Origin of the sequence: Microbacterium sp. UBA7513 (genome assembly GCF_002478345.1) — a bacterium.
Lineage (GTDB): Bacteria > Actinomycetota > Actinomycetes > Actinomycetales > Microbacteriaceae > Microbacterium.
In genome coordinates this window covers 98,626-194,768 of the sequence record NZ_DLNJ01000015.1, presented here as the reverse complement: position 1 = coordinate 194,768, position 96,143 = coordinate 98,626, and the positions used below count along the sequence as shown (strand labels likewise).

The following is a 96,143-nucleotide window of genomic DNA, read 5'->3' as shown; positions in this document are numbered from 1 at the left end:
ACAGGAGCACGGCGACGAGCACGATCACTCCCCCGCTCAGCACCGGCCCGTCCATAGGTCAACGGTAACGGCGGCGGACCGGCCGCGCCGTGCAGTCGGGGCGCGTGTCGCGGCGTGTCCTTCCGCAACGGGCGACGTCAGAGGCTGATGCGGTCCGCCGGCGGGATCGTCGCCGCGTGCGGCGGCACCTGCCCGTGGATCCACCGGGCGAGGACGCCCTGGGGAACCTCCTCCTGCGTGAGGGCGAAGGCGTAGTGGTCGCGCCAGTCCCCGTCGATGTGGATGTACCGACGGCGCAGCCCCTCGTACCGGAAGCCGAGCTTCTGCACGACCCGCAGGCTCGCGGCGTTCTCGGGCCGGATGCAGATCTCCATCCGATGCAACCCGTACTCCGTGAAGCAGGCATCGGTCGCGAGCGCGACCGCGGTCGGGGTGATCCCCCGCCCCGCGAAGCGCTCGCTCACCCAATAGCCGATCGTCGCCGAGCACAGCGAGCCCCGCGCGACGCCCCAGACGTTCAGCTGTCCGGCGACCTCACCGTCGTACTCCATGACGAACGGGTAGCCGCCGCCATCCCGGTACTGCTGGAGCAGCCGGCGAATGCTGACCCGCATGTCGAAGGAGACCGCCCCGTGCGGGATCGTCGCCTCCCACGGCTGCAGCCACGCGCGATTCGCGAGCAGCTCCTGCTGCAGAGGCCGCGCGTCCTTCGTCCGGATCAGACGCAGTTCGACCGGTCCGTGCCGCATCCCCGTCGACAGCTCCACGCCGCACCTCCGCCGACCGCGAGGCGCCTAGAGGCGCTCCGCGAAGTCCTTGAGCCAGGGGCGCAGCTCCGAGCCCAGGTCGTCGCGGTCGGCCGCGAGCTGCACGATCGCCTTGATGTAGTCCACACGGTCGCCGGTGTCGTAGCGGCGGCCCCCGAAGACGACGCCGACCACGCCGGGACCGCCGTCCGCCGTCGCGAGCTCCTGCAGGGCATCGGTGAGCTGGATCTCGCCGCCCTTGCCGGGCTCGGTGCGCTCGAGGATCTCGAAGACGGACGCGGGGAGCACGTAGCGACCGATGATCGCGAGGTTGGACGGGGCGTCCTCCTTCGCGGGCTTCTCGACGAGGCCCGTGACGCGCACGGCGTCGGATCCCTCGATCGCCTCGACGGCGGCGGCGCCGTACATGTGGATGCTGTCCGGGTCGACCTCCATGAGGGCGATGACGGCGGCGCCCGTACGCTCGTGCTCCGCGATCATTTCCGTGAGCAGCGGGTCGCGCTCGTCGATGAGGTCGTCGCCGAGCAGCACCGCGAACGAGCTGTCGCCGACGTGCGTCCTGGCGCGGAGCACGGCGTGGCCGAGACCCTTGGGCTCGCCCTGGCGGACGAAGTGGATGTCGGCGAGGTCGCTCGACTTCATCACGCGCTCCAGGCGACCGGTGTCGCCCTTCTCCATGAGCTTCACCTCGAGCTCCGGCACGGAGTCGAAGTGGTTGGAGATCGCGTTCTTGTTGCGCCCGATGATCACGAGGATGTCCTCGATCCCGGCGTTCGCCGCCTCCTCGACGACGTACTGGATCGCCGGCTTGTCGACGACGGGGAGCATCTCCTTCGGCATCGCCTTCGTCGCGGGCAGGAATCGTGTCCCCAGTCCGGCGGCGGGAATGACAGCCTTGATCTTCTCGTGAGCCATTCCCACAGCCTACCGGTGGGGGCCGCCCTAGACTCGGACCATGGCTAACGACGTCGAGCACGCCAAGCGAGCCCTCCGCGCGGAGCTGCGCGAGCGGCGTCAGCTGCTGTCCGATCCGCAGCGCGAGGCCGCTGCCGCGGCGATCGGCGAGCGCCTCGACGCCCTCGTCGACGAGCTCGGCGCCCGCTCCGTCTCCTGCTTCCTCTCCACCACCACGGAACCGGGCACCAGAGAGTTCGTCACCCGCGCGGTCCGCCGCGGGATCCGGGTCCTCCTCCCCGTCACGCGCTCCGACGGACTGCTCGACTGGGCGGTCGCCGACGACACCGACGAGATCGCGGAAGGCCTGTACGGCCTGCCGGAGCCGACCGGCGAGGTGCTGGGACCGATCGCGGTGAACGACGTCGACCTGATGATCGTCCCCGCCGCCGCCGTCGACCGCTCGGGGATGCGCATGGGCTGGGGCCGCGGCTACTTCGACAAGACCATCGGCTCCATGGAGAAATGCCCTCCGGTGTACGCGGTGATCTATGATTCCGAGGTACTCGACGAACTGCCGCGCGAGGTGCACGATCAGCCGGTCGACGGCATCGTGACCCCGTCGCAGACGCTGCATCTGTCGCCTCGGCGACGCTGACCCGCAAGGACCGCCATGCCTACCTACGCCTATGCCTGCACCGCGTGCGGGCACCAGTTCGACGCCGTCCAGAGCTTCTCCGATGACGCGCTCACGGTCTGCCCCGAGTGCGGCGGCGCACTGCGCAAGCAGTACGGCTCGATCGGCGTGACCTTCAACGGCTCCGGCTTCTATCGCACGGACTCGCGCGCCAAATCCGGGGGTTCGAAGGATGCTTCGGCATCATCGAAGTCGGATTCGACGACGAGCGCCAAACCGGCTGCTGCGTCGACTCCCGCCTCGAACTGAGGCCCAGTCGACTTGGGGGTTTCCATGCTCAAAGGTTTCAAGGACTTCCTGCTCCGCGGGAACGTCATCGATCTCGCCGTCGCGGTCGTCATCGGCACCGCCTTCACGGCCGTCGTGACGGCCGTGGTGAACAGCGTCATCAACCCGCTCATCGCGCTCTTCCTCAAGGCCGATGCGGCCGGCAAGTTCGGCATCCAGATCACGAACATCTACGGCGAGAAGGTCACCTTCCCGATCGGCGACCTCATCTCGGCGATCATCAGCTTCCTCGCCGTCGCGGTCGTGGTCTACTTCGTCTTCGTCCTGCCGATGAACACGTTCAAGGCCCACGTCGAGGCGCGCAAGGGCACGCCGGCCGAGGAGCCGGAGGAGGAGCCGGCCGCCGCGACCGAGGCGGAGCTGCTCGTCGAGATCCGCGATCTGCTCAAGACCCAGCAGGGCCCACGCGGCGTCTGACCGCACCGGCCTGACGACCCACGGCTCTCCTCGGAGGGCCGTGGGTCTTCCTCTTTCCGGGGGGCCGCGTCAGTAGTGCGGAGGCACGTCGCGGAGGAGCTGGTCGTCGTTGGGCCCCTTCCGATCGCCGGGGGCGGACCGGCGCGGCGTCTCACCCTCCGGGACCTCCGGCGTCGGGTCGCTGCCCTCGACCGGCGTCAGACGCGCCCGCCGGGAGCCCGGCACCCGGACGACCCGCTGACGCGGCTCGTCACGGCCGTCAGTCATTCCGGTGGTCGCCGAGGTCGAGGGGCTGCGTGTCGTTCTCCGCGCGCGGCGCCGACTCCGAGATGCCGAGCACCGTCGCGATCCGCGACGCCACGGTGCGCGGGTCGCTGTAGAGGTCGAACGCGTGCACGCGGACGTAGTGCCAGCCGAGGCGGCGGAGCACATGAGGGCGCAGTCGGAGCGTCTCGCGCAGCGACTCCCCCCGGGACTCCGGATCGGACTCGATCACGACGGCCTTGCCCTTGTGCTGCGCCACGAGCGGCAGAAGCCCCCGGTAGTCGACGTCGACGGAGGCCCCGAGACGCCGGAGCTCCCTGGCCAGTGCGAGCGTGAGCGGGTCGGCCAGATCCTCCAGCCTCGCATCGCGGGCACGAGCCGCGAGACCGCCGAGGATCGACATGAGCGTGGCCGCGCCGTGCTCGAGACGCCCGTCGTCGAAGGCCGAGGGGCGGATGGACGAGACGATCACCATGGAACGCCGCGCCCGGGTCATCCCGACCGTCAGCAGCCGCTCGCCGTCCGGCGTCGACAGGTCGCCGAAGTCGCTGAGGACCCGGCCGTGCTTGGTGAGCCCGAAGCCGAGCGAGAAGATGACGCGGTCGCGGCTCTCCGCGACGGACTCCTCGAGCGTGAGCACGGCGAACGGCTCCGCGGTGTCGCGCGCGACGAAGTCCGCGACGTCGGAGCGGCCGGCGAAGGCGGCGGTCACAGCGGCGCGCACACGCTCCGCGTGACGGGTGCTGGCGGTGACCACCATGAGCGACTCCGTCGGGCGATGCACCGCGTGCTCGACGACCAGCGTGACGACGCGGGCGACCTCGGCGTCCGGGCTCTCGACGGCGCCGGAGACGGGATCGGGCGTCCCGGTGCCTCCTTCGACGTAGTCGACCGTGAGGCTGCCGCGGCCCAGGTACGATCCGGCCCACGGAAGGGAGACGATCTCACCGCCGTAGAACGCGTCGTTGATGAGCTCCGCGAGATCCTCGCCGCCGGCACGGTAGCTCCGGGTCAGCGTCATCACGGGGAACAGCTCGGACAGGCGCTCGAAGACGGAGACCTCGTCGAACGGGACCTCCTCCTCCCAGTCCTCCACGGGGTCGACCGCGATGCGGAAGGGAGAGGGCCGCTGCGTGACCGGGTCTCCGAAGGCGACGACCTGGCGAGCACGGCGGATGGCCGGGGCCGCCTCGGCGAGGTTGATGGCCGCGGCATCGACGAGGAGCACGGTGTCGAACTCCACCGCGTCCGGGATCTCCGGGACGAGGTAGGGCGACGAGATCCAGACCGGAGCCAGCACGTCGACGAGGGTCGGTGCGGCGCTGACGACCTCGGCCGCCGTCGTGGCGGACTGGGTCAGGGCGCGGCGCAGGTTCTGGGACTGCTCGGGCTCGTCGACGATGGCGATGCGCCACTGGTTCGCGAGCTGCCAGGCGAGCAGCGGTCCGGCCATGGCCGCGTGCGCCTCGTCGACCAGCCGGAAGTCGCGCTCGAGGCGGTCGACCACCGCGGTGTTCGCTCCGAGCAGCGCACGGTTGTCCTGCAGCGCTCGTTCGAGGAGGGACTGCCACCAGGCGTACTCGAGCTCGTCCCCCACCCGCGCTTCGGAGACGTGGCGCACCGAGAGCTCGGTCAGCAGGGGCTCCAGGCCGAGAAGGGCGAGCTTGTCGCGCAGCTGCGCGCGCTCGACGAGGTTCTCGAAGACGTCGGACTTCGCGGCGAGACCCGCGAGCATGCGCACGAGTCGCGCGACCGGCAGCGAGGACAGCGGTTCGCGGCGGCCGAGTGCCGCGTCCAGCTCGGCGAGCTCGGCCTCCACCCGCTGCCAGGCGGCGAACACGTCGGCGAGCCCGAGCGGGATCTCCGGGGCGACGCCCGCGTCCACGTAGCGCTGCCACTGGGTGCGCTGGGTCTGGATGCGCAGCAGCGCCTCGTGCATCTCCGTCACGTGCACGCCGGGGCGGACATACTCCTTGGCGAGGCGGCGGAGCCGACGGCGGTTGGCCCCGGACATGCCGGGCGCGTCCCGTCGCGAGCCGTGCGCCTGGATGAGCTCCCCGAGCGGACGCTCGAACACCGTCGGGCTGAACCGGTCCAGGGTGTCGCGGATCCCCTGCAGCAGCTCGAGGTAATCGCCGAGCTCGTCGATCGTGGAGAACGGCCGCATATGGGTCTGCGCGATGAGCTCGTACCCGCGCTCGAGCAGGGCGGGCACGCTGTCGGCGTGGAGGCGTCCGGCGAGCTCATGGGCGGCGCGGGCCGCTTCGGTGCTGCCGAAGGTGACCCCGTACCAGGGCGAGTCGTTCGGTCCGACGCGGAATTCGCCGAGGCGAGCGGCCTGCGCCAGCGCTGCGGCCGCCTCCGTGCGGTCCTTGGCGAGCCTTCGCAGGGCGTCCACGCTCAATCGAGCCGTGGTCGACGGCGGGATCGACAGGGACGCGAGGCGGGTGAGGTGGCGGGTCGCGTCCAGGACGGAGGCGTCGAGACCGGGGACGGGGACGGTCAGCGCATCACGGTAGTCGCGCAGTACCGTGCGCAGCCGCACGAGCGCGTCGTCGACCTCGCTCACCTTGGGTGCGGTGGCCTTCTCGTTCCTGCCGATCGCACGGACGAGGTCCCGGCGCAGGCTCGCCGGGGACACCGCGAGGCCATCGAGGCCGATGCCGGCGAGGCGGTGGCGCACACCATCGAGCGTCGACCGGCGAGCCGAGACGACGAGCACCTTCTTGCCCGCGCGGACGAGCTCGCCCAGCGCGTTGATGACGGTCTGGGTGCCCCCGGTGCCCGGCAGCGTCGCCACGGTGAGGGAGTGACCGGCGGTGATGCGGGCCAGCACCGCCTCCTGCTCGGCATCCGCGTCGAGGAGCAGCGTGTCCGAGGCGGGCGCGCGGTCGTCCGGACCGACGTGGTGCGGGACGGCGCGCGGTGCCGTGACCTGCTCGCGATCGCCGACGTGGCCGCCGAGCGCGTTGAGGACCGGGTGGTCGAGGGTGCCGCCGTCCTGGGCCATGGCACCCGCGACGTCGGCGAAGGTGGAGACGACGAGTCGCGGCTCGACGGAGAACGTCTCGATGGATCGGGTCAGGCCGCGCAGGCTGTCGATCACGGGCTGCGGCTTGAAGATGCCGCCGTCGTAGGCGAGCGCGGCGAGGGCCGCGGCGTCGAGGGACAGTCCGAAGTGCTCGCGGGCGACGCGGACGAGCTCCGGATTCACCTCGAATGCGCCCTGCAGCTTGAGCTCGAAGTCGGTGTGGTGGCGGCGGATCGCGAGCGGGCGCAGCAGGACGGGAGCGGCGAACGTCGCCCCGCCGATGCGCCATCGGGCGACGCCGACGGCGAGGTGCACCGCCTCGATGCCGCGAACCGTGCGCAGCTCGGTGTTCTTGGCCGTGATCCGCTCCGCGGCCAGTCGCGCGGTGCGCAGGCCCACCTCGTCGCGGAAGAGGTTGGACAGGAGCGTCGACTTGCCGGTGATGAACTGCGGAAGACTGCCCGGGTGCGCCTTGGAGATGTCGATCCCGGATTCAGGCCCGTCGCGGAAGCTGCTCAGCGGCGAAGGACCGCCCAGATCGGCGGCTTCGGCCCGCAGACGCGTGCGCTCGGCCTCGGCGGCGTGCGCGATGCCGACTCCGGTGGACGAGTCGTGCAGGTCACCGAGGGACACAGCGCTGTCCACCGCTGTGTTGTTCGCAGACCTGCTTTCCCGTCGCCACACACTCACACCCTAGGCGCGACACCGTCGGAGATCGGTATCCACGGCGGGTTTCCGGTGAAAAACAGCCGGTACGACGCCCGCTCGGACTGCTCCTCCCCGCGCGGTCGTGCGCTCACGTTGTCCACGGAACGCGCGACCAGGCCGACGACCGGTTCTCTCGGGTCGAACGGGCCGGTCAGGATGGGGACATGACTTTCCGCTACGACTTCGCTCCGACGCCCTTCGGCGACGCCCTCGCGGTCTTCTCCGACGAGGGCATCGTGCGCTTCGATCTCTCCGAGTCCGCAGACCCGCAGGTGCCGTGGCTGCTCGAGAGCGTGTCGCGACAGCTCGGTGCAGTCCCGGAGCCCGACCCCGGCGCCGCCGACGAGCTCGTCCCGCTCCTCGACGCGTACTTCGACGGCGAGCCCGTGCGCTTCGACGAGCACATCCGCCTCGACTGGCGCCTCGTGGACGGGTTCCACCGGACGGCGCTGCACACCGTGAGCGACATCCCCTGGGGCCAGACCCTGAGCTACGGAGAGGTCGCCGTGCTCGCCGGGCATCCGGGAGCGGCCCGCGCCGTCGGGACGGCGTGCCGCCTCACGCCGTTCTCGATCATCGTGCCCGTGCACCGGGTCGTGCGCTCCGACGGTTCGCCGGGGCACTACGGCGGCCACCCGGAGCGGAAGCGCTTCCTGCTGGACCTCGAGTCTCGGTGAGACCGCCCCTGGGGTGCGGGCCCGGCGAGTAGGCCGCCGGGCCCGCACCCGAGGAGGTCGCGTCAGTGGTCGACGGCCTTCTCCGCACCGAAGCCGGTGAGCGAGCGGACCTCCATCTCGGCTGCCAGCTCGGGAGACTCGCGCCGGGTGCTGGTGACGGTTCCGAGCCAGCCGAGGGCGAATCCGAGCGGTATGGACACGATGCCCGGGTTGTTCAACGGCCAGATGGCGATGTCGATCCCGGGGATCATCGACGTGGGCGTGCCGGAGAACACGGGCGACAGGATGATGAGGATGATCGCCGACCCGAGCCCTCCGTACATGCTCCACACCGCGCCCCGCGTCGTGAACCGGCGCCAGAACAGGGAGTAGAGGATCGTCGGCAGGTTGGCCGACGCCGCCACCGCGAAGGCGAGTGCCACGAGGAAGGCGATGTTCTGCCCCTGCGCCCCGATGCCGCCGACGATCGCGAGGATGCCGATGACGATGACCGTCCGGCGAGCGACCCGCACCTCGCCGTTGGGGTCAGCCTCGACCGGCTTGCCCTCCGCGTCTTTCCGTCCCTTCTGGATGACGTTCGCGTAGATGTCGTGCGCGAACGACGCCGCCGCCGTGATGGTGAGTCCGGCGACGACCGCGAGGATCGTGGCGAACGCCACCGCGGAGATGAACCCGAGGAGCACGGGACCGCCGAGCTTCAACGCCAGCAGCGGCGCGGCGGAGTTCACTCCCCCGGGTGCCGCGGCGATCACATCGGCGCCGACGAGCGCACCGGCTCCGTAACCGAGCACCAGCGTGAGCAGGTAGAACCCGCCGATCAGCCAGATCGCCCACACCACCGAACGCCGCGCCTCCTTGGCGGTCGGCACGGTGTAGAAGCGCATGAGCACGTGCGGCAGCCCCGCGGTGCCGAGCACCAGTGCCATGCCCAAGGACAGGAAATCCCACGGGTTGGCGCCGTACTGCAGGCCCGGCGCCAGCACCGCCTCGCCCTTGTCGGAGTTGGCCACGGCAGCCTCCAGCAGGGTGTTCAGGCTGAAGCCGTTGATCGCGAGGACCCAGATCGTCATCGCCAGTGCGCCGCCGATGAGGAGGACCGCCTTGACGATCTGCACCCACGTGGTGCCCTTCATCCCGCCGATCAGCACGTAGACGATCATGAGGATGCCGACGACGGCGATGACGACCGACTGCCCGACGCGCCCGTCGATCCCGAGCAGCAGAGACACGAGACCGCCCGCACCCGCCATCTGCGCGAGGAGGTAGAAGAAGCAGACAGCGAGCGTGGTGATCGCCGCCGCCATCCGCACCGGGCGCTGCTTCAAGCGGAACGAGAGCACGTCCGCCATCGTGAACTTGCCCGTGTTGCGCATGAGCTCCGCCACGAGCAGCAGCGCGACCAGCCAGGCGACGAGGAATCCGATGGAGTAGAGGAATCCGTCGTACCCGTTGATCGCGATGGCACCGCAGATGCCGAGGAACGATGCCGCGGACAGGTAGTCGCCCGCGATCGCGAATCCGTTCTGGGGTCCCGTGAAGGAGCGTCCGGCCGCGTAGTAGTCGGCGGCCGTCTTGTTGTTCCGGCTGGCGCGGATGACGATGAACAATGTCACCGCGACGAAGGCCAGGAAGATCGAGATGTTGAACACCGGGTTGATGTCGAGTGCGACATCCTCGGTGGCCGTGCGGATGATGGTCATGCGTCCGCCTGCGCCTTCTCGAGTTCTTCACGGATCTCCGACGCCAGCGGATCGAGCTTCCTATTCGCGAATGCGACGTACGCCATCGTGATGGCGAATGTCGTCACGAACTGACCGAGCCCGAAGAGCAGCCCGACGGTGATATCGCCCCAGACGCGCTGGGCCATGAAATCGCGGGCGAATGCCGCCAGCAGCACGTAGACGAAATACCACACGAGGAAGAACGCGGCGAGGGGGAAGATGAAGGACCGCTGCGTCCGTTTCAACCGCAGGAATCGGGGGGATTGCTCGACGGCGACATAATTGATCGCACCGTTCTGAGGGGTCGGAATTGGTTCGCTCACGGGGCCTCCTTGCCACATGTCCGCTGCACGCGCGGCCGTCGCCGCCCGAGTGGTAGGGTCGACGCTACGAAACGGGGAACGGTGCCGTCACCCCCGAAAGTAGGTATTCGTGAGCTCTCCGATCACCGTCGAATCCGAGGCGGAGCTCGTCGCCAACGCGGTGCGCGAGCTGGCGCGGCGCACCCGCTTCCCCGTCGCGTTCGGCGGGCTGATCGACGAGGGCGTCGTGAGCGTCACGAGCATCGTCGGGGCCCGCACGCGTGCTCTCGACGGGCTCCGCGTGCGCCCCGAGCGTGGCCTCGGGGGCCGGGCGATGATGGAGCTGCGTCCGCGGATGACGAGCGACTACGGGTCCTCTCGCCAGATCACCCACGACTACGACGTCTTCGTGCTCGGCGAGGGTCTGCGGACGCTGCTCGCCCTGCCGATCGTCGTCCAGGGCCGCCCTCGCGGCGTGCTCTATGCCGGAGCCTGGGCCGAGGAGAGGATCGGCGGCGTGACGACGGCCCCGGCCATGCAGGTCGCGCAGTCCGTCGCCGACGAGCTGCGCATCCGGGACGAGGTGCAGCGCCGCCTCCGCGCTGCATCACCCGCGCCCGCAGCGGTCGCGCCCGCGCAGCGCGAGGAGCTGCGCGAGAGCTTCGCCGAGCTCCGCAGCATCGCCGCCACGGTCGATGACGCCGACGTCCGCGCACGACTGGCGCAGGTCGAGCGCCGGCTGCTGACCCTCGCCGGAGACGACCTCCCGATCACGACCGGGCCGGTCCCTGTTATCCACCTCTCCCCGCGCGAGACGGATGTGCTCGCGTGCGCGGCCCTCGGATCGACGAATGCCGAGATCGCCGCCCATCTCGGTCTGCGCGAAGGCACCGTCAAGGCCTATCTCGGAACCGCGATGTCGAAATTGGACGCGTCGACGCGGCATGCCGCCGTGACCAAAGCGCGTCGCGCGGGCCTGCTCCCCTGAATCGGCATTCTCCGCGGATGCGTCACACGGCGCCATGAAGGAAGCGCCTTTGTTGTGCGCATTCCCGCCGCCGCGATAAAGTCGCTGGCATGGCGAGAAGAATTGTGCACCAGCTGGTCGACGATATCGACGGCACCGTCCTGGAGGTCGGAGAAGGCGAGACCGTGCATTTCTCGCTGAACGGCACCTCCTACGAGATCGATCTGAATTCCGCGCACGCCGAGGAATTGCGCCAGGCACTCGAGCCGTACATCACGGCTGGGCGTCGGGCGGGATCCGGAGCGTCCTCCGGCGGGGGCCGCTCCTCGTCCTCGTCTTCGTCGCGGAAGCGGCCCTCACGTAATCCCGAGGTCGCGGCGATCCGCGCCTGGGCGAAGGAGAACGGGTACACGCTCTCGGAGCGGGGCCGCGTTCCGGCCCCCATCCTCGACGCGTACCGCGCCGCTCATTGATCCGGTCCCGCCCCACCTCATGGTCGGGCGGGATCTTCTTTCGCGCCCTCGATCGCCCAGGCTTCGTCCCGGAGGGTGATCTCCTCCGTCATGTCCTGCAGGAAGCGGATGACCACGTCGCGCTCCGCCGCCGACAGCCGCGCGGCCGCGTAGAAGCGCTTGGCCTGCTGACGCCCGACCGTCTCCATCGCGGCGTGCCTGGTCTCCGGGGTGATGGTGATCGCGAGGGCGCGGCGATCGGTGGGATGCGGCGCCCGCCGGATGTGCCCGCCCTTCTCCAGCCGGTCGAGGAGCTTCGTGGTCGCCGCGGTCGAGACGCCGAGGTGGTGGGCGATCCCGCTGGGCGTCGCCACGACCGAGCGGTTGTCGCACACGATCAGATAGTGCAGCGCCCGCATGTCGGTCTCGTTCAGCTGCATGTACCTCCGCGACGCCTGCGAGAGACGCTGCTCGGCCTCGCGCAACCCGCCCAGCGCCTCCATGAGGCGCCCGATCTGACGCAGGTCCTCCGGAGCGACACCGGAGCGGTCGACGAGCGTGCTGCGGGGGTCGCTGGCGTCGACGTCGTAGATGGAGCCCTGGGCGAGCTCGTCGGGCCCTGCGGTCGATGAAGCCTCGGCGACCGGGGTGGTGCGGGGCTCGGAGGGCATGCGATCATGTTACACACCAACAGCTTCATGCTAAGTTGATATTTCGCCAGGTTAGCTAAATGACGAGAGGGAGCCATGGACAACGTCACACTCCTCGCCGAAGACGGGACTGCCGTCGGCATCCTGCCGAAGAGCGAAGTCCACACGACCGACACCCCCCTCCACCTCGCCTTCTCCTGCTACGTGCAGGATCGAGAGGGACGCCTGCTCGTCACGCGTCGCGCCCTCGGCAAGCGCACGTGGCCGGGCGTCTGGACTAACAGCTTCTGCGGTCACCCGCAGCCCGGCGAGGACATGATCGAGGCGGTGCGCCGACGCGGCTCCGAGGAACTGGGGATCCAGGTCACCGACGTTCGGCTCGCCCTCCCCGACTACCGCTACCGCGCCGTGGACGCGAGCGGCATCGTCGAGAACGAGATCTGCCCGGTACACATCGCGGTGGTCGACGGGCAGCCCGTCGCGAACCCCGACGAGGTGGCGGAGTGGGAATGGGTCGACGTGGACGACCTGCTCGCCGCGGTCACCCGCACCCCCTTCGCCTTCAGCCCCTGGCTCGCGGAGCAGCTCCCGCTCCTCCGGCGACACGGAGAGGTCTGAACCATGGTCGTCACGCTGACAGAGGAAGACCTCGGCACCCGCATCGAGGCGGTGCTGCGGCAGCGGTTCACCGAGCGCACCGCCGCCGCCGAGCACTACGGGTCAGAGTTCGCAGCACTGTGGCATACCGCCGCAGAGCACGCCCTCGGCGGGAAGCTCCTGCGTCCGCGCATGCTCATGGACCTGCTCACCGCACTCACCGCGGCTCCGCTCACGGAGAAGGACACCGCACGGGCGATCGATGTGGCCGCTCATGTCGAGCTGCTGCACTTCGCGTTCCTCCTGCACGACGACGTCATCGACGGCGACCTCACGCGCCGCCGTCGTCCCAATCTCATCGGCTCTCTCGTCTCCCGTCGTCCCGACGAGTCCGGCGACGCGGCTCTGCACTGGGGCCGCTCGAGCGCCATCCTCCTCGGAGACCTCCTGCTGTCCAGCGCCGTGCTCGGCTTCGCGCGCGCCGACCTCCCCACCGCGCGAAGGGAGCGACTGCTCTCCCTCCTCGAGACGACCGTGTTCGAGACCGTCGCCGGCGAGCACTCCGACGTGGCCCTCAGCGATGGCATCATCGCGGCGGACCTCCGCACCATCCTCGCCACGAGCGCGTCGAAGACCGCCGCCTATTCCTTCGTCCTCCCGCTCCGCGCGGCGGCGATCCTGTCCGGGGCGCCGACGGCAGCCGAGGAGCAGCTGACCGAGATCGGCGGCCACCTCGGGCTCGCCTACCAGCTCCAGGACGACCTTCTTTCCGTGTTCGGAGACCCGGACCTCCACGGCAAGGACCCCTATTCCGACCTCCGCGAGGGCAAGGAGACCGCGATCATCGCCTATGCACGGATGACCAGCCACTGGCCCGGCATCGAGCTGCGGTTCGGCGAGACCGACCTCAGCATCGACGACGCGGCGGAGATGCGCGACCGCCTCCGCGAGTGCGGCGCGGAGGGCTTCGTCCGCGGACTCGTGGAGGAGCAGCTCGCCGCCGTCTCGACCGTCCTCGCGGAAGCCGAGGAGGCGGGCACGCTCTCGGCCGACGCCGGACGCGTCGTCCTCGCGCTGGCCGACCGGATCGAGGGCCGCAGCCGATGACCGCGACCCCCGCAGAGCACCGCGACGACGCGGCGCTGCGCCGCTTCAGCCGCACCGCCGAGATCGCGACCTCCGATGTGATCCGCACCTACTCGACGTCGTTCGGCCTGGCCACCCGCCTCCTCGGGCGACGCCACCGTCAGCACGTCCGCAACATCTACGCCATGGTGCGCATCGCGGACGAGATCGTCGACGGAGTCGCCGCCGAGGCCGGGCTCGACGCGGGCGCCCAGGCCGCCGCCCTGGACTCGTACATCGCGGAGACCCATCGGTCGATGCGGACCGGCTACAGCAGCGACCTCATCCTGCACGCGTTCGCACGGACAGCGCGCGAGTGTGGGATCGGCGAAGACCTCACCCAGCCGTTCTTCGACTCGATGCGCGCCGACATCGCCGGCCCCTCCGGCTTCACGGCCTACGACGCCGACGCGCACGCCGCGTACGTCTACGGGTCGGCGGAGGTCGTCGGCCTCATGTGCCTGCGGGTCTTCCTCCGCGATGCCACGCGCACGCCGGCCGAACTCGAGATCCTCGACCGCGGGGCGCGACGGCTGGGAGCCGCGTTCCAGAACGTGAATTTCCTCCGCGACCTCGCCGACGACACCGACCGCCTGCAGCGCGGCTACCTCGGCGGCTCGGAACGTCTCACCGACGCGGACCGCGACGCCTGGGTCGACACCGTCCACCGTCAGCTCGCCGACGCGAGAGCCGCGATCCCGCTGCTCCCGAAGGACGCCCGTGCCGCTGTCCGGAGCGCCCTCGCCCTCTTCGCCGCCCTGACCCAACGCGTCGCGCGGACCCCTGCAGCCGAGCTGTACCGCCGCCGGGTCCGCGTGCCGGATCCGATCAAGGCGCTGCTCGCCGCGCGCGCCGTCGTCGTCACGAGCCTGGAGCGGGACCGATGAGCCGCATCGTTGTCATCGGCGCCGGTGTGGCCGGTCTGGCCACGGCCGGGCTGCTCGCGCGCGACGGGCACGACGTCGTGGTGCTGGAGAAGAACGACCGCGTCGGCGGACGGGCGGGCACCATCGAGCGCGACGGCTTCCGGTTCGACTCCGGCCCCTCGTGGTACCTCATGCCCGAGGTGTTCGACCACTACTTCGCGATGATGGGGACCAGCACCGCGGAGCAGCTCGACCTGACGCTGCTCGATCCGGGCTATCGCGTCTTCCGCTCCCCCGAGTCCGGCGACGATCCGGTGACGGTCCCCGCCGGACGGGGCGCCGTCGCGGAGCTGTTCGAGTCGATGGAACCGGGGTCCGCCGCCGCCCTCGACACCTACCTCACCTCCGCGCACGACGCCGGCGCCATGGCACGGAGCTACTTCCTCTACAACCCGTTCACCCGGACCAGGACGCTCGCCGCGGCCGAGGTGGTGCGCGCGCTGCCTCGGCTCTTCTCGCTGCTCGGCACGCGCCTCCAGGCCTTCGCCGCCCGGCGCTTCCGGCACCCGGTGCTGCGGCAGATCCTCGGCTACCCCGCCGTCTTCCTGGGCACCGACCCGCGGACGGCGCCGGCGATGTACCACCTGATGAGCGCGCTCGACCTCGACCAGGGCGTGCTGTATCCGCAGGGCGGCTTCTGGCGTGTCGTCGAGCGGTTGGCGGCGCTGGCCCAGGATGCCGGCGCGCGGATCGTCACCGGGGCGGAGGTCACCGGGATCCGCACCCAGGACGCGGACGGCGCGACGTACGCGACCGGCGTCGGCTGGACGGACCGCGACGGCCACCAGCACGTGGAGGACGCGGACATCGTGGTCTCCGGCGCCGATCTGCACCACACCGAGACGACGCTGCTGCCCCCCACCCTGCAGTCCTACCCCGAGTCCTGGTGGGCGCGGCGCACGAGCGGCCCCGGCGGCGTGCTCGTGATGCTCGGCGTCCGCGGTGCGCTGCCCCAGCTCCCGCACCACTCGCTCTTCTTCACCGACGACTGGGACGCGAACTTCGACGCGATCTTCGGTCGCACCCCTGCCGTGCCGACCCCGGCGTCCACCTACGTCTGCCGCCCCAGCGCCACCGACGCCGAGGTCGCGCCCGACGGGTATGAGAACCTCTTCGTGCTGGTCCCGGTGCCGGCGGACGTCGAGCTCGGGCACGGGGGAAGCGACGGCGCCGGTTCCCCGGCCGTCGAGGAGGCCGCGGACGCCGCGATCGAGATGATCGCTATGTGGGCGGGGATCCCCGATCTGCGGGAACGGATCGTCGTCCGGGAGACGGTGGGGCCGGCCGACTTCCGCGACGACTACCACTCCTGGCGGGGCGGCATGCTCGGCCCCGCGCACATCCTCTCGCAGAGCGCCATGTTCCGCGCGCAGAACGCCTCCCGCCGGGTGCAGGGGCTGTATTACGCCGGGGCGACCACCGCACCGGGCGTCGGGGTGCCGATGTGCCTCATCAGTGCCGAGATCGTGCTCAAGCGCATCCGGGGCGACCACTCCCCCGGTCCGCTGCCGGAGCCGGCCCCACGACCGGCGAGCGCGGAGCGGGCATGATGGGCGCGATCTACCTGACGGCGCTCCTCGTGTCCCTCGGCTGCATGCTGCTGCTGGACTGGCGGTTCCGCCTCTTCTTCTGGCGCGACGCCGTGGCGGCGGCCGTCGTCACCGCCGTCGGCCTCGCCTTCTTCCTCGTCTGGGATGTGGCCGGCATCGCGGCGGGGATCTTCTTCCGAGGTGAGGCGGCGATCGCCACGGGCATCGTCCTGGCCCCCGAACTCCCCCTCGAAGAGCCGATCTTCCTGGTCTTCCTCGTCGTCTGCACCATGGTGCTCTACGGCGGCGCCGTGCGCCTCCTCGACGGCCGCCGTGGCCGTACTGACGCGGAAGGAGCGTCGGCATGAGCTACCTCCAGCTGTCGGCGGTCTTCCTCGCCGTCGCCGCCGTGGCCGCGGTCGCGCTCTGCGTCGGCGCGCGGCGGACCCCGCACCTCGGCGCCCTCACGCTCACGGCCCTCGCCCTCCTCGTGCTGACCGCCGTGTTCGACACCGTCATGATCGCCACCGGGCTCTTCCACTACGCCCCCGGCCCACTCGCCGGCGTGCACATCGGGCTCGCCCCAATCGAGGACTTCGCCTACCCGCTGGCCGGGGTGCTGCTGCTCCCTGCACTGTGGACCGCCCTCCGCGGGCGCCGCTCCCGGACGCGCGCCGCCGCCCGACAGGAGCAGGCATGACCGATCAGACGTCCCGCACCGGGGGCCTCGGCCGCGACATCGCCCAGATCGTGCTGTCCTCCCGACCGATCAGCTGGATCAACACGGCTTTCCCCTTCGCCGCCGCCTACCTGTTGAGCACCAGGGAGATCGACGCGACGTTCGTGATCGGCACGCTGTACTTCCTCATCCCGTACAACCTCGCCATGTACGGCATCAACGACGTCTTCGACTACGCCTCCGATCTGGCCAATCCGCGCAAGGGCGGGATCGAGGGCGCGCTGCTGTCCCCGCGGATCCATCGCGCGACGCTGTGGGCGGCCGCGGCGACGAACGTGCCGTTCCTCGTCTACCTGTTCGCGGTCGGCACCCCGGCGTCGTGGCTGTGGCTCGCCGTCAGCGTCTTCGCCGTCCTCGCCTACTCCGCGCCGGTGCTGCGGTTCAAGGAGCGCCCCTTCCTGGACTCCGTGACCTCGAGCACGCACTTCGTCAGCCCCGCCCTCGTCGGACTCTCGCTCGCCGGAGCCCCCGTCACCACGACCGCCGTCCTCGTCCTCGTCGCCTTCTTCCTCTGGGGTATGGCCGCCCACGCCTTCGGCGCGGTGCAGGACATCGGGCCCGACCGCGAGGGCGGGATCTCGTCCATCGCGACCGTGATCGGAGCCAGGGCCACCGTCCGGCTCTCCCTCGCGCTGTGGGCGATCGCGGGCGGCGCAATGCTGCTGACCCCGTGGCCCGGCCCGCTCGCCGCCGTTCTCGCCGTGCCCTACATCATCAACGCCGCGCCGTGGTGGAACGTCACCGACGAGACCTCGGCCGGCACGAACCGCGCCTGGCGCCGGTTCATCGCGCTGAACTACATCGCGGGCTTCCTCGCCACGATGATCCTCATCCTCGCCTGGGTCTCCTGACCCGTCGCACCCTCCCCGACCGCCCGCCTGAAAGGACCCCGATGTCTCGCCCCGCCCCCGCACCGACGCCGCCGACCCGCGAGCGCACCCGACGCCATTCGTGGCTGCGGGTGTTCCTGCCCGTCGCCCTCATCCTGGTGTGGCTGGCGGGTGCGTCCCTCGGCGGTCCGCTGTTCGGGAAGGTCGACGAGGTGTCGTCGAACGACCAGACCACCTACCTCCCGGAGTCTGCGGACGCGACGACCGTCCAGCAGCTCCTCGGCGAGTTCACCGACAGCGACGCGATCCCGGCGATCGCGGTGTTCACCTCGGAGGAGGAGCTGACGCCGTCCGAACTCGAGGCGATCTCCGACGCGGTGGCCGACGCGCCGGACGTGGAGGGCGTCGCGGACGACGTCTCCCCCGCGATCCCGTCCGAGGACGGCCGAGCCGTGCAGGCCTTCATCCCGATCGACGGCGACGCCGAGCTCAGCGATGCCACCACCGCTCTCGGCGACGAGCTGCGCGCCGCGGTGCCGGACAGCATCACGGTCTCCATCACCGGACCTGCAGGCTTCACGGCCGACCTCGCCGCCGGCTTCGCCGGGATCGACGGCCTCCTTCTCGGCGTCGCGCTGCTCGCCGTGCTCGTGATCCTCGTCCTCGTCTACCGCTCGTTCCTGCTGCCCCTCGTCGTGCTCTCCACAAGCCTGTTCGCGCTCTGCGTCGCGCTGCTCGTCGTGTGGTGGCTGGCGAAGTGGGAGATCCTGCTGCTCAGCGGGCAGACCCAGGGCATCCTCTTCATCCTCGTGATCGGCGCCGCCACCGATTATGCGCTGCTGTTCGTCGCGCGGTTCCGGGAGGAGCTGCGGGTCGCGCAGGACAAGGGCGTCGCCCTTCTCGCCGCGTGGAAGGGATCGGTCGAGCCGATCGTCGCCTCCGGCGGCACGGTGATCGCGGGACTCCTGTGCCTGCTGCTCAGCGATCTGAAGTCGAACAGCACCCTCGGCCCGGTCGCGGCGATCGGCATCGTGTTCGCGATGCTGTCCGCGCTCACGCTCCTGCCTTCGTTGCTGCTGCTGTTCGGGCGCGCCGTCTTCTGGCCCCGTCGCCCCCGGTTCGAGCCGGAGGTCGTGGCCGAGGAGCACGGCATGCGCACCACCGGCCTCTGGGCGCGGCTGTCCGGCCTCATCAAGAAGCGCCCCCGCGTGATCTGGATCGCGACCACACTCGTCCTCCTCGCGGGCGCGGCCGGGGTGACCCAGCTGGACGCGCAGGGTGTTCCGCAGTCCGACCTCGTCCTCGGGGCGTCGGAGGCGCGCGACGGCCAGGTCGCGCTCGGCGAGCACTTCCCCGGAGGCTCGGGGAGCCCGGTCTCCGTGATCGTGGACGAGGACCGCCTGCAGGATGCCGCCGACGTGCTCCTCGCGAACGACGGGATCGACGGGGTGACCGTCACCGCAGCCGATTCCCCGAGCGGCTCCGCTCCGGTGACGGCCGACGGGATCACGGCCGTCGGCCCTCCCGGGACCCCGGCTCCCGAGCCGACGACGGTCGACGGTCAGGTGCTCCTGCAGGGGACGCTGACGGACGCCGCCGACTCCGCTGCGGCGGCCTCCACCGTGCGCGAGCTGCGGGGAGAGCTCGACGACCTCGGCGCCGTGGTCGGCGGGGTGACGGCCACCTCGATCGACACGAACGACGCGTCCATCCACGACCGCAACCTCATCATCCCCGTGATCCTCGTCGTCATCATGATCATCCTCATGCTCCTGCTGCGCTCGATCCTCGCGCCGGTCCTGCTGATCCTCACGACGGTGCTGTCCTTCGGCACGGCCATGGGCGTCTCGGCACTCGTGTTCAACGGCATCTTCGACTTCCCCGGCGCCGATCCCGCCGTCCCGCTTTACGGCTTCGTGTTCCTCGTCGCCCTGGGCATCGACTACAACATCTTCCTCATGACGCGGGTGCGGGAGGAGTCGACGCAGCACGGGACGAGGGAGGGCATCCTCCGCGGGCTCTCGATCACCGGTGGTGTCATCACGTCCGCGGGCCTGGTGCTGGCGTCGACCTTCGCGGCGCTGTCGGTGATCCCGATCCTCTTCCTCGTGCAACTCGCCTTCATCGTCGCGTTCGGAGTGCTGCTGGACACCTTCGTGGTGCGCTCGCTGCTCGTGCCGGCGCTGGCCTACGACATCGGCAAGGCCATCTGGTGGCCGTCGAAGCTCTGGCGGCGCGGTCGGCCCTGACGCGCGCGGAAACGGGAGTGCCCTCGACAGGATTCGAACCTGCGACCTGCCCTTTAGGAGAGGGCTGCTCTATCCTGCTGAGCTACGAGGGCGCGCAGCCCAGTCTACGGGACCACGGCTGCGCGCCCTCGCGCTGTCCGTCACGCGGCGAGGGCGAGGTAGGGCTCCCAGCGGGGATCGCTGCGCTCCACCCCGCGCACCGTCCACGCCGTGCCGTGCGGCGGGCGCGGCGTGAACCGCAGCTGCCACCGCATCTCCTGCGGGGTGCGGTTGCTCTTGAGGTTGTTGCAGCGCAGGCAGCACGCGACGAGGTTCTCCCAGGAATCCGCGCCGCCGCGCGACCGTGGCAGGACGTGGTCGATGGTCGCAGCAGCCTTGCCGCAGTATCCGCAGCGATGCCCGTCACGCCGCAGCACGCCACGTCGGGTGACCGGCACGCGACGGCTGAGGGGGACGCGCACGTAGCGGGAGAGGATGATCACCGCCGGGCGATCGTAGACGCCGTGGGTACCCCAGACAGGGTCGTCCTCGACTCTCTCGATGACCGTCGCCTTGTCGTTCATCACCAGGACGAGGGCTCTCTTGAAGGACACGATCGCCAACGGCTCGTATCCGGCGTTTAGGACCAGTGTGCGCATTCGTCATCCTCTCGATCCGCCGGGACGGCTTCCCGGCACTCTCGACTCACACGACGTCGTGCAGGAGGAAGAGTGTTCGCAGGGACGAGAAAAGGCGCCGTCTACAGACGGCGCCTCTCGCGCGCGGCAGCACCGCGGCTTCCCTGCGGGCAATGCCGAAGGACGTGACGACCGAGAGCGTCCATGGTTCGGATGCTCGGTGTTCGCTCCATCAGCCTCTCCCGTCTGTATGACGACGGGTTCAGGCTAACCCATCCCGCGAGGACCGAGGCGAAACGGGAGATGAATGCTCGAGAACGTGTCCCGCTCAGCCGGCGTTGACGGAAAGCCAGGACATCGGCTCGACCAGACCGCCGTTGATCCAGACCTCGAAGTGGAGGTGGTTCGCGGTCGACCGGCCCGTGCTGCCCACGTAGCCGATCAGCTGCCCGGCGGCGACGGTCTGGCCTGCCTGCACCTGGCGCGACCCGTAGAGCATGTGGCCGTACGTGGTCTGGACCTGCTGTCCGCCCACGACGCTGTCGAGCATGACGGCGACGCCGTAGCCGCCGATGCTCTCCGCGGAGGCGCGCACGACGCCGGCGGCGGCGGCATAGATCGGTGTACCGGCCGGCGCGAGCATGTCGGCACCGTTGTGCCCGCCGCCGACGGTACGGCTCACGTTCCACGAACCGAGCGGCAGGGGGTAGCGGACCTGGCCGGAGCCGGGGGCGACGAGCGCGTAGCCGGACGTGTTGAAGGTGCCGGAGGACGGCGCGGACGCGGATGCGGACGCGGCAGCAGCGGCAGCACGGGCCGCGGCGGCGGCCGCTTCTTCTGCCTTCTTCTTCTCGATCTCCTCCGGCGTGGTCGCGCTGAAGGCCCCACGGACGAGCGGAGCCGCCGTGGCCTCCGATGCGACGACGAGCGACTGTGCGTCGACTGCGGCGAGCTGCTGCACGGTCTGCGCCGTGGCGTCCGTCGGCTTCGAGGCCGCGTAGGCGGGCAACGCGACGGCCGCGACGAGAGCACCGACGGCACCGAAGATCGCCACCGACCGGAGAGGGGCTGCGATCTTCCGAGCACTGACCCTGGCACCGGTGCGCCGGGCGGGTACTCGATCTTCAGATGTCTTCGCGGTCGGTTCGATGTCTGCGGCCAAAACGTGGTCCTCCTGAGCCTTCGCACCTCGGGTGGCGCTGGCTCGTCGGCCTCTGCCCGAGGGCAGAGATGCACTGCTCGGGTTCGAGCGCATCCCTCTCGGGAAGACGACGAGCCGGAAGGCGGATCTTCGCGGTTCGCCCCCAGCGGGCTTCTTCGCTGAGGACCTGACCGAGGTTACCGGAAGATAACGATCATGTCACCCTGGGAAACTGACAATCCTCGGTGAGGGTTCTCAGGCCGGTTCGCCGACGAGGAAGATGTGCGAGGCCAGCTCCACCGGAAGCTCCAGGCCCTCCTCCTTGCCGTCCATCTGGATGAGCACGTAGCCCTCGTTGAAGCGGAAGTCTCCGCGCGCACCCGGGACGACGCCCGCGTCGCGCAGCTGCTCCAGGAGCTCGGGGTCGACCTGGGCCGGCTCGGCGAGACGGCGGACCGTCCCCTCGACAGGCTCGCCTGCTGCATTCAGCCGCTGCACGAGACCGATCACACCCTCGTCGAAAGTGCGGGCGGGAAGGTCGCCGAGCTGGTCGAGGCCCGGGATCGGGTTGCCGTACGGTGACTCGGTGGGGTGACCGAGCAGCTCGACGAGACGGCGCTCGACCTGCTCGCTCATGACGTGCTCCCAGCGACAGGCCTCCTCGTGCACGAACGCCCAGTCCAGCCCGATCACGTCGGACAGCAGGCGCTCGGCGAGGCGGTGCTTGCGCATGACGTCGACGGCCTTGCGGCGTCCGGCGTCGGTGAGCTCGAGCGTGCGGTCTTCGGACACCACGACGAGGCCGTCGCGCTCCATGCGCCCCACAGTCTGCGAGACGGTGGGACCGGAGTGGCCGAGGCGCTCCGAGATGCGCGCCCGCAGCGGCACGATGTTCTCCTCCTCGAGCTCGAGGATGGTGCGGAGATACATCTCCGTGGTGTCGATCAGATCCGTCATGTGGCCCTCCGAAAGTTCTTAGGCAAGCCTACATTCCTCCGGCGACATCGGACGGGGCGGGGGCGGGGGGAACGGCGGCGTGATCCCCCTAGAATCTAGCCATGGCGATCGAGATTCCCCGTGACCTCCTGCCCACAGACGGCCGCTTCGGCTGCGGTCCCTCGAAGGTGCGCGGCGCGCAGCTCGAGGCGCTCGTCACGACGGGAGCCTCGATCCTGGGCACATCGCATCGCCAAGCGCCCGTGAAGAACCTCGTCGGCAGCGTCCGCGAGCAGCTGGCCGCCCTCTTCCGTCTCCCGGAGGGATACGAGATCATCCTCGGCAACGGCGGCTCGACGGCGTTCTGGGACGCCGCGGCCTTCGGTCTGATCGAGCGCCGCAGCCAGAACCTCGTGTTCGGCGAGTTCGGCGGGAAGTTCGCCAAGGCCGCAGGCGCCCCCTGGCTGGAGGCTCCCGACGTCCGTTCCGCCGACCCCGGCTCGCGCAGCACCGCAGAGCTCGTCGAGGGTGTGGACGTGTACGCCTGGCCGCACAACGAGACCTCCACCGGCGTGGCCGCGCCGATCGAGCGCGTCCACGCGGAAGGAGCGCTCACCGTGATCGACGCGACGAGCGCCGCGGGCGGCATCGACCTCGACATGGCGCAGGCCGACGTCTACTACTTCGCCCCGCAGAAGAACCTCGGCTCCGACGGCGGACTCTGGTTCGCCGCGGTCTCCCCCGCCGCGATCGACCGCATCGAGCGGATCGCCGCCTCGGGGCGGTACATCCCGGAGTTCCTGAGCCTGAAGCACGCGGTGGACAACTCGCGGCTCAACCAGACGCTCAACACCCCCGCTCTGACAACGCTGCTCCTCCTGGACGACCAGCTGCGCTGGATCCTCGACAACGGCGGGCTCGCCTGGGCTGCGGCACGGACGGCGGAGTCGTCGTCGGTGCTCTACGACTGGGCGGAGGCGTCCGCCGTGGCGACCCCGTTCGTGGCGGACCCGGCGCACCGCTCGCCCGTGGTCGCGACCATCGACTTCGACGAGAGCGTCGACGCCGCGGCGATCGCGAAGGCGCTGCGCGCCAACGGCATCGTCGACACCGAGCCGTACCGCAAGCTCGGCCGCAACCAGCTGCGGGTGGCGACCTTCGTCTCGATCGAGCCGGACGACGTTCGTCAGCTCATCCGGGCCATCGACTTCGTACAGGAGAACCTGGGCGGCTGACCGCCCGGCTCACTCCTCGTCGTCGCCGGCGTCCGCATCGCGGGCGTCGGCGTCGTCGTCTTCGGAGTCCTCCGCCTCGTCGTCTTCGGCTTCGTCGTCTTCCTCGGCGTCGTTGTCGATGTCTTCAGCCTCGGACGCATCGTCGTCGTCGGAGTCGTCGAGCTCGTCGATGTCCACGCCGTCGAGATCGCCGGCGTGGAGGATGTCGGAGCCATCCTCATCGAGCTCGTCATCGTCGACGCCGTCGTCGAGGTCGCCGTCGGTGTCGTCCCCGTCGGCGTCTTCGTCCTCACCGCCGGCTGCCGCAGCCTCGGCCAGCTCCGCCTGGTGCGCACGGTACTCGGCAAGGCGCTCCGCCCACGGGACCCATTCCGGGGCCAGGAGCGCTCCGTCGCCGGGGAGCAGCTCGACCTCGAGGACGGTCGGCTCCTCGTCGTCGACCCGAGCGACCGTCACGGTCCAGTACCAGCCCGGGTAACCGGGGAGACGGTTCTCGAACCGCAGCGAGACGGATCCGTCGTCCTCCGACGTGAAACCCGCAGCCGGCCCGATCGTGGCGGCGGGAGTGATCTCACGCAGAGCGGAGAGCGCGAGGTCATGCGCCTCGACGAGACGCGCGTCGGCGTCAGGCTTCGAGGTCATCGGCGACCTTGCGCAGGACGGCCGCGATCTTGCGGCCATGGCTGGAGGAAGGGTAGCGGCCGCGGCGCAGATCGCCGCCGATGCCGTCGAGGAGCTTCACGAGGTCCTCGATGATGATGGCCATGTCGTCGGCGGGCTTGCGCTTCGCCTTCGCCAGGCTGGGCGGCGCTTCGAGCACGCGCACCGACAGGGCCTGGAGGCCGCGCTTGCCGTCGGCCACGCCGAACTCCACGCGTGCACCGGCCTTCACGGCGGTGCCGGCCGGCATCGCGGAGGCGTGCAGGAAGACATCCTGGCCGTCATCGCTGGCGATGAAGCCGAAACCCTTGTCTTCGTCGTAGAACCTGACCTTGCCGGTGGGCATGGGAGAACCTCGCTGGATCGAATGCTGACGGAACGCGCTCGTGCGCGTGCTCCCAGCCTACCGGTCACGGGCGGAACGGAACCGCTCCCGCGCGTGCGAGTAGGCTGGGGCCGATGAGTACGCAGAGTCCCGGACCGGAGGTCCCCATCCGTCGGATCGACCGCATCCTGGCGTTCACCGCGCTCGGCATCGCGGCCGCGTCGGTGATCTGCTTCTTCGTCATCATCATCGGCACGGCACTGGGCATGGACCGGGCCGCGTTCGGCGAAGGCCTCTGGCCGGTGATCGCGGCGATCCCGTACTGGGGACTGCCTCTCGCCTTCGTCATGATCATCGTGCTGCTGGTGATGAGCTTCGTGCGGAAGGGCCGCGCCGAGTCGCGTCGTTGAGGCCGCATCGATGAGCACGCACGCACGCCCGTTGGCCGACGACCTGGCTGCGGCGAGCGATGACGAGCTGGCGGCGCTGCTGACCGCGCGCGGCGTGCGTCCTGACGCCGCCTGGCAGGATCTCTTCGACGCCGCGGAGGCTCTGCTGGAGCCCTCGTCGATCGGCCGCGTGCTCCCGACCCTCACCGCCGGGGAGGCCGCCGCGCTCGTCGATGCTGCGACGGGAGGCGACGCCGGCACCGGGCGTGAGCGCCTGACCGCACTCGCCCTGCTCCGCCGCGACGGCACGCTGCATCCCCCGGTCGCCGACGCCGTCGCCGGGAGACCACGGCCTGCTCCGCTCGATGAGACGCCCGCACCGGCCGCGGAGGAGTCCGCGGCCGCGCACGCCGCCGAGCGCGCGTTCACCACTGTCGGCGTGCTCGCCGACATCCTCCTGCTCGCCAGAGAGCAGCCGTTCGCACTCCTCATGGGCGGGGCGGTGAGCGCAGGACAGAAGCGCCAGCTCGCCGAGGCGGGTCTCGCCGTCGAGAGCGTGGACCCGCTGGTAGCTCTCGCCGTGCGAGCCGGCCTGGCCACCCCCGTCGAGCGGCTGCTGCGCACCACACCGGCAGCAGAGGACTGGCTCCGCTCCCCCGCTCCCGCCCGCTGGGGCCTCCTGGCCACGGCCTTCCGCGACACCCTCCCTCACGGGATCCGCACCGCGACGGGCGGCTGGCTGCCACCCAGCCAATGGCCTCTGGCCCACCCGTGGGATCCGGCCTGGCCGGAAGAGGCAGCCCGACAGCTCGAGGCCGCCCGTCTGCTCGGCCTCATCGCCGAGGACGGCTCCGAGCCCCCGTGGTCCCCGCCGTTGCGAAGCGGCGAGGCTGCGGACCCCTCGCCCCTGGCGACGCTCCTGCCCGCAGAAGTGGACCGGATCTTCCTCCAGAACGACCTCACGGCGATCGCCCCCGGTCCGCTGCAGCCCGCACTGGACGTGCGCCTGCGCACCATGGCCCGCCGAGAGTCCGCCTCCCAGGCCTCGTCGTACCGGTTCACGGCGGAGTCCGTCGCACACGCCTTCGCCGCAGGAGAGGACGAGGCGTCGATCCTGGAGTTCCTCGGTGGAATCTCGCTCACGGGCATCCCGCAGCCCCTGGGCTACCTCGTCGCGCAGACCGCGCAGCGTCACGGGCTCGTACGGGTCTCGGTCGATGACGAGACCGGACGCACACGGGTGGAGAGCGCTGATGCGCACCTCCTCGAGGCCATGGCGGTCGACCAGTCGCTGCGCCCCCTCGGGCTCGCCGTGCACGTGGGATCGTTGACGACCAAAGTCGGGCAGGACACCGTCTACTGGGCGCTGACCGACGCCCGGTATCCGGCGACGCTCGTCGAGCGCGACGGGACCGTCGCGGTGCGCACACGCCACCCGGCCGCCGTGCCGGATCCCGACTCCGACCCCGGCTACGGACCGCTGATCGCCCGACTGCGCGAACGTCAGGGTCCTGACGCGGACGCCGCGTGGCTGGACAGGGAGCTGGAGGCGGCCGTGCGCGCGAAGGCCGTGCTGCGGGTGACGGTCGGCATGCCGGACGGTTCCACCAGGGACCTCCTCCTCGAAGCCACCGGGATCGGCGGTGGACGACTGCGCGGGAGGGACAGGGCGGCTGACGTCGAGCGCACCCTTCCGGTGTCGAGCATCCGCGCCGCGACCGTCGTCCCGTCCTAGGCCCCGTGCAGCCAGGGGCCGGTAGACTGGTCAGCTATGTCTGATGGCCCCCTGATCGTCCAGAGCGACCGCACCGTGCTCCTCGAGGTCGCCCACGCCGACGCCGAGAGCGCCCGCCACGAGCTCGCGATCTTCGCCGAGCTGGAGCGCGCGCCCGAGCACATCCACACGTACCGGATCACGCGGCTCGGTCTGTGGAACGCCCGCGCGGCCGGGCACACCGCCGAGGACATGCTGGAGACGCTCGACCGCTGGTCGCGCTTCCCCGTGCCGCCCTCCGTCGCGGTCGACCTGCGCGAGACGGTCAACCGGTACGGGCGCCTGGTCATCGAGCGCGACGACGAGGGCGTGCTCATCCTGCGCTCGACCGACCCCGCCGTGCTGGCCCAGGTCGCGAACAACAAGCGCATCCAACCGCTGCTCATCGGGCACCCGACGCCGGAGACGTTCGTCGTGGACGCCTGGGCACGCGGTCAGATCAAGCAGGAGCTGCTGAAGATCGGCTGGCCCGCGGAGGACCTCGCCGGCTACACGCCGGGCACCCCCCACGAGATCGAGCTGGCCGAGGACGGGTGGGCCATCCGCCCCTATCAGCAGGACGCCGTCGACGCGTTCTCGAAGGACGGCTCGGGCGTGGTCGTGCTCCCCTGCGGCGCAGGCAAGACGATCGTGGGCGCCGGGGCCATGGCGGCGACCAAGACGACGACGCTCATCCTCGTGACGAACACGGTGTCCGCACGGCAGTGGCGGGACGAGCTTCTCAAGCGCACCAGCCTCACCCCTGAGGAGATCGGCGAGTACTCCGGCCAGGCCAAGGAGGTCAAGCCCGTCACGATCGCGACCTACCAGATCCTCACGGCGAAACGGAAGGGCGAGTACGCACACCTCGCGCTCCTCGACGCGCTGGACTGGGGGCTCATCGTGTACGACGAGGTACACCTGCTCCCGGCGCCGGTGTTCAAGCTCACCGCCGACCTGCAGGCGCGGCGTCGGATCGGCCTGACCGCGACCCTGGTCCGGGAGGACGGCCGTGAGGGCGACGTGTTCAGCCTCATCGGCCCGAAGCGCTTCGACGCCCCCTGGAAGCAGATCGAGGCACAGGGGTTCATCTCCCCCGCCGCCTGCTTCGAGGTGCGGGTCGACCTTCCCCCGGCGGATCGCCTGGAGTACGCGGCGGCCACCGACGACGAGCGCTACCGGCTCGCGGCCTCCGCCCCGGCGAAGATCGACGCGGTGCGCGAGCTGATCGCGGCGCACGAGGGCGAGCAGATCCTCGTCATCGGACAGTACCTCGACCAGCTCGACGCCCTCTCGCAGGCGCTCGACGCTCCGCAGATCACCGGGTCCACCCCGGTCGAGGAGCGTGAGGAGCTCTACCGGGCGTTCCGCGAGGGCGACATCTCGCTGCTCGTGGTATCGAAGGTCGCGAACTTCTCCATCGACCTCCCCGAGGCGTCGGTCGCCATCCAGGTGTCCGGCTCGTTCGGTTCGCGGCAGGAGGAGGCCCAGCGTCTCGGACGACTCCTCCGCCCCAAGCAGTCCGGCCACACCGCGAGCTTCTACACGCTCGTGGCCCGCGACACGATCGATCAGGACTACGCGCAGAACCGCCAGCGGTTCCTCGCGGAGCAGGGCTACAGCTACACGATCATGGACGCCGAGGCGATCGCCGCCTGACCGGCGTGCGGGCGCTCAGCCGCGCAGCATCCGCGGGAGCTGATGCGTCCCCGCCGCGCCGTCGCTGATCGCCGCGGTCCGAGTGATCCCTCGTCGGCGCGCCCACCGATCTGCGACGGCGGCGAAGACGACCATCGCCGCCGCCGAGCCCAGCAGATCGACGGGCGTCCCCGAGGTCGCGTTCGCATCGACCACGGCGACGGAGCCGAGCAGGAAGATCATCAGATTGTTGACGATGTGCAGCGCGATGGCCGCCTCCAGCCCACCGGTGCGCCACGTGAGCCACGCGGCGACGACGGCGAAGAGGCCGACGCTCGCCGCGCCCCAGACGTCGTACCCGTGTCCCAGCACGAACAGCGGCACCGGCAGCAGGATGGCGAAGGCGGGGTGCCGGAGCCAGCTTCCGACGAGCTGCATCAGGTAGCCACGGAACACATACTCCTCCGCGGCGGCCTGGAACGGGATCAGCACGAGCAGGAGCACCACCATGAGCAGGAGCCCCGGATGGGAGAAGTCCGGCGTCACGGCATCGCCCGCGGCCGCCGACCAGCCGAGCACCACCGCGAAGTAGACGACGAACACCGCGAGCGCCAGCGCGAGGGTCCGGCCGAGCCAGCCCATCCGCAACCGCCCGGTGACCGACGACAGCAGGCCGACGCCTCGTCCCTGGACGACCCGCGAGGCCAGCAGCAGCGCCGGGATCATGAGGATGAGCGGGAGCACGAGCGCCACCAGGAGCCACGGACGGTCGACCTGGAAGAAGGCGGTGGTGCGGAAGAGCATCTGCAGCTCCGCTCCCCATTCCGGGGCGAGGGCCGCCACGATCACGAGCGGCACGATCACGAGCACGAGGATCGCGAGGTAGAAGGCGATGCCGAGGAGGCCGGTGAGCAGCGGCTTCCACCAGCGGGGGCGCGGGCGGAGGAGCGCCAGCCGGTGGTACTCGACCCCGCGAGCGGACACCTCCGGCGAGGGGGCGGACGGGGAGACGGGGGCGGCGGTGGCGTCCTCGATCGAGCTCATGCCTCGATCCTCCCCCGGACGGCTGTGCAACACATCCACCGGCCGGCGGATGGGCCGCATCCACGCCGTTCCGCAGGATAATCAGCCCGCGCATGGCCGAAGTCACCATAATGGGGTCATGACTGCTGCGCGCATCCTGGTCGTCGACGACGAGCCCAACATCCGCGACCTGCTTTCCACGGGTCTCAGCTTCGCCGGGTTCCAGGTGAAGACGGTGGCCAACGGCGCCGCCACGATCTCCGCCGTCCTCGAGGAGGAGCCGGACCTCATCATCCTCGACGTCATGCTCCCCGACATGAACGGGTTCAGCGTGACCAAGCGCCTCCGCGGCGCCGGCTTCACCGCACCCATCCTCTTCCTCACCGCCAAGGACGGCACGGAGGACAAGATCGAGGGCCTGAACGCGGGCGGTGACGACTACGTCACGAAGCCGTTCAGCCTGGACGAGATCGTCGCCAGGGCCCAGGCCATCCTGCGCCGCACCATGCAGGCCGACGAGGAGTCGATCATCCGCGCCGGCGAGCTCTCCATGGACCAGGACACGCACGACGTGCACGTCGGCAAGGAGCCGATCGACCTCAGCCCCACCGAGTTCAAGCTCCTGCGTTACCTCATGCTGAATCCGAATCGGGTGCTGTCGAAGGCGCAGATCCTCGACCACGTCTGGGAGTACGACTTCAACGGCGATGCCGGCATCGTGGAGAGCTACATCTCGTACCTCCGGCGCAAGATCGACCCGCACACGGAGGAGTCGCTGATCCAGACGAAGCGCGGCTTCGGTTACATGCTGAAGGTGGGCAAGACGGTCTGACACCGTCGACCCCGTACCCGCCGTCCGTCGACGGCACCGCCGTCGCAGCAGGGAGGACCGCATGGCGCACAAGCCGGATGCGGTCACCGCGTGGTGGCGACGGATCAGCCTTCGCGCCAAGGTCACCGGTGTCACCGTGGCCGTCCTCGCGCTGGGCCTGCTCGTCGCGGGTATCGGCACGGTGCCGCTGCTGCGCAACGCCCTCGTGGAGAACATCAATGCGCAGCTCCCTGCACTGGTGACCAGCGACCTCGTCAACCGCTATTTCGACACGACGACGATCGACGGCGTCACCACCTATACGCCGAGAGACGAGAAGCCCCGTGACTTCTCGTTCGCCATCTACGACGCGGAGGGCGCCCTGCGCGCGACCGCGCCCAGTGCCTCCGGCCGGGCTCCGGTCTTCCCCGCCGAGTACTCCCTGTCCGACGCCCAGGCGAACGAGGACCAGGTGCTCGCTCTCGAGGACACGGACGGCCGGGTCTACCACGCCGCCGCGGCCGTCGTGCAGCAGGAGGGCGACCCGCTCAGCATCCAGATGGTGGCACTCCCCCTCGCCGAAGCCGACCGCATCATCAGCCAGTACTTCGGGATCTACATCACCATCGCCCTGATCACGATCCTCGTCGCGGCGCTGCTCACCCGCGGTCTCGTGACCCTGACCTTCCGACGACTCGGACAGGTGGAGCAGACCGCCATGTCGATCGCCGCCGGCGACTTCCGACAGCGGCTCACCGACCTGGAGCCGACCACGGAGGTCGGCCGCCTCAATGCGGCCATCAACACCATGCTCGACCGCGTGGATCGCTCCCTCGCGCAGCGCGACCGCACGGTGCAGCACATGCGCCGATTCATCGGAGACGCCAGTCACGAGCTGCGGACGCCGCTGGTCAGCGTCCGCGGGTACGCAGAGCTGTACCGCATGGGCGCGATCAAGGGCGAGGAGGACACCGCCCGGGCGATGGAGCGCATCGAGAAGGAAGCCATTCGCATGGGCGTCCTCGTGGAGGACCTGCTGGCGCTCGCCCGTCTGGATGAGGAGCGGGAGCCGCAGATCGTTCCTCTCGACCTCCGTCCCATCGCCCGCGACGCCGCCTTGGACGTGCGCGCCGCCGCCCCTGGCCGGGTGATCTCCGTGATCGACCGCACGGTCGAGAACGTGCCGACAGCTCCCATCCGCACGCCTGTGGTGCCCATCGCCCCCGAACCCGCCCCCAAGACGCGCCCCCGGGCCACCCTGTCGCGGCTGCGCCGTCGTCCGCGGACGCCCGAGCAGCCCCCGGCCATCGATTTCACCGAGGTGGCGGACATCCCGGTCCGGACGCCGCCGATCGTGCTCGGCGAGGAGAACAAGGTCCGACAGGTGGTGACGAACCTCCTGGGCAATGCGCGCCGATTCTCGCCGGAAGACAGTCCGATCGAGATCGTCGTGGACTCGGATCGCGTCGCCGGGACCGCGAGCATCTCGATCGTCGACCACGGCGAGGGCGTGCCACCGCAGATCCGCGAGCAGATCTTCGAGCGGTTCTGGCGCGCCGACACGTCGCGGGCGCGCGAGACCGGAGGATCCGGTCTCGGGCTCGCCATCGTCGCCTCGATCCTCAAGGCGCTCAATGGCGACATCGCCGTCTCCGAGAGTCCAGGAGGCGGAGCCACCTTCACCGTGACCCTGCCGCTGGCTCCGGCGCGTTCGACACCGGAGCATCTTCTGGAGGACACGCAGCCGTTGGACCGCCTCGACCAGCCGTAGCGGCCGCTTCTGCACAGACGGCCCTCATGGCGCGTTCTCCCGCCTCCGGCGCGGTGATCCGACCCCCGACTCGTCGTCGCTGCCGTCGGCGTATCGTCGGCCTTCTTCGAAGGGAGTTCCCATGACCGTCTTCACCGTCGACACCGACGCCGTCCATGCGGCGGAAGCCGCGACCCGCGCCACCATCGAGCGCCTGCGCACCGAATCCGCCACCCTCATGTCCCAGCTCAGGCAGCTGCAGACCGCATGGGTCGGCACCGCCGCCACGGCGTTCCAAGGCTGCGCCGAAGAGTGGCAGGGCGCTCAGCAGCACGTCGAGCTCGTCCTGGACGGGATCGGGACGTCGCTCGGCGCCGTGGCCACCCAGTACGCCGAAGCGGATCAATACTCGGCGAGCCTGTTCCGCTGAGACGCAGAAAGCCCCCGGCCGGAGCCGGGGGCTTTCTGTGAGACGGAGTCTCTGAACCTCTCAGAGGATCAGAAGTCCATGCCGCCCGTGGGGTCACCCGCGGGAGCAGCGACCTTCTCCGGCTTGTCGGCGACGACGGCCTCGGTCGTCAGGAACAGACCGGCGATCGACGCGGCGTTCTGCAGCGCAGAGCGCGTGACCTTCGCCGGGTCGATGATGCCCTGTGCGAACATGTCGCCGTACTCGCCGCTGGCGGCGTTGAGGCCCTGGCCCGCGGGGAGCTCGGACACCTTGTTGGCGACGACACCCGGCTCGAGACCGGCGTTCAGCGCGATCTGCTTCAGCGGAGCCTCGATCGCCACGCGGACGATGTTCGCACCGGTCGCCTCGTCACCCTCGAGCGAGAGAGCGTCGAGAGCCTTCGTGCCGGACTGGATGAGGGCGACACCACCACCGGGGACGATGCCCTCCTCGACGGCAGCCTTCGCGTTGCGTACGGCGTCCTCGATGCGGTGCTTGCGCTCCTTGAGCTCGACCTCGGTCGCAGCGCCGGCCTTGATGACGGCCACGCCACCGGCGAGCTTCGCCAGACGCTCCTGCAGCTTCTCGCGGTCGTAGTCGCTGTCGGTGTTCTCGATCTCGCGACGGATCTGCGTGACGCGACCCTCGATCTGGTCGGCCTCGCCGGCACCCTCGACGATCGTGGTCTCGTCCTTGGTGACGATGACCTTGCGCGCACGACCCAGCAGGTCGAGCGTGGCGTTCTCGAGCTTCAGGCCCACCTCTTCGGTGATGACCTGGCCACCCGTGAGGATCGCGATGTCCTGCAGCTGCGCCTTGCGACGGTCGCCGAAGCCGGGAGCCTTGACGGCGACCGACTTGAAGATGCCCTTGAGCTTGTTCAGCACGAGGGTCGCGAGGGCCTCACCCTCGACGTCCTCGGCGATGATGACGAGCTCCTTGCCGTCCTGGATCACCTTGTCGACGATGGGCAGGAGGTCCTTGATGTTGGAGACCTTCTGGTTCGCGATCAGGATGTACGGGTCTTCGAAGACGGCTTCCTGGCGCTCCGGGTCCGTGACGAAGTACGGGTTCAGGTAGCCCTTGTCGAAGCGCATGCCCTCGGTGAGCTCGAGTTCGGTGCCGAAGGTCTGCGACTCCTCGACCGTGACGACGCCTTCCTTGCCCACCTTGTCGATGGCCTCGGCGATGAGCTCGCCGATCGCGGGGTCGGCGGCGGAGATGGAGGCGGTCGCGGCGATCTGCTCCTTGGAGTCGATCTCCTTCGCCGAGCTCAGCAGCTCCTCGGTGATGGCGGCGACGGCCTTCTCGATGCCGCGCTTGAGGGAGATGGGGTCGGCGCCGGCCGCGACGTTGCGCAGGCCTTCGCGGACCAGGGCCTGGGCGAGGACCGTGGCGGTCGTCGTGCCGTCGCCGGCGACGTCGTCGGTCTTCTTGGCGACCTCCTTGACGAGCTCCGCGCCGATCTTCTCGTACGGGTCGTCCAGCTCGATCTCCTTGGCGATGGAGACACCGTCGTTCGTGATCGTGGGGGCGCCCCACTTCTTCTCGAGCACGACGTTGCGACCACGCGGGCCGAGGGTCACCTTGACCGCATCGGCGAGGATGTTGAGGCCACGCTCGAGGCCGCGGCGGGCCTCCTCATCGAAGGCGATGATCTTTGCCATGAGTTTTGTCGTCCCTCCTGGACGTAGACGGTGGGTTTAGCACTCAGAGTGAGAGAGTGCTAACGCCATTCTGGCACTCGACACCATCGAGTGCAAGCCGCGTCGTCCGGGAGTCGGGCGAGGGTCAGGGCGCGGGAGTCTCGGGCACCGATGCCGCCCGGTCGACGCCGATCACGATGGTGAGCTGCTTCTGCCCGTCCTCCGTCTGGCCCGCGTAGTAGTCGCTCTGCTGCACCTCGGCGCCGCCGATGACGCCGGCGAGGCCCTTCGCCGCCTCCTCGTCCTCGGCGCTGACGTAATAGACGGTCGTGGTCTCGAAGTCGTCGCTGGCGCTGTCGCTGGCGAGCACGGTCGCCGCCGCCCAGCCGGCGTTGATGAGGGTGTCGCGCATCTGGTCGTCCAGCCCGCTGTCGGGGGTCGCGTTGAGGATGAGCACCGAGTAGGTCGGGTCGATCACCCCGGTCTGCTCGGGCGTGGGAGCCACGGACGACGTCGGCTCCGGAAAGAGGTCGATCCGTCCCATGACGACCAGAGCGCCGAAGATGCCGGCGATGATGAGCACGAGAGCGGCGACGAACGACCACAGGAGCACGACCCAGCCGTTCATCCCCGGAGCTTCGGCACGGTGTGCTCCCACACGTCCGGTGGAACGGGGGACCTCGTCGAAACGGTCACGGGGGGGCTTGGACACCCCTCGATGCTAGCGGCACGTCGCTGGTAAACCGTTCCATGACGAGCACGACCCCGCAGGATCAGGTCATCCGGTGAACCCGGGGATCCGGGACGTGCGCCGGGCGCTTCTGGCGTCCCGCAGTCGACGCAGTCGGCCGACGAGGATCGGATCGAAGGCGAGGGCCGCCTCGGAGTCGATGAGACGGGCGAGCAGCTGGTAGTAACGCGCCGCGCTCATGCCCAGTCGCGCACGGATCGCTTCCTCCTTCATACCGCCGTGGCGCGGCCAGGCGGCCTCCAGGGCGAGGATCGCGCGATCGCGTTCCGTGAGGTGGTCAGCGGGCATGCCCTCAGATTAGGTCGTGGTCGACGGATCGCCCGCGCGCCACTCCCACCGGGCGCCGAGCGGGTCGGCAGCGGCGCGCACCCGCCCGTCGAGCGCGACGACGAATCCGGGCCAGGCCTCCGCGACGACCGGTGGGTCCCAGACCTCGAGGAGAGCGGGCGGGTCGATCGTGACCCAGCGCGCGGGCAGCGTCGCGATCGTCTCGATCAGCGCCTCCCGCTGCTCCCGGGGGATGTGCACGAGAACCCCGGGGGTCGTGATCACCAGCGTGGCATGCGCCGGCGCGGATCCTGCCAGCTCCTCCAGATGGGCGGCTGCGTCTCCGGCGACGAGAAGCGGCGGCTCGGCGGCCGCGATGTCGAGCGCGGCGGTGATGCGCTGCTCCCTCCCCTCCTCTCCCGGCCACACGAGCGCCCGCAGCCAGCGCCGATCCTCTTCGTCGGCGGCGTCCAGCGGGGCGAGGTCGATCCCGGCGCGCCACACCACCTCCGGCATGCGCAGCGGGGGGAGGTCGCCGGTGACGGTGCTCTCCAGCACCACGGTGGAGGGACCGTCGAGGGGGTCGAGCGCGCGACGAACGGACCCGCCGTCGTCGATGAAACGGTATGAGTAGCGATCGGGATAGAGGCAGAGGCCGGCGGAGGCGCCGACCTCCAGCAGCGCGATCGGGCCCTCGATCTCGGAGAGCACCGGCAGCAGTGCCGCGGTGCGGAGGGGCTCGTTGGTCTGCAGGGCGCGGCTCGTGCATTCCTCGACGAGTCGAGAGGCATTGGTCAGGACGAACCGACGCCACTCGCGGTACGGACCGTGACCGGCGCCGAGCAGGCGGGACACGGCGAACACGAGCGGAGGCTGGCGACGGGTGGCGGGAATCCGCAGCAGAACCTCGCTGATCTCGTCGTCTTCGGCGACCCCGGCCGCCCACTCCCCGTACAGCGCACTGCGCCCCGGAGCCTCCACGGCCGCGAATCGGGCATAGCGCTCCTGCACGGCATCCTTCATGCGTCCATTCTGACGGGGAGCGCCATGAGGGCCCTGCACAAGGGAGAATGGAGAGGACTCAGGAGGACACGATGCCCTACAGCGTGAACAAGACCGAAGACGAGTGGCGCGACGAGCTCGGCGAAGAGCAGTACGCCGTGCTGCGCCAGGCGGCGACCGAGCGGGCGTGGACCGGCGAGCTGCTCGATGAGGAGCGCGCCGGACTCTACACCTGCGGCGCCTGCGGCGCCGAGCTCTTCAAGAGCGGCACGAAGTTCGATTCCGGCTGCGGCTGGCCGAGCTTCTACGAGTCGGTCCGGCCGGACGCCGTCGAGCTGCTCGAGGACGACAGCCTCGGCATGGTCCGCACCGAGGTCCGCTGCGCATCCTGCGGTTCGCACCTCGGCCACGTCTTCCCGGACGGCTTCGGCACCCCCACCGGTGACCGCTACTGCATGAACTCGATCGCGCTGAACTTCACGCCCGACGAGTCGTGAGCGCCCTCGACGCCGTCCGCGCACGGCAGTCCTGGTCGAAGGTCGGGGACACCGCCCCGGGACGCGAGGAGCTGGTGACGCTCATCGGCGCCGCCGGTCGCGTCGCCGATCACTCGTCCCTGCGCCCCTGGCGGCTGATCGAGCTGCGCGGCCAGGACCGCGAGGCGCTCGGCGCCGCGATCGCGGAGGCGCAGGGGGACGCCGAGCCGTCGGCGAAACCGCTGCGGGCCCCGCTCCTCATCGCCGTGGTCGTGAGCTACCGGGCGAGCGAGAAGGTGCCACGCTGGGAACAGGAGGCGGTGGCCTCCGGCGTCGCCCACGTCCTGAGCCTGCTGCTCGACGAGGCGGGATGGGGCGTCATCTGGCGCACCGGCCAGTACACGCGCTCGGAACCGGTCGCGCGCATGCACGGGCTGGGGCCGGACGAGGAGCTTCTCGGTTGGCTCTACGTCGGGGCGAAACCCGAGGGCAAGAGCCCGGGCCGCCGCAAGACCGTCGACGCCCGCGCGCTCCTGACCCGACCGCCGAGACTCTCGCCGGAGGCGCGGGCCGCTGCTGAGGCGGCCGCACGGGAGGCCGAGAAGCAGAAGGCCGAGAAGGCCGAGAAGAAGGCCCGCAAGAGGGCGAAGAAGAAAGAGAAGAAGAAGGCCAAGAAGGCCGCCAAGAAGACCCGCTCCTAGAGCCGGCGGCGTCGCCAGGGCACCGCGACCAGCACCGAGCCGACCGCCACGATCACCATCGCGACCACCTGCCACAGCGCCGGTCCCGCCTGCGCCGGCCAGAGCAGGTCGATCACGACGGACGTGACGAGCTGCCCGAGCACCGAACCCAACCCCATCAGCAGCACGCCGGTGTGCGCGACGATGAACGCGCCGAGCAGGATGTAACCCGCCCCCAGGAAGCCGCCGAGGTAGAGCCAGGGCTCGGTCGGCAGCGCGGCCGGCCATCCCCGCACGGCGACGCTGATGCCGGCGGCGACCGCGAGCACCAGGGTGCCGGCGATGAAGCTCATGAGCGTGGCGGCGATCGGCGACTGCACGCGTTGAGCCAGCCGCCCGTTCGTCGCCGCCTGCCAGGCGATGCCGACACCCGCGGCGAAGGGCAGCAGGAGCATCCACAGCGGAGCGGTCGCCAGCACGTCGCCCGAGAGGGAGATCCCGACCGCGGCGAGCGCCAGCACCCCGCCCATCACCCGACCGGGGGTGACGGCCACGACACCGGCCGGCCCGAAGCCGATGCGGTCGAGGACGAGGCCGTGCAGGGTCTGTCCTGCCACGACACCCACCGTGAAGAGGGAGACGCCGAGGATCCCCGCCGTCAGACCCTGGGTGGACACGGTGAGTGCGCCGCAGGCGCCCCCGAGGAGCATCCAGAACGGGATGCTCCGATCGCGGATGCCGCGCCCGAGACGCAGGGCACCACGGCGCGCCGAAGGCAGGAAGGAGATGACCACGGCGAGGGCCACGAGTCCTACCGCGAAGGAGAGGAAGCCGGCGACGATGCCGTTGTCGACGCGCACGCCCAGGACCCCGTTGATGCGCGCCTGGATCGCGGTCATGACTCCGATCGCGACGGCTCCCCCGAGCGCCAGAGGAGCAGGGATGCGGCGGGCGGGGGTCACCTGTCGACACTATCGGAGCCTCCGCGCGCACCTGTCCTCCACGGTGCCGTCCTCCTGGAGGACGAGCGCACCGCATCAGGGAATCGTCCTGCAGGAGGACGCGCGCCGGCCCGATGATCCGTAGCGTGGTGCCCATGATCACCGCAGAAGGCCTCACCAAGAGATTCGGGGACAAGACCGCCGTCGACGGCGTGTCCTTCACCGTGCAGCCAGGGAGCGTCACCGGCTTCCTCGGACCGAACGGCGCAGGGAAGTCGACGACCATGCGCATGATCGTCGGGCTGGACCGTCCGACGGCGGGCCGGGCCACCGTGGCCGGCCAGGAGTATCGCAAGCTCCGCGCCCCGCTGACCGAGGTCGGCGTGCTCCTCGATGCCAAGGCCGTGCACACCGGTCGGACAGCGCGGGATCACCTCCGCGCGATGGCAGCCACGCACGGCATCCCGACCTCCCGTGTCGACGAGGTCATCGAGCTCGCCGGCATCGGCGCGGTCGCCCGCAAGCGCGCCGGGAAGTTCTCGCTCGGCATGGGGCAGCGACTGGGGATCGCCTCCGCGCTGCTCGGCGATCCGCACACCCTCATCCTCGACGAGCCGGTCAACGGCCTCGACCCGGAGGGCGTCCGCTGGGTGCGGCAGTTCGTCCGGCATGCCGCCTCCGAGGGACGGACGGTCCTGCTCTCCAGCCACCTCATGAGCGAGATGGCGCAGACGGCGGACCACGTCATCGTGATGGGACGGGGCAAGGTCCTCGCCGACGCCCCGCTCGCGGAGCTCGTCCGCTCCTGGACGACCAACCGCGTCCGCGTGCGGACACCCCGCCCGACCGACCTCGTGGCCGCTGTGGGCGGTCCGGACGTGGAGATCGTCAGCGCGGCTCCCGATCTGCTCGACATCGCAGGGCTCCCGGCAGCCCGCATCGGCGACCTCGCCGCGGAGCGCGGCATTCCGCTGCACGAACTCACCCCGACCACCGGATCCCTCGAAGAGGCCTACCTCGCCCTCACCGGCGACGCCGTCGAGTACCGCACGAAGGAGCTCTCATGACCGCCGCCCCCGCCGTGACGACTCCGGCCGTCGCGCCCCCCGCCACCGACTCGGGCCGGCGCCTCACCTTCCCGCGCGCCGTGCGCGGTGAGGCGATCAAGCTCATCACCCTCCGGTCCACCTGGTGGTCCATCGCGATCGCCGCCGCGCTCACGATCGGCATCGCCGTCCTCATCGCTCAAGCGATCGACGCCCCCGGCTTCGACCCGATCCAGGCCGTCGTCATGCCGATCCAGTTCACGATGCTGCTCGCCGGCATCATCGGAGCGATCTCGGTGACCGGCGAGTACTCCACGGGCATGATCCGCTCGACGCTGACGGCCGACCCGATCCGCGGGTCCGTGCTGCTGGCGAAGTCGCTCGTGCTCGCGGCCTTCCTCTTCCTGTCGTCGCTGGTCATCTTCGGCGTCGCCGCGGTCGCCGTGTCCGCCGTGGTCGCAGGACGGGAGCAGGGCATCGACTGGTCGGACCCCGCGACCTCCGTCCTGCCGATCGTCGTCGCCTCGCTCGCCATGGCCGTCTTCGCGCTGATCGGCGTGGCCTTCGGCTTCATCCTGCGCTCGGGTGCCGGAGCGATCGCAGCGACCGTCGGTCTGCTGTTCGTCCTGCCGATCGTCGCGAGCTTCTTCGCGATGGCGGGAGAGGCCTGGGCCTGGGTGATCGACGCCTCCGCCTACCTCCCCGTGGCCGCCGCGCAGAGCGCGATCCTGCCCGGTGACACGGCGACGCTGGATGCGCCGGTCGCCTTCCTCACCCTCGGCTGCTGGGTGGTCGGCGGTCTGCTGGCCGCGTGGGCCGTCCTCCGCACGCGGGACGCGTAGGAGACCGGGTGCCGGCGAAGCGACGCGGAACGGACACGGTCCGGGAGGACGAGGGGCTGCGGCTCCCTCGTCCTCCCGGCTTGTTCCGGCGTTTCTGGGCGCGCCATCCCGTCCTCGCCGACGTCCTGCTCGCCCTGCTCTGCATCGTCCTCACGATCACACCCGCCGCGCGCATCGACGATGCCGACCGCGGCCCCGTCGGGCTCGTGCTCGCCGCCCTGCTGCCGCTCTGCGTGGTCGTGGCCTCCGCCACCCTGCTCTGGCGCCGACGGAAGCCCTGGCTCCCCGCGATCGCGGCGATCCTGCTCGACGTCTTCCTCCTGTTCACCGCGCTGCCGGGGAGCAGCCCGCTGCTGCTGTTCGCCGGCTACTCCCTCGCCGTCTACCGCTCCACCCGTGCCGCGTGGACCGCTTTCGGCATCGGCGTCGCAGCCAGCGCCTCGGGAGCCGGGCTTCTCCTCTGGGCGGGCATCTTCACATTGCAAGAGGCGGTCAACGCCCTGCTCGGCACGGTCGTGCTCGGTCTCATCGGCACTCTGATCGGCGCGAACGTCGGGAGTCGGAAGCGGTATCTCGACGCTGTCATCGACCGCTCGCGACAGCTCCTCGTGGAGCGGGACCAGCAGGCGCAGCTCGCCGCGGCGGCGGAGCGGGCACGGATCGCGCGGGAGATGCACGACATCGTGTCGCACTCCCTGACCGTGGTCGTGGCACTGTCCGAGGGCGCGGCCGCCACTCCGGACCGCGAACAGGCACGCGCGGCGGCCACCTCTGCGGCGGATACCGCCCGCAGCGCGCTCACCCAGATGCGGGCGATGCTCGGCGTGCTGCGGGATGACGACGCCCCGCTCCTGCTCGCGCCGGTCTCGCCCGCCTCTCCGCAGGAGACGGTCGCGGCCGCGCAGCGGACCGGGTATCCGGTCACCCTCGCCACAGCGGGCCAGGCGGAGGTGTCGTCCGATGTCGCCCATGCGCTCGGCCGGATCGTGCAGGAGGGACTGACGAACGCGATGCGGCATGCGCCGACCGCTTCGACCGTGTCCGTGCGCCTGGAGTACGCGCCCGGTACCGTGGTCATCGAGATCGTCAACGACGGTGTCGCAGGCACTCCCGGAGAAGGGGGCTTCGGCCTCCGGGGTCTCCTGGAACGCGCCGCTCACGTCCGCGGCACACTGGAGTCACGGCCGGACGGTGCGGGCCGCTGGCTCCTGCGCGCCGTCCTGCCGACATCGTCCGAGGCGCCGGCCGTGTCGCCGCGCGGGGAGGGGAACACATGACATCGCCCATCCGTGTGCTCCTGGTCGACGATCAGGAGCTGATCCGTCTGGGGTTCCGCATGGTCCTGGAGGCGGAGCCCGACATCGTCGTGATCGGAGAGGCGGGGGACGGGAAGGCGGCGATCGCGCAGAGCGCCGCGCTCGCCCCCGACCTCGTGCTCATGGACATCCGCATGCCGGAGCTCGACGGGATCGCGGCGACGACGGCCATCGTCGGCGCCCACCCCGAGACGAAAGTGCTCGTCCTCACGACCTTCGATCTCGACGAATATGCCTTCGGTGCGATCCGCGCCGGAGCCAGCGGGTTCCTGCTCAAGGATGCGCAGCGCCAGGAGATGCTCTCCGCCGTCCGTGCCGTGCATCGCGGGGACGCCGCCTTGGCGCCGAGGATCACCCGCGTGCTGCTGGAGCACGTCGGCACGCAGCTCGGGACCGCCGCTGTCGACGAGGTCGCGGATGCCGGGTACCGGTCCCTGACGGAACGCGAGCGCGAGGTGTTCGTCGCGATCGGCCGGGGGCTCACCAACGCCGAGATCGCGACGACTCTCTACGTCGGCGAGTCCACCGTCAAGACGCACGTCGGGCGGATCCTGGCGAAGCTCGGGGCACGCGACCGGATCCACGCCGTGATCCTCGCGCACCGGCTCGGCCTCGTCGGTCGGTGAGAGCGGGTCAGCCCTGCGGCGGTGTCCAGGCCGAGACGCGATTCAGGCGCTCGACCTCTTCGGGCGAAAGCTCCAGCCGCGCACCGGCGAGCAGATCCGGCACCTGATCCACCGTCCGGGCACTCGCGATGGGCGCGACCACGGTCGGCTGCGCACGCAGCCAGGCCAGGGCCGTCGCGGCGACCGAGGCGCCGTGCGCTCCGCCGATCTCGTCGAGGGCGTCGATGATCCGCAGCCCTGCCTCGGTGGCGTACTTCGCGGCGCCGGCGGCCCGCGGAGATCCCTCTCCCCCGGCGTCCGTCGAGCGGTACTTGCCCGTGAGGAAGCCGCTCGCCAGCGCGTAGCACGGCACGAGGCTCAGCCCGAACTCCTCGGCGACGGGGATGATGGTGTCCTCGACGTCGTTGCGGTGCACGAGGTTGTAGTGCGGCTGAATGGCGACGGGACGCGCGACGCCGAGTCGGTCCGCGATGTCGATCCACTGACGGATGCGGTCGGCCGTGTAGTTCGACACCGCCACGTGCCGCACGAGCCCGTCCGTGACGAGGGCGCCGAACGCCTCGACCGTCTCCTCCAGCGGCACGGACTCGTCGTCGAAGTGCGCGTAGTAGAGGTCGATCTCGTCCACTCCGAGGCGAGCGAGCGACGCTTCGGCCGCCCGACGGACGTTGCCGGCCGACAGACCGCGGAAGGCCGGATGCTGGCTGACCTTGGTCGCGACGACGACCCCCTGGGGCCGCCGCGACGCGAGCCACGCACCGATGATCGTCTCGCTCTCGCCGCCCTCGTTGCCGGCAACCCATGCGCTGTAGGAGTCCGCCGTGTCGATGAAGTCGCCACCCCCATCGACGAAGGCGTCGAGGACGGCGAAGGAGGCGTCACGGTCGGCCGTCCAGCCGAACACGTTGCCGCCGAGGGCGAGGGGGAAGACGTCGAGGTCACTGGAGCCGATGCGGGTCATGTTCGAGACAACCGCGACGAGCGGCGCGAACATTCCCGGAAGCGGAACACGAAGATGCGCAGGTGGCCGGGGCGGGGTGCCGACCACCTGCACCCCAGTAACATAACACCCTCCGAAGTTATACGCGATATGCGGGCGTGCACTGCATCTTGGCGTCAGACGTTGCCGAAGTTGAGACTCACCTTCGCCACCTTCGTCTGGCTCACCCCGCCTTGGGGACTGCGCGCGGCCACAAAGAGGTGGTTACCCGACGGAACAGGAATCATGGTGCTGAACTCAATCTGAGCGATTCCCCCGACGACACCGGGGAAGGATCCGGCGAACCCCCCGCTGTAGACGCCGGTAGAGGCGTTAAGCAGGTAGTACTGAAGAAGCAGCGTCTTCTCGGGCGTGAGACCGGTGAAGTACGCATGTGTCGTCACCTGGTAGAGGCCGGCGCCGCCCGCCCCAGCGGCCATATCGAACACGCCAGCTGAGAAGTAGAGTCGTGTGTTCGCACTCGTGCCGATAAGGGCGGTGTAGTCGCCCTGACGGCGATGGTAGATGGGCACGATGTCCTCCGGTTGTGTAGATGGCGGTGTGTTCGATCCCGTGTACTCCCAGTGCCACGCCTCCGGGTGGGCTCCGGTCGGCTCAGCCCATGCCGGGTGAGTCCACCCGTAGGCTGCCGCGTGAGCCTTCATCCAGACGTAGATCGGATTCGTCCAGGCGGTCCGGGGCACGCCGATGTCGATGGCGAGGGCCCAACCATGGTTGGACGTGCCGGGAACAGCCGCGAACCCGCAGTTCCCCTGGCTGCACCAGTAGTTCCGCGCCTCGACCTGGCCCGCATAGTCCCTGTACGCGTCATTGAGCGGCAGGTCTCGACCGAATGCGGCGCGAAATGCCTTGTTGAGTTCACCCAGCGCCTGAACCGCATCCGAGCGGAGTCGACGCGCCGTGTTCCATGGCACTGTCGAGAGCGATGAAAGCGGGATCCTCCCGTTCGCGTGCCCTCCCCATGCTCCGCTCCGCAGCAGAAGCGGGGCGGCGGCGGCCGGCGCTGCCAGCGCCGCGTTCACGCCCAGCGTCCCCGTGGCAATCGCTAGGCCTGCGGTCGTCAACAAGCCACGTCGCGAGATTCCGTGAAGTGTGAGCTTCGGTACCGTCATCGACGGAGAGGACTCGGCGTCAACCATCTGTGGCTCGCATTCGTCGGAGATCGGTCTGATCGTGCTCATAGGTCGCCGTAGTCGAAGGCAGGTGCCTGCAGCTGGGTGACAGCAGCATCCGCCAGATGAAGTCGCACGAAGTCGAGCCCGACCGCGCCCGGGCGCGTCAGCGACTGCGCGGACGGGACCTCGCGGATCGAGATCCCCAAGGCGTCGTCTCCTTCGCCGACGTCTACGGCCCCGGCGGCCTCCGCCGCTGCACGACCGGTACCGACGGACACACCCTCCAGCGTGCCGATCTCAACACCGCCCACGGAGGCTCGTGAAACCGATACTGTCGCGCCGGCGCCCATCGGCTTGAGCACGCGGATGCCATCCCAATCGAAATAGGTCACTTCGTAGCCGTTCGGATCCTCCGTCACCGCGGGTGCGCCACCGAGGATCCCGTCGAGGGCAACGACGAGAGCCTCTGCGTCCTCATAGATGAAGGTTTCCTCCTGGCCATCCGAGACAAAGGTGATAGCTCGATTGCCTAACGTGAGAGAGGTCATGCTCGGAGCGTATGGGTGACGAGTCCATCGCGTCTGTCCTCACTTCGACCTACAGACAAGATGCCGCTGGTTCGATACAGTCAAAGGAATGGTCATGAATTCGCTAGACGATCAAGCATCTCGTTCGACTAGCGACCGCCTCACGCGCGCACTCGTCCACTGGGCATGATGAACTCTCAGCTGAGGCCCGCGGCCAAGGCATAGCCGTAACGGTCCTGCGATCACCGAAGATTAGAGAGCCGACTACGGGACTCGAACTCTACTTTGCGCTGCGCTGTATCGTATTCCCCGCATAATCTCTGGCGCCGTCAACCACCTTCGACCACTGTTGACCCCCTTCGGATACGTGCATCTGTGGGCAAAGGGTGGGCACGAGCACGCGTCGGTATAGTCGGCGTCATGAGCACCGTGATCGAGCACAAGAGCGTCGACGGCAGAGCCGTCATCACCGACACGCACTTGATCTTCGAGTACAACTTGCTCGGTCGAGTCGGGCGCATGACGAAGCGGTCGGAGATTCCGCTCGACAAGATCTCGGCGTATGACATCGTCACCGGTCCAATCATGTATCTCCGCGTCTCCGCCGATGGGTGGTCGGCAACGCCCGACCCCTCCAAGTCGGCACTGGCGTTCGCTCTCCACCCACGCAAGTCCTATGCAGAGTTCGTGTACGAGCTGCGCATGGCATCGGGAGCAGAGATGCGTCGGATCGACGTTCCTACTACCCCGTCCGCTTCCGCTCCTAGCGCGCCGACGCGCGCCGCCCGACTTCCGTCGGCGGAGTTCGGTGGCTACAAGCTCCGTGACGGCGTACTGAAGAGCGGCGGCAAGTCGGTCAGCGTGCAGGGCGCGGAGGCGGAGGCGACGCAGGGCGCACCCTCTCAGCGCTCCACTCTCACTCGGATGGGAGCAGGCGCACTCATCGCGGGTCCGATCGGCTTCGTCGTTGGGGCCGTCGCGCGGAAGAACACGTCGAAGTGCTATGTGACGATCGGCGTTCCCGATGGTGTGGTCGTCATCGAGAGCAAGGCGAAGGAGTTCCCCGACGCCGTGCGCTTCACCGACGTGGTGAATCGCACTGCGCAGCAGCTCGCCGCGGAGTATGCCCGCCGCGCGTAAGAGTCACGTTTTCGACGGGGGAAGGAACACCCGGCCAATGCCATCGCGATCCCTGCACCTCGACGTCGCGCTCAGTGTGAGGTTGTCCGCCGCGATGTCTGTGCGCTGGGCGCGTCCAGTTGCGCCATGTCGTCGCGTTGCCTTCGATCGCTCGACACCAACGGGATGACGGTCGACAGTCGATCTGACCTGACCTGTCCCCCATACGGCCTACAGACGGTAGCGGTGGCCGCAAATAACCTCTCCATGTAAGCGCCTCCAACGGGGATGGCGATCGATCGGAGGAAGCAGTGTTCAAGAGATCTGCTGCAGCTGCTGCTGCGGTGATGGGATTGGTCGGGGCGATGGTCGCTTCCCCGGCGATGGCGGACAACGCCAATCCGGTGACCCCAGAGTTCTCTGGGGTGGTCGAGAGTTCGAACGGCGTGTCATTGGACGGAGCGACCGTGCAGATCTCGGCCTGGCCGAGCAACGAGGTCCTCGCCGCCCTGAACGAAGGCGATCCCGTACCTATGACCCCAGTCGGCGTCGGAACGACGGGGAGGGACGGCCGCTTCTCCGTCCCGGTCGATACGGCATTGGCCGCACGAAACGTCCGGGCGGACGGAGCGGTCAACTATCAGGCGTTGGTGTACGGCCCGGACGGGTCCCTGATCTCGGACTATTCGTTCGCCCAAGAAGAGAACCTGCGGGCGGGCGTCCGGTCCCTCGACATCGAAGCGTCTGTTTCTTCGCAGGAGTTCAATGCGCAGGCGACAGCGGCGAAGCAATCATCGTCATTTTCGATCGCAGCTGCGGCGGCGGCCTGCGGACAGATAGACGGGGGCGTTGCAGGCAACTACTGGGTGCAGGTGGGCAGGGTCGGGTCATCGGCGACTAGTGGATTCTCCGCCTCATTCTCATATTCGTCGTCGCAGAGTTCGACACTTGGCGTTGCAGTGAAGACGCCGAGCGGATCCTGGGGCGCGAGCGGGAGCGTCAGCGTGAGCAGGGCAAGCTCCACGTCAACGACGTGGCCCGCGCTCACGGGATCGGGCGGTCGCGCCTTTAAGACACAGTTCCAGTACAAGGTCTTCAAAACCGTTTGCACGGGCACCGGGGAACAGTCACGTTCGCTGCGTCCCGTTGCTCACGTGGGAGGAACCTCCACGAGCACCGCGTCTGTCAGCGCTTCATATTGCACGAGCTATGTGTCCGGATCCACATTCACTCGTTCGAGTTCCACGGCACAGACCATCTCGGGCGGCGCCGACGTTTCGGCCTACGTCGGATTCGATCTGAGCGCAAAGACGGGGTACTCCACCACGAGCAAGGTGACGATCAAGTTCACTGCAGCCAAGTCACTGTGCGGATCCCAGGGATACCCAGGAGCGACGCCCGGAACTCTAGTAGTGAAGTAGACATGACTTCACGGAACCCGAACCGTGTGGCTGCCGCCGCGATGGCGGCGGCCACACTGGTGCTCACCGCGTGCACCCCCTCAGGACCCGCGTACCTTGCCATGGGGGGCGACGTGGGAACGCTCTGCATACCCGCTGCCAACAACGAGGACATTGCTCTAGGAGAGACCGTGAAGGCCGAGTCAGACGTCACCGTCTCGTCCGTGGAGCTGCTCGACTCAGCGGGCTTGAAGACCGTAGGCTCCGCATCGGTGATAGCGCTCAGAGACGGAGCAACAGCGATTGGCGCTCAGCCGGTCGCGGCCCTCAGCGATGAGGTAGGGGGCCTGTGGGACGAGAGAATCCCCGCCGAATCCGCTCGACTGGAAGCAGGACAGCACTACTCGGTTGTCGTAGTGGTGAAGCTCGAGGGACAGACCGGCATAGCCCAACGGATGCGAGTGAATTACGAGACGCCCGGGGGTCTCAAAAGCACAGCAGAAGGAACCACGGCATACGAACTCGCGCCGAATTGCAACTAAGCTGTCGGCCCAACGACGAAAGACCCCCACCCGCCGGAGGCTGGGTGGGGGTCTACTCGACTCTGGCACTCAGGAGAACATGCTCTCCTGGTGGTCTCGGACGAGGGCACCGAGGTCGGGCTCAGCCTTCGGTATGTCCGCCCAGGTGCCGTCTTCGGTCCGCTCGGGCGTGATCTTCGGCGCGCGCGTCGGATCTGCCGGGAGGGTTGCAAGGACTAGTCGGAGCAGCGAGATGAACGCGGCTCCGAGAGCGGCTTGCAGCACGACCGGCCAGTCGACGTCCGAGAGAAGGACCCCTCCGGTGAGTCCGGCGGCGAGGGACTGGCCGAAGGTCTTCGCGACGCGTTCGAGCGCGGCGAGCCACCAGGGCAGGTCGACGCCCTCGTACTCGGGCAGGCCGAAGAGCGATGTCGCGAACGAGAGGATCGCTCCGACCGTGGCGGCCGATGCGGCCATGAGCCACGGGACGAAGGCGAACTGCGCGGCGGCGATGTACGGGACCGCGATGGCAATCGCGGTGTAGACGGCGCGCAGGACTGCGGCCTTCCACCAGGCAGGGTCGGTGAGCTTGCTCATGGTGCGGGTTCTCCTTCAGTGGGTGTGGGTATGTAGATCACGGCCTGTCGGATCGCCGGGATCTCGGTTTCGCTCTCGGCGGCGGCGAGCCACACGGGCGTCGCCGTGAAGCCGGACGGTCCCGCCGGACCTGCTGGCCCGGCGGGACCGGTCGGCCCGGGGGTGGTGCTGTCTGCCCCGTCATTGCCGTCGGCTCCGGGTGCCCCTTGGTCGCCCTTGTCGTCGGCCGGTGCGGTGCATGCCCCGGTGGTGAAGCACTCCGCGACCGCGGCCTGCAGCTGCGCCGCGGTCGGCGGCGGCGCGTCCGCCCCGTCCTTCCCGTCGCGGCCGTTTAGGACGACGGGAGCGGTCGGCCTCGGTGCGGGCGCGGGGTCGACGACGGGTGTCTCGCCCAGACTGATCTGGTCCGCGAGCGCCTGGCCCTGCGTCTCGGACTGGGCGAGCCGGTCCTTGACGTAGGCGAGTTCCTCGCGGTTCGCGGTGCTCGCAATCGACGAGAACACCGCGAAGCCGATCGAAGCGAGGATGAGGAGCCCGAACAGGATCCTCGAGAACCACGTCCACCGGTTCGCGCTGCGCGCGACTCGGTCGACAGTCGACGAGGGCTCAGTGTCGGTGTGTTCGGTCATGGCAACCCCAATCCGTCACGGATGAATGAGCCGAAGATCGAGAAAGACGACAGCGACACCAGCGAGGCCGATCGACGCCCGCGGTCGGCCACCCACTCCGGCTTGTCGTTGTCGTCGGCCATGTCAGCCTGCCGATCGCAGATAGAGCGCGTGCGCGCGGGCGGTGCCGTCGGCGACGGCCTTCCAGAGCAGGTAGTCGTCGCCGTAGATCTCGAGCATCGTGTCGAGCGCGACGATCGCGGACATCGGCGTGCGCGTCTCTCCGACGAGGGCGCACCAGGTGAGCTCGGCGGCGAAGTAGACGGGAACGTCGGCGACGTCCTTCACCCAGAGCGGCACCTTGACGCCCCAGGCGAGAGCGTGCGCCGCCCACTCGGCGTCGGACTCGAGAAAGCCGTTCAGGATCGAGTCAGGCCAGACGAGGTTGATCAGCTGGTGCTTGTCGGCGCGGCCGCCCATGCCGCCCTGGCGGTGCTGCGGGACGATGCGCGCGGTCTGGGTGCCGGTCATCACGCACGCGCGACCGTGCTCGGCGTCGAGCTTCGCGAGCACCCTCCTGGGAACGTGAACACCCATGCGATTCCTCCATCGAGTGGCATTGACAGGCGCGGCTCTTCGCGCACATGTAGGGGGTCTTGCAGGGCAGGCAGACGTAGCGGCGCTCGCGCGGGAGCGGCGTCGGCTGGGCGCTGAGCGGCAGGATCTTGCCCATCAGAAAACCCCCAGCGTCTCGGCCGTCATCTCGGCTCGGGCGGTGGCGAGCGCGGCTCGCTTGGACTCGTGGAACTTCCGCGCGAGCACGGCCTCTCGGCGCGCGACGATGTAGGACTCCGGGAAGAATCCGTCACCGCGCTTCTCGTGAGCGGCGACCTCACGGTCGTAGCCCTTGAGGGCCTGCGCGAGGCGCTCCTCGGCGCGAGCGAAGGCACGTTCGGCCTTCTCCGCGGCCCGCGCCTTCAGCTGTGCGAATGCGGCGACGGTGGGATCCGCCTCGACGACGATGCGCTCGATGACGGGTTCCTGCTTGCGCGTCTCGACCGGGGCGATCAGCGCCTGGAGGATGGCGAAGGCGAGCAGGGGCGGGACAGCGTTGCCGATCTGCAGGAACTGCTTTCCGCGCGACCCCTGGAAGGGGAACGGTGCCGGGTATGTCTGCAGCGTCGCAGCCTCGGACACGTCCATGCGGTAGGCACCGCTTCCGGCGCGGTCTCCGTACTTTTCGCGCGCGGCTTCCTCCCCGAGTCGGGCGATGTCGCTGGCGTTGACCTAGACAAAGAAGGAGGCCGAGCTCTTCCTCGCATCGGTCACCATGTCGAAGGCCCGCGGCGAGTACCTCGACCCCTCACACGCGCGCACCATGATCGCCGAGCTCTACCCGACGTGGCTCGCAGGGAAGGCGAGCCTGAAACCCTCGGCGTACGCTCAACTCCCGATCGCGTGGCGCCTGCACGTCGAACCGCGATGGGGCGGCCGAGAGGTCGGCGGCATCCTGCCCTCCGAAGTGAAGGCGTGGGCGATCGAGCTCACCCAGGACAGGCCCGACGGCACGAAGGGACGAAGCGCGACCGTCGCACTCCGCGCGCTAGGCATCCTCGCCGGGATCCTCGACACAGCCGTCGATGATCGCCGCATCTCACGCAATCCCGCGCGCGGCCTCAAGAACCTCCCCCGCAAACCGAAGCGAAAGGCCGGCCGGGTCTATCTCAGCCACGACCAGGTGCACCGCCTGTCCGCCGAGTCGTCGCGGCCAGAGCTCGTGCTCACCCTCGCGTACACCGGACTCCGATGGGGCGAGGCCGCCGCGCTCCGGGTCCGCAACGTCAACCTCCTTCGCCACAGGCTGCACGTCGAGGAGAACGCCGTGCAGGTCAACGGTGTGATCCGCGTCGGCACGCCGAAGACGTGGCAGCTGCGATCGGTGCCGTTCCCGAAGTTCCTAGTCCCGCTGCTCGAGCGGTGCGCACTTGGCAAGGGACCAGACGATCTACTGTTCGGTGACGGCATTGCCCATCTGCGCCCGCCCCGGTTCGGAAACGGCTGGTTCGACGGCGCAATCTCCCGCCTGCAAGCCGTCGATGCGACCTTCCCTCGCATCACGGCGCACGACCTCCGACACACCGCCGCCTCCCTCGCGGTCGCCGCCGGTGCCAATATCAAGGCGCTGCAGCGGATGCTCGGCCGCGAGTCGGCGAGCATCACCCTCGACGTCTACGCCGACCTCTTCGACGACGACCTCGACGCCGTTGCAGAGAGCCTCGCCACCGCTGCGAAGAAGCAGAGTGTGGGCAAATCGTGGGCAGGGCTTCTCGCTTAGCAACGACGAAGGCCCGCATCCCCTGTGTCTTCTAGGGACGCGGGCCTTCATGTGTGGAGCCGACTACGGGACTCGAACCCGTAACCCCCGTTTGACGGATGGCCAGTCCATGCGTGTACTTGCGTGCACCTTCGGCGCAATTCCACCGAGTCGGTACAGCCATATACAGGCAGGTACGTCGGCAAAACCACGACTAAACCATGGATTCTCGGAGGGGCGGGACCGCCCGATCATGCTGCTGTCGTTCGAAGGCGAGCGGCCGCGCGACTCGCTGCCACCGTGGGTATAGTCAGCGTCATGAGCGCAGCGATCGAGCACAAGAGCGTCGACGGCAAGGCCGTCATCACCGACACGCACCTGATCTACGAGTTTGGTCTTCTCGCTCGCGTTCAGCGGCAGTCGAAACGCACTGAGATCCCTCTCAACGAAATCACGGATATCAAGCTGATCCCCGGCACCCCGGCGTACTTGCAGGTCGCGGTCGAGGGGTGGACGACGTCGGACGTCCCGAACCTCTCCGGCCTTGCCTTCGCGGTCAACAATCGCGACTACGAGCCTTTCGTCGCTGCCCTCCGAGCCGCAACCGGTGTCGAATCGGTGAGGACCGTGGCGGGGTCGCAGAGGTCGGCAAAGCCAGCCGCGCTACCATCCGCAGACTTCGGCGGCTACAAGCTCCGTGACGGCGTGCTGAAGGGCAGCGGCAAATCTGTCAGCGCGCAGGGCGCGGAGGCGGAGGCGACGCAGGGCGCACCCTCTCAGCGCTCCACCCTCACTCGGATGGGGGCAGGCGCACTCATCGCGGGTCCGATCGGCTTCGTCGTCGGAGCTGTCGCGCGGAAGAACACCTCGAAGTGCTACGTGACGATCGGCGTTCCCGACGGAGTGGTAGTCATCGAGAGCAAGGCGAAGGAGTTCCCGGACGCCGTGCGCTTCGCCGACGCGGTGAATCGCACCGCGCAGCAGCTTGCCGCGGAGTAGGCCCACCGCGCGTTAGACTCACGTTCTCGGCCGGAGGAAGGACACCCGGCCATGCCAGCACGAGGCCTCTCCCCTGCGGTGAAGCTCAGCATCGCCCTCGACGCGATCTGCTCCCGCAACCGGTACGCCACCGACCCGGCACCCGTGATCGCCGAACTCCGCGCGACCGCCGGCGACCGCGACGACGTGCTCGCCGAAGCCGTCGGCACCTGGGTCGGCTACTTCGAGGACGAGCACGTCGCCGTCTTATGCGCCGCGCTGCGCACGCTTCCGGGCCTCGAACCGTGGATCGCACTCGGCCAGCACCGCCGGTCGATGCCCGACCACCGGACACCGCCAGCAGCGTATGGGACGTAGGCCGGGGTGCGGTCGCTCACCTCGCTGAGTCTGTGTGCCCGCTACTCTTTGTCCATGGATCTCGCGTGCCCCTGGACGACGAATGAGCTGAAGCGACTCGGCCGTCACATCCGCGACGAGACTCCACCGGCTGACAACCACCCGACGTACGCAGAGGTCATGGTCTGGTACAACGACGTCGCAGCAGATGTGCAGAAGCGGATCACGTCGCTGAACTGGCCCCCGCTGCTGCTGGACCGCCCGTGGGAAGTCACGTCGCGGGCGAAGACAATTGACACGCTGCGCGACAAGTTACGGCGTGACCGATCCACGCCGCTGCCGAGCGTGCAGGACTTCGCGGGGGTCCGGTTTGAGGCGGAGATGTCGCTCGACGAGCAGGACGCGGTCGTCACCGCGATCTGCGGCATGTTCGATCACGACGAAGACAGCTGCGTAAAGGACCTTCGAGCTGACCCCCACAGCGGCTACCGGGCTGTTCACATATGGCTGCGTCTGCCAGTCAGGGTCGAGGTACAGGTCAGGACCCATCTCCAGGGCGAGTGGGCGAACACGTATGAGTATGCCGCCGACCTCATGGGCCGCGAGATTCGCTACAACTATCTCCCCGACGACCCCGTTGAGCGCAACGTCGTCAAGGGTCTGCACGACCTCTCGACGCAACGGATCGCCAGAATCGAGGAGGATCGGAACGAGATCGCGAGTCTCGAACTAGATATAGAAGAGGCTGAACGTCGTGTCGGCGCGACGGCTCCCGATGGGATTAGAGCTAGAATTGCCAGACTCAAGGAACGCGGTTTGAAAAACGAGAGACGGTTGAGGGAAGATCTCTCGTTGCTGCAAACGTTGTTCCAGGATGAACGCGATGGAAGGGAATAGATTCGATGCCTGGCTTCGTAATCGAGTACCACCGTCCTAGCGGCGACCGACGTGTGACAGCGTTTCCGGGTGCCCAGGGACATCGAGACGCTCTCCAGTACCGGCTCGAGTTGGAAGCGACGCGCGCCAACGGGGACTGGGAGATCGCCTCGCTGAACTCTGACTCGCTTGAGACCCTACAGCGCACCCACGCTCGTTACTTCTCGGGCAAGGAGCTCCAAGCAGTCTGACCGCCCCCAACGACGAAAGACCCCCACCCAGCCAGGAGGCTAGGTGGGGGTCTCGTCTTTCGGCGTCACTTGCGGGTGAGTTCGGCCACGTTGTCGGTGCCGGTGTCGGCGCCGTCCTGCATGGCGCGCCACTGGCGGCGGGTGAGTCCGGTCGCGTTGCCGTCGATCTGAGCGACCACGAACTTCGCGGGGGCGGAGCCGGCGCCGATATGGCGGAGCCATTCGTCGACGGCGGGGATTGCCATCACACGGGCGATCGCCGCGCTGATCGCGGCGAGCGTCGTGACCGCGGCCGTCGCCCAGGCGATCACCGGGCCGGGCACGACGTCGGCGACCGCGTCGATGATCTGCGGGGCGACGACGACGGTCGTTGCGAGGACGGCCGCCGCGGCGATGAAGACCTGCACCGCGGTGCGGATCGCTCGCTGCAGCGGGAACCAGATCTTGCTCATGAAGTGCCTCCTGGGTTCTGCCGGCGCTTGCCGGCGGTCGTTTCGATCGCGTCCCACTGGTCGCGTTCGCTCTTTCGGATTTGGCCGATCTCTTCGCGGATGCCGAGGATGTCGCGGGCCTGGAAGTTCTGCGTCTGTTCGACGCCGTACAGGCGAGAGTCGGTCGCTTTGACGATCCGCTTGATCTCGTCGATGTCGTCTCGCAGGATCGTGGAGGAGTGGGAGTTCACGACGTGCTCAGCCGTCTGCGACGTGTTCTTCCCCACCGCGTTGAGCTTGGGGATGATGACCGCGCCCAGGCTGCCGAGGAGCGCGATCAGCGCGAGCATGACCTGGTTCGGGTCGATCTCCCTGCCCGAGCGGAGCGACGCGATAAGAGCGACGGTGACGACGGCGACGGCCACGGCTGTGCCGATGGTGGCGGCGAGCCACCACCCCCAGCCGATCTTGCTCGAATGCTGAATCTGGTGTGCTCCGCCGGTCTGTTCCGGCTCGTCCATCAGGCGTTCGGGATCTTGTTGGCTTTGGCCTTGCTGACGCCGCGCTTGAACTTTTTGCCGGCCTCGAGTGCGGCCTCATACTCGGCGGACGGCAGGGCGCGCTTCTTGCCGGTCCAGGGGTGCACCACGTAGGCGGTGTCGAGCTCCTCGCAGTAGAAGTAGAGCATGTCCATGAATTCCTCCTCGGGGATTGCGGTGGCGGGCTTTCCGCTCGCCGCGGGGACAGGGTCGAATCGGTGCTTGTCGCGACTCGGGAAGTACTCGAAGTGCCAGCGCTCGACGAGGGTCCACACGCCGCCGACCCACCGGTAGACGGTGCGGATCCAGCCGTGTTCGGCCATGAGCGCGACGAACTTCTGCGCCTCGTCGCTGTCGATGGCGTCACCGATCTGGTGCACGCTCGGCGGATCGTTGCGAGGGTTGATCGCGATCGGCCAGCCGTCGCGGCGGTACTTCTGCCAGTGCTGGTCCTGCTGGAAGAACGACCGGCCTGCCTCCGTGATCTGGAGACGGTGGCCGATCGCGCGGTCGATGCGGATGATCGATGCCGCGGCCTCTTTGGTCAGCCAGCCGCGACCGCCGCCAAGGTCGACCTTGGACCGGGGGTACTTGCTGCCGCCCATCAGCCGCGCTCGATTCGCACGAGCGTGCCGTCGTCGTCGAGGCCGACGTAGAACGGCTCGCCGTCGGCCGGGTCGATCAGCGCGACGTCAGGACCGTCCTCGGCGGCGAGGAGCTCACACAGCTTCTCAGGGTCCGAGACGGCGACGAGCGCGCCGGGGGTTTCGGGGGTGTCGGACATCGCGCAACCTCCTGGTTAGTCCTGAGCCCCCGGGGTGACCGGGGGCTCGACGGTGGATTCGGTGTCCTCGGCGATGTCCGCCGGCGCGGGTGGCCGGTAGTCGAGAATCGCCTGGGCGTGCTCGGGGTAGTGCAGGGCGAGATGGAAGCCGATCTCCTCGGACGAGTCGACAGGCAGACCGGCCGTGACCATGACGGCGACGAGGAGCGCTCGGAGTTCTTCGTTCATCACGCCCACCTCACTGGTCGGATCGTGCCGATCGCGTAGTTGCACGTATGGGTGCCGCTGCTCACGTTTCGTCGGGACCAGAACGTGAAGGTGGTGGGTACGCCCCCGGGCAGCCGGATCCGTTTCGTCGGGGCGTTGATGTGCGTATCGACGGTCGACGAGCAGAAGGGCGTCCAGCTCGACATGCTGGCCCCGCCGTCGGGCGGCGAGTCCGGCGCAAGCGTCGCGCCTCCGGTGATGTTGCAGCCGATCATCACGTATCCCCCGCCGGACGACGCCTTCACGACGGCGCCGACGGTGACATCGACCCACAGATCCCGCGGTGGCGTGTAGACGAGAGAGGCGTTCGGGACTACCTGCCAGGACGAGGCGCCGCCGGTGAGTTGGAAACCCGAGGGACCGTAGAACCAGAGCTGCTTTGGCAGTGCGGGGCTCGCTGCCTGGACGATGAGAACCCGTCGGTGCTGCTCGACGCAGACCACGCGATCGCCGGTGCGCAGCTCCGGGAGCGTGGTTTGCGGGGTCAGGGGCAGCGGCTCGGCGTCGCCGTCGAGCTGCACGCGCAGGGGATCCGCCTGTGTCACGGTCCCCCACCGGATCACGGGCGTCAGGTCCACGCGCGTCCAGAGCTTGTCGAGCTGCTCGATGATCGGGCGCAAGAGGTCTTGCATCGGTGCGAGGAGACCTGCCATCAGAGCACCTCCCGCCATTCGGCCTGCACGTCGGTGTCGAAGGTGAAGGAGAACGACATGCGCTGCACGGTCGCGAGGCGGCGGCGGCCGTCTTCAGGGGTGAAGGCGACGAGGTCGTTCGGATCGAGCGCGAGCATCGCGTGTGTCACGGCGAGTCGGGAGACCGGGGTCATCGCGTCGATCAGCTTGCGAGCCGCGTACTGATCGATCACGGCCTGACTCGCCGCCTCGACGCCTTCCTCGGTGGCCGTGATCCAGCGGCCGCGCTGCTGGAAGGAATACGGCGAGCCCGGGTCTTCGTTCGTCGCGACGCCGACCAGCGGCGGCGCCTCCTCGTCTCCCTGCCCCACGGCGACGAACCGGTTCGGCACCGAGGTGTGGTCCTGCTCGCGATTCCAGTCCGGGAAGTGGAGGCTCTTCTCTCCGTGCTCGAACTCGAACGCGACCGGCCGAGAGGCCGGGTCGACGTACGGCTCGACACGGAACAACCCGGACCCATCGCACCAGAGCGACCAGTACCCGGCGGCCTGCAGGAGGTCGTTGATGATGGTGAGCTTCGAGGTGCCCGCCTCCCATGTGAGACCGGCGGTCAGCACGGCGGCCGAGGCGGTGGCGGCGATGCGCGTCTCGCCGGTGGACTCGATGAGCGCGACCACGGTCGGGATGATCGCGGTCCCGGCGGGGAGCGTGTAGCGACCCTCGACGGTGTCCTCGTTGGGGACGTTCATCTTGGTCAGCAGACCCACCGAGTACGAGACCCCCATCTCGGTGTGGTTCTCCCTCGGCGAGCTGAGCAGGTAGGTGCCCATGGGCCACGAGCTGTCCCCGGCGGTGAACAGAGCGCGCACGCGGTGGCGCATCCAGTCGATGTCCTGCCGGTGGTCGATGTCGAGGGAGCCAGAGCCGCCGAGCGCGCTCTGAGCGACGATCTCCCCCGACCCCCCGGTCACCCCGTCAAGGGTGCCGAGGGGGCGGTCCTCGCTGTCGAGGAGTTCGAACGACCAACCGTTCATCGAGTGGCCTCCGTCAGGGTGAGGCTGTAGCCCCAGACGCCCTCCCATCCGTCCGGATGAGGAGTCGACGACTGGCGCGGCAGCTGAATGTCACCGATCGCGCCGTAGATGCGGCGCCCGTCGGGGTCGCGGAACAGGAACAGCTCGGTCTCGAGCTGTGCGATGCGCACGAGCTCTTCGACGCCGGCGGTGGCCTCGTCGCGGTCGAACGTGCGGCCGGAGATGCCGACCGTCCGGGAGAGCGCCTGCCCGGTCAGTGCAACCGGGTGGGTGCGGCCCGCGTAGCGCTTCAGCGCCCGTTCCCGTCCCGCCGTGATCTGGATGCTGGGGTCGTAGGGCAGCCGTGCTGTGACTCCGAACCCCTGGCCTCCGGCCAGCCACACGACGTCCGAGCGCGCCTCGACCGCCAGCTCGGTGACTGCGGTCGCTCCCTCTGCGGTGAACGCGGTTGCCCGATACCGAACATCCCCGAAGCTGACCGACTCGAAGTCGAGTACTACGGTGTCCTGCGCAAGCTCCGCGACGAGATCCCAGGTCTCTCCGTCGTCGTGTGAGCGCTCGACGATCACAGCGGCGGTCGGCACGGCGTCCGGATCGTCTGAGAGCGTGATCGTGAGTTCGACACCTCCCTGAGATTCGTCCCATTCCCCGAACAGGGCGGGCTCTCCGGGCGGGTCGAAGACGACGGTGAAGGCTTCCTCAGCCCAGTCCGACCAGATGTCACCGGTCGCCGCGCGCACGCGCACAGTCCAGTCGGCCGCGGTGAGGCGGCGGTTGAGCGTGGCAGACGTCGCCGCCCCGCTGCCGGCGCGCGACTCGACCACGTCCCCGGCCGCGTTGAGCAGCTCGAGCTGCCAGGCTGACTGCGGGCGGCCCTGCGTCTGCAACCACGACCATTCGACGGGGAGGACGGACGCCTCCCAGACCGTGTCCGGCTGGGTGATGGCCACTCCGGGGCGCTCAACCACATCGGTTGTAGCCGTCGCGGACCATGCCGAGAGCGCCGGGTGCGCGCCCTTTGTCCGCACCTGCCATTCCCATGATCCCGATACGAGTGCCAGCTCACGGAACGCCGCCGTGGTGCCCGAGACGGTCGTCCAGGTCGACCCGCCGACTGCTCGGTACTGGAGCTCGTAGGCGGACTGCGCAGACGCATCGATGGGGTTGTGCGTCCATGAGAGCCGCACCTGCTCATCGCTCGGACGTACCGCACCATTCGGGGCGAGACCCGTCGGAGCATTCGGGACGGAAAGAATCTGGACCGTGTTGGACGGTGCGGACAGGGCGCTCGTAAGCCCCTGCCGGACGCCCTTCATCGTGTAGGTGTGCGGAACGGTGGGGTTCGGGTTGACGTGCGTCCACGGCAGGTACTCCACGCCCGACGCGACGAAACCTACGCCGTCGTAAATCTCGTACGAGTCGACCCATGCGGTCCCGTCCTCGTCGAAGCGGAGACCGACCTCGATGTTGTTCCCGACGCGCTTGGCGACAACGTGCGTCGGCGGTGCCGGGGTAGTGAAGATCGTCGCGATGTTCGACCATGCGGACTGCCCCGCGGCGGTGCGACCGGCGACGCGGTAGTCGTACTTGTGGTCGAATGACGTGTTCACGTCGGCGAACGTGTACGCGTTCCCCGACGGGATGCCGATCTGCTGCCACGCTCCGTTGTCGACCCGCCGCTGGACCACGACGCTCGTGTAGGTGGCCTTGCGCGACCAGTTGAGGATCTGGATCTCCTCGTTGTGGCGGGTTGCCGAGAGGCCGCTCGGGGCTGCCGGCTTCGCCCGGTTGATTCCAACCGACAGTGACGCTGCGCCGCCGAGTCCCATCGTGCCAGTGGCCTGCTGCGACAGCGTCGCAGTCCCGCTCGCGGTAAACGTCCGGTAGGCGAGAAGCTTGACTCCGAACCCCGCCGGGAGCGTCGTCGTGTACGCGGTCCCGTTGATGGAGAACCGATACGTCCCGACGTTGGTCTGCGGGTCGCCGCACAACACGTAATAGCGAACCGTGGTCCCGTCGTCGGTGATTCGCAGCGTGCCGGCGGATCCGACGCTCTTGTCAACCATGTGGACTCCTCGATGACGAGTGGCCCCGCCGCGAGGGCGGGGCCACTGCGGTGGGCAGGATCAGCGCGCGAGCGCCGAATGCACGGCGACTGCGGATGGCATCGAGTCTTTGAGGACGCGACGCACCGTGCCCGTGAGCGGGGTGCCTTCGACGACGATGACCACCTGGTCCCCGTCGGCGAGGCCGCCGAGTCCGCGCCGGAGAGCGAGGGACTCGTCGTTGGTGAGCACGGCTTCGGGCTTGCCGGAGCGGTTCACCGCCATGCCTCCGTGGGGCAGCCACCCGCCCTGGTCGTACAGCTTTGGGACGACACCGCCCGAGGCCATCGCCAGGTGCACGTGGTTGTAGTGCTGGCGCCTGACGGCCTCGGACCAGCCCGCGAAAGGCTTGCCGTTCTGCAGCTGCCGGTTCCCTGCCGGGGTATAGATCAGCTCGGACGCGTTCGGGAACAGCTTCGCGATCGCGTTGAAGGTCGCCATGCTGGCCGGCACGATGTCGATCGCACGCCCGAGGGCGTGGTACGACTGGCCGCCGTTGACGGTCCTCGCTCCCGGTCGGAAGTTCGAGGTCATCACCGCACCGGGCAGCGCGTTCTGCACGATGCCCCACATCGCTTCCCAGCCCATGCCCTTGGTGCCGACGCCCTTAGGCGCTGCGGCCTTGAACAGCTCGACGAAGCCCATCAGGGTCTTCTCCGCCAGTCCGCCGACCGTGCGCCCGAAGAGGTTTTGCCCGCCCATGAGCGGCCGGATGATGCCCTCGATCACATGCGTCTTGATCGCCTGCGCGGGGTTCGTCATGAACTCCCACGCGACGGACGCGGCTTTGGTGATCGAGTCCCACACGTCGCCGAAGAAGTTGCCCTCTCCGTCGCCGAACGGCAGCCGCCCGTTGCGGGCCGCTGCGTTGAGCGCATCGACCCCAGCGGCGCCGCCGACGAGGCGAGTGAACTCGGGGCGCATGATCGCCTCGCCGCCCGACAGGGCGAGCCCACCGGCGGTCGGCGACCAGAACTGGTGCACGTCACGGCCCGGGGTGTATCCGGGCATGACGCCACCGGAGGCGAACTTCACCAGCGACGCCTTCGGGAGCTTCATATCGTCGAGCCCGAGGGTGCCGACCATGTCGTTCCAGAAGGACCGCAGGCCCTTGTTCCAGACGGTATCGAGCACGAAGTTGATTGGCACGGCGGCGGCCTTCTTGATGCCGTCCCATGCTTTGCCGATCGTCTTCGCGACGTTCTCGAACGCTTGCCCGATGAGGCTGACGCCGACCTTGAACGGGGTGAAGACGTACGCGTTGATCCAGTTCCACGCGGCCTTCATCGCTCCGGAGATGCCATCCCAGACCGGCTTCACAATGTTCTTGTAGAGCCATTCGAAGACGGCGCCGACGGCGTTGATCGCTGCCTTGATCGACTCGGTGATCGGGAGGATGATGCTCGTCCAGACCCATGAGAAGACCGCGCCGATCGCGGCGAAGACCGGCTGGATGATCGTCGTCCACAGCCAGGACACGAGCGCGCCGATGGCCTCGAAGGCGGGCTTGATCGCGTTCTGCCACAGCCACGCCGCGGCCGCGCCGATCGCGGTGAAGGCGGGCTGCAGGGCGTTCGTCCAGAGCCATACCGCGACCGCGCCGACGAGGCGGAAAGCGTTCACGATGAGGTCGAACTGCAGCTTGAACCCGGCCGCGAGGAACGAGACAACGGCCATGATCCCGTCGAACACGGGCTTGAGGATCGTCTCGTAGACCCAGGTCGCGATCTCGCCGATCTTCTGGAAGACCGGCTGGATGACGTTCTCCCACGCCGCGATGAAGAACCCGGAGATGTTCGCCCACGCCTCGCCGAGGAAGCGGGTGAACTCCTGCCAGATCGTCTTGCCGAGCTCGGTCTGAGTGAAGAACCACACCAGTGCGCCGACGAGCGCCGTGATCGCTCCGATGAGGAAGCCGATCGGGTTCGCCCTGACCGTCGCGTTGAAGAGTCGAGTGGCAGCGTCGGCAACCTTCGTGGCGGCCGCGCTCGCGAGAATCGCGACCTTGGACCGGATCGAGAGCGCCTCGTTGGTGCGCAGGCTCGCGGCCAGCTTCATGAGCTCCAGGTTCTGGATCGCGTAGGCAGCTGCGCCGACCTTCGCCGCGATACCTGAGGCGTAGGTGGCCGCCGTCGCCCCGTAGGTTGCGGCGGCATAGCCGGCCTGGACTGCTCGGTAGGTGCTCACGGCCGCCACGACTCCGGCGATCACACCGCCAGCGACGACGAGACCGGAGATCCAGTCCGCGTTCGCAGCGACGAAGCTCACTACGGCTGTCACGACGTCGAGGATCAGTGGAGCCAGGAAGGAGACCGCGGCCGCGAGTCCCTGGATGAGGAACACGACGATCGGGAGCACAGCGACGATGGTGGTCGTCAGCAGCGGGACGACGGCGTCCATCAGCGACACGAGCGCCGGGAGGACAGGGACGAGCGCTCCGCCGATCGCGGATCCGATGTCCGAGAACGCCTTACCGACGACTGGCAGGATCGGCTGCAGCGCCTGGAAGAGAACAGCTACGGGAGAGAGCGTGGTCCACAGCTCGCCGATCCAGCTGACGTCGACCTTGCCCTGCAGCGCGCGGACGAACCACTCGGCGGCGGGCGCGAGCACCTGGCCGATCTTGTCGCCCACCTGCCCGGCGATGTCTTCGAGTGGGCCGAAAGCGGCTGTGATGGCCTGCAGCGCTGGCGCGATCTGCGGGAAAACGCCGCCGAGGAGTCCGGCGCCGATGCGGCCGAGTGAGGCGATGAAGTTCGCCCACGAGCCGCCGACGGTGTTACCCATCTCCGACGCGACGGTTCCCGCGGCCGCGGTGGCAGCGGCGGCAAACTGGTCGAAGTTGATCTTGCCGGAGGAGGCGAGCTTGAAGACCTCGCCCGCAGTGACGCCGAGCTGCTTGCCGAGAGCGGCGTAGATCGGGATGCCCTTGTCGGCGAGCTGGCTGAGGACGTCGTTCTGGATGCCGTTGGCCTGCGACATCGCCTTGGAGAAGATGGAGCCCATCTCGCCGAGGTCGGTGCCTGCCGCGGCCGCGGTGTTCGCGACGGTCTTGAGCACGGCCTCGAGGTCGCGGCCGGGCTTGATGCCAGCGGCGACCGCCTGCGCGGCCACGGTGGCGGCATCGCCGAGACCGAAGGCCGTTCCGCGCACGGAGGTGAGCGCGTTCTTCATGATCTGCTCGACGGAGCCGGCGTCGTTGCCGAGTCCGGTGAGCTTGGCGCGAGCGGTGTCGATCGCGTTGAGTCGGGAGAAGCCCTTCCACAGGGCGGTGCCGATGCCGGTGGCGAGTGTGGCGCCGAGGGTCGCGCTGCCGACCTTGATGACCTTCGACGCGCTGGCGACGAGGCGATCGCCGATTGAGCGGCCAGCGCCGTCGGCGGCTCCGGTCGCGCTGCCGAGAGCCTTCTCGACCTCGCGCTTCGCACCGGGGGCCTTGACCGTCAGGGCGACGTACGCGTTCGCGATCTCGACCGGAGTTGCCACGGTGACCCCCTTCGGGCGAGACGCCCCAGGGGCGTGGCGGATGCGCGACGAGGCACAGCGGGTCGGCAGGTGCCGGGCTGTGCCTCGTCGGGCGGTCAGGCGCGGCGGCGAGCGGCGCGCGCGTGGTGGCGGCGCAGCTTCTCGTCCATCTCGGCGGCCTCGGCGCGCGCCTCGTGCGCGGGCTTAGGCAGTTCAAGTGGCTTCGGCGGCGTGCCCTTGCCGCCGGCCTCCTGGAAGGAGACGCGGCGGATGGTGAACTCGACCTCTCGGAGCAGCTGCGCCTCGACCGAGAGTGCGCCCTCGCCGCCGAGCTCGCGGCCGAGCGCGCACCCGGAGGGAAGGTGCTCGACGTAGTCGCTGAGCTCGGCGATCGATCGGGCCGGGTCGGTGCGGCCCTTCCCATCCGGGAGGAGCCGCAGGCGGTATTCGGATTGGAGCGATGCCCGCAGAGCGCCCTCGTGGTGTGCGAGGGCGTTCGCGAGCTTCAGGAGGAAGGGTTGAGCGCCTGGAAGACGGCGAAGACGAACTCCGAGGCCTTGCCGGCGGGAACGCGCCCGGTGCTCTTGTCGCGCATCTCGTCGAGGATGCGGCGGTAGTCGTGGCCGACGAGGCGGCGCAGCAGCGACGGCATGCGGGAGACGTCGTTGCTGTCCTGGACGCCGCGAATGTCGTCGAGGAGTTCGAAGTCGTCGAGCGCCTCGTCCGGCACACGGACGTCGATGCCGTCGACGGTGACCTGCTTGCCGGGAACCTTGCGGACGCGCTCGGGCTCCTCCTCGGTCGGGTCGGCGATGTCGATCTCGACGTCGATCGGCCTCTGCTTCTTCGGCTGGTGGTCCTGCGGCTTCTTCGGTGTTGCCATGATGGTTGACCCCTATCTGACCCCGGGGTGGTTGATGAGGTGGGCGGCGTCGGGGTCACGAACGCCGCCCACCGGTATGTCACGCCGCGGAGGTGTCCGTGGCGCTGGTCTCGCCCGCGGTGCCGGTGGCGGCATCCGGGGTGGTCTCGCCCGCGTCGGTCGCGGTCGCGCCGGACTCGACGGCGGCGAGAATGTCGGCCTTGAGCGTCGCGCCCGTGATGTCGATCTCGTTGTCGGCCGCGTAGGTCTTCAGCTGCGAGACCGTCCACGACTCGTCGGGAGCGGACATGGCCGCGAAGCCCTGAGCACCGGCGCCGTCGGCCGCTTCGAGATCCGTCTCGTAGTGGTCGTAGTCGCCGATGATCTCCCCGAGGAAGGGGTACATGGCGATGTCGGCGTTCGTGGCGACACGGTCGCCGTTCGGGCTGATCTCGAGCACCCCGATGACGTCGCGCTCCTTGATCGTGACGTCGTCGCTGTCGAACTTGTCGATCACGCAGGCGCGCTTGACGACGCGCTGGCCGGATCCGCGGGTCGTCTTGCGGACGCCGGCAGTCGTCGTGGACGCCTTCGTGACGTAGCGCAGCTCGTTGGTCTGCTTCTTGGTCTCGAGTGCGACGAAGGCGACGGTGGTTCCGGGCTCGCTGATGCGCGTGCGGACGACGCCGTTGCCCTGGTAGCCGCGGGACTTCTCGACGGAGCCGGTGAGCGACTCGGTGATGCCGTCGCCGTTGAGCCAGCCGACGTCCTCGAACGCCGGGTCGAGCTCGTCGTCGAGGCTGGTCGGCAGCGTGGTGCCGAGTGGGGCCAGGTAGATCGCGTCGTTGTCGGATCCGAAGATCCGCGCGTTGTTCGCGTTCACGGTCATGAGTGTGTCTCCTTGGGTTGAGCCGGACATGACCGGCGCTGGTGACGACCGGCCGAATGCCGGAGGTCAGGCTGTGGGGTGAGCCAGGCCCCTACGGGCGCGGACGGTGAGCTGCACGGTCAAGCGCCAACGTGGGGTGTCTGTGTCGGGGTCGGGCGACCAATACGGCCCGGCGATCTCCTCGACGTGCCGGACGAGCGGCATGCGGCGGTGGTCGTTGAGGAGGGCCGTGCGACACGCTTCGAGCAGCTCGAAGGCCGCGACCGAATCGGGCGCCCAGGCTTCGACGGTGATCTGCGGGCGGTCGACGACGCGGTTCGAGGCGCTGCCGCCGTTGCGCCAGGCGCGCACGAAGGTCGCGGGCCGCTCGGCGGGTACCGTGCCGACCACGCGATGCGGCGCGACGACGGGCAAGAGGAACTGGCGGGTCATCGCCTGCGCGTCGGGGAAAGGCATCGCGTCTCCCTTCGCCGTGAGGTCAGCTGCCGGTGTTCTTGGCCTGGCCGAGCGCCCGCTCGAGCGCCGCGTTCCTCGCCTGCTCGCGCATGCCGCGGGCGTTCTTCGGTTGGACGTACCCGCGGGCGACCCAGCGGTGCGGAGAGGCGACGTACTCGAAGTCGTTGCCGGCGGCGGCCGCCATGCGCCGCCCAACGTCCTCGACGATGGCCTGAGCCTCGGGTGACCGCATGATGGTGTTCAGGCCGCGCAGGTTGAGTTGCACGGGGATGCGCTGAGCCACGGCGATCACCTACCCGTCGGAGCGTTCGACCTCGACCGGCATCCACCAGCGGGTCGGGGTGTTCTCGGCGGTGTAGGGCTGAGGGTCGCCGATCACCTTGCACGGCGCCTGGCCGCGGACGCGGATCAGTGCGCCGCGCAGTGATCCGGTGAAGGTCTTGGGGAAGTGCAGGTTCCAGGCGACGACCGTGCCGTAGGGCCGAGCCGTGTCGGGGACGTCGGCGCGGGGGCCGGGGGCGACGAGCACGTCGTCGACGTCGGTCTCGACGAGCGTGTGGGTCGGCTCGCCGTGCGCGTTCTCCTCGCCGTCGACGCGATGCAGCACGGTGACGGTCTCGCCGATCATCGGTCGACCAGCCCGAGGTCGGCGAGCGGGTCGTCGCGGTATGCCGGGGCCATGCTGACGGTGAAGGCCTGCTGGGCGGAGTAGCCCAGGAGGCGGCGCTGCTTCTTGGTGAGGAACAGGTCGCCGGAGGGATTGATGTACTTCACCGACTGCGAGTACGGGCCGGCGGCCATCTGCGAGGACTCGACGCCGTCACCCACAGAGGCGGCCGCGGTCTTGACCATCTCGCAGACGACGTCCGCGGCCAGGTCAGGGTCGATCGCGCCGTCGGCGGTCGGGTCGATGGCCCACAGCTGAATGCGCCCGTCGATGCCAGGGCACTCGGCGCGCAGGTACCGCGATGCGCGGGCCAGCTCCTTGTCGAGCCGGCCCGCGATCGCGGCCGGGGGTGTGCCGAAGTTCTCCTCGTAGTACGCCTTGTCGGCGAACGGTTCGACCATTCGGCCCACCCCCTTGTGTTATTCGCCGGACTCGTCGCCGGCGTCGAGCAACTGCTCGACCTGCGCGCGGATCTCGTCGCGCTTGGTGCTGTCCTCGACGACGATCCCGAGGCCGGTGGCGAACGCCGCCCACTCGTCTCGGGACGCGTTGCCCGCCGGAGGTTGGGTGGGCTCGTCGGACTCGTCGGAGTCCTCGGAGCCGTCGGAGCCGTCCGAGTCCTCGGAGCCGTCGGAGTCCTCGGAGTCCTCAGAGCCGTCGGAGCCGTCCGAGTCGAGCTCGTGCAGCCACTCCTCGAGCTCCTCGCCCTCCTCGATCCACTCGCGATCGAGGATCGCGCGGGTACCGGGGTCGACGTTGACGACGACCCCGGTACGGCGGTGAGTGAGCCGGATCTGGTCAGCCATCAGGCGACCTTGTCCTCGACGACGGCGAATCGGTCGGTGAAGACGTACCAGCCGTAGACGATCTCCAGGCGGAGGGCGATCTGGTTCTTCCGCTTGAGGTCGCCCTGGCCGTCCGGGTCACCGTAGCGGATGATCTCGATCGGCAGCTCGCGCTGGACGCCCCAGCGGATGCCGTTGCGGAAGTCGCCGACGATGGCGCGCACGCCGGTGTCGGGGGCCTCGGGGACACCGGAGACGGTGTCACCCTGCGCGGTGGGCACGCCCATGAAGTCGGTCACGTTGGTGCCGAAGCCGAGCTGCGGGTATCGCAGGTCGGAGGTGTCACCGGAGCCGTCGCGACGCTTGAGGTTCGCGAGTGCCCACGCGAACTTCGGGTCGATGGCGGCGCCGTTGACCTGCTTCGACGCGCCGACCAGCAGCCCGACTGCGGCGCGGAAGTCGTCGTCGGCGTCGGCGGTGTCCTGCTCGACGCGCTTCGTCGTGGCCGTGACGTAGATGTCCCACCCGGTGATCACCGAGCCGCTGAGCGGGTTGATGCGGTGGAGCAGACCGAGGTCGAGGCCGCGCGAGAGCGCGACCTGCCCGGCGTCGGCGACCTCGCGGAGGATGCCGAGCTGGTAGTCCTCGTCGGCCCACTGCACCTCATTGCTGAAGCGGAGAGTGACCTGACCCTTGTGGGGCTTCGCGGTGACCGCACCGAAGCCGGTCGACGTGGAGGACTTGTTGCCACCCTCCTCGACGTACTCCATCTTCGGGAAGTCGTTGAAGGTGATGAGGTCGACCTCGCCGAAGCGCATCGGCTCGCGGCCCGAGAGGCGCGCGACCGTGGAGAGCGACTTCGACTCCTTGACCATGCCGTCCGCGATGGTGCGAGGCATGAGGACCTTCGCATCTGCGGTGCTGAAAACTGCCATGTTGGGGTGCTCCTTTCAGAAGCGATCAGTCCTCGCCGGATTCGGAGCCGAACAGCTGCCGCACTGCGGCGCGCTCGGCTTCGTCCCCGGTCGGGGTGTTCTCAGGGGTCTTGCCGGGGTCCGGGAGGACCGGGCCTCGGCTCTTGATGAGCGGCTTGATCTCGTCGGCGTGCGCCTCGAGCTCTTCCTTGGTCGTCCCCCGCAGCACGTCCACGGGCACGCCCTTCGCCTTCGCGACGTCGGCGCGCCAGGTGTCCAGCTGCGTCTTCGACTCGAAGCCGGTGACCTTGGTCTGCAGGTCGCCGACCTCCGTCTTGAGGGCGTCGCGCTCCTGCTCGGCGGCCGTCTTCGCCGTCTCGGCGTCGGTGGCTCGCTGCAGGGCCTCGTCGACCTTCGTCTTCTCCCGCGCGAGGCGGTCCTTGACGAGGTCGTCGAACTTGTCCTGGGAGTCGATGGTGATGGGGAAATCCATTGCCGTTCCTCTTTCGCCCCGATTGACCGCTCGGGTCGGCGTAGACCCGCCACGGCGGCGGGTGGTCTTAGGCGTCGTGCTCGTGCACGCCGTCGGTGAACTCGTCCGGGAACATGCGCCGCATGGCGGCGGCGATCGCCTTCGGGTCGCTGCTGTCTGCGGCGGCTCGGGCCTGCTCGTACCGGTCGAAGAGTTGGTCGGGGTCGTAGCCCTCGATGTGCGATGCGTCTGCGTCGAACAGGGAGACGATCTGGCAGTCGCAGTCGTCGTGGAAGTGGTCGGCGATCTCGCCCGCTGTCTGGGCGGTGGCGTAGACGAAGCCGCGGGAGGCGAGCATCGCGCACCAGGCACAGGTCTGGGCGCCGGTGGGAACGCGCCCGAATCGGGGCCGCAGGGGGTCGCGCATGGAGTTGAGCGCGATGGTGGTGCGTCCCGAGTAGGTGATGTGGCGCTGGACCGCGCCCGCGAGCCCGCCGAGGACGGACGCGGGGTCGTCGGTGAACAGCCCGCCCGCGAGCGCTCGCGTCGAGCCCTGCACGACGTCGGCAGCGGCGGCGGGTGCGACGCGGGCGTTGAAGCCGACGCCGGGCCGCATCTGCTCGTACCACTCCGCGGCGGCGACCGAGGCGAGATCCCCGTACTCGCGCACGAGGAGCGGGACGATCTCCAGAAGTGCGTCGCGGACCGCCTCGGGCCGGGTGAGGTCGAGGGTGGCGAAGTACCCGGTGAGCTCGTTCTGGGCGAGGGTGACCAGACGACGCTGCGCCGCGGACAGTCGAGTCACGTCGGCGCGCGTCGTCATGGTCACCTCTCTTCGAGCTGGTCTGCGTCGTCCTTCGGCAGGCGCAGCGCAACCGGGGTCGCTCCGGTGAACCGGATCCCAGCGAGGCCGAGTCGGTTCGCTGCGTCGTCGGGGTCGACGCCGGCGCGGATGGCCGTGCCGAGGGCGTCGAACTTCGCCTTGAGCGCCGCGGGGTCGTCGCCGGTTGCTGCCTGCGGCTGACCGGCGGGAGCCGGGGCGGTATCGGCCGTCGGGGTCTGCCCGGCCAAGATCCGCTCAAGCACTCCCGCGCCGCCCGCTTTGGTGCGGTCAGACTTCATGCGCGCGATCTCTGGCTCCTCGAACCCGGCGTAGCGCAGGGCGTCGTCGGTTTCGGCCATCCACGGGAACACGCTCACGAGCTGGCTGAGCGCGGCCGCGGCCGTGGTCGGCGACGTGAAGGCCGGGTTGACCCACGTCGGCCGGAGCCCGCGCAACTCGTCCGACGGCTTGTCCATCTCGTCGCGGAGCATCACCGCGCGCTGCGCGACTCGGCGGAGCGCTGCGCCGAGCACGCGGTTCGATGCCCGCGCGGCGACGATGAGATCCTTCTCGGCGGCGTAGAGGGCCTCCGCGGATGGCGGGTTGTCCTGGACGATGCCGAGTGCGGAGATGGGCAGGTCGGTCTCGCCGGCGAACTGGCTGGCGTACATGCGGTAGTGCTCGATGAGCGGCTGCATGGTCATCTGCGGCAGCTGCTCCACCTTCGGCAGCTCGCCCTCTTCGTCGCGGCCGATGGCGAACCAGCGGTCGATCGCGGCCTGCCACTTGCCCGACTTGAATGCGTCCTCGGAGACGCCGAGGGCCATCATGCGCGGGGCGGCGAAGAACTCCGCGGCGCCCTCTCCGCGGACGACAGAGCGGATCGCGTTGTCGGTGATCGCCATGACGGGGCGGGAGATGCGGGAGCGGCCGAACGGCCGGTCCAGCTGAGGGCTCCACGCGAGCGGCTCGGCGAGCACCTCGCCGAGCGGGTTCTCCTGACGGGAGGTGACCCATGCTCCGGACGGGCGTCGCCGGCAGATGAGCACGACGTCGGGGAGGAGGACGTCCATGCCGGTGGGGCGGCCGTCCTGGTCGACGTCGGTGATGGCGAGCATCGCCGAGACGACGCGCCGCTTCTTGTCCCATGTCCCCGCGGACCACTCGGCCGAGCGCGCCATGATCAGCACGTCCGGGTCTCCGGCTTCGGTGTCCCCCAGCGTGGTGGTCATGAACGAGCACGAGTGCTTATAGGCCGACTCGATCGCCTGCGGCAGTTCGAGGTCGAACCGGTTGTCGTCGAGGAGTCCGGAGATCGCGAACGGGTCGCTCGTGCTGTTCGGCGCGACGAACGCATCGAAGACGCTGCGCTCGGCGAGCTTGGTGACGGCCTTCGCGGGCCATCCGAGGGTGGCCTTGACCTTGCGGAGGATCTGCGGCGGCACTCCGATACCGAGGTCGCGGAAGGGCATCTTGCCGTCGAAGTAGACGCTGCGCAGCACGTTGCGGGGCCGCTTCTTCGCCCAGACAGCGACCAGGCCGCGGATGATGTCGAGCTCCTGGTCGGTGACACCCTGCATGTACTGCGGGGTGATGTTGTCCATGTAGGTCGATGATGCGATCACTCAGATCACCTCCTGCTTCTTGCCGGGTCGGCGCTTCGTCGTGCGCACGCCCCACAGGGCGAGGCTGATCGCTTCGGTCGGTGTCTCGTCGCCGTCGGGGGTGGTCGCTGCCCATCCCCAGGCGCCGGCGGTTCCGCGGAACTTCTTGTCGCACACCGCCACCGACGCATCGAGGAGGTCACCCTCCGGGGCTGCGGGGTGTGTGACGGTCTTGCCGCGCACCGCGTCGGGAAGCATCGAGCACGCCGCGAAGTACTCCGGAGTCGAGGCAACGCGGATCGCCTTCGCCGACACCTTCCGCTCACGCAGCGCGAGCGCCAGCGCGTCGGCGCCCGCTCGCCCGGAGATCGTGATCTGCGCGATCGTGTGAGCGCGCAGCGCGATCCAGTCGGCCAGCGGCCCGATGCCGTCCTCGAGGGATCCGGTGTTCGCGTCGATGAGTTCGAGGTGACTGCTCGCGCCGTGCTTGAGCGCCCCAGCCACAGCGACGCGCGTGCCGTCGGCGGAGAACGCGACGCCGAGCGCGCGCAGCCCCTCTTGCGGGACCGACTCGACCTCGGTGGCCTGCCACTCCTCCGCGGTGATCTCGCGGGAGCCGCCGACCTCCTCCTCGTCCCAGATGCCCAGGCCCTCGCGCGCCCAGTCACTCGGGTCGGTGAGGTTCTCGCGGAGGCGGAGGATCGCCTCCCAGGGGGTGCGGTGCGGGAAGGACGGGTTGGCCTTTTCGAGCGTGGCGCGGTCCTCGACGTCGTCGCCAGCGTCCGCGCCAACCTCGACGTACAGGGTGTCGTAGTCGACGGCCTCGCCCTTCGCGCGCTGCTCCTTGATGGCGAGCGCCTTCTTGCGGCGAGCGCGGAACACCTCGGCGGGGTCGTCGGGCTTGGGCGGGGTGCCCATGTAGATGATGAGCGGGTTCTTGGCGGTGTTGGCCGCCGGGATCATGTCGGAGAGCGCCTTGGCCTTGAGGATCTGCGCCTCGTCGAAGACGACGATCGTCACGCCTGGAATGCCTCGGCCGAAGCCGTGCTCGCGAGCGCCGAACATGATGCGAGAGCCGTTGGCGAACTTGATGCGCTGCTTGCCGTTGCCCTGCCGGATGCCGTTGTGGGCGATGTAGGGGGCGATGCGGCGACGACGGGCGAGCGCGGAGAGAGTCTCGAAGGTCTCGTCGGAGGTCGCGGAGTGGTGGGCGGTCCAGAGCACCTTGATGCCGGGGAACAGGATGCACAGCGCGAAGACGATGGTGCCGATCGAGAACGTCTTGCCGACCTGGCGGCAGATCGAGATGAGCACGCCGCCGATGCCTGCGGCGTAGAGGCCGTTGGCGCGCTTGGCGAGGATGGCCCGGGCGAGGCCCTTCTGCCAGGGGTCGTGCTGGACGCCCATCTTTCGGCACTGGGCTTCGACCGCCGGGTAGCCGGTGGTCTTGATTCCGGACGGGACGACGAGGTGCTTCGCGACGTCCGACAGCTTCCGCTCAGAGGTCGTCGGGGTCGAGGTCTTCGTCGGGCGCGGACGCGGCATCGGCGGCCTCCTCGGACTCGCGCGCCTCGATCTCGTCGAGCTCGCGCATCGTCGCGTCCAGGAGTCGGACGTTCGGCGGCAGGTCACGCGGTGCCATGCCCTCGGCGATCTTCTGCGCGAGCTCGTCGCGAAGCGCCTGCAGGAACGCCTTTCGGTTACCGGAGCGGGCGGCCTCGACGAGGGTCATCGGCGGGGGCGCGGCGGCATCCATCCACTTCCGAAGCGTCGGACGCGACACCCCGAGAGCAGTTGCCACTTGTGAAATCGACTTTGCAGCTCGCGCCTTCTCGACGGCGTCGCGCTTGAAGGCCTCGGTGTAGGCGGTCTTGCCGCGGGATCCTGCGGACTTCGGGGCGCCGACCGCACGCAGCGGGGCATTGGATGAGGCCATGCGGTATCACCCCCTGGAAAGTGGAAAGTTCCCGGGGAGAGATCGGCCCTATGCCTCCGGGAGGGCCGGGGACGCGGGGGGAGGGGGTGCGCCCCCTACCCGCCCGGGATCAGCGCAAGGGCGTGTGCAGCTCGACGTGGATGGCGAGACGGTTGCGGGCGGTCCACTGCCGCGGAGCGGTGCGGGCTTCGTGCTCGGCAGCAGTGCGCAGTGCCTCGTAATCGGGTTCGCCCTGCAGGCGCTCATGGGTGCGTGCGTACGCCTGTGCGCTCTCTGCGCGCGCAGCGTCTACGGTGAGGACCATCGCGTCTCCTCTCCCCTGCCATGCGCTCTCACCAGGACACGAGGTTCGTGATGATCCGGCTCGCTGCAGTCTCGGCGGCCGCGTGCAGCTTCCTCCGGGCCTCAGCGAGAGTCATTGTGCCCTTCCACCTGTTGCACTTGCGATGCATCAGACGGGTGTTCGCACGGTCGTACGGCGAGCCTCCACGAGCACGGGGCACGTCCTCGTCGACCTCGGCACGCATCGGGTGAGGCACGCAGCCCGCGCACCCCGCTCCCCCACACTTCGGGCCATGAGCACCGGGGGTCATCCTCAGCGACTTGTCCACGGCCACCCCGCACAGGGCGCATACATGCTCCTCGCGGAGGACACGGATGCGGACCTGGCGGCGACGATGGCCGTTCGCGTTCGCTGGGATGCTCGCCACAGCCCACCTCCGAGAGTCTGGAAGCGGGCGCCCCGGGCACCCTCCACTCTGTGAATCATGCGCTGTCCCCCAAATGGCCGACTTGTTGCCGACCGGCGGCTCTGGGAGGCTCAACTACGCATCGAAGGTTTGGAGCTTCCGGTCTTGGGGGCAGCCTTCGCTGACGATCGGAGAGAAGTGAAGAACAAGACAAAGGGCACCTACGCTGCTGCCCTCGCTCTGGTGGCCGTACTGGCGGGTGGGGTCATCCCTGCAGCCGCCACCGAAGCGCCCCCGCCCAGCGCGGTAACGACCGACACGGACGTGAGCCCTATGTGCGTCTCGGGCTGGCGATACCAGGCCCTCCAGCGCACCAGCAGCTCTCTGGTGAAGATCGGCCCCACGCATTCGAGTCGCAACGGGACGGGTTCCTCCGCGAGCATGACCCTGACTTCCACGGTGTCCGGAACAGTGGGAGCTGCATGGACCGGGTCGACCAACGTATCGGGCAGCGTGAAGCTCGCTTCGATCTCTGGCACCTTCGGCATCAACGCGCAGGCGAGCGTGACCGCAACCGTCGGCAACTCGATCACGATCACCGTGCCAGCGGGCAAGACGGGGAACGGTGACTACGGCATTTGGAAAACGTACGTCACGGGCAAAGAGGTGTACTACCTCAACAACTGCACGTCCGGAGCAAGTTCCGCGACGAATGTGTGGGCGCCGTACCGCGTGGGCTGGAACACGTGGATCAGTTGAGAAGGAACGCACTTACAGTCAGCGGGGCCGCCATCTTGGTGGCGGCCCTCGCCGGCTGTACCGGAGGCGCGGAGCCCCAACCGACCAGCCCGCCGTCGGGCCCCTCAGCCACATCTGCACCGACGGCGCCGCCCTCCCCAGCCGCCTTGCTCGCAACCTACGCTGACGACGAGGAGGCATACGGGAAGCTCAACTCCGTTCGAGGACTTGCGGAGCTCGGACCCTTCGACCGGGACAGCGAAGGGATCGCCGTGTACGTACGTTGCTTCGGCGAAGGAGCCGTAAGTATCGAGATTGAGGGCATTGCAGAGTTCGAGCAACAGTGCCTCACTGACGCCAACGACCCGGGAACACGCAACACCTTCGACGCCCGTTACGTAGACCGCATCACCGTTCGAGGACAAGCGGACAACAACCAGCTCTGGTCCCTCGCCGTTACAGCACTCCCCGCCAGTTGACAGGCCCAGCCGCGCGATGCAGGATCCACGCTGCCCGGTGCTCCCGCTCCTCAGCTGATCGGATAGCTTGATCCGCATGAACACGGTTGAGGAGCTCGCGGGCGAGCTGCGGCGGCGCGGTCTCGCTCAGCGCAGGGCGGGCACAGAAGCCGATGCGGTCGAATGGCGAAACCGGGCGCGGGAAGCCGCCCGTCGTCTCGGTCGCCCCGTGCAGACGATGCAGGGAGGCTTGGTCGTCCTCGCCGTGTTGAAGGACTGGCCAGCGAACGAGCTTGAACTGCAGCTCACCGAACTCCAGGTCGGCAACGCGATCAAGCGGATGCGCATCCCGATACCGACCGACGCATCAGCGACTCCCTGATGGACGACGGAAGCCCCGCCGGATCGGCAGGGCTTCGGTCATAGTTCAGGTGCAAGCACAGCTTAACACCGACTGGCGACACACCGCAGAAGACATCACGGGCGCGTGTCCCGCCAAAGATCGGGGCGCTCAGCCAGGATGTCAGCGCCATCCCGCCTGATCGTCTCCGTGGAGACGTGCCCCGCAAGCCAACCGGTGAGCAGCTCCGCCGTTTCGGCCGAGTAGTCATGCGCTGCGCGCTGCGCATCCATCACCTGGCCGATGGACATGCCTGCGGGGTCGAACGAGCCGAGCGTGTCTCCCCAGACCTTCATGAGTCGCTTGAACCGCAACGCCAGCCAGTCGCCGACGATGTCATCGGGGGCTGTCCACGCACGGTAGATCGTGATGCGACCGCGTAGGTCTGAGATGAGCTGTCGCATGTCCCCGGATGTGCCGTCGAAGGTGGCGAGGGGGGCGATCGCCCTAGCGATCTCTGCTCCGGCCTCTAGCCGCCGCTCTGCCGCCCGGTCAGCAGCAGCGCTCTTTCGCTCGGCGCGGTACAGCCCAATGGAGATGAGTGTGGGAACGAGGATCGCCGCGATCGGGATGAGCACATCGATCGCGAGACCTCGCATCTGCTCTGGCGTCATGATCCGATGATGGCTCATACGGGCGATCGACGTGTGCGCATGCCGGCTTGCCTGTGGGTGAGGTACTCAGCCATCGAGGATCCCACCCCTCTCCGGTAGGGTTCCCGCATGGACTCTGGATGGGCGGTGGTGCTTGGCGCAGTCATTGCTCTCGCCGGCTCCTCTGTAATTCCCTGGATCCGCGAGGCGCTTGCATCGGCACGACTTCGTAAAGAGCGTTCTCAAGAACGTCTCAATGACGCCATAGTCGAGCTCCTCGCCATCAACGCTGGAATGGCAACCGCGGTCGTCACGGCGAACGGCAACAAGCTCGCCGAGGCGTATTCCGAGCGTCAGCGAGCAGCAGCCCGCCTTCTCCTGGAAGTGCCCGCACCCGAGCGGCAGGATATCGGCGACGTGCTTGACCACGCTCTCCCGTCTCCGAAACCCGATGGCGATCCTCAAGCGCTCGTGCTGCATACGACACACGCTCTGCAGATGACGTTGGTCGAGTGGGTTTCCGGCGAACTGCGTGCCGCGGATGCCCGGAAACGTCTCAAGGACTTGATCGGCGAGTAGACGCCCCATCAGGTCCTCTCGACTGGTCGTGTCTTCTCCGTTCGCTATGGCGTGAACTGCGTCCGCTGCTGGTTCGATCGCATCCCAGCGCCCGCAGCGTCGACTGCCGAGGCGTGCACGTACTTCATCACCGACCCGCGCGGGCCCCGGTGCTGAGCGACCACGGTCACGACTTCTTTCTGCACCCACCGCTGCATCTGCCGCTGCGAGACCTTCGCGCGCTTCGCCGCCTGCTGCAGCGTCAGCAGCGGGTCGTACCACTCGCGCACGGGGGCCGCCTCGGGCTCGCCTTCACCCTCGTCGTCCGGGTAGACGAACACGTCGGTGCGTCGCTCGGTGCCCCACTTCGCCATCGCGTCCGCGACCGACCAGCCATCGCGCAGACCTTCGACCTCCGGGTGACGGTCGAGCACCACCTCCCCGAGCCAGGTCATCACCTCGCGGTCGTTTGAGTAGTCCGACAGGGTGACGTGCCACCACGGTTCGAGCCTGTTCAGCACGGCCAGCGCGTCCACGAGGTCCGCATCGATCGGTGCCGGCGGCTCGGACACCGACGAGCGCCCTCCCGGAGCCTTGTCCGTCGGCGTGGCCTTCATCGGATCCGCCAGCGACCGCACCCGCCCGATCAGGTCAGGGCCGTCGGCGAGCAGCGCACGCATCCGGCCGAAGCAGCGGTCACAGATCAGCGACCCGTCCCGGCACTCGCGTGGCGCGCACCCGTCGCACGGGAACTGTCCCTCGTAGTCGGGCCCGCTGAACTGGCAGGCGGCATAGTGCTCACCCCATCGGACGCACCCACGGATGCAGTAGCGGTCAGACATCGGTTCCCCTTTCCCCGGCGACGAGCGCTTTCAGTGCGGTCCTCGCAGCCCAGCTCCGCTCGTCCGAGCTGATGCACGGCGAGTCCGAGATCGCGATCAGGTTCGCGATCCGCTGCTGCTCGACCTGCGCCGCCCGGCCCTGGCGGTACTCGCGCGCCCACGCGCCTTCCTTCTCAGCCACGGCTCTCTACTTCCTCAACGGACACGGTCACGGGCGTTGGCGGCCGGAGCGTTGCGGTGTTCCACTCACCGTTGTAGATCGTCGCGAGCGCCCACTCGTCCGCGAGGTACTCGCTGTCGAACGGCCCGATTGGTCCCTCGATAGGGTTCCCTGCACGGTCCTCAGCCCAGTCGACCTCCACGATCGCTTTCGGTTCAGCCATGGCGACCGCCCCCGTTCGCGATCTCGAGCAGGACGTCGGCGTGGCATGGTTCGTCGAGCGGGCACCAGCAGGCGAGGTTCTTGCCCCCGAGCTCGGCGCGGATCTTCTCGACCGTGAAGTCGCCGAAGCCGACCGCCGACTTCTCGAACAGGCGCACGGCGCGCTCACGGTCGCCGTCGACGACCTTGAACGGATTCCCGAACCGTGTCGGCCGTGCGACCACCACCGTGTTGTCCGGCTTGCGCCACCCGGCCCGCCTCGACAGCTGCACGCGTCGCGGCGGATCCGTGCACACGCAGTCAGCGACCTCGTCCGGATCCTTCCACACCGAGATGATGCCTGACCCCTTGCACCGTGAGCAGTCCGCCCGCGGCTCAGAACGGTGTGTCGTCGCCATAGGTCCATCCCCCTTCCGCAGGCGGCTCGGGGGTCGCCCACTGCTCCTGTGCCGGGGCCGCGGCCGCCGGCTTCTGTCCATCGGTGCGCGCCGCGCGGGTCACCTGCGCGGTCGCATAGCGGAGGCTCGGGCCGATCTCGTCGACCTCGAGCTCGATCGCGGTGCGCTGGTTGCCCTCGCGGTCCTGGAAGGAGCGCTGGCGGAGGCGGCCCTGCGCGATCACCCGCATGCCCTTCGTCAACGACCCGGCGACGTGCTCGGCGAACTCGCGCCAGACGCTCGCGCGGAGGAACAGCGGTTCGCCATCCTTCCACTCACCGTCCTTCAGCGTCCGCGGCGTGCTCGCGATCGTAAAGTTCACGACCGGGAGACCGTTCTGGGTGTAGCGCAGCTCGGGGTCGGCGGTGAGATTGCCAACGACGGAGATGACGGTCTCGCCAGCCATCAGCGGGACTCTCCGGCGGTGGCGATCGGCTCGATTCCGACACCCTCCTCGAAGCTGATCGCCACGGGGACGGATGCGAGCACCTGATCTTCGACGGTGCCGACGATCGCGTCCTCGATGCCCACGGCGTCGACCCACTCGGATGCCCAGCACGGGTGCCCTGTCTCGGTTGCCTCCTCACGCGTCCACGACTCGCGCATGTCCGCATCCTTCGGGCGACGACGGCAGGAGGCATCCTCGGGCGCCGTGCAGGTGAAGCCGCGGTGCAGCTCCCCGCCCTGGAGTTTCAGCTCGACGTGGTGGTAGTTCTCGGTGGTGCTCATGATGCTGTCCTTCCTGCGCGGTCGCGCATGTTCTGTTCTCTGACCTCGGTGGCGTACTTCGCCGCCCAGGTGCGGGCGGTGTGCTCGGAGATCCCGAGGTCCCGGGCGATCTCCGCCCAGGACTGGTTGAAGCGGCGCCCGGCGCTGATCTCCTCGCCGGCGCGTGTGGTGTAGCCGCTTCGGCGTCCGGAGTTCGGGCGGTAGCCGCCGTGAGCCGCAGGGGTGACGCGACGCAGGATCACGTCGGCGACGTCGATGCCGCGGCGCGTGGCCTCCGCGTTGAGCTGCTGGTAGACGTCGAGCGGCACGTTCACCCGCACGGGCAAGTAGCCGCCGGCAGGGCTGCTAGAAGACCGTGTCATCCCACACCTCCTCGGGTTCGTCGTTGAGCTCGTAGAACTCGGTCAGCCGGTCTTCGTAGACCCGGCGCTGCATCCACTCGTCGCGGAGGAGACGCCTGTCCCGGCAGGGGCCGCACTTCTTCGCTCCCGCTCCCCTGGGCATGTGCTCGTCGCAGAACATCGGCGGGGCATCCAGGACGGCCGGACGTTCGGGGCGCTCTGGCGCCGGCTCCCGGTCCTCCTGCACGGCGTCCCAGGCGGCGGCTCGCGCGGCGTCCTCCGCCCGCACCCCGGCCCGCGCCCGCTCCCGCGCACTCCCCCGCGCCCGCTCTCGCGCCCTCGCGCGCCCGCCCCCACCCATAGCCATGGAGCTTCCATGGAAAGCGCCGGGGGGCTCCGGGGTGCGGATCGTGGTGCCGCGCAGGTCGACCTTCAGCGGGTGCAGGAGCAGCAGCCACTCGACCGTCTCCCGGGTGTCCGGGTCCGGGGCGAGGAACGTCGTCAGGAACCCTGCCTCCGCCAACAACACCAGGTGCTCGTCGACCTCGTCCGGTGTCAGGTCGAGCGTCGGGTACATCGCCGACGAGATCGCCCTCGTGTCGAACCGCCCCCGGCCGAGCGGGTCGAGGTTCAGCCACAGCCACACCGCCGACGGCTTCGCGACGTCCGGCACTCCGGCCAGCGTCTCGAAGTCGGCGGGGCTGATCATTCGTTGCTTGGTGGACATCGGTTCCTCTCGCGAAGCCCCGGATACACGCGGCCAGGGCAAAGTTCAGGTCTTCGGGCTCGACGGTGAAGCACTCGGAGTAGCCCTTCCCGCCGGGGCCGAGCACGTCCTCGGCATCAGCCCAGGACGCGAACGCGGCGGGGAAGATCCGACGCAGCACCCGCAGCGCCTCCCGCTCCCACGACGCGTCCGTGCCGCGCTGGCACACGATCGGATACCAGCCCCGATCGAGCCACCGCTGCACTCGCGACCACGCCCACGCGCGGCCGATCTTCAACGTCCACGACTCCGGATGCCAGACGACATACGTCATCGCGTACTCGGGCATCGCACTCATCGCGTCCTCGCCTTCTTCGCCGGCGCGACGTCGCCGCGCCACTCCCGATGTGCAGGCGAGACCTTCGAGCACAGTCCGAACCGGTCGAGCCCGTTCGTGATCTGCCCGCACAGGCGGCATGCCGGCTTGCCCTCGTGGATCATGTCGACGACGCGGAGCTGCTCGAGCGTGACCTCACGGTTCGGCGCCCATGGCTTCGCCTCGATCGACGTCGCCGCGGCGATCGACCGCGCGATGTTCGCCTCGAGCACGGCGATCATGCCGCGTCCTCGATCAGTTCGGCCTCACGACGCGCCTGCCACTGCCGTTCGAACTTCGCGAAGGTGACCCGCGGGTGCGACTGCCAGTGCTCGACGAGCTCCTGCGAGGCGTACGCGAGCGCGCGGGTCTCCGTGCCCATGAACAGGGTGAACGGGTCGATGCCCTTCTCGCGGCCGCGGGCGTTCAGCATCGCGCCGCGCGTAGCTTCCTCCGCGGCGACGAACTGCGCATAGAGGGTGTCGTCGTACTCGGCGCGGCACTCGCGCCACGCGGAGAACGCTTCGCTGATAATGCTCACGACACACCTCCGTGAACGGAATGCGGGAACATGCTCGGAGATCCGCACGTAGAACAGTGCTTCCGCGTCTCCGGATGCCGGCGGCCGCACTGCTCGCAGTGGATGATGCGGATGCCGGTCTGGGTCGTCTGCGGCGCGCTCATGCGATCGCCTCATGCCAGAGCAGCCACTGGGCGCCGTAGACGCTGCAGCCCATCTCCATCGCGACCGCGCGGGAGATCCGCACCCGGGTCACGCCCTCGAGGCGGAACCAAGACATCTCGAGGGGATAGAACACGGGCACGCGCTCAGGGTGCGTCACCCAGCGGCGGACCTTCCACCCGAATCGAAGCGCCGTCGCCTGCAGCGCCCCCTCGCAGCCCTCGTTGCAGGGACCGCAGAGCGACAGGCCATCGACCGGCGAGGGCACGTTCTTCGAGCCGCCCATACCCACCGCTCGACGATGCTGGAAGGTGAGCACCATGACTCCGCAGGCGGCACATCGGCGCTCGTCGCGTCGGTAGACAGCCTCTCGAGTCGCAGGCGTAGGAGCGCTCATGCTGCCACCGCCAGCAGGAACTCGGCAACGGCATGGCCGAGGTCGCGCGCCGCGGGCGGCGTGACCGCGTTCCCGGCCTGCTTCACCTTGTCGCGCTTCGATCCGAGGAGCAGGTAGTCGGGGGCGAAGCCCATGCCCGCCTGGATCTCGTGCGGTTCGAGCATCCGGAATCCGGCGTCGTCGACGTCGAGACTGATCGGCTCGCCCGGCTCGACGAGGGACTGATGACCGCCGGTCGTGAGCGTGCGGATCGGCTCGGTCACGGGCGTCGACATCTCCGCGCCGCCGCGGTTGTTCCTCATGACGAGGGCGTGGTGGTTGCCCTCCGCACTGACCGTGTCGATCGGGTGCGAGGTCGGCTTCGCGACGCCGTGGTTGCGCAGCGGCACGACCAGGCCGTCAGCTTCCCGCGTGGTGATTGCGGGCATCGTCGCCGACGTGGGCACCGCGGAGTCGCGCCAGGTGCCACCCGCGGGCACCAGCAGCCCGGTCTCGTTGCGCGTCGACTGCGTGCGCAGCGGTTCGGCGGTGGAGGCGACGCTCTTGCCCTCGCGGCCCTCGACGGGCACGAGCAGCGAGGCGTGGTTCCCGCCGGCGACGAGCGACGGCAGCGCCTCGGAGATCGGTCGAGATCGCGAGTCGTCGGCGCCCGAGAGGTTGTTGACGATGAGCGCGTGGTTCGCGCCGTCGGCGACGACCGTGGGCAGAGCATCCCCGAGATCCTGAGTGCGGTCGCGCTGCCGAAACTGAGCGAGGAACGCGGGCGGGATCGCCAAGCCGTGCTCGGCGCTGCCGGTCTGGACCGGCATCGGCGCGTCGAGCTCGGACACGCGCAAGTAGTTCGAGCCGGTGGTGACGCCGTCGTAGGTGTTCCCGGCGGCCTTCGCGACGATCGGTGCCCAGTGGCGCTCGATGCCGCGGCGGATCCGCTCGACGGTCTTCGCGGCGAGCGGCTTCGCACGGTCGCCGATGCGCGGCGCTGGGATCGACCAGTCGATGATCGAGGAGGCCGGGAGCCATCCGGGCTCGACGACCTGCCAGCACTTCGGGCACCGGTAGAGGTACTGGGCGCGGTAGCGACCCCACTGCTCGGTCTTCTTGAACGCCTGCACGGCCTGGATCTCGCCGTGCTCGAGGCAGAGCGCCATCGGGCGGGTCCACTTCGCGACGTTCGGACCGGTGAGGCCCTTCTTCTTCGAGGCGAGGTCCTCGCGCCACATCACGATGTACATGCGGTCGCGGGACTGCGGGGCCGGGAGGCCGCCGATCTGCGCGTGCATGCTGTTCAGCCACGCGAACTGCATCCGGTAGCCGAGCTTCTCCATCGCAAGTTGCCACGCCGGGAACTGGTCCCAGCGGTACGCGTCGACGACGTTCTCGAGGATGATCGCCATGTACCGGTGGTGCTCGGCGAACCGCGGGATGTCCCACATCGTCGCGCGGGACCGGTTCGCGGCCTCGTCGGGCAGCGGTGCGGTGCCGTCGAGCTCGAACAGTGCGAGGTCCTGCTGGCGCTGCCGTTTGATGCCCTTCGCGATCGAGTGATTCGTACACTCCGGGGATCCCCAGAGAACATGCGTGCGCGGGAAGTAGCGCGGGTCGACCTGGGAGATGTCCGCCTGGGAGTGGTCGGTGTCGGGGTGGTTCATCTGGTGCGACTCGATCGCGAGCGCCCAGTGGTTCGCCGCGATGACGACCTTGTATCCCGCCTCGACGAGACCGGAAGACGAGCCACCCGCGCCGCAGAACAGGTCGGTCACGGTGAGGCCGTTCCACGGCACCTCCGGGTGCCGGTAGCCGACCGCGGCGCTCATCGGGTCACCCCCGATAGAGTGCGGGGATGGAACCCGTGCCCACTGACTTCTGGGGAGTTGTCGTACCCGCCTGGCTTGGTGCGGCCGGTTCGATCGCGGCATCCGCCGTAGCGGTTTTCGCCTACATCAATAGCCGATCGGCGCGCGGAGGCGTCGAGGAAATGCGCGATTCGGTGAATCAGAGCACCCCCACGATCTATCGCACCGCGGACGTGTCCGCGACAGTATCTGGGACCGCTACCGCAGTAGTCGTCGAGCCCTGGACCTTTGAGCGCGATGGCAAGAGAGGCACGTTTCGCAACACCAGCGGCGAGACGTTGACCGTTACTGGCGCGTCCGCCACAGGCGGAGTCGACCTGACCCTTCGAGCCCAGTTCCCGCTCGAGGTGCCTTCGACCGCTTCGTTCGACCTGCTCATCCATCGAGTTCTCGGCGGCCCCGCGGTGGTTGGAGTGACTCTCGACTGGACGCGCGAAGACGGCGCACAATTGTCGCGGACCTACTACCTCTGAGCGAGACGCGTAGGAGCGTTGCCCCGATAGAGTGCGGGCATGACTGAGTTCACGTACAAGCTCACCGACGCGGAATACGCCGAAGCGCTCCGCGCGGCCATGGACGCATCGAACAAGGCGCGGTTCGAGGACGGCCTCGAGGATCAGGCTGCCGCGATCGGGGTTGCAGCGGGTGAGGCTAAGGCTCGCGAGATCGCACTGCGGCGAACCCGCGGCGTGTAGCGCGTTCATCGGTGCGCTCCGAACTGCGCGGCGATCGCACGGTTGATGTTGAGCATCGAGTTGACCTTCGTGCGCAGAGCGCGTTCGGTGCCTTCGGCGTAGTGGTACTCGGCCTTGACGTTGTGCCAGGCCTCGAGTTCGGCCTGCGCGTCGGTGTCGGCCATCGCGCGGGCGAACGTCGCGGGGACGTTGTTGCGGCCGTAGTGGGCGAGCTGGGTCTGCTTCCTCGCGATGTAGGCACGCTCGGCGGCGTAGCGGCGGGCGTTGATCTCGAGCATCACGTCGGGCATGCGCTCCATCAGCCCGACGGACTCGCGGATGAAGTACTCCATCTCGGTCGGGTTGGTCGGCTGGTAGTCGAGGAGCTGCGCGCCCGCCTTGATCGCGAACGTCGCAGCCTCGGTGGTCATCGCCTCGCCCGTGCTCGGGTTCGTGTACATCAGCGGCGTCCCTTCTTGCGTGCGGCGGCGCGGCGGGCGGATCGGTTCTGGGGCGGGAGGTGGTCGCGCGGCGCGGGCCGTTCGATGACGGGAGTCTTGGGCTCGGTCGCCGTCGGGGCGGCCGCGGCGGCGGAGATCGCCCAGGCGGACTCGGCGAGCGCCTTCCGCTGGTTGCGGGCGGTGCGGTGCAGGTCGGTGCCGGCTTTGTCGGGCGTGAAGGCGCGGACGGCGCGGGCCTCCGCTTCGAGGGTGTCGATCTGCTCGATCGTCTCGGTGGCGAGGAACTCGGCCGCCCAGTCGCGCTCCGCCGCCGGCGCGGTGTTCGCGGGGGCTTCCGGGAGGTCGCGTTCGTCGACCTCCTCCTCGATGCGGATGTCGCCGAGGAGATCACGGAACGTCTGCCGGAACGCGACCATGCGCACGGTCCGGCCGAGGTGCCGCATCGGCGAGCGGTCCCACTTCGCCGCCCACTCCTCGGACGCGGCGGGGTACTGCTCCGCCCAGCGGATCGTCACGGTCGTCGGGATGCGGACACCCTTGCGGTAGACCTCGACGCGCGCGAACTCCGGGTGCGCGACCTCGACGCGGATCGTCTCGCCGTCCGTGCCGGTGACGATCGTCGGCGCCCACGCCTGGGTCCAGGTCTCCCCGTCGTCGGAGAACTCGACGGGCCCGGTGCCGTCCCACTCACCCGAGGCGTGCACGATGTGCTCGACCTCGCCGATGGTCTTCTTCTCGATGAGCTCAGTCGTTGACATGCTCGACCTCCTGGAACTTCAGAGCGGGCGCCTTGCGGGTGGTGCGGGGGAAGTGCTTCAGCGCCGATGCCTCGAGCACGGCGAGCTCGACGCGCAGCGCCTCGACGTGGGCGTGGACCTCGGGGGCGGCGGCCTTCCATGCGGCTTCGTCGATCGACACTGTCTCGGCGACGGTGGTCTGGAACCCGCCGTGCTCGGTCATGCCGACGGTGCCGAAGCGCTGAGCACCGGGGAGCTTGGCGGTCGCGGCCTTGACCTTCGCGTTCGCGGCCTTCTCCGCCTTCACTGCGGCGTCGAGGTCGCGCTTCAGCGGCGCCCATGCGGCGACGGCGTCCGTGACGTCGTCGGGGAGGTCGTCGACGTCGGGGCAGCCGGCGTCGCGCCAGGCGATGAAGTTGTCGGCGCGGTCGACGAGGTACGCGATCATCTCCTCGTCCCGGGGCACCGGGATCCAGGTCGCGCCGTCGGCGGGCGGCATGTCGTCTTCGTCGCGGACCTCGAACCCGTAGAGGGCGTAGTCGGCGCCGAGGACGTGGATCTGCCACTGCATCTGCGCCATGTGCTCGATGGGGATCGTCCAGGAGTCCCAGCCGAACTCGTGGGACTTCACCTCGATGACGACGAGCGCGCCGTCCTGGTCGATGCCGATCGCGTCCGGGGTGGCTCGGTGTAGGTCGTTGTCGAGCGCGGCCCACAGTGCGGCGTTGGGGGTGAGCGATATGAGGCGCTCGGCGGCCTCGTCGAGTAGGGCGGCCTCGCGGGCGTGCCCGGCCGCCGTTGCCCGGTTGCCGCGGAAGGTCGAGCCGTTCATCTTCTGCTCGACGATGGCGCGGCGCGCCTTGATGCCGGCGCGTGCGATGCGCCATACGTCGGAGGCGGTGACGCCCTCGCCGCGCTCGAGCATCCACACGGTGCGGGGTGCGTCGCCGGGGACGACGACGCGGGCGGCGGTGATCTGCGGGGTCATGACTGGTCGCCCTTCTTCGGGAGCGGGATGAGGAACGCGGCGACGAACGTCGCCAGGCTGAGGAGGACGCCGAGGTCGGCGCCGTTGACCCCGGTCGTCGGGTCGGCCGCGGCGGGGCCGCAGATGGCCGTGCCGAGCAGCGCGGCCACGACGGCGACTATGCGTCCGGGAGACAGCGGCCAGATGCTGCGGTGATCGGTCGCGACCGGTCCGTCGATCACGGGCGCGGTGCGCTCGGCGACGCTGAGGTGCATGTCAGCGGTCATCGGGGCGAAGTCGTCCACCGGTTCGACGTTGTCGTCGGTATCCTGTGTCTGAGGCATGTGCTTGCCTTTCGTTTTCTGGTGGGGCGTCCGTTGCCGCGGGCGCCCCGCTTTCGTGTGTGGGGTCAGGGTGTGAGGGCGCCGGAGTCGAGCTGCGCGAAGGCGTCGCGGTACTTGGCGATGCCGAGGACATCGCACACATCCTTCGCGACAAACCACGGCTGTCCGTCGCGCACGACAGTGCGAACCTCGACGCCTTCGAAGCGGAGAGCAGCAACGGCGTTCATCGCACTCCCCCGAACATCAGATTGGCGAACAGGTTCTTGACGCCCTCGGCCCGCTGCTCGTGCTTCTCGGCGTCGGCGCGTTCGATCACGAGGGACCGCATCTCGGCGATCACGTCGTCGAAGTCGACGTCGAGGTACTCACTGCGGTTACCCTCGCCGCCGAGCGCGATGAGGATGCGCTCGTTGTCCCGGGCGTTCTCGCATGCCTCGGTGACGGCGATCCGTCCGAGCTCGTGCCCGTGGGCGCGAGCTGCCCGAGCATGCGTCTGGATACGGCGGTGCGGGTGCTCGGTGATGCCGACCTTGATGCCGACCCGCCCCACCTCGATGGCGTAGATGTGCTTCTCGACACCTGCGAGCGGCGCAGCCCCAGGAATCGTCGCCGTGCGCACCTGGCGGTCGGCGTAGTCGAACACCTCGAGCACGCTCACGACTCGTCCTCCTCGATCGCGGCGAGACCGGCGGCCATCAGCCGCAGGAGGACAGCGACGGCCAACGCGGCGAGCGTCACGATGAGGAGCAGCAGCCCCCATGGTGCGAGGACGAACGCGAAGACCGCGGCGACGACGGCGAGGACGGTGTAGGCGTAGGACGTGGCCCGCACGATCGGGCTCAGCCGTCCGGTCGGGGCAGCCGTCCCCACGGTGCCCCGACCCGACATGCCCGATACCCCAGCGGGCACCCGGACCCCAGACCGGGAGATCATGATGCGGCCGCTTCGTCAGGGTCGGTAATGCGCGTAGCGAGCCACGCATCCAGGTCGACCGGATAGAAGACGTTGAGGGCGCCCTGCTTGAACTTCTTTGGCCCCTCGCCCGCGGCAAGCAGATTGCGCAGGGTCTGGTACGCGAGACCGCAGTACTTCGCGGCGTCGCGGGTGGTGAGCACTGCTCCCCGTCGTGCGCCGACGTGAACGGCTGCGCCGGTCATGATGCGACCGCCTCTGCTGCATGCACCGGAGTCGCTGCGCGTTCCCAGAGCACGGGAAGGCTGACGCCGAGGAAGCGCGACGCCAGAGCCATTTCGACCGCGTTGAAGGGAGTGACTCCGTTCAGGCGCCGACCGATCGTGTGCTGGGTGATCCCCACTGCGAGCGCGAGTTCGGCTGCGGTGCGACGCTGCCGCGCGAGCTCCGCGCGGACCTCGTCTGCGAAGCGCCGAGCGGCTACATCCCCGTGAGCCGATGCATGAAGTTCCATGCAGGTACCTTCGCATGGATATCCATGCACCGTCAACCTCGCCATGCATATTGTGCAATATTCATGCAACTGCCATGATGGTCCCCATGACCGAAACAGAGTTCGCCGAGTTGTTCTCCGACGCCCTCGTCAGCGAGATCAAAGCCGAGATGGGGCGGCAGTCCCTTTCCTCCCGCGGCCTCGGGCGCCTCATAGGCAAGTCGTCTCAGTACATGTCCGACCGACTCGACGGCGGCAACGTGAAGACAGGCCGCAGGGTCATCCTCAACGTCTGGGACATCTCCGCGATCGCCAAGGCCCTCGGCATCTCGGAGGTCGAGCTGATCACCCGTGCTGAGAATGTCGCACGTCGCCGCCAGGATTACGACTTGGTCGCTAATGAATCGATCAACGAGTTCCCCGAGGGCCACGACACCGACTACGACCACGCATGAACGGAGGGGTCAACATGAGCGCGACCACAGAGCATCCCAACGCCACCTACCACCGCGTACAGATCGGTCTTCCGTGATGCCGCTCGACGCGTGGAACCTCGCCGCCGATCTCGGCCTCGAGGTTCGGGAGAAGCGCGGCATTCACCGCAGCGGCTACGCCCCCGATTCCAACTACATCGAGATCACTCCCGGGATGCGCGGACGCGTCCTGCGAGGCGTGATGTACCACGAGATCGGGCACCACGTCCTCGGACATAGGCCGACCGAGTTCGGCCTGATCCGAAAACGACAGGAACACGCGGCGAACTTCTGGGCGATCCGCCAGCTGATCACACCCGAGACCTATGCAGCGGCCGAGCGGTCCCGCGAGGGCCACGCCACAGGCATGGCGATCGACCTGAACGTCCCCGACGAGTTCGTTTTGCTCTACCGGCAGACCCTGCTCCGCACTGAACAGGCGACCTACGTGCAGCCCCGCATGGGTGTTGGCCAGTTCGCGCACCGCATCGAGGTCGCATAGTGGCGCGCCCGCCGCTCGAGCTTGAGACGTGGGGGCGGATCCGCCGAACAACCGTCAAGGGCAAGCCGACCGCCGTTGCCTACTACCGCGACTCTGACGGCGTCACCCGCCTCATGCAGCGGAGCGGTCGCACCGGCGCGGACGCCGAACGCAACCTCGTGAAAGCGCTGAAGAAGCGACTCGCACCAGCGAGTGAGCTACTCACCCCCGACTCGCTTGTGAGCGACCTCGCGACCGCATGGCTCGACACGAAGACTCGCCTCGCCGAGGGGTCCATCCGGATCTACAAGAACGCGATCGAGAAGCACATCACGCCCGGGCTCGGCTCTGTCCGCCTCGCCGAGATCACGGTGCCACGACTCGACCGCTTCGTCACGTCGCTCGCCCGGTCCTCCGGTGCGGGGACCGCGACGACCGCTCACGTCGTCCTGCGAGGGATGTTCACCCTCGCCGCCCGCCACGGAGCGGTACGGCCCAATCCCATGACGGACGTTCCGGCGCCCGAGAAGGCGAAGCGGACCGTGAAGCGCGCAGCGCCCAACGTCGAGGTCGTGCGCGCGATGCGGACACGCTTCGAGGAGTGGGACGCCGGCACGGAGCCGCGGCCGGCGGACGACCGCCGCCGTCGCCGGCCGCGTGCGAGCGAGCTGCTGGACACAACCGACATGATCATCGGCACCGGCATCCGCACCGGCGAGCTGCTCGCCCTGCAATGGGACCAACTGGACCTGGACGCGAAGCTCGCCACGATCCGCCGCACGATCGCGCAGGACCGAGACGGGAAGTTCTTCGTGCAGGAGTTCACGAAGTCGGACGCCGGGTATCGCGAGCTCGAGCTTCCCGACCACGTCGTCGACATGCTGATGCGGCGGCGCGTCGCGTCGTACTCCGCATTCGTCTTCGCATCGAGCGTGGGCACCTTCCGACATCCGAACAACTACCGGACGACCTGGCGCGAAGCACTGCGAGACACGCCTTGGAAGGGCACCACCCCGAAGAGCTTCCGAAAGACCGTGGCCACCGTGGTCCGCGACGAGCTCGGCATCGAAGCAGCGAAGGAGCAGCTCGGCCACGAGGACGAGCGCACCACACGGATGCACTACGCCGACGAGGTGCACCGCGGACCCGCGGCCGGACTTGTTCTGGCGAAGCTGTTCACCTAAAAACCACGACTAAACAACGAATCGCCCCGAATCCGGTCCGGATTCGGGGCGATTTTCTTGGGTCTGAAATGGTCTTTTTCGAGCCGACTACGGGACTCGAACCCGTAACCCCCGTATTACAAGTACGGTGCGCTACCAATTGCGCCAAGTCGGCGGATGCCATCACAGCTTAGCGATGGCGGGCGCGTGCGACGGACTACTGCGCCGGCGCCGAGGTGGCTGTCGGGGTCGGCGTTGGAGTCGCCGACTCGTAGTAGGCCTCGCTGGCGACCGACATGACGAACGTCGACAGCTCCTGCGGGTCGTCCAGCGCGCCGACGTAGGCCTCGCCGTTGACGACGATCATCGGGGCGGCGGTGAGCACGAGGTCGTCAGAGCCGGGGAGCGGCCCCTCGAGCGCGCGGGTCGTCGCCTCCTTCGCCCAGCTGACGTAGTCGCCGTCCTGGATGCAGGAGCGCACAGTCTTGGCGTTGTCCACGCCGACGGCGCCCGCGAGATTGGCGAGCTCTTCGTCGGACATCCCGTCGCTGCCCACATCGGGCTGGTCGTCGAGGAGGTCGTGGTTGAACGCGTAGAACTGGTCCGGCGAGTGCGTCGCCACGCAGGCGGCGGCCGCGGCGGAACGCAGCGAGTACTTGGTGCCGTTGGAGCTGGCGGTGAGGAGAGCGACCGGGTGGTAGCTGACGGTCGCGGCACCGTCCTCGATCCACTGCGCGAGCAGCCGGGCGTTGGCGCGCTCGAACTTGCCCGCGTCGGGCGAGAGGTAGTCGACGTACACGTGGACCTCGACAGCACCTGCCGCCGACGGCTCGGGCGACGGCGTCTCGCTAGTGCCGGCCTCGCTGGGCTCGGGGTCCGGCGTGGGGGAAGCGGTACCGGCGATCGCCGCGGACGCGATGTCGGTCACCACGACGCCGTCGGCCTCCATGCCGGTCGGGCTGAGCTGCGGCTTGGACGTCTGCGAGGTCACGGCGAGCGTCACGGCGGTCCCGATCGCGCCGACCGCGATGATTGCGACCGCACCGATGATGATCCGTCGCATGAGACGCGCCCGCGACTGCTGGGCGTGCACCTTCTGCGCCTTCTCCCGCACGGCCTCGCGCGAAGTGCGAGGGGCGGGGACGTTCGGCGTTTCGTCGCTCGACATCGTTCCTCTTGAGTCTCAGGGGGTCCGGGTTGGCCCCGACCACCGTCGGGCGGTGATCGCCGCTGCGCACGGCCGGGTTCGATGCTAACCAGTGAGGCTGAGAAATACCCAGGTGCGAGGGTTCGTGCCATACTGATTTCGACCCGATGAAGGGTCACGGCGGGTCGCTCCGCCGCTTCATTCACTACGGATCGTCCGGCACGTACCTGCCGGTGAAGGAGAAACACGATGGCATCTGTGACTTTCGACGAGGCCACCCGCCTGTACCCCGGCGGCACCCGTCCGGCTGTCGACAAGCTCAACCTCGAGGTGGGAGACGGCGAGTTCCTCGTCCTGGTCGGTCCCTCCGGTTGCGGTAAGTCCACCTCCCTCCGCATGCTCGCCGGCCTCGAAGAGGTCAACTCCGGCCGCATCCTCATCGGCGACCGCGACGTCACCGACGTGCCGCCGAAGGACCGCGACATCGCGATGGTGTTCCAGAACTACGCGCTGTACCCGCACATGACCGTCGCCGAGAACATGGGCTTCGCGCTCAAGATCGCCGGCGTCGGCAAGGAGGAGCGCGCCGCGCGGGTCCTCGAGGCCGCGAAGCTCCTCGACCTGGAGCAGTACCTCACCCGCAAGCCGAAGGCCCTCTCCGGTGGTCAGCGTCAGCGTGTCGCCATGGGTCGCGCGATCGTCCGTCAGCCCCAGGTCTTCCTCATGGACGAGCCGCTGTCGAACCTCGACGCGAAGCTCCGTGTCCAGACTCGCACGCAGATCGCCTCGCTGCAGCGTCGTCTCGGCGTCACCACGGTCTACGTCACGCACGACCAGACCGAGGCGCTCACCATGGGCGACCGCATCGCCGTGCTCAAGGACGGTCTGCTCCAGCAGGTCGGCTCGCCGCGCGACCTGTACGAGAAGCCGGAGAACGTCTTCGTCGCCGGCTTCATCGGCTCGCCCGCGATGAACCTGTTCTCGGCCGACCTGGCCGACGGCGGCGTGCGCTTCGGCACCGAGATCGTCCCGCTCGACCGCGACACCGTGGGCCGCGCCAACGGTTCGCAGGTCACGGTCGGCGTCCGCCCCGAGGACATCACCGTCGGCCCGGCGGACGGCCAGGGCCTGTCGGTCGTCGTCGACCTCGTCGAGGAGCTCGGCGCCGACGGCTACCTGTACGGCCACACGGAGATCAACGGCAAGCGCACCGATCTGGTCGCCCGCGTCGACGGCCGCAACCACCCGAACGCCGGCGAGACCGTCACCCTCGCCGCGAACCCGGGCCACGTGCACGCCTTCGACCTCGAGTCCGGCGACCGCCTGAATGACAAGCCGGTCGTCTCGGCCTGATCGGACACCTCCACCGCGGCGCGGGCTGACTTCGGTCGCCCGCGCCGCGTCATTTCCCCGGCACCCTCAGGAGCCCCCATGCAGGAATCCCTCCGGATCACGGCCAAGACGGTCGACCCCGGTCTGCTCGCTCTGCCCTGGTCGACGCCTCTGGAGAAGTGGCCGTCCGAGCACATCGTCTCCCTCCCCAAGGGCCTCTCGCGCCACCTCGTCCGCTTCGCCGACCTCTCGGGTCGCGTCGTGGCCGTCAAGGAGACGACGACCGAGATGGCGCGGCGTGAGTATGAGATGCTCGGCAACCTCGCGCGCCTCGACGTACCGTGCGTGGAACGTGTCGCGGTCATCGCGGGGCGCACCGACGCGTCGGGGGCGCCGCTCCCCGCGGCACTGGTCACCTCGCATCTGCGCTTCTCGATGCCCTATCGGGCGCTGTTCACCCGGGTGCTCCGTCCGGACACGGCCACCCGCCTCGTCGACGCGCTGGCGCTGCTGCTCGTGCGCCTGCACAACGTCGGCTTCTACTGGGGCGACGTCTCGCTCTCCAACACTCTGTTCCGCCGGGATGCCGGAGCCTTCGCGGCGTACCTCGTCGACGCGGAGACCGGAGAGCTGCACGAGGAGGGTCTGACGGACGGACAGCGCGCCTACGACCTGGACCTCGCGCGCACGAACATCGCCGGCGAGATCATGGACCTCGCCGCGGGCGGTCGCCTGGAGCACGGCGTCGACGCCGTCGCCATCGCGGACGGCATCGTGTCGTCCTACCGGTCGCTGTGGGCCGAGCTCACCGCGCAGGAATCGTTCTCCGCCGCCGAGACCTGGCGCATCACGGAACGCGTCGAGCGGCTCAACGCCCTCGGCTTCGACATCGACGAGATGTCGATGTCGACGACCGCCGACGGCACCGTGGTGGAGATCCAGCCGAAGGTCGTCGATGCCGGGCACCACCAGCGCCGGCTCATCCGTCTCACTGGTCTCGACGTCGAGGAGAACCAGGCCCGGCGGCTCCTCAACGACCTCGACGAGTTCCGTGCCCGCTCCACCAAGCAGTGGGCGGACGAGGAGATGTACGCGCACGAGTGGCTCACGCGCGTCTTCGAGCCCGTCGTGCGAGCCATCCCCTACGACCTGCGCGCCAAGCTGGAGCCGGCCGAGGTGTTCCACCAGGTGCTGGAGCACCGCTGGTACCTGTCGCAGGCGCAGGGACGCTCTGTGGCCCTCGCGGAGGTGCTGACGAGCTACATCAACGACGTGCTCCGCCACCGGCGCGACGAGGCCACCATCATGGGGCCGCCGACCGAGACGATGGGCCTCCCCGTCGTCACCGGCACGCTGGCGCTCGGCGACGACGACGAGGTGGACTGGCGCGACCTCGTCTGAGACCGTGCCCGCACGTCGGCGCCGCGCCCGACGGCGTCAGTACCCGACGGTGAACCGCTCGCGGTGGTGGTTGGCTTGCTCAATCTCGTCGACGATGGCGACGGCGAAGTCCGCCCCGGAGATGTACGACTTCCCGTCCTCGTCGCGGACGAGCACGTCACCACCGTCCCGGTAGTGGCCGGTGCGCTCGCCCTCCGCCCACGGCCCGAAGACCTCGGCCGGGTGGACGAAGAACCAGTCCAGGCTGTCCGCGGTGCGCTCCAGGAGCGCGAGGGAGTCGATGCCGACCTGCGCCTCGTGCTTGTACTCCTCCGGGAACCCCTGATCGAACAGACGGGGGCCACCGGGCGCGACGAGGCTGCCGCCCGCGCCGCCCACGACGCCGAGCCGGGTCTCGGTGCCGTCGAGCAGCCCGACCACGTTCGTCAGCGCCTCGAGGACACGGTCCTCCATGTCGCCGCGCGGGGAGAGCGCGGAGACCACGGCATCGGCACCCGCGAACGCCTCGGTCAGCGTCGCAGGGTCGAGCGCGGACCCCTGCACGTAGGCGGCACCCGCGACCGGATCCGCCGGAGTCGAACGCGAGATGGCGACGACCGCGTGATCACGACTCACCGCCTCCGCGACGATGTGGCGTCCGGCGTAGCCGGTTCCTCCCAGGACGATGATGCGGGCCATGCGTATTCCTCTCGGTCAGTCCGCGGCGCGGACGGTCGCGACCTGGTACAGCGCGACCGAGGCCGCGATTCCCGCGTTCAGCGACTCGGTCGCCGCGGAGATGGGGATGGAGACGATCTGGTCGCAGGTGTCGGTCACGAGGCGAGACAGGCCCTTGCCCTCCGAGCCCACGACGATGACGACGGGGCGGTCCGCCAGCTCCAGCGCCGGCAGCGAGACGTCGCCGTCGCCGTCGAGTCCGAGCACGAACACGCCCTGCTTCTTGAACTCCTTGAGCTGCGTGGTGAGGTTCGAGGCCAGCGCGACCGGGATGCGCGCAGCCGCGCCCGCACTGGTCTTCCACGCCGCCGAGTTCACCCCGGCGGAACGGCGCTGCGGCAGGATGATGCCGTGGCCCCCGAACGCCGCCGTCGAGCGGATGATCGCACCGAGGTTGCGAGGGTCGGTGATCCCGTCGAGGGCGACGAACAGCGGCGTCTCGCCGCGATCGATGACCTGCTCCAGGAGGTCCTGCGGGTGCGCGTACTCGTACGGCGGCACCTTGAGGGCCACGCCCTGGTGCACGCCGTCGAAGCCGGCCATGCGGTCGAGCTCCTGACGCGTGACCTCGAGCACCGGGATGTCGCGGTGGGTCGCGATCGACAGCATCTCCTTGACGCGGTCGTCCATCTCGACGCGCTGCGCGATGTACATCGCCGTCGCCGGGATCTTCGCACGCAGCGCCTCGAGCACCGAGTTGCGGCCGGTGACCGTCTCGGTGTCGGTGGTGTTGTCCTTCGACCGGGCGCTGCGGTTCGGGTTGCCTCCGGAGGCGGGGCGCCCACCGGGCTTGCCCTTTCCGCCCGCAGCCGCGTAGCGCTCGGCCGCGGCCTTGCGCTTACCGGCGGGGTGCCATGCGCGGTCCTCCGCCTTCGGCGTGGGGCCACGCCCCTCGAGCGCCTTGCGCCCGAGACCGCCGGTGCCCTTGGTCGGGCCCTTCTTGTTTCCCTTGCTCGCGCCGGGGCGCCCTGGCTTAGCCATCGATACTCCAATGAGTTCCGGCCGGAGTGTCCTCCAGCGTGATACCTGCGGCGGCGATCGCGTCTCGGATGCGATCCGCCGCCGCCCAGTCCTTCTCCGCGCGCGCGGTGGCGCGCTGCGCGATCATCTCCTGCACCAGCGCGTCCAGCGCCGCTGCCTGCACATCCCCGGCCTTCCGGGAGCCCGCGTCCTCCACGAGGCCGAGCACACCGGTCATGGCGAGCACCGCCTGCGCCGCGTCCAGAGCCGCCGCGGTGTCACCTGCGTCGAGAGCCGAGTTCCCGGCCCGCACGCTCTCATGGACGACGGCCAATGCCTGGGGCACGCCGAGGTCGTCGTCCATCGCCTCGACGAAAGCGGCGGGCAGGCTCTGCGCGTCACCGCCACCGAACCCTTCTTCGGCCCCCCGGAATGCGCGATCGAGGAACGAGCGGATGCGGCCGAGCGCCGCCTCCGCCTCGGTCCAGGACGATTCCGAGAGGTCGAGGCTCGACCGGTAGTGCGCGGCGGCGAGGGCGTAGCGCACGACCAGCGGGTCCCGCTCCGCGAGCACGTCCCGCGCGAGCGTGAAGTTGCCGAGCGACTTCGACATCTTCTGGCCGTCGACGGTCACGAGGCCGTTGTGCACCCAGTAGCGGGCGAAGCCGTCTCCTGCTGCGGTCGACTGCGCCAGTTCGTTCTCGTGATGAGGGAACCGCAGATCCAGACCGCCGCCGTGGATGTCGAACTCCGCGCCGAGGTATCGCTTCGCCATGGCCGAGCACTCGATGTGCCAGCCCGGGCGCCCCGGCCCCCACGGCGACGCCCACGTCGCGTCGGTGGGCTCGTCGGACTTGGCGCCCTTCCACAGAGCGAAGTCCTGGGGGTTGCGCTTGCCCCGCGGGTCGGCGTCCTGCGCCGCCTCCATCGCGTCCACGGACTGATGGGTGAGATCGCCGTAGGACGGCCAGGAGCGCACATCGAAGTACACGTCGCCCGACCCGTCGGGAGCGGGGTACGCGTGGCCCCGGTCGATGAGCAGCGCGATGAGCTCCTGCATCTGCGGGACGGAGGCCGTCGCCCGCGGCTCGTACGTGGGCGGCAGGATGCCGATGCCGGCGTAGGCCGTGGCGAACTCCTGCTCCATCCGATAGGCGAGCGCCCACCACGGCTCGGCTTCCGTGGCGTTGGCGAGCACCTTGTCGTCGATGTCGGTGACG

General features: G+C 69.0%; 120 protein-coding genes and 2 tRNA genes. 45 read left to right on the top strand and 77 right to left on the bottom strand.

What is annotated here, in order from left to right:
* Positions 1 to 137: 137 nt before the first annotated feature.
* Both B2W79_RS08420 and galU read right to left on the bottom strand, forming a co-directional pair.
* The gene (locus B2W79_RS08420; RefSeq protein ID WP_060921801.1) at positions 138 to 749 is read right to left on the bottom strand and encodes a GNAT family N-acetyltransferase; all 612 of its coding nucleotides are present in this window, start codon (positions 747 to 749) and stop codon (positions 138 to 140) included.
* A gap of 45 nt (positions 750 to 794) precedes the next feature.
* Positions 795 to 1,682 (bottom strand): UTP--glucose-1-phosphate uridylyltransferase GalU, encoded by an 888-nt coding sequence (galU, locus tag B2W79_RS08415; protein ID WP_071328803.1) that lies wholly within the window; start codon positions 1,680 to 1,682, stop codon positions 795 to 797.
* A 40-nt stretch (positions 1,683 to 1,722) separates the two neighbouring features.
* Here galU and B2W79_RS08410 point away from each other — a divergent pair, with 40 nt between their 5' ends.
* The 3 genes from B2W79_RS08410 to mscL are packed head-to-tail and all read left to right on the top strand — an operon-like array spanning position 1,723 to position 3,063.
* Entirely contained in the window at positions 1,723 to 2,319 is a 597-nt protein-coding gene (locus B2W79_RS08410; protein ID WP_071328804.1) for a 5-formyltetrahydrofolate cyclo-ligase, read from the top strand.
* Positions 2,320 to 2,334: 15 nt separating this feature from the next.
* Entirely contained in the window at positions 2,335 to 2,607 is a 273-nt protein-coding gene (locus B2W79_RS08405; RefSeq protein ID WP_025105556.1) for an FmdB family zinc ribbon protein, read from the top strand.
* 24 nt (positions 2,608 to 2,631) lie between these two features.
* On the top strand, positions 2,632 to 3,063 hold the full coding sequence (gene mscL / locus B2W79_RS08400) for a large conductance mechanosensitive channel protein MscL (RefSeq protein ID WP_062636366.1): 432 nt from the start codon (positions 2,632 to 2,634) through the stop codon (positions 3,061 to 3,063).
* 69 nt (positions 3,064 to 3,132) lie between these two features.
* On the opposite strand, the gene B2W79_RS08395 is transcribed toward mscL, so the two are convergent.
* Positions 3,133 to 3,330 carry a hypothetical protein gene (locus B2W79_RS08395; protein WP_071328805.1) on the bottom strand — a complete coding sequence of 66 codons (198 nt, stop codon included), beginning with the start codon at positions 3,328 to 3,330 and terminating at the stop codon, positions 3,133 to 3,135.
* Positions 3,323 to 7,003 (bottom strand): AAA family ATPase, encoded by a 3,681-nt coding sequence (locus tag B2W79_RS08390; RefSeq protein ID WP_256209423.1) that lies wholly within the window; start codon positions 7,001 to 7,003, stop codon positions 3,323 to 3,325. The genes B2W79_RS08395 and B2W79_RS08390 overlap by 8 nt, the downstream gene beginning before the upstream one ends.
* 227 nt (positions 7,004 to 7,230) lie before the next feature.
* Between B2W79_RS08390 and B2W79_RS08385 the strand changes: the two genes are divergently transcribed.
* Positions 7,231 to 7,743, top strand: coding sequence for a methylated-DNA--[protein]-cysteine S-methyltransferase (locus B2W79_RS08385; RefSeq protein WP_292788558.1), 513 nt, complete (start codon positions 7,231 to 7,233; stop codon positions 7,741 to 7,743).
* 62 nt (positions 7,744 to 7,805) lie between these two features.
* Here the strand turns inward: B2W79_RS08385 and B2W79_RS08380 are convergent, their stop codons facing one another.
* A complete protein-coding gene (locus B2W79_RS08380; protein ID WP_071328808.1) occupies positions 7,806 to 9,443 on the bottom strand; it encodes a solute symporter family protein in 1,638 nt (545 codons plus the stop codon).
* Positions 9,440 to 9,805: a DUF485 domain-containing protein gene (locus B2W79_RS08375; protein WP_396654698.1), complete on the bottom strand. Its 366-nt coding sequence runs from the start codon at positions 9,803 to 9,805 to the stop codon at positions 9,440 to 9,442. The genes B2W79_RS08380 and B2W79_RS08375 overlap by 4 nt, the downstream gene beginning before the upstream one ends.
* Before the next feature lie 91 nt (positions 9,806 to 9,896).
* Between B2W79_RS08375 and B2W79_RS08370 the strand changes: the two genes are divergently transcribed.
* Both B2W79_RS08370 and B2W79_RS08365 read left to right on the top strand, forming a co-directional pair.
* On the top strand, positions 9,897 to 10,754 hold the full coding sequence (locus B2W79_RS08370) for a LuxR C-terminal-related transcriptional regulator (protein WP_292788555.1): 858 nt from the start codon (positions 9,897 to 9,899) through the stop codon (positions 10,752 to 10,754).
* Between the two features lie 89 nt (positions 10,755 to 10,843).
* Positions 10,844 to 11,206 (top strand): histone-like nucleoid-structuring protein Lsr2, encoded by a 363-nt coding sequence (locus B2W79_RS08365; RefSeq protein ID WP_071328811.1) that lies wholly within the window; start codon positions 10,844 to 10,846, stop codon positions 11,204 to 11,206.
* Between the two features lie 17 nt (positions 11,207 to 11,223).
* On the opposite strand, the gene B2W79_RS08360 is transcribed toward B2W79_RS08365, so the two are convergent.
* A complete protein-coding gene (locus tag B2W79_RS08360; RefSeq protein ID WP_292788553.1) occupies positions 11,224 to 11,856 on the bottom strand; it encodes a MarR family winged helix-turn-helix transcriptional regulator in 633 nt (210 codons plus the stop codon).
* Between the two features lie 75 nt (positions 11,857 to 11,931).
* Between B2W79_RS08360 and idi the strand changes: the two genes are divergently transcribed.
* Genes idi through B2W79_RS08320 form a run of 8 tightly spaced genes read left to right on the top strand, consistent with a single transcriptional unit; the run spans position 11,932 to position 19,830 of the window.
* Positions 11,932 to 12,453 carry an isopentenyl-diphosphate Delta-isomerase gene (gene idi / locus B2W79_RS08355; protein WP_292788551.1) on the top strand — a complete coding sequence of 174 codons (522 nt, stop codon included), beginning with the start codon at positions 11,932 to 11,934 and terminating at the stop codon, positions 12,451 to 12,453.
* Positions 12,454 to 12,456: 3 nt separating this feature from the next.
* Positions 12,457 to 13,539 (top strand): polyprenyl synthetase family protein, encoded by a 1,083-nt coding sequence (locus B2W79_RS08350; protein ID WP_292788550.1) that lies wholly within the window; start codon positions 12,457 to 12,459, stop codon positions 13,537 to 13,539.
* On the top strand, positions 13,536 to 14,444 hold the full coding sequence (locus tag B2W79_RS08345; RefSeq protein ID WP_292788548.1) for a phytoene/squalene synthase family protein: 909 nt from the start codon (positions 13,536 to 13,538) through the stop codon (positions 14,442 to 14,444). The genes B2W79_RS08350 and B2W79_RS08345 overlap by 4 nt, the downstream gene beginning before the upstream one ends.
* Entirely contained in the window at positions 14,441 to 16,033 is a 1,593-nt protein-coding gene (gene crtI, locus B2W79_RS08340) for a phytoene desaturase family protein (protein ID WP_292788546.1), read from the top strand. Before B2W79_RS08345 ends, crtI begins: the two co-directional genes overlap by 4 nt.
* Positions 16,033 to 16,380 carry a lycopene cyclase domain-containing protein gene (locus B2W79_RS08335; RefSeq protein ID WP_071328816.1) on the top strand — a complete coding sequence of 116 codons (348 nt, stop codon included), beginning with the start codon at positions 16,033 to 16,035 and terminating at the stop codon, positions 16,378 to 16,380. Before crtI ends, B2W79_RS08335 begins: the two co-directional genes overlap by 1 nt.
* Positions 16,377 to 16,712 (top strand): lycopene cyclase domain-containing protein, encoded by a 336-nt coding sequence (locus B2W79_RS08330; protein WP_071328817.1) that lies wholly within the window; start codon positions 16,377 to 16,379, stop codon positions 16,710 to 16,712. The genes B2W79_RS08335 and B2W79_RS08330 overlap by 4 nt, the downstream gene beginning before the upstream one ends.
* Complete coding sequence (locus B2W79_RS08325; protein ID WP_292788544.1) at positions 16,709 to 17,602, top strand: prenyltransferase; 894 nt, start codon at positions 16,709 to 16,711, stop codon at positions 17,600 to 17,602. The genes B2W79_RS08330 and B2W79_RS08325 overlap by 4 nt, the downstream gene beginning before the upstream one ends.
* 41 nt (positions 17,603 to 17,643) lie before the next feature.
* Positions 17,644 to 19,830 carry an MMPL family transporter gene (locus B2W79_RS08320; RefSeq protein WP_292788542.1) on the top strand — a complete coding sequence of 729 codons (2,187 nt, stop codon included), beginning with the start codon at positions 17,644 to 17,646 and terminating at the stop codon, positions 19,828 to 19,830.
* A gap of 18 nt (positions 19,831 to 19,848) precedes the next feature.
* Here B2W79_RS08320 and B2W79_RS08315 read toward each other — a convergent pair.
* The 4 genes from B2W79_RS08315 to B2W79_RS08300 all read right to left on the bottom strand — a co-directional run bounded on the left by B2W79_RS08315 (position 19,849) and on the right by B2W79_RS08300 (position 22,545).
* A tRNA-Arg gene (locus tag B2W79_RS08315) sits at positions 19,849 to 19,922 on the bottom strand.
* A gap of 48 nt (positions 19,923 to 19,970) precedes the next feature.
* Positions 19,971 to 20,468: an HNH endonuclease gene (locus B2W79_RS08310; protein ID WP_060921795.1), complete on the bottom strand. Its 498-nt coding sequence runs from the start codon at positions 20,466 to 20,468 to the stop codon at positions 19,971 to 19,973.
* 307 nt (positions 20,469 to 20,775) lie between these two features.
* A complete protein-coding gene (locus tag B2W79_RS08305) occupies positions 20,776 to 21,501 on the bottom strand; it encodes a M23 family metallopeptidase (protein ID WP_256209424.1) in 726 nt (241 codons plus the stop codon).
* 342 nt (positions 21,502 to 21,843) lie between these two features.
* Positions 21,844 to 22,545 (bottom strand): metal-dependent transcriptional regulator, encoded by a 702-nt coding sequence (locus B2W79_RS08300; RefSeq protein ID WP_025105536.1) that lies wholly within the window; start codon positions 22,543 to 22,545, stop codon positions 21,844 to 21,846.
* A gap of 101 nt (positions 22,546 to 22,646) precedes the next feature.
* Between B2W79_RS08300 and serC the strand changes: the two genes are divergently transcribed.
* Complete coding sequence (gene serC / locus B2W79_RS08295) at positions 22,647 to 23,759, top strand: phosphoserine transaminase (RefSeq protein WP_071328820.1); 1,113 nt, start codon at positions 22,647 to 22,649, stop codon at positions 23,757 to 23,759.
* Between the two features lie 9 nt (positions 23,760 to 23,768).
* Here serC and B2W79_RS08290 read toward each other — a convergent pair whose 3' ends face one another.
* Both B2W79_RS08290 and B2W79_RS08285 read right to left on the bottom strand, forming a co-directional pair.
* A complete protein-coding gene (locus B2W79_RS08290) occupies positions 23,769 to 24,401 on the bottom strand; it encodes a DUF3027 domain-containing protein (protein ID WP_071328821.1) in 633 nt (210 codons plus the stop codon).
* Complete coding sequence (locus B2W79_RS08285; RefSeq protein WP_025105533.1) at positions 24,385 to 24,765, bottom strand: cold-shock protein; 381 nt, start codon at positions 24,763 to 24,765, stop codon at positions 24,385 to 24,387. Before B2W79_RS08285 ends, B2W79_RS08290 begins: the two co-directional genes overlap by 17 nt.
* Positions 24,766 to 24,878: 113 nt before the next feature.
* Here B2W79_RS08285 and B2W79_RS08280 point away from each other — a divergent pair, with 113 nt between their 5' ends.
* The 3 genes from B2W79_RS08280 to B2W79_RS08270 are packed head-to-tail and all read left to right on the top strand — an operon-like array spanning position 24,879 to position 28,545.
* Entirely contained in the window at positions 24,879 to 25,154 is a 276-nt protein-coding gene (locus tag B2W79_RS08280) for a multidrug ABC transporter ATPase (protein WP_071328822.1), read from the top strand.
* Between the two features lie 10 nt (positions 25,155 to 25,164).
* Positions 25,165 to 26,868, top strand: a complete 1,704-nt coding sequence (locus B2W79_RS08275; RefSeq protein ID WP_292788535.1) for a helicase-associated domain-containing protein — start codon at positions 25,165 to 25,167, stop codon at positions 26,866 to 26,868.
* A gap of 36 nt (positions 26,869 to 26,904) precedes the next feature.
* A complete protein-coding gene (locus B2W79_RS08270; protein ID WP_071328824.1) occupies positions 26,905 to 28,545 on the top strand; it encodes a DNA repair helicase XPB in 1,641 nt (546 codons plus the stop codon).
* A gap of 15 nt (positions 28,546 to 28,560) precedes the next feature.
* Here the strand turns inward: B2W79_RS08270 and B2W79_RS08265 are convergent, their stop codons facing one another.
* On the bottom strand, positions 28,561 to 29,568 hold the full coding sequence (locus B2W79_RS08265; protein ID WP_071328825.1) for a CPBP family intramembrane glutamic endopeptidase: 1,008 nt from the start codon (positions 29,566 to 29,568) through the stop codon (positions 28,561 to 28,563).
* A gap of 118 nt (positions 29,569 to 29,686) precedes the next feature.
* Here B2W79_RS08265 and B2W79_RS08260 point away from each other — a divergent pair, with 118 nt between their 5' ends.
* From B2W79_RS08260 to B2W79_RS08250, 3 genes are all read left to right on the top strand, one after another.
* Positions 29,687 to 30,379, top strand: coding sequence for a response regulator transcription factor (locus tag B2W79_RS08260; RefSeq protein WP_025105529.1), 693 nt, complete (start codon positions 29,687 to 29,689; stop codon positions 30,377 to 30,379).
* A gap of 61 nt (positions 30,380 to 30,440) precedes the next feature.
* Positions 30,441 to 32,129 (top strand): sensor histidine kinase, encoded by a 1,689-nt coding sequence (locus B2W79_RS08255; protein WP_071328826.1) that lies wholly within the window; start codon positions 30,441 to 30,443, stop codon positions 32,127 to 32,129.
* A gap of 121 nt (positions 32,130 to 32,250) precedes the next feature.
* On the top strand, positions 32,251 to 32,538 hold the full coding sequence (locus B2W79_RS08250; RefSeq protein WP_060921915.1) for a WXG100 family type VII secretion target: 288 nt from the start codon (positions 32,251 to 32,253) through the stop codon (positions 32,536 to 32,538).
* 68 nt (positions 32,539 to 32,606) lie between these two features.
* Here the strand turns inward: B2W79_RS08250 and groL are convergent, their stop codons facing one another.
* The 4 genes from groL to B2W79_RS08230 form a co-directional block, all read right to left on the bottom strand.
* Positions 32,607 to 34,226, bottom strand: a complete 1,620-nt coding sequence (gene groL / locus B2W79_RS08245) for a chaperonin GroEL (protein ID WP_071328827.1) — start codon at positions 34,224 to 34,226, stop codon at positions 32,607 to 32,609.
* 124 nt (positions 34,227 to 34,350) lie between these two features.
* The gene (locus B2W79_RS08240) at positions 34,351 to 34,917 is read right to left on the bottom strand and encodes a LytR C-terminal domain-containing protein (RefSeq protein WP_256209425.1); all 567 of its coding nucleotides are present in this window, start codon (positions 34,915 to 34,917) and stop codon (positions 34,351 to 34,353) included.
* 66 nt (positions 34,918 to 34,983) lie between these two features.
* Positions 34,984 to 35,244: a DUF3263 domain-containing protein gene (locus tag B2W79_RS08235; RefSeq protein WP_071328829.1), complete on the bottom strand. Its 261-nt coding sequence runs from the start codon at positions 35,242 to 35,244 to the stop codon at positions 34,984 to 34,986.
* A 9-nt stretch (positions 35,245 to 35,253) separates the two neighbouring features.
* Positions 35,254 to 36,246, bottom strand: coding sequence for a DUF2332 domain-containing protein (locus B2W79_RS08230; RefSeq protein ID WP_071328830.1), 993 nt, complete (start codon positions 36,244 to 36,246; stop codon positions 35,254 to 35,256).
* A 71-nt stretch (positions 36,247 to 36,317) separates the two neighbouring features.
* Here B2W79_RS08230 and msrB point away from each other — a divergent pair, with 71 nt between their 5' ends.
* Positions 36,318 to 36,722 carry a peptide-methionine (R)-S-oxide reductase MsrB gene (msrB, locus tag B2W79_RS08225; RefSeq protein ID WP_136051543.1) on the top strand — a complete coding sequence of 135 codons (405 nt, stop codon included), beginning with the start codon at positions 36,318 to 36,320 and terminating at the stop codon, positions 36,720 to 36,722.
* Positions 36,719 to 37,402, top strand: a complete 684-nt coding sequence (locus B2W79_RS08220; protein ID WP_083391727.1) for a nitroreductase family protein — start codon at positions 36,719 to 36,721, stop codon at positions 37,400 to 37,402. Before msrB ends, B2W79_RS08220 begins: the two co-directional genes overlap by 4 nt.
* Here B2W79_RS08220 and B2W79_RS08215 read toward each other — a convergent pair.
* Positions 37,399 to 38,313 (bottom strand): DMT family transporter, encoded by a 915-nt coding sequence (locus tag B2W79_RS08215; protein WP_071329115.1) that lies wholly within the window; start codon positions 38,311 to 38,313, stop codon positions 37,399 to 37,401. The two genes, B2W79_RS08220 and B2W79_RS08215, sit on opposite strands and share 4 nt — an antisense overlap.
* 164 nt (positions 38,314 to 38,477) lie before the next feature.
* On the opposite strand from B2W79_RS08215, the gene B2W79_RS08210 reads away from it, so the two are divergent.
* The 4 genes from B2W79_RS08210 to B2W79_RS08195 are packed head-to-tail and all read left to right on the top strand — an operon-like array spanning position 38,478 to position 42,152.
* Positions 38,478 to 39,389, top strand: a complete 912-nt coding sequence (locus tag B2W79_RS08210; RefSeq protein ID WP_071329116.1) for an ABC transporter ATP-binding protein — start codon at positions 38,478 to 38,480, stop codon at positions 39,387 to 39,389.
* On the top strand, positions 39,386 to 40,210 hold the full coding sequence (locus B2W79_RS08205; RefSeq protein ID WP_292788521.1) for an ABC transporter permease: 825 nt from the start codon (positions 39,386 to 39,388) through the stop codon (positions 40,208 to 40,210). Before B2W79_RS08210 ends, B2W79_RS08205 begins: the two co-directional genes overlap by 4 nt.
* 8 nt (positions 40,211 to 40,218) lie before the next feature.
* Entirely contained in the window at positions 40,219 to 41,487 is a 1,269-nt protein-coding gene (locus tag B2W79_RS08200) for a sensor histidine kinase (RefSeq protein WP_292788519.1), read from the top strand.
* Positions 41,484 to 42,152, top strand: a complete 669-nt coding sequence (locus tag B2W79_RS08195) for a response regulator (protein ID WP_292788517.1) — start codon at positions 41,484 to 41,486, stop codon at positions 42,150 to 42,152. The genes B2W79_RS08200 and B2W79_RS08195 overlap by 4 nt, the downstream gene beginning before the upstream one ends.
* Before the next feature lie 7 nt (positions 42,153 to 42,159).
* On the opposite strand, the gene B2W79_RS08190 is transcribed toward B2W79_RS08195, so the two are convergent.
* The 3 genes from B2W79_RS08190 to B2W79_RS08180 form a co-directional block, all read right to left on the bottom strand.
* The gene (locus B2W79_RS08190; RefSeq protein WP_292788566.1) at positions 42,160 to 43,113 is read right to left on the bottom strand and encodes an aldo/keto reductase; all 954 of its coding nucleotides are present in this window, start codon (positions 43,111 to 43,113) and stop codon (positions 42,160 to 42,162) included.
* Positions 43,114 to 43,268: 155 nt separating this feature from the next.
* Entirely contained in the window at positions 43,269 to 44,333 is a 1,065-nt protein-coding gene (locus B2W79_RS08185) for a M15 family metallopeptidase (protein ID WP_292788515.1), read from the bottom strand.
* Positions 44,330 to 44,815: a hypothetical protein gene (locus B2W79_RS08180; protein ID WP_292788513.1), complete on the bottom strand. Its 486-nt coding sequence runs from the start codon at positions 44,813 to 44,815 to the stop codon at positions 44,330 to 44,332. The genes B2W79_RS08185 and B2W79_RS08180 overlap by 4 nt, the downstream gene beginning before the upstream one ends.
* Before the next feature lie 399 nt (positions 44,816 to 45,214).
* Here B2W79_RS08180 and B2W79_RS08175 point away from each other — a divergent pair, with 399 nt between their 5' ends.
* The 3 genes from B2W79_RS08175 (at position 45,215) to B2W79_RS08165 (ending at position 47,855) form a co-directional block, all read left to right on the top strand.
* Positions 45,215 to 45,934: a hypothetical protein gene (locus B2W79_RS08175; protein WP_292788512.1), complete on the top strand. Its 720-nt coding sequence runs from the start codon at positions 45,215 to 45,217 to the stop codon at positions 45,932 to 45,934.
* A 290-nt stretch (positions 45,935 to 46,224) separates the two neighbouring features.
* Positions 46,225 to 47,334: a hypothetical protein gene (locus B2W79_RS08170; protein ID WP_292788510.1), complete on the top strand. Its 1,110-nt coding sequence runs from the start codon at positions 46,225 to 46,227 to the stop codon at positions 47,332 to 47,334.
* 2 nt (positions 47,335 to 47,336) lie between these two features.
* Positions 47,337 to 47,855: a hypothetical protein gene (locus B2W79_RS08165; protein ID WP_292788508.1), complete on the top strand. Its 519-nt coding sequence runs from the start codon at positions 47,337 to 47,339 to the stop codon at positions 47,853 to 47,855.
* Positions 47,856 to 47,924: 69 nt separating this feature from the next.
* Here B2W79_RS08165 and B2W79_RS08160 read toward each other — a convergent pair whose 3' ends face one another.
* The 5 genes from B2W79_RS08160 to B2W79_RS08140 form a co-directional block, all read right to left on the bottom strand.
* On the bottom strand, positions 47,925 to 48,431 hold the full coding sequence (locus B2W79_RS08160; protein WP_292788506.1) for a holin: 507 nt from the start codon (positions 48,429 to 48,431) through the stop codon (positions 47,925 to 47,927).
* On the bottom strand, positions 48,428 to 49,060 hold the full coding sequence (locus B2W79_RS08155; RefSeq protein ID WP_292788504.1) for a hypothetical protein: 633 nt from the start codon (positions 49,058 to 49,060) through the stop codon (positions 48,428 to 48,430). Before B2W79_RS08155 ends, B2W79_RS08160 begins: the two co-directional genes overlap by 4 nt.
* Entirely contained in the window at positions 49,057 to 49,182 is a 126-nt protein-coding gene (locus B2W79_RS08150; protein WP_292788502.1) for a hypothetical protein, read from the bottom strand. The genes B2W79_RS08155 and B2W79_RS08150 overlap by 4 nt, the downstream gene beginning before the upstream one ends.
* A 1-nt stretch (position 49,183) precedes the next feature.
* The gene (locus tag B2W79_RS08145) at positions 49,184 to 49,636 is read right to left on the bottom strand and encodes a hypothetical protein (protein WP_292788500.1); all 453 of its coding nucleotides are present in this window, start codon (positions 49,634 to 49,636) and stop codon (positions 49,184 to 49,186) included.
* A 135-nt stretch (positions 49,637 to 49,771) separates the two neighbouring features.
* Positions 49,772 to 50,311, bottom strand: a complete 540-nt coding sequence (locus B2W79_RS08140) for a DNA cytosine methyltransferase (RefSeq protein WP_292788564.1) — start codon at positions 50,309 to 50,311, stop codon at positions 49,772 to 49,774.
* Positions 50,312 to 50,369: 58 nt separating this feature from the next.
* On the opposite strand from B2W79_RS08140, the gene B2W79_RS08135 reads away from it, so the two are divergent.
* The 4 genes from B2W79_RS08135 to B2W79_RS08120 all read left to right on the top strand — a co-directional run bounded on the left by B2W79_RS08135 (position 50,370) and on the right by B2W79_RS08120 (position 53,585).
* Positions 50,370 to 51,374: a tyrosine-type recombinase/integrase gene (locus tag B2W79_RS08135; RefSeq protein ID WP_292788498.1), complete on the top strand. Its 1,005-nt coding sequence runs from the start codon at positions 50,370 to 50,372 to the stop codon at positions 51,372 to 51,374.
* Between the two features lie 297 nt (positions 51,375 to 51,671).
* Complete coding sequence (locus B2W79_RS08130; RefSeq protein ID WP_292788496.1) at positions 51,672 to 52,352, top strand: hypothetical protein; 681 nt, start codon at positions 51,672 to 51,674, stop codon at positions 52,350 to 52,352.
* Between the two features lie 51 nt (positions 52,353 to 52,403).
* Positions 52,404 to 52,709 carry a hypothetical protein gene (locus B2W79_RS08125; RefSeq protein WP_292788494.1) on the top strand — a complete coding sequence of 102 codons (306 nt, stop codon included), beginning with the start codon at positions 52,404 to 52,406 and terminating at the stop codon, positions 52,707 to 52,709.
* A 54-nt stretch (positions 52,710 to 52,763) separates the two neighbouring features.
* Positions 52,764 to 53,585, top strand: a complete 822-nt coding sequence (locus tag B2W79_RS08120) for a hypothetical protein (RefSeq protein WP_292788492.1) — start codon at positions 52,764 to 52,766, stop codon at positions 53,583 to 53,585.
* A gap of 295 nt (positions 53,586 to 53,880) precedes the next feature.
* Here B2W79_RS08120 and B2W79_RS08115 read toward each other — a convergent pair whose 3' ends face one another.
* From B2W79_RS08115 to B2W79_RS08005, 23 genes are all read right to left on the bottom strand, one after another.
* Positions 53,881 to 54,267 (bottom strand): hypothetical protein, encoded by a 387-nt coding sequence (locus B2W79_RS08115; RefSeq protein WP_292788490.1) that lies wholly within the window; start codon positions 54,265 to 54,267, stop codon positions 53,881 to 53,883.
* A complete protein-coding gene (locus B2W79_RS08110; RefSeq protein WP_292788488.1) occupies positions 54,264 to 54,767 on the bottom strand; it encodes a hypothetical protein in 504 nt (167 codons plus the stop codon). The genes B2W79_RS08115 and B2W79_RS08110 overlap by 4 nt, the downstream gene beginning before the upstream one ends.
* Positions 54,767 to 55,390, bottom strand: a complete 624-nt coding sequence (locus B2W79_RS08105) for a hypothetical protein (protein WP_292788486.1) — start codon at positions 55,388 to 55,390, stop codon at positions 54,767 to 54,769. The genes B2W79_RS08110 and B2W79_RS08105 overlap by 1 nt, the downstream gene beginning before the upstream one ends.
* Complete coding sequence (locus tag B2W79_RS08100; protein ID WP_292788484.1) at positions 55,390 to 55,569, bottom strand: hypothetical protein; 180 nt, start codon at positions 55,567 to 55,569, stop codon at positions 55,390 to 55,392. Before B2W79_RS08100 ends, B2W79_RS08105 begins: the two co-directional genes overlap by 1 nt.
* Before the next feature lie 15 nt (positions 55,570 to 55,584).
* On the bottom strand, positions 55,585 to 55,797 hold the full coding sequence (locus B2W79_RS08095; RefSeq protein ID WP_292788482.1) for a hypothetical protein: 213 nt from the start codon (positions 55,795 to 55,797) through the stop codon (positions 55,585 to 55,587).
* The gene (locus B2W79_RS08090; protein WP_292788480.1) at positions 55,797 to 56,468 is read right to left on the bottom strand and encodes a hypothetical protein; all 672 of its coding nucleotides are present in this window, start codon (positions 56,466 to 56,468) and stop codon (positions 55,797 to 55,799) included. The genes B2W79_RS08095 and B2W79_RS08090 overlap by 1 nt, the downstream gene beginning before the upstream one ends.
* A gap of 20 nt (positions 56,469 to 56,488) precedes the next feature.
* Positions 56,489 to 57,502, bottom strand: coding sequence for a hypothetical protein (locus B2W79_RS08085; protein ID WP_292788479.1), 1,014 nt, complete (start codon positions 57,500 to 57,502; stop codon positions 56,489 to 56,491).
* A complete protein-coding gene (locus B2W79_RS08080; protein WP_292788477.1) occupies positions 57,499 to 59,568 on the bottom strand; it encodes a fibronectin type III domain-containing protein in 2,070 nt (689 codons plus the stop codon). The genes B2W79_RS08085 and B2W79_RS08080 overlap by 4 nt, the downstream gene beginning before the upstream one ends.
* Before the next feature lie 60 nt (positions 59,569 to 59,628).
* Positions 59,629 to 63,093, bottom strand: a complete 3,465-nt coding sequence (locus B2W79_RS08075) for a tape measure protein (RefSeq protein WP_292788475.1) — start codon at positions 63,091 to 63,093, stop codon at positions 59,629 to 59,631.
* 484 nt (positions 63,094 to 63,577) lie between these two features.
* Positions 63,578 to 63,955 (bottom strand): hypothetical protein, encoded by a 378-nt coding sequence (locus B2W79_RS08070; protein ID WP_292788473.1) that lies wholly within the window; start codon positions 63,953 to 63,955, stop codon positions 63,578 to 63,580.
* Between the two features lie 79 nt (positions 63,956 to 64,034).
* Positions 64,035 to 64,823 (bottom strand): hypothetical protein, encoded by a 789-nt coding sequence (locus tag B2W79_RS08065; RefSeq protein ID WP_292788471.1) that lies wholly within the window; start codon positions 64,821 to 64,823, stop codon positions 64,035 to 64,037.
* Positions 64,824 to 64,889: 66 nt separating this feature from the next.
* Positions 64,890 to 65,279, bottom strand: coding sequence for a hypothetical protein (locus tag B2W79_RS08060; RefSeq protein ID WP_292788469.1), 390 nt, complete (start codon positions 65,277 to 65,279; stop codon positions 64,890 to 64,892).
* Positions 65,280 to 65,301: 22 nt separating this feature from the next.
* A complete protein-coding gene (locus B2W79_RS08055; RefSeq protein ID WP_292788467.1) occupies positions 65,302 to 65,562 on the bottom strand; it encodes a hypothetical protein in 261 nt (86 codons plus the stop codon).
* Positions 65,563 to 65,571: 9 nt separating this feature from the next.
* Complete coding sequence (locus B2W79_RS08050) at positions 65,572 to 65,907, bottom strand: hypothetical protein (RefSeq protein ID WP_292788465.1); 336 nt, start codon at positions 65,905 to 65,907, stop codon at positions 65,572 to 65,574.
* Positions 65,904 to 66,347: a hypothetical protein gene (locus tag B2W79_RS08045; protein ID WP_292788463.1), complete on the bottom strand. Its 444-nt coding sequence runs from the start codon at positions 66,345 to 66,347 to the stop codon at positions 65,904 to 65,906. Before B2W79_RS08045 ends, B2W79_RS08050 begins: the two co-directional genes overlap by 4 nt.
* 18 nt (positions 66,348 to 66,365) lie before the next feature.
* A complete protein-coding gene (locus tag B2W79_RS08040) occupies positions 66,366 to 66,752 on the bottom strand; it encodes a hypothetical protein (RefSeq protein ID WP_292788461.1) in 387 nt (128 codons plus the stop codon).
* Positions 66,752 to 67,666 carry a phage major capsid protein gene (locus tag B2W79_RS08035; RefSeq protein ID WP_292788459.1) on the bottom strand — a complete coding sequence of 305 codons (915 nt, stop codon included), beginning with the start codon at positions 67,664 to 67,666 and terminating at the stop codon, positions 66,752 to 66,754. The genes B2W79_RS08040 and B2W79_RS08035 overlap by 1 nt, the downstream gene beginning before the upstream one ends.
* A gap of 25 nt (positions 67,667 to 67,691) precedes the next feature.
* Positions 67,692 to 68,138, bottom strand: a complete 447-nt coding sequence (locus B2W79_RS08030; protein WP_292788457.1) for a hypothetical protein — start codon at positions 68,136 to 68,138, stop codon at positions 67,692 to 67,694.
* A 67-nt stretch (positions 68,139 to 68,205) separates the two neighbouring features.
* A complete protein-coding gene (locus B2W79_RS08025; protein ID WP_292788455.1) occupies positions 68,206 to 68,940 on the bottom strand; it encodes a hypothetical protein in 735 nt (244 codons plus the stop codon).
* Positions 68,941 to 68,942: 2 nt separating this feature from the next.
* A complete protein-coding gene (locus B2W79_RS08020) occupies positions 68,943 to 70,544 on the bottom strand; it encodes a hypothetical protein (RefSeq protein WP_292788453.1) in 1,602 nt (533 codons plus the stop codon).
* A gap of 21 nt (positions 70,545 to 70,565) precedes the next feature.
* Positions 70,566 to 72,089 carry a hypothetical protein gene (locus B2W79_RS08015; protein WP_292788451.1) on the bottom strand — a complete coding sequence of 508 codons (1,524 nt, stop codon included), beginning with the start codon at positions 72,087 to 72,089 and terminating at the stop codon, positions 70,566 to 70,568.
* Positions 72,043 to 72,480, bottom strand: coding sequence for a transposase (locus B2W79_RS08010; protein WP_136051192.1), 438 nt, complete (start codon positions 72,478 to 72,480; stop codon positions 72,043 to 72,045). The genes B2W79_RS08015 and B2W79_RS08010 overlap by 47 nt, the downstream gene beginning before the upstream one ends.
* A 109-nt stretch (positions 72,481 to 72,589) precedes the next feature.
* Positions 72,590 to 72,784: a hypothetical protein gene (locus B2W79_RS08005; protein ID WP_292788448.1), complete on the bottom strand. Its 195-nt coding sequence runs from the start codon at positions 72,782 to 72,784 to the stop codon at positions 72,590 to 72,592.
* A gap of 583 nt (positions 72,785 to 73,367) precedes the next feature.
* Here B2W79_RS08005 and B2W79_RS08000 point away from each other — a divergent pair.
* From B2W79_RS08000 to B2W79_RS07990, 3 genes are all read left to right on the top strand, one after another.
* A complete protein-coding gene (locus tag B2W79_RS08000) occupies positions 73,368 to 73,928 on the top strand; it encodes a hypothetical protein (RefSeq protein ID WP_292788446.1) in 561 nt (186 codons plus the stop codon).
* A 146-nt stretch (positions 73,929 to 74,074) separates the two neighbouring features.
* Complete coding sequence (locus B2W79_RS07995; RefSeq protein ID WP_292788444.1) at positions 74,075 to 74,386, top strand: hypothetical protein; 312 nt, start codon at positions 74,075 to 74,077, stop codon at positions 74,384 to 74,386.
* A gap of 76 nt (positions 74,387 to 74,462) precedes the next feature.
* Positions 74,463 to 74,747, top strand: coding sequence for a hypothetical protein (locus B2W79_RS07990; protein WP_292788443.1), 285 nt, complete (start codon positions 74,463 to 74,465; stop codon positions 74,745 to 74,747).
* Positions 74,748 to 74,842: 95 nt separating this feature from the next.
* Here the strand turns inward: B2W79_RS07990 and B2W79_RS07985 are convergent, their stop codons facing one another.
* Entirely contained in the window at positions 74,843 to 75,379 is a 537-nt protein-coding gene (locus B2W79_RS07985) for a hypothetical protein (protein WP_292788441.1), read from the bottom strand.
* Positions 75,380 to 75,487: 108 nt separating this feature from the next.
* On the opposite strand from B2W79_RS07985, the gene B2W79_RS07980 reads away from it, so the two are divergent.
* Positions 75,488 to 75,937, top strand: coding sequence for a hypothetical protein (locus B2W79_RS07980; protein ID WP_292788439.1), 450 nt, complete (start codon positions 75,488 to 75,490; stop codon positions 75,935 to 75,937).
* Positions 75,938 to 75,981: 44 nt separating this feature from the next.
* Here the strand turns inward: B2W79_RS07980 and B2W79_RS07975 are convergent, their stop codons facing one another.
* The 12 genes from B2W79_RS07975 to B2W79_RS07920 form a co-directional block, all read right to left on the bottom strand.
* Complete coding sequence (locus B2W79_RS07975) at positions 75,982 to 76,596, bottom strand: hypothetical protein (RefSeq protein WP_292788437.1); 615 nt, start codon at positions 76,594 to 76,596, stop codon at positions 75,982 to 75,984.
* Positions 76,597 to 76,750: 154 nt separating this feature from the next.
* Positions 76,751 to 76,939: a hypothetical protein gene (locus tag B2W79_RS07970; protein WP_292788435.1), complete on the bottom strand. Its 189-nt coding sequence runs from the start codon at positions 76,937 to 76,939 to the stop codon at positions 76,751 to 76,753.
* Positions 76,932 to 77,141 (bottom strand): hypothetical protein, encoded by a 210-nt coding sequence (locus B2W79_RS07965; RefSeq protein WP_292788433.1) that lies wholly within the window; start codon positions 77,139 to 77,141, stop codon positions 76,932 to 76,934. Before B2W79_RS07965 ends, B2W79_RS07970 begins: the two co-directional genes overlap by 8 nt.
* Positions 77,134 to 77,436, bottom strand: a complete 303-nt coding sequence (locus tag B2W79_RS07960) for a DUF4326 domain-containing protein (protein WP_292788431.1) — start codon at positions 77,434 to 77,436, stop codon at positions 77,134 to 77,136. Before B2W79_RS07960 ends, B2W79_RS07965 begins: the two co-directional genes overlap by 8 nt.
* Positions 77,437 to 77,515: 79 nt before the next feature.
* Positions 77,516 to 77,983 (bottom strand): single-stranded DNA-binding protein, encoded by a 468-nt coding sequence (locus B2W79_RS07955; protein WP_292788429.1) that lies wholly within the window; start codon positions 77,981 to 77,983, stop codon positions 77,516 to 77,518.
* Positions 77,983 to 78,306, bottom strand: a complete 324-nt coding sequence (locus B2W79_RS07950) for a hypothetical protein (protein ID WP_292788428.1) — start codon at positions 78,304 to 78,306, stop codon at positions 77,983 to 77,985. The genes B2W79_RS07955 and B2W79_RS07950 overlap by 1 nt, the downstream gene beginning before the upstream one ends.
* Positions 78,303 to 78,668, bottom strand: a complete 366-nt coding sequence (locus B2W79_RS07945) for a hypothetical protein (protein WP_292788426.1) — start codon at positions 78,666 to 78,668, stop codon at positions 78,303 to 78,305. The genes B2W79_RS07950 and B2W79_RS07945 overlap by 4 nt, the downstream gene beginning before the upstream one ends.
* Positions 78,652 to 79,374 carry a hypothetical protein gene (locus tag B2W79_RS07940; RefSeq protein WP_292788424.1) on the bottom strand — a complete coding sequence of 241 codons (723 nt, stop codon included), beginning with the start codon at positions 79,372 to 79,374 and terminating at the stop codon, positions 78,652 to 78,654. The genes B2W79_RS07945 and B2W79_RS07940 overlap by 17 nt, the downstream gene beginning before the upstream one ends.
* A 333-nt stretch (positions 79,375 to 79,707) precedes the next feature.
* A complete protein-coding gene (locus B2W79_RS07935) occupies positions 79,708 to 79,971 on the bottom strand; it encodes a hypothetical protein (RefSeq protein ID WP_292788422.1) in 264 nt (87 codons plus the stop codon).
* Positions 79,968 to 80,270, bottom strand: coding sequence for a hypothetical protein (locus B2W79_RS07930; protein WP_292788420.1), 303 nt, complete (start codon positions 80,268 to 80,270; stop codon positions 79,968 to 79,970). Before B2W79_RS07930 ends, B2W79_RS07935 begins: the two co-directional genes overlap by 4 nt.
* Before the next feature lie 139 nt (positions 80,271 to 80,409).
* On the bottom strand, positions 80,410 to 80,733 hold the full coding sequence (locus tag B2W79_RS07925) for a hypothetical protein (RefSeq protein ID WP_292788418.1): 324 nt from the start codon (positions 80,731 to 80,733) through the stop codon (positions 80,410 to 80,412).
* A 71-nt stretch (positions 80,734 to 80,804) separates the two neighbouring features.
* Positions 80,805 to 82,622, bottom strand: coding sequence for a DNA cytosine methyltransferase (locus B2W79_RS07920; protein WP_292788415.1), 1,818 nt, complete (start codon positions 82,620 to 82,622; stop codon positions 80,805 to 80,807).
* Positions 82,623 to 82,648: 26 nt separating this feature from the next.
* Between B2W79_RS07920 and B2W79_RS07915 the strand changes: the two genes are divergently transcribed.
* On the top strand, positions 82,649 to 83,134 hold the full coding sequence (locus tag B2W79_RS07915) for a hypothetical protein (protein WP_292788413.1): 486 nt from the start codon (positions 82,649 to 82,651) through the stop codon (positions 83,132 to 83,134).
* 39 nt (positions 83,135 to 83,173) lie between these two features.
* Positions 83,174 to 83,356, top strand: coding sequence for a hypothetical protein (locus B2W79_RS07910; RefSeq protein ID WP_292788411.1), 183 nt, complete (start codon positions 83,174 to 83,176; stop codon positions 83,354 to 83,356).
* A gap of 5 nt (positions 83,357 to 83,361) precedes the next feature.
* Here the strand turns inward: B2W79_RS07910 and B2W79_RS07905 are convergent, their stop codons facing one another.
* The 9 genes from B2W79_RS07905 to B2W79_RS17645 form a co-directional block, all read right to left on the bottom strand.
* Positions 83,362 to 83,796, bottom strand: a complete 435-nt coding sequence (locus B2W79_RS07905) for a hypothetical protein (protein WP_292788410.1) — start codon at positions 83,794 to 83,796, stop codon at positions 83,362 to 83,364.
* Positions 83,796 to 84,554: a hypothetical protein gene (locus B2W79_RS07900; protein WP_292788409.1), complete on the bottom strand. Its 759-nt coding sequence runs from the start codon at positions 84,552 to 84,554 to the stop codon at positions 83,796 to 83,798. The genes B2W79_RS07905 and B2W79_RS07900 overlap by 1 nt, the downstream gene beginning before the upstream one ends.
* Positions 84,541 to 85,521, bottom strand: coding sequence for a hypothetical protein (locus B2W79_RS07895; protein ID WP_292788407.1), 981 nt, complete (start codon positions 85,519 to 85,521; stop codon positions 84,541 to 84,543). Before B2W79_RS07895 ends, B2W79_RS07900 begins: the two co-directional genes overlap by 14 nt.
* A complete protein-coding gene (locus B2W79_RS07890; protein ID WP_292788405.1) occupies positions 85,518 to 85,844 on the bottom strand; it encodes a hypothetical protein in 327 nt (108 codons plus the stop codon). Before B2W79_RS07890 ends, B2W79_RS07895 begins: the two co-directional genes overlap by 4 nt.
* A 65-nt stretch (positions 85,845 to 85,909) precedes the next feature.
* Positions 85,910 to 86,071 carry a BRO-N domain-containing protein gene (locus B2W79_RS07885; RefSeq protein WP_292788403.1) on the bottom strand — a complete coding sequence of 54 codons (162 nt, stop codon included), beginning with the start codon at positions 86,069 to 86,071 and terminating at the stop codon, positions 85,910 to 85,912.
* Positions 86,068 to 86,502 (bottom strand): hypothetical protein, encoded by a 435-nt coding sequence (locus B2W79_RS07880; RefSeq protein WP_292788401.1) that lies wholly within the window; start codon positions 86,500 to 86,502, stop codon positions 86,068 to 86,070. The genes B2W79_RS07885 and B2W79_RS07880 overlap by 4 nt, the downstream gene beginning before the upstream one ends.
* Complete coding sequence (locus B2W79_RS07875; protein WP_292788399.1) at positions 86,499 to 86,732, bottom strand: hypothetical protein; 234 nt, start codon at positions 86,730 to 86,732, stop codon at positions 86,499 to 86,501. Before B2W79_RS07875 ends, B2W79_RS07880 begins: the two co-directional genes overlap by 4 nt.
* Positions 86,733 to 86,773: 41 nt before the next feature.
* Positions 86,774 to 87,001, bottom strand: a complete 228-nt coding sequence (locus B2W79_RS07870; RefSeq protein WP_292788397.1) for a helix-turn-helix domain-containing protein — start codon at positions 86,999 to 87,001, stop codon at positions 86,774 to 86,776.
* Positions 86,998 to 87,270, bottom strand: a complete 273-nt coding sequence (locus tag B2W79_RS17645; protein WP_313391132.1) for a helix-turn-helix domain-containing protein — start codon at positions 87,268 to 87,270, stop codon at positions 86,998 to 87,000. The genes B2W79_RS07870 and B2W79_RS17645 overlap by 4 nt, the downstream gene beginning before the upstream one ends.
* A gap of 86 nt (positions 87,271 to 87,356) precedes the next feature.
* Here B2W79_RS17645 and B2W79_RS07865 point away from each other — a divergent pair, with 86 nt between their 5' ends.
* The 3 genes from B2W79_RS07865 to B2W79_RS07855 all read left to right on the top strand — a co-directional run bounded on the left by B2W79_RS07865 (position 87,357) and on the right by B2W79_RS07855 (position 89,387).
* Positions 87,357 to 87,704 carry a hypothetical protein gene (locus tag B2W79_RS07865; RefSeq protein ID WP_292788395.1) on the top strand — a complete coding sequence of 116 codons (348 nt, stop codon included), beginning with the start codon at positions 87,357 to 87,359 and terminating at the stop codon, positions 87,702 to 87,704.
* A 73-nt stretch (positions 87,705 to 87,777) separates the two neighbouring features.
* Positions 87,778 to 88,224 carry an ImmA/IrrE family metallo-endopeptidase gene (locus B2W79_RS07860; protein WP_292788393.1) on the top strand — a complete coding sequence of 149 codons (447 nt, stop codon included), beginning with the start codon at positions 87,778 to 87,780 and terminating at the stop codon, positions 88,222 to 88,224.
* Positions 88,224 to 89,387: a tyrosine-type recombinase/integrase gene (locus tag B2W79_RS07855; RefSeq protein WP_292788391.1), complete on the top strand. Its 1,164-nt coding sequence runs from the start codon at positions 88,224 to 88,226 to the stop codon at positions 89,385 to 89,387. Before B2W79_RS07860 ends, B2W79_RS07855 begins: the two co-directional genes overlap by 1 nt.
* Positions 89,388 to 89,468: 81 nt before the next feature.
* On the opposite strand, the gene B2W79_RS07850 is transcribed toward B2W79_RS07855, so the two are convergent.
* Together B2W79_RS07850 and B2W79_RS07845 are read right to left on the bottom strand one after the other, a co-directional pair.
* Positions 89,469 to 89,541 (bottom strand) — tRNA-Thr (locus tag B2W79_RS07850).
* 42 nt (positions 89,542 to 89,583) lie between these two features.
* On the bottom strand, positions 89,584 to 90,534 hold the full coding sequence (locus B2W79_RS07845; RefSeq protein WP_071328834.1) for a DsbA family protein: 951 nt from the start codon (positions 90,532 to 90,534) through the stop codon (positions 89,584 to 89,586).
* Positions 90,535 to 90,762: 228 nt separating this feature from the next.
* Here B2W79_RS07845 and B2W79_RS07840 point away from each other — a divergent pair, with 228 nt between their 5' ends.
* Positions 90,763 to 91,866, top strand: coding sequence for an ABC transporter ATP-binding protein (locus B2W79_RS07840; protein ID WP_060921924.1), 1,104 nt, complete (start codon positions 90,763 to 90,765; stop codon positions 91,864 to 91,866).
* A gap of 78 nt (positions 91,867 to 91,944) precedes the next feature.
* Positions 91,945 to 93,246, top strand: a complete 1,302-nt coding sequence (locus B2W79_RS07835; RefSeq protein ID WP_292788387.1) for a DUF4032 domain-containing protein — start codon at positions 91,945 to 91,947, stop codon at positions 93,244 to 93,246.
* A gap of 36 nt (positions 93,247 to 93,282) precedes the next feature.
* Here B2W79_RS07835 and B2W79_RS07830 read toward each other — a convergent pair whose 3' ends face one another.
* The 3 genes from B2W79_RS07830 to cysS form a co-directional block, all read right to left on the bottom strand.
* Positions 93,283 to 93,924: an NAD(P)-dependent oxidoreductase gene (locus B2W79_RS07830; RefSeq protein ID WP_071328836.1), complete on the bottom strand. Its 642-nt coding sequence runs from the start codon at positions 93,922 to 93,924 to the stop codon at positions 93,283 to 93,285.
* Between the two features lie 15 nt (positions 93,925 to 93,939).
* Complete coding sequence (rlmB, locus tag B2W79_RS07825; RefSeq protein ID WP_071328837.1) at positions 93,940 to 94,944, bottom strand: 23S rRNA (guanosine(2251)-2'-O)-methyltransferase RlmB; 1,005 nt, start codon at positions 94,942 to 94,944, stop codon at positions 93,940 to 93,942.
* A partial coding sequence (gene cysS, locus B2W79_RS07820; protein WP_292788384.1) for a cysteine--tRNA ligase occupies positions 94,937 to 96,143 on the bottom strand: 1,207 nt, incomplete at its 5' end. The genes rlmB and cysS, both read right to left, overlap by 8 nt.

Coding starts and splice junctions, on each gene's coding strand:
- B2W79_RS08420 (WP_060921801.1), bottom strand. CDS start 749: ATGCGGCACGGACCGGTCGAACTGCGTCTGATCCGGACGAAGGACGCG.
- galU (WP_071328803.1), bottom strand. CDS start 1,682: ATGGCTCACGAGAAGATCAAGGCTGTCATTCCCGCCGCCGGACTGGGG.
- B2W79_RS08410 (WP_071328804.1), top strand. CDS start 1,723: ATGGCTAACGACGTCGAGCACGCCAAGCGAGCCCTCCGCGCGGAGCTG.
- B2W79_RS08405 (WP_025105556.1), top strand. CDS start 2,335: ATGCCTACCTACGCCTATGCCTGCACCGCGTGCGGGCACCAGTTCGAC.
- mscL (WP_062636366.1), top strand. CDS start 2,632: ATGCTCAAAGGTTTCAAGGACTTCCTGCTCCGCGGGAACGTCATCGAT.
- B2W79_RS08395 (WP_071328805.1), bottom strand. CDS start 3,330: ATGACTGACGGCCGTGACGAGCCGCGTCAGCGGGTCGTCCGGGTGCCG.
- B2W79_RS08385 (WP_292788558.1), top strand. CDS start 7,231: ATGACTTTCCGCTACGACTTCGCTCCGACGCCCTTCGGCGACGCCCTC.
- B2W79_RS08380 (WP_071328808.1), bottom strand. CDS start 9,443: ATGACCATCATCCGCACGGCCACCGAGGATGTCGCACTCGACATCAAC.
- B2W79_RS08375 (WP_396654698.1), bottom strand. CDS start 9,805: ATGTGGCAAGGAGGCCCCGTGAGCGAACCAATTCCGACCCCTCAGAAC.
- B2W79_RS08365 (WP_071328811.1), top strand. CDS start 10,844: ATGGCGAGAAGAATTGTGCACCAGCTGGTCGACGATATCGACGGCACC.
- B2W79_RS08360 (WP_292788553.1), bottom strand. CDS start 11,856: ATGCCCTCCGAGCCCCGCACCACCCCGGTCGCCGAGGCTTCATCGACC.
- idi (WP_292788551.1), top strand. CDS start 11,932: ATGGACAACGTCACACTCCTCGCCGAAGACGGGACTGCCGTCGGCATC.
- B2W79_RS08350 (WP_292788550.1), top strand. CDS start 12,457: ATGGTCGTCACGCTGACAGAGGAAGACCTCGGCACCCGCATCGAGGCG.
- B2W79_RS08345 (WP_292788548.1), top strand. CDS start 13,536: ATGACCGCGACCCCCGCAGAGCACCGCGACGACGCGGCGCTGCGCCGC.
- crtI (WP_292788546.1), top strand. CDS start 14,441: ATGAGCCGCATCGTTGTCATCGGCGCCGGTGTGGCCGGTCTGGCCACG.
- B2W79_RS08335 (WP_071328816.1), top strand. CDS start 16,033: ATGGGCGCGATCTACCTGACGGCGCTCCTCGTGTCCCTCGGCTGCATG.
- B2W79_RS08330 (WP_071328817.1), top strand. CDS start 16,377: ATGAGCTACCTCCAGCTGTCGGCGGTCTTCCTCGCCGTCGCCGCCGTG.
- B2W79_RS08325 (WP_292788544.1), top strand. CDS start 16,709: ATGACCGATCAGACGTCCCGCACCGGGGGCCTCGGCCGCGACATCGCC.
- B2W79_RS08320 (WP_292788542.1), top strand. CDS start 17,644: ATGTCTCGCCCCGCCCCCGCACCGACGCCGCCGACCCGCGAGCGCACC.
- B2W79_RS08310 (WP_060921795.1), bottom strand. CDS start 20,468: ATGCGCACACTGGTCCTAAACGCCGGATACGAGCCGTTGGCGATCGTG.
- B2W79_RS08300 (WP_025105536.1), bottom strand. CDS start 22,545: ATGACGGATCTGATCGACACCACGGAGATGTATCTCCGCACCATCCTC.
- serC (WP_071328820.1), top strand. CDS start 22,647: ATGGCGATCGAGATTCCCCGTGACCTCCTGCCCACAGACGGCCGCTTC.
- B2W79_RS08290 (WP_071328821.1), bottom strand. CDS start 24,401: ATGACCTCGAAGCCTGACGCCGACGCGCGTCTCGTCGAGGCGCATGAC.
- B2W79_RS08285 (WP_025105533.1), bottom strand. CDS start 24,765: ATGCCCACCGGCAAGGTCAGGTTCTACGACGAAGACAAGGGTTTCGGC.
- B2W79_RS08280 (WP_071328822.1), top strand. CDS start 24,879: ATGAGTACGCAGAGTCCCGGACCGGAGGTCCCCATCCGTCGGATCGAC.
- B2W79_RS08275 (WP_292788535.1), top strand. CDS start 25,165: ATGAGCACGCACGCACGCCCGTTGGCCGACGACCTGGCTGCGGCGAGC.
- B2W79_RS08270 (WP_071328824.1), top strand. CDS start 26,905: ATGTCTGATGGCCCCCTGATCGTCCAGAGCGACCGCACCGTGCTCCTC.
- B2W79_RS08265 (WP_071328825.1), bottom strand. CDS start 29,568: ATGAGCTCGATCGAGGACGCCACCGCCGCCCCCGTCTCCCCGTCCGCC.
- B2W79_RS08260 (WP_025105529.1), top strand. CDS start 29,687: ATGACTGCTGCGCGCATCCTGGTCGTCGACGACGAGCCCAACATCCGC.
- B2W79_RS08255 (WP_071328826.1), top strand. CDS start 30,441: ATGGCGCACAAGCCGGATGCGGTCACCGCGTGGTGGCGACGGATCAGC.
- B2W79_RS08250 (WP_060921915.1), top strand. CDS start 32,251: ATGACCGTCTTCACCGTCGACACCGACGCCGTCCATGCGGCGGAAGCC.
- groL (WP_071328827.1), bottom strand. CDS start 34,226: ATGGCAAAGATCATCGCCTTCGATGAGGAGGCCCGCCGCGGCCTCGAG.
- B2W79_RS08235 (WP_071328829.1), bottom strand. CDS start 35,244: ATGCCCGCTGACCACCTCACGGAACGCGATCGCGCGATCCTCGCCCTG.
- B2W79_RS08230 (WP_071328830.1), bottom strand. CDS start 36,246: ATGAAGGATGCCGTGCAGGAGCGCTATGCCCGATTCGCGGCCGTGGAG.
- msrB (WP_136051543.1), top strand. CDS start 36,318: ATGCCCTACAGCGTGAACAAGACCGAAGACGAGTGGCGCGACGAGCTC.
- B2W79_RS08210 (WP_071329116.1), top strand. CDS start 38,478: ATGATCACCGCAGAAGGCCTCACCAAGAGATTCGGGGACAAGACCGCC.
- B2W79_RS08205 (WP_292788521.1), top strand. CDS start 39,386: ATGACCGCCGCCCCCGCCGTGACGACTCCGGCCGTCGCGCCCCCCGCC.
- B2W79_RS08195 (WP_292788517.1), top strand. CDS start 41,484: ATGACATCGCCCATCCGTGTGCTCCTGGTCGACGATCAGGAGCTGATC.
- B2W79_RS08190 (WP_292788566.1), bottom strand. CDS start 43,113: ATGACCCGCATCGGCTCCAGTGACCTCGACGTCTTCCCCCTCGCCCTC.
- B2W79_RS08185 (WP_292788515.1), bottom strand. CDS start 44,333: ATGAGCACGATCAGACCGATCTCCGACGAATGCGAGCCACAGATGGTT.
- B2W79_RS08180 (WP_292788513.1), bottom strand. CDS start 44,815: ATGACCTCTCTCACGTTAGGCAATCGAGCTATCACCTTTGTCTCGGAT.
- B2W79_RS08175 (WP_292788512.1), top strand. CDS start 45,215: ATGAGCACCGTGATCGAGCACAAGAGCGTCGACGGCAGAGCCGTCATC.
- B2W79_RS08165 (WP_292788508.1), top strand. CDS start 47,337: ATGACTTCACGGAACCCGAACCGTGTGGCTGCCGCCGCGATGGCGGCG.
- B2W79_RS08160 (WP_292788506.1), bottom strand. CDS start 48,431: ATGAGCAAGCTCACCGACCCTGCCTGGTGGAAGGCCGCAGTCCTGCGC.
- B2W79_RS08155 (WP_292788504.1), bottom strand. CDS start 49,060: ATGACCGAACACACCGACACTGAGCCCTCGTCGACTGTCGACCGAGTC.
- B2W79_RS08150 (WP_292788502.1), bottom strand. CDS start 49,182: ATGGCCGACGACAACGACAAGCCGGAGTGGGTGGCCGACCGCGGGCGT.
- B2W79_RS08145 (WP_292788500.1), bottom strand. CDS start 49,636: ATGGGTGTTCACGTTCCCAGGAGGGTGCTCGCGAAGCTCGACGCCGAG.
- B2W79_RS08135 (WP_292788498.1), top strand. CDS start 50,370: ATGTCGAAGGCCCGCGGCGAGTACCTCGACCCCTCACACGCGCGCACC.
- B2W79_RS08130 (WP_292788496.1), top strand. CDS start 51,672: ATGAGCGCAGCGATCGAGCACAAGAGCGTCGACGGCAAGGCCGTCATC.
- B2W79_RS08125 (WP_292788494.1), top strand. CDS start 52,404: ATGCCAGCACGAGGCCTCTCCCCTGCGGTGAAGCTCAGCATCGCCCTC.
- B2W79_RS08120 (WP_292788492.1), top strand. CDS start 52,764: ATGGATCTCGCGTGCCCCTGGACGACGAATGAGCTGAAGCGACTCGGC.
- B2W79_RS08115 (WP_292788490.1), bottom strand. CDS start 54,267: ATGAGCAAGATCTGGTTCCCGCTGCAGCGAGCGATCCGCACCGCGGTG.
- B2W79_RS08110 (WP_292788488.1), bottom strand. CDS start 54,767: ATGGACGAGCCGGAACAGACCGGCGGAGCACACCAGATTCAGCATTCG.
- B2W79_RS08105 (WP_292788486.1), bottom strand. CDS start 55,390: ATGGGCGGCAGCAAGTACCCCCGGTCCAAGGTCGACCTTGGCGGCGGT.
- B2W79_RS08100 (WP_292788484.1), bottom strand. CDS start 55,569: ATGTCCGACACCCCCGAAACCCCCGGCGCGCTCGTCGCCGTCTCGGAC.
- B2W79_RS08095 (WP_292788482.1), bottom strand. CDS start 55,797: ATGAACGAAGAACTCCGAGCGCTCCTCGTCGCCGTCATGGTCACGGCC.
- B2W79_RS08090 (WP_292788480.1), bottom strand. CDS start 56,468: ATGCAAGACCTCTTGCGCCCGATCATCGAGCAGCTCGACAAGCTCTGG.
- B2W79_RS08085 (WP_292788479.1), bottom strand. CDS start 57,502: ATGAACGGTTGGTCGTTCGAACTCCTCGACAGCGAGGACCGCCCCCTC.
- B2W79_RS08080 (WP_292788477.1), bottom strand. CDS start 59,568: ATGGTTGACAAGAGCGTCGGATCCGCCGGCACGCTGCGAATCACCGAC.
- B2W79_RS08070 (WP_292788473.1), bottom strand. CDS start 63,955: ATGGCAACACCGAAGAAGCCGCAGGACCACCAGCCGAAGAAGCAGAGG.
- B2W79_RS08065 (WP_292788471.1), bottom strand. CDS start 64,823: ATGACCGTGAACGCGAACAACGCGCGGATCTTCGGATCCGACAACGAC.
- B2W79_RS08060 (WP_292788469.1), bottom strand. CDS start 65,279: ATGCCTTTCCCCGACGCGCAGGCGATGACCCGCCAGTTCCTCTTGCCC.
- B2W79_RS08050 (WP_292788465.1), bottom strand. CDS start 65,907: ATGATCGGCGAGACCGTCACCGTGCTGCATCGCGTCGACGGCGAGGAG.
- B2W79_RS08045 (WP_292788463.1), bottom strand. CDS start 66,347: ATGGTCGAACCGTTCGCCGACAAGGCGTACTACGAGGAGAACTTCGGC.
- B2W79_RS08040 (WP_292788461.1), bottom strand. CDS start 66,752: ATGGCTGACCAGATCCGGCTCACTCACCGCCGTACCGGGGTCGTCGTC.
- B2W79_RS08035 (WP_292788459.1), bottom strand. CDS start 67,666: ATGGCAGTTTTCAGCACCGCAGATGCGAAGGTCCTCATGCCTCGCACC.
- B2W79_RS08030 (WP_292788457.1), bottom strand. CDS start 68,138: ATGGATTTCCCCATCACCATCGACTCCCAGGACAAGTTCGACGACCTC.
- B2W79_RS08025 (WP_292788455.1), bottom strand. CDS start 68,940: ATGACGACGCGCGCCGACGTGACTCGACTGTCCGCGGCGCAGCGTCGT.
- B2W79_RS08020 (WP_292788453.1), bottom strand. CDS start 70,544: ATGGACAACATCACCCCGCAGTACATGCAGGGTGTCACCGACCAGGAG.
- B2W79_RS08015 (WP_292788451.1), bottom strand. CDS start 72,089: ATGCCGCGTCCGCGCCCGACGAAGACCTCGACCCCGACGACCTCTGAG.
- B2W79_RS08010 (WP_136051192.1), bottom strand. CDS start 72,480: ATGGCCTCATCCAATGCCCCGCTGCGTGCGGTCGGCGCCCCGAAGTCC.
- B2W79_RS08005 (WP_292788448.1), bottom strand. CDS start 72,784: ATGGTCCTCACCGTAGACGCTGCGCGCGCAGAGAGCGCACAGGCGTAC.
- B2W79_RS07990 (WP_292788443.1), top strand. CDS start 74,463: ATGAACACGGTTGAGGAGCTCGCGGGCGAGCTGCGGCGGCGCGGTCTC.
- B2W79_RS07985 (WP_292788441.1), bottom strand. CDS start 75,379: ATGACGCCAGAGCAGATGCGAGGTCTCGCGATCGATGTGCTCATCCCG.
- B2W79_RS07980 (WP_292788439.1), top strand. CDS start 75,488: ATGGACTCTGGATGGGCGGTGGTGCTTGGCGCAGTCATTGCTCTCGCC.
- B2W79_RS07975 (WP_292788437.1), bottom strand. CDS start 76,596: ATGCGTGCGCTGCTCGCCGACGGCCCTGACCTGATCGGGCGGGTGCGG.
- B2W79_RS07965 (WP_292788433.1), bottom strand. CDS start 77,141: ATGGCTGAACCGAAAGCGATCGTGGAGGTCGACTGGGCTGAGGACCGT.
- B2W79_RS07955 (WP_292788429.1), bottom strand. CDS start 77,983: ATGGCTGGCGAGACCGTCATCTCCGTCGTTGGCAATCTCACCGCCGAC.
- B2W79_RS07950 (WP_292788428.1), bottom strand. CDS start 78,306: ATGAGCACCACCGAGAACTACCACCACGTCGAGCTGAAACTCCAGGGC.
- B2W79_RS07945 (WP_292788426.1), bottom strand. CDS start 78,668: ATGACACGGTCTTCTAGCAGCCCTGCCGGCGGCTACTTGCCCGTGCGG.
- B2W79_RS07940 (WP_292788424.1), bottom strand. CDS start 79,374: ATGTCCACCAAGCAACGAATGATCAGCCCCGCCGACTTCGAGACGCTG.
- B2W79_RS07935 (WP_292788422.1), bottom strand. CDS start 79,971: ATGATCGCCGTGCTCGAGGCGAACATCGCGCGGTCGATCGCCGCGGCG.
- B2W79_RS07925 (WP_292788418.1), bottom strand. CDS start 80,733: ATGGTGCTCACCTTCCAGCATCGTCGAGCGGTGGGTATGGGCGGCTCG.
- B2W79_RS07920 (WP_292788415.1), bottom strand. CDS start 82,622: ATGAGCGCCGCGGTCGGCTACCGGCACCCGGAGGTGCCGTGGAACGGC.
- B2W79_RS07915 (WP_292788413.1), top strand. CDS start 82,649: ATGGAACCCGTGCCCACTGACTTCTGGGGAGTTGTCGTACCCGCCTGG.
- B2W79_RS07910 (WP_292788411.1), top strand. CDS start 83,174: ATGACTGAGTTCACGTACAAGCTCACCGACGCGGAATACGCCGAAGCG.
- B2W79_RS07905 (WP_292788410.1), bottom strand. CDS start 83,796: ATGTACACGAACCCGAGCACGGGCGAGGCGATGACCACCGAGGCTGCG.
- B2W79_RS07900 (WP_292788409.1), bottom strand. CDS start 84,554: ATGTCAACGACTGAGCTCATCGAGAAGAAGACCATCGGCGAGGTCGAG.
- B2W79_RS07895 (WP_292788407.1), bottom strand. CDS start 85,521: ATGACCCCGCAGATCACCGCCGCCCGCGTCGTCGTCCCCGGCGACGCA.
- B2W79_RS07890 (WP_292788405.1), bottom strand. CDS start 85,844: ATGCCTCAGACACAGGATACCGACGACAACGTCGAACCGGTGGACGAC.
- B2W79_RS07885 (WP_292788403.1), bottom strand. CDS start 86,071: ATGAACGCCGTTGCTGCTCTCCGCTTCGAAGGCGTCGAGGTTCGCACT.
- B2W79_RS07875 (WP_292788399.1), bottom strand. CDS start 86,732: ATGTCGGGTCGGGGCACCGTGGGGACGGCTGCCCCGACCGGACGGCTG.
- B2W79_RS07870 (WP_292788397.1), bottom strand. CDS start 87,001: ATGACCGGCGCAGCCGTTCACGTCGGCGCACGACGGGGAGCAGTGCTC.
- B2W79_RS17645 (WP_313391132.1), bottom strand. CDS start 87,270: ATGGAACTTCATGCATCGGCTCACGGGGATGTAGCCGCTCGGCGCTTC.
- B2W79_RS07865 (WP_292788395.1), top strand. CDS start 87,357: ATGACCGAAACAGAGTTCGCCGAGTTGTTCTCCGACGCCCTCGTCAGC.
- B2W79_RS07845 (WP_071328834.1), bottom strand. CDS start 90,534: ATGTCGAGCGACGAAACGCCGAACGTCCCCGCCCCTCGCACTTCGCGC.
- B2W79_RS07840 (WP_060921924.1), top strand. CDS start 90,763: ATGGCATCTGTGACTTTCGACGAGGCCACCCGCCTGTACCCCGGCGGC.
- B2W79_RS07835 (WP_292788387.1), top strand. CDS start 91,945: ATGCAGGAATCCCTCCGGATCACGGCCAAGACGGTCGACCCCGGTCTG.
- B2W79_RS07830 (WP_071328836.1), bottom strand. CDS start 93,924: ATGGCCCGCATCATCGTCCTGGGAGGAACCGGCTACGCCGGACGCCAC.
- rlmB (WP_071328837.1), bottom strand. CDS start 94,944: ATGGCTAAGCCAGGGCGCCCCGGCGCGAGCAAGGGAAACAAGAAGGGC.